Raw genomic sequence first — 88,575 nt, forward strand, 5'->3', positions numbered from 1 at the left:
CCTTTCCGTTTGCCCCGGCAATCCATGTTTTGATAGCGACTGCCGGGGCTATCATTGACACCCTATATCCGCCATTGTATAAAACTCCGCTTCAGTAATGAGTTACATTTGCATTAAAAATAGAACCTGGATTTTCAAAAATAATTTTAATGAAGGATAGCGTTTAATGAAAAAGGTCATCTGCGCGTTAGGTATGGTGTTTGCGTCGGTCAGTTCCGCTCTGGCAACCACATATCCTCTGACCATTGAAAACTGCGGGTATAAAGAAATATTTACCAAACCACCTGAACGCGTCGTAGCGCTGGGGCAAAACACCGTTGAAATTTTACTCCTGCTGGGCCTGCAGGATAAGGTGATCGCCAGTGCATTTTGGCCGACCAAAGTCTTGCCGCAACTGGCTGAACAGAATGCAAAAATCAAAACGCTGACGGTTGAAATTCCAACCCTCGAATCCGTTCTGGCGCAAAATCCAGATTTCGTTCCCGCTCAGTCGCCGCTGTTACTGGGGCCGGAAAGTAAGGTCGCGAAGCGTGAAGATCTGGTGACTCTTGGTGTGAATAGCTATGTGTCTCCAGGCATGTGCGCAACAAAAAAAGCCTCTGGCGATATGTATGGCAGCCGTCAGAAGCTATGGGATATGACGTATCTCTATAAAGAAATTGAAGATTTCGCCAAAATTTTTAACGTTGAAGATCGTGGCCAGGCGGTTATTGCCGACCTCAAAAAACGTGAAGCGGAACTACGCCAGGAGTTCGGTAAAAACAAAAAAGATCTCTCTTTTGTTTTTTGGTTCTCAAGCTCTTCTCCTTCTGCTGATGCCTATGTTGGCGGTAAAAACAGCGCATCCGGATTTATCGCCAGCGTACTGGGGGGACATAACGCCATTACTTCTGAGACCGAATGGCCGACCGTGGGCTGGGAAAGCATTATTGCCACGAATCCCGATGTGATTGTGGTTTCCAGCCTGGATCGTAACCGCTGGGCGCTTGATAACGCGGAGGAAAAAATCAAATTCCTCAAGAGCGATCCGGCCGTCAGCCAGCTGGATGCAGTGAAAAAAGGCCATATCGTGGTGATGGACGGTCAGGCAATGAACCCGACCATCAGAACAATCTACGGTGCTGAACAGGTCGCCGCGCAGCTCAGAAAACTGGGGCTGAACTGATGTCGATCGCCGTTCTTCAGTCGCGACGGGGAATGCTCCAGCCCCTCGTCGGATTGTTCGCCATTGTACTGTTATTCCTGGTCATAGCCCTTAGTGTCAGCGTGGGTGAGCTTTCGATCCCGCTGCAAAACGTCTTTTATGCCATCAGCAATAAAATGGGGTGGAGTAACGTTCCGCTCAGCCGCATCTATGAAAGCGTGATTTGGGACTTTCGTCTGAGCCGCGCGCTGGTGGCTGCATGCTGTGGCGCCGGGTTGGCTATTTGCGGCGCCGTTTTGCAAAGCCTGCTAAAGAATGCGCTGGCTGAGCCTTACGTGCTTGGCGTCTCCGCAGGTGCGTCAACGGGGGCGGTTTCTGTGGTCGTACTGGGAATCGGTACCGGGGCGATATCTCTTTCTGCTGGTGCATTTGCCGGGGCGTTTGCCGCCTTCGCCTTTGTCGCCTTCCTGACCAACGGCGCGCGCGGCGGTAATGAACGCACCATTCTGGCAGGGGTTGCCGCCTCCCAGCTCTTCAATGCGATTACCGCTTATACCATCAGCACCTCTGCCAGCGCGCAGCAGGCGCGTGATGTGATGTTCTGGCTGCTGGGCAGCTTTAGCGGCGTGCGGTGGCCTGAATTCCAGCTGGTGCTGGTGGTAGTGCTGGCTGGACTGGCCGTTTGCCTCTACTATTCCCGGGCGCTGGATGCCTTTACTTTCGGTGATGATGCCGCCGCGTCACTGGGCATTGCCGTGCCCTGGGTGCGGCTGGTTCTCTTCACTGTTACCGCCCTCATCACCGCGACCATCGTCAGTATGGCGGGCTCTATCGGCTTTGTTGGCCTGGTGGTTCCCCATATGATGCGTTTCTTCTTTGGTCCCCTGCACCGTACGCTGCTAATTGCCAGCGCCCTGGCAGGCGCGATCCTGATGGTACTGGCCGATATTGCTTCGCGCTTGCTGATCGCGCCGCAAAGCCTTCCTGTCGGCGTGGTGACTGCGCTGGTCGGTGTGCCTTTCTTTGCCGTGATTATCTACCGCTCAAGGAATAAGTAATGAGTATCTCCGCTGACAATATTACCTGGAAGGTAGGCAAAAAAGTCATCGTCAATGGTGTCTCGCTGGACGTTTCTCGCGGCGAGACCGTGGGGCTTCTCGGCCCTAATGGCTGCGGCAAATCCTCACTTCTGCGTATCCTTGCGGGACTGCGTCGCCCGGATAGTGGTTGCGTGAAGCTCGACGGGCAAGACATTTCCCGCGTGGGCAAAAAGCAGTTTGCCCGCCGGGTGGCCTTTGTTGAACAACACGGCATGACCGATGCCAATATGCGCGTTCGCGACGTGGTAAAACTTGGGCGTATTCCGCATCACTCTCCTTTTTCGAACTGGAGTACGCACGATGACGAGACCGTCACCGCCGCCCTGCAAAGAGTGGACATGCTGGAAAAAAGCGATCAGGGCTGGCTGAGTCTCTCCGGCGGGGAACGCCAGCGGGTACATATTGCTCGCGCACTGGCGCAGACTCCCAGCGAGATCCTGCTGGATGAGCCGACCAACCATCTGGACATCCACCATCAGATGCAGTTAATGCAATTGATTAGTGAGTTACCCGTCACCAGTATTGTGGCCATCCACGATCTCAACCATGCTGCGATGTTCTGTGATGCGTTGATCGTGATGCAGGCAGGACAGATCATCGCTAGCGGGACGCCGCAGGACATTCTGTCCGAAGAACTTCTCTGGGAAGTGTTCCGGGTGAAAACGAAAATTGAGACCTCGCGCTTTCATGGCAAGCAGCACATTCATTTTATTGTTTAGGTTCAGGTAGCATGTCTCTTTTCTCTCTGCGTCCTGTCACAACGCTTCGGCCGCCCGTTTTACTGGGCAGCCAGTTTATTTTCAACATTGGCTTTTATGCGGTCGTCCCTTTCCTGGCCATCTTTTTACGCGACGAGATGCTGCTCTCCGGCGGAGTTATCGGGCTGGTTCTCGGACTGCGCACCTTCTCACAGCAAGGGATGTTTATCATCGGCGGCGCACTCTCTGACCGCTATGGAGCGAAGGTCGTTATCCTGTGCGGCTGCATGATTCGTATTGCGGGTTATCTGTTGCTGGCATGCGGGCAATCCCTGTGGTCCATCATTCTGGGCGCATGTCTTACCGGCATCGGCGGAGCACTGTTTTCCCCGTCTATTGAAGCGCTACTGGCAAAAGCAGGGACACAAAGCGAAACAAACGGCAAGCGTAGCCGCGCGGAGTGGTTTGCGCTTTTTGCCGTGTGCGGTGAACTCGGCGCCGTGCTAGGCCCGGTTGCAGGTGCACTGTTGACGGGGCTCGGCTTTCGCCAGGTTGCGCTCGCAGGCGCTGGCGTCTTTGTCGTCGCCTTAGTTGTGCTGTACTTCTGCCTCCCTGCCCCTCATGACAGCAAACGGGCGTTAAAAATACTTCCCTGGTGGACGACATTCCGCCAGCCGCGTTTCGTCGCCTTTATCATTGCCTACAGCTCGTGGCTTTTGAGCTACAACCAGCTTTATCTGGCGCTACCGGTGGAGATTCAGCGCTCAGGAGGCAGCGAGAAAGATCTCGGCCCACTTTTTATGCTGGCCTCTCTCCTGATTATTACCTTCCAGCTTCCGCTTGCGCGCTTCGCTCGACGAGTGGGGGCGGTTAAAATTTTACCGGTTGGTTTTTTGCTGCTCTCCGCCGCTTTTGTGAGCGTGGCTATGTTCGCGGCGACGCAACCGGCGGAAGGTTGGTTGCGGTTAATCCCTTCAGTATGTCTTGTGACGCTGTTAACGCTGGGGCAGATGCTGCTGGTCCCCTCGGCAAAAGATCTGATCCCATTGTTTGCCGACGAGTCGACGCTTGGTGCGCACTATGGCGCGCTAGCCACCGCCGGAGGTTTCGCGGTGCTGATGGGTAATTTGTTGTTTGGCCCGTTGCTGGATGAGGCACTTGTACCCTCCGTCCGGGCCATCTATCCGTGGCTACTGCTGGCGCTGTTTCCCTTGTGTAGCGCCGTTGCTCTGGCTGTCATTTGTCGTCCGCTACAAAAGCCGCTCACAACCTGACTCTCTTACGGCTCTGAAAGCGTTGCAACCGGAGCCGGATAAGGGATCTGTCGGATTAAGCGCGTTTGTGAAGGCGGAGTGTGATTGATATAAAAAAAGCCCCGCCACGGCGAGGCAGATCTTTCTCTGATATTAAACGAATCACCGCGATAAAAAATCGTCAATTCCAGACGTCTTTCAGGCTTTGGTTTATGCGCGAGTGGCAATGATGATGGAAGAGGCTTTGATCAATGCAATCACACGAACACCAATAGCCAACTGCAACTCTTCACAGCTTTCATTGGTGATGACGGACACAATTTCAAACCCCGCATCCGTTTTTACATGCACTGTGGCATTCACCGCACCTGGCGTGACCTTACTAATCTCACCAGCAAACTGATTACGCGCTGAAAATTTCAGCCCACAGTCTTCGGTTGCCAGTGTGACCCAGGGCGCCTTAATCAGCGCAATGACGTCTTTCCCCGGCTCGAGGCTCAGTGCGGCTTTACTGCTTGATGTGACAATGGCAACCAGTTTAGCGCCATCTTTCAGGGTTAATTCAACTTCATCGTTAACGGCACCGCGTTCAGTCGCGCTGACCGTACCAACCAGCTGGTTTCTAGCCGAAATTGCCATATAGTAGCCTCCAGGTGAGATGAGAGAATGTGTTATATCAAGTTAAACCATCCTCATCCATACCCACTTTCTTATAATGGTTTTTCGCCACTTTCAAAACAGCCATCAGAACGTGATGGCGATGTACCTTCTCCAGTTTGCGCAATCACAGACAGACGAAGAATATCTGGCTTAGCTGGCAGAAGAAGCAGATCGTGACATGACCTATGAACCCGAACCAATTGGACGTTACAACGTTGCCAGGTACTCGCGTACTGCACCTGAGTGAACGATGAACAATTGCACCTCGATCCGGTTCATTGGGGTTACGCGCCGGAGGGGGGAAGTAGCCAGCACTCATTAACGCCCGCATTGAAACTACCGCGGCAAGCCGGATGTTGAAACCCCTTTGGCAATATGGCCGGGCAATTTGCTTTGCTGACGGCAGGGATGAATGAAACAGGGCGGGATCATTCACAGAAAAGACGAACAACCTATTTTTATGGCGGCAATCGGCAGCGTACCGTTCGAATGCCGGGATGAATCCGAGGGCTTTTTGCTGGTGACCACTGCAGCCGTTCAGGACCTGCCAGACATTGACGACCGCTAGTCAGACGTCCAGGTTGCGCAAGCACGTGTGAATGGATGAGGCAGGCTCTCGGGGGAGTAAAGGCGGGAGAAATCGCCACCTACGGTACGGTGTCAGAGGACCATTTCATCTGGCGCCCTGTATCCCGTGCTGTTGGCAACGTGAAAAATCACGGAGCAGATCTCATTATAAGGGCTGGCGTGGCGTTAATCCGCGAGCTTCGTTTCATGGCAACGTCCCCCTTGATGAAGGAGAGTCTTGCATCGACCCGTTCAACTCACCGCCAGAAGAGTACATACCTGATACTACGATGCCATCATCAACATGACGTATGTCTTATCTTGCTGTCTGTCACCTTCTTTTAGCTTCACTGGTCGCATTCATCGTGCCGGCAGTCATGCTCCAAAAGAGGATAGTCCGTTACCCGCATCTGTGATTCAGGGAAGCCGAAGATGGCTGACGAGATAATCAATCAGTACTCGCTGGGCCAGCGGCATTTTTTTGTGTGACAGGTAGACTGCGCTGACCTCCAGCCTGTCAAGCTCATACTCCGGCAGCAGCGTAACCAGCCTGCCCGTCATAAGCTCATGCTCCACGGCGAAAAGCGGCAGTATGGCTATTCCCGCCCCAATCTTCGTCGCCTTCAGCAGGATGGCCGCCTCGTTGGTGCTGACGCTGCCCGTGACCGGCAGGCTGACCACGTCATTATCTTTATGAAACCGCCACACGCTCTGCCCGAAATAGGTATAGGTCAGACAGTTATGGTTTTTCAGATCGCTCAGGCCGCCGGGCGCGCCGTGTTTATCCAGATAGACTTTGCTGGCGCACAGCACTGAGGAGCAGTGGCCGAGGTTACGGGCGTACAGGTTAGGTGCAATCGAGCTGGAAACCCGGATGGCAAGGTCAATGCCTTCTTCTGCGAGGTCAACGGTCCTGTCCGCAACCTGCAGATCAACCTGAATCTCCGGATAGGCGGCCAGAAAGTCGATAATCAGGTCCGTCAGGCAGAACTCCGCAAAGATGGAGTTGGAGGTTATCTTCAGCTTACCTCTGGGCGCGGACACGATGCCAGGGTCCAGCGCCGCCAGCCCGTCTGTCAACGCCAGGATATCGTGGCACAGCAGTAATGCCTGCTCTCCGGGTACCGTCAGGCTTAACCGTCGGGTCGTCCGGTGCAGGAGGCGCGACCCCGTCCACTCCTCCATGAGGGCGATATAGCGCGACGCCATGGCCCGTGACAGGCCCAGATGTTCGGCCGCCGCCGAAATACTGCCCCGTTTAACCGTCTCAGAAAAGACCTGCAGTGCCGTAAACCTGTCCATTCGCTCACCTCATGCAACAATGTGTCTACTGTATGCCTGTTTTTCGGATTGCGGAATCCAAATATGATGGACGCAACTGATTTACGGAGATGGCAACGTGCATATCGACAAGCTGCAGTACATTTTTGACCCGCTTTGCGGCTGGTGCTACGCCAGCGCGCCAGCGCTGGATTATCTGTCCCGACACTACGGCGACCGCCTGGAGCTGATGCCCTGCGGCCTGTTCAGCGGCGACGGCGCCCGCCAGATTACGTCGCTGTGGGCCGGGCACGCCTGGAGCAACGACCAACGCATCGCGTCGCTGACCGGTCAGCCGTTCAGTGAGGCTTATCACCGGCTCCTGCTCTCTGGCGGCAGCTTTGACTCAACGTACATGAACCGCGCGCTGACCGCCTTTCAGCACGTCGGTGCGGCCGCCGAAGCGGGCCTGCTTCACGCCTTGCAGCATGCCCGCTACGTGGATGGCCAGGACACCTCACGCAGCGACGTGGTGGCGGATATCAGCACGGCATGGGCGCAGGAGCACGGCACTGACGGCGGCGCTGAGCTGGCGGACAGGCTTGAGGCTGACGATGGACTGCGCAGTCTCTCCGACTTGCGCACTGCCCGGGTACAGCGTCTCATGAGCGAAAAAGGCGTCAGGGGCGTGCCCCTGCTGCTGGCAACCGCTGACGATGCTGAGCACGTCATCAGCGGCCATGCTCTGTACGGCGGGATGCAAAGCATCAGCGCAGCGCTGGCAGAGCTACCATCACTGACATAACCAATACGGATTATCACAACCGAGGAAACTGACATGGCAAAAGTAGCAATCGTATTCTTCAGTGGTTACGGACACACGGCAAAGCAGGCGGAAGCCGTTGAGCAAGGTGCGCGCAGCGTGGCCGGAACCGACGTCACCGTTCTGCGTATTGATGAAAACGGCGACCTGCCGGAGGACAGTTTTGAGCTGCTGGCTCAGCAGGACGCAGTGATTTACGGATCCCCGACCTACATGGGTGGCCCGGCGTGGCAGTTCAAAAAGTTTGCCGACGCCTCGTCAAAGCTATGGGTAAAACAGGCGCTTAAGGACACCGTGGCGGCTGGCTTCACTAACTCTGCCTCCGTGAACGGCGATAAGTTTTCCACCATCCAGTACCAGTGGACGCTATCCCAGCAGCACAGCCAGGTCTGGGTCGGACTGGGTCAGCTACCCGCCAACACCAAGGCTAGCGGTCCGCAGGACGTCAACTGGACTGCCGGCTTTGCCGGCGCACTGGCCATATCCCCGTCCGACGCATCGCCGGATGAGGCTCCTCGCAGCGGCGACCTGGAGACGGCAAGGCTGCTGGGGCAGCGCGTAGCGGAAACCGCCGCCCGTCTCAGAGGCTGATACCCGGCTTATCTGACCAGAATGGCGCTTTCCCGCTCCGGGAAAGCGCTGATTAAATGTGGCGTCAGCAGACACCCGACTGACGGACGAACCTGTCAGGACATCAGCCGAAACCATACTCACGGTTATCAGAGACACTGCGGAATGGGCAAACCTTTATCTTGAGAGCAACTGAAAATTCGGGCGCTGATGCGCAACGACATGCCGAGAACATTCGCCCTCGGCGGGGGTTAAGAGAATTCAGGTGCTCACCGTGCGGATAAAATATCTGGCCAGCCAGTCCATCAGAAAACCCATCGCACCGATGGTCACAATCACCGCCATCAGGGCGGAATAATCCAGTCGGTCACGGGCATCAAGGATGGCATAGCCCAGCCCTGAGCTGACCCCCAGCATTTCACAAGGCACCAACACAATCCACAGGATACCGATGGCCAACCGGACACCGGTGAGAATATGGGCGCGAACGCCGGGCAGAATAATATGCCAGAGCGTTTCCCGGCGCGTTGCGCTCAACGAACGGGCCAGCAGCAGCCAGCCGGGGGGCAACTGCCTGACGCCGCTGGCGGTATTGAGCAGCACCGGCCACACGGCGGCAAAGCTAAGCAAGAACCAGATCGGGCGATCGCCGATCCCCAGCAGCATCACGGCGACGGGCATCCACGAGAGCGGCGAGATCATGCGCAGAAACTGCAGCGCCGGCATCGCCAGACGTTCGCTTGCTGCCGAGCAGCCAATTAGCAGGCCGCACGGGATACCGACCATTAGCGCCAGCCCCAGTCCAACCGCCACACGCGACAGGCTGATGGCGATATTACGCATCAGTTCCCCCTGAACAAGCATCTCCAGCAGGCTGCGGAAGGCATTTTCCGGCGCAAACAGCCCGGCCATTCCCCCGGCAAAGTGCGTTATTGCTCCCCAGAGCAGCAGCAGAAGTGTAAGACCGGGAAGCGCCCAGCCAATACGGATGAAAAGCGACTTCATGGCGCGATCGTTTCCTCACGGTCAAACGCCTGGTCGGGCAGACCAAACGCGGTCATGCCGCCGACACGGGCGATACTCTGACGCACGAAATCCGACGCCACCAGCTCGGCGGCGACCTGATGTCCGTCGAGCCGGGTGAGAAAATCACGATCTCCCTCCATTACCGTCTGCTTCAGCTGCTCGGTCAGCGATGCGAAATAGCTGGCGTAAGGCCAGGGCTGGAAATCAATCCGCTGCTGGCGCCACGCTTCGTGGCGGATCGCGCCGTCCTTTTGCCAACTGGCCTGCATCGCCGGAGTGGGCAGCAGTACCTGACGAAGCACCTCAGCATCGTGCGGCGTATAGCGATGCTCATCGCTGCGCGCCAGCAGTTGCGCCGTTTCCGCCCGATGCTGGCGGATCCACAGCTGGGCGTTAACCAGCGCATCGGTCACGCTCTGGCTCCACGTTGGTCGCGTACTGAGATCGCTATCGTGCATCATTACCACGCAGCAGGCGTGGTTTTGCCAGACGTCGCCCGTAAAACGCAGGATCCGCCCGACATGGTGCGCTTCCGCCAGCGCGTTAAACGGTTCGGCGACGATAAAGCCCTGAATCTGCCCGGCCGCCAGCGCGGGCACCATATCAGCAGGCGAAAGCACCAGCAGGCGAACCTGCTTTTTCCCCGGCGCGCCGGTGACCGCCTGCAGCCCGGCGCTGCGTAATATTTGCTGCAGCACCACGTTATGTATTGAGTACCAGAAAGGCACGGCGACGGTTTTCCCCTCCAGCTCTTCGGGGCGACTAATCTGCGGTGCCACGGTCAGCGCCGAGCCGTTGGTATGGTTCCAGGCTACCACCCTGGCCGGCAGTTTCGCCTGGTAGCGCGCCCAGATCGTCACCGGCGAGAGCATATGAATCACGTTCACCCGGCCGGCGATAAACGCCTCGGTCAGTTGCGACCAACTGCGGAACATCACCGGACGCTCGGCCTTCACCCCGGCCTTGTCGAACAGACCGAGCCCGTGCGCCACCAGCAGCGGCGCCGCATCGGTGATCGGCAGATAACCAACTCTGACCGGCGCGTCCGGTTCAACGGCAGCGCGTGCCTGCTGTTGCATTATCAGCGGGAGAGCGGTTCCGGCGCTCAGCAGCGCGCTCAGTTTCAGAAAGTCGCGTCGCGACATCGCATCACACATCAGGCACATGGCGTTTCTCCGCATCAGTATCCGCGCGTACATCGCGCAGTTTCTTCAATATTTCCAGCCGCAGGGTGGCGAGCGCCTCCAGCGCATTATCGCGCGGATGGGAGATCTGCGGGGACCATTCGCCCATCAGACGACCCGGGGCGCCGCCCAGCAAAATAACCCGGTCCGCCACCAGCAGCGCCTCGTCAATGTCATGAGTAATCAGCAGCGCCGACATCCGGTGTTGATTAAGCACAGCGATCAACAGCCGCTGCATGTCGTGGCGGGTGACTTCATCCAGCGCGCTGAACGGCTCATCAAGCAGCATGACCTTCGGCCGCCGCGCCAGGCATCGGGCTAGCGCCACGCGCTGAGCCATCCCGCCGGAAAGCTGGGCCGGTAACTTACTGAGGTGGGCGCTCAGGCCGACCGACGCAATCGCCTGTTGCACGCGTTCCCGACGTTCCCGCGCACTAAGCCGCGGCTGATGGCGGAAATCGAGGCCAAAGGTGACATTGTGTTCCAGCGTGCGCCAGGGCAGCAGCGTGGGGTCCTGGAAAGCCACCGAAAGGTGAGGATGCGGGCCGTCCAGCGGCTGGCCGAGATAGTTCACCTCACCGGCCAGCGGTTTTTCCAGCCCGGCCAGGATCCGCAGCAGGCTGGATTTCCCGACGCCGCTGGCTCCCACCACCGCGACAATTTCATTTTCCGCCAGCGCAAAGTTGAAATCCTGCAGCAAGCGGGTCGTCACCTGACCGCGGCGATACCCCACCTCAAGGCGGCTGGCATGCAGCAAAACGGTCATGACGACAGCCTTGCCAGCTGCTGTTTCAGCTGCACAACGCTGGGGGTGACCAGCGGCAGGAAGGCGCATTCACGCCAGCGGCGCGCGGTCTGATCGCCCTGCGGCGACAGGTAGGCCCGGCCTCCCGCCAGCATCAGTTCCAGTTGTATGCTGCTCATCGCCAGTTCGACCAGCCCGATGCGCAGCCGGAACAGTTCTCCGGGCTGCTGTACAAATCGCTGGCTTTCTACCCCTGCGTAAAGGTCGCTGCGGATCTGGCGATAGCGCTGTAGCAGTATCTGCCATTCCCCGCGCAGCACGTGGCCGTCGCTTAATCGGTCGCGGCACTCGTCAAGAATCCGTTCGGTCAGCCCGAGCGCCATGCCGCACTGCAAACCGAGAAAGCGCGGGCGCACCGCAGGCAAAAACGTCCGGGCAGCAGGATGGATCACCGCGTCTTTTTCCAGCGCGACATCGTCAAAGCGCAATGCCGCCGTGGCGCTGCCCTGCATCGCCATCAGCGCAAGATCGGCAGAGCGCGACACGCCGGTAAGGCCGGATCCGATACTGGCGATGAACGGTTCGCCGCTGCCATCAGGCTGAACAACCGCCACCGCCTGGAAACCGCGGATTTGCAAATTGGTAACCCAGTAAAGTTGCCCGGAGAGCCGCCAGCCCCCCACCCCGTCAGGTACGCCGCCGACCTGCAGCTCTTCGAGCCCGGAGAGGAATTTCATCGCGTTGGATAAACCGGTCGCCCCCGCCAGCCGGCCTGACAGCAGATCGGGCAATATACGTTCGCGTAATGCGCTCTGCGGCGCCTGGGTCAGGATGTCGATATAGGTACGGTGTCCCCAGAACATAAACGCCGCCGTCAGCGAATGGCGGGCCACCGCGCTGATGGAGTCAATCGCGTCCAGCAGCGTACCGCCGCTGCCCCCGGACGCCGGCGCGATCCCGATACGAAACAGGTTCGCTTCCGCCAGCTTTTGCAATAGCGCATGGCTGTGTTCGCCGGAGCGGTCAAGTTCCACCGCCCGATCGTCAAGCCACTCGCGTAATGAGTGATGTAGCATGCGTACTCTCCTTCAGCAGAGGGCGGCCAGGTTCAGTCGGACCAGGCCCACGGGCTTAGCTCAATATTGAGCGGCGTTTGCGCCAGGCTGTTGGCGAAGTTGCACAGCGTAGCCAGGCTGACGCCGAGGATCACATCCAGCGCCTGGCGCTCGCCGTACCCCGCCGCGCGAAACGCCTGCCATTCCGCCTCGCTAACCGCACCGCGCGTGGCGATGACCTCGCGGGTGAAACTGGCGATAGCTTCAAGATGCGGGTCGGGCAGCGGCTGCCGCTGGCGTAGCGCCTGTAAATCGGCCGTCGGCATGATTTTTTTCTTTTCAACCGTTGCGCTGTGCCCCGCCACACAAAAACCGCAACCGTGAACAGTTGCGGCAATTAATTGCACCGTTTCTCGTTCCGCTGCGGATAGACTGTTATTATTATTTATAGCGCCGACTGTTATATATGTTTCCAACGCCTGTGGCGAATTAGACAGCGCCAGTAATAAATTAGGAATAAAGCCTGAAGCGCGCCGGGCATTTTCCAGATACGGTTTTGATTCCTCCGGAGCGCCAGCCAGAGTCTGTAAGGTAATTCTTGTCATGATGAGTCTCCAGTTAAATTACAACTAGTATGTTTTTATTGAACGCGGGGAGCAATACTGATAAAAAGCTGATTATTGTTCATTCGTCCTTTATTTATTCTTTTTTACTATGCTAAATAGCGAATGGTTATTAGATAATCTGAGTATTGAGAACTCCGTTTACCATGTGGGCAAATATTGCGGCTCATGGCAAGGCGGTACTTCTGGCAGCGGCAAAGCCAGCTATCACTTGGTGATGGAGGGGCGTTGCTGGCTGCACAGCGCCCTGTCTGCTGATCCACTGCGACTGGAAAAAGGCAGTATGGTTTTTATCTTACAGGATTGTCCATTCGTTCTTTCCTCCCATGAAAATGCGCAAAGCGCTTACCGGGCGCCGGTGCGGGAAATGCAACCGCTCGCTTATAAAGATGAGACCAGCACCGCATTAACCTGCGGTTTTATTACCTTTAAAACCACCATTAGCCAGATGCTGTTGAGCTTTTTACCGCAGGTTATCGTATTTAAAGCGCAGGAAGACCGGTCCGGCTCCATCGACAAACTGGTGGCGGTAATTAATCAGGAGGCGAAGCAGACGGCGCTGCGCAGTGAAAAACTTATCGCTTCACTGACGGAATTACTCTTTTTTATGGTGATCCGCCACTATTTATCCTGCCATACGGTGAAGACCCCGCTGGATAATATTCCGCTGACGAAGGAGTTCCTTAATCTGATGGCGGAGATTGTTTTGTTCCCCGCACGCTGCTGGACGGTGGAAACCATGGCGCGCGCATCGGGCCTTTCGCGCTCGTGGTTTATTCAGCGCTTTAACCAGGTTTCGCCGCTGCCACCGGCTGAGATCGTGCGCCATATTCGCATTGCGCTCGCCTGCCAGCACATCGCCAACGGCGTGAGCCTGACGCAAAGCGCGGAACGGGTCGGCTATCAATCCCAGGCCGCGTTTAATCGCGCGTTTCAACGCGTCACCGGCGTCACCCCCGGCCGCTACGGCCAGCAGTGCCGGGACAAGGCTGCCGCTCAGCAATTTCATGGCCGCTCGCCCGCCGCCTGAACCAAAACAGCCCTGGCAGATAATCTGCCAGGGCCGCGCTACCCGCCTCTGCACCCTGCGTCAAGCACGGATCAGCAGGTGGACATGTATACTCCAGACCGGCAGGCCGATAATCATCAGTTGGATCAGCATGGTGAAGACAAAACTCGCCATTTAGTTCGCCCCTGTCCGGCATGGCTCATTGCATCGGCCATGCTTGAGCCATTGCCTCGCGCTACGAGCGTTAATGATACATACAAAACGCCTGCGCTAAAATCCTGATCATCGCGGCACTCGTAATACTGTTATCCATAAAAACCACAATATTGTATATTTCGTTCTGTTTTAAATCGCCTATGATAAAAAGATAAAGTCAAACAAGAACCAGTATCTATGCAACACCAGACTCAACTCTCCGACAGCATAATATCTAATGACCGCGCATTGGTTAATTTTGCCATCCAGTATATTTATCAACACATTAAAAATAACATTTCAGTTTATGATATCGCTGAATATCTTCAGGTTTCCCGGCAATATGTGCATCGTATTTTTAAAAAACGAACCGGAACGACTGTAAGCGCCTACATCAGCCATAAAAAGATTGAATATGCAATGATGGATATCCTCCTCGGGATTGAAGATACCGCCTCAGCCTACCTTAAATATAATTTCAAAAATAAACAAGCGTTTATCGGCCAGATTCAACACTATATGTACACAGTGCCTGCCGTGGATAGCCTGCCGACCGGCGCAGCGCATAAAAAATAAATCACCTTTCGCACTGGCAGATTCAATATCACCGCAGCCATGATGCCGCCTGTCGGCAGCGCGAACAGCCATTAGCAAAATAATTGCTAAGGTATAACGGTAAAACTGTTCAGGACGAATAATGATTAATTAGAACTGGCGGTTATAACAACTGTTATATCAATTAACCAAATAACTGTTCATGTTGGTTAAGGGTCTGCTGTGATGTAATTTCCCGGTATTTTCGGGCAAATTAACCCGCACATTTTTGAGAACACTATAATGAGCAATGATAAACTTTCGGATAATGAGCGATTAAAACAGCAGAGCCAGCTTCTGCGCGGCACGATTAAAGAGGATCTGCATAACGAATTAACCGGCGGATTTCTCGGCGATAACTTCCAGTTGATCCGCTTTCACGGCATGTACCAGCAGGACGATCGCGATATTCGCCAGGAAAGAGCGGCGCAAATGCTGGAACCGCTGCATACGGTGATGCTGCGGGTGCGTTTACCCGGCGGGATCATCAGCCCGCAGCAGTGGCTGGGGATCGACGAGTTTGCGTCGCAGCATACGCTTTACGGCAGCATTCGCATCACCAACCGCCAGGCGTTGCAGCTTCACGGCGTGCTAAAGCGCAATATCAAGCCGGTTCATCGGCTCTTGCATCGGCTGGGTCTCGATTCGCGGGCGACGGCGGGCGACGTCAACCGTAACGTGCTGTGTACTTCTAATCCGGTGGAGTCCGGGCTTCATCATCAGGCTTACGAGTGGGCCAAAAAGATATCGGAGCATCTGTTGCCGAAAACAAACGCCTATGCCGAGGTCTGGCTGGACGGTGAAAAGATCGCGCAGCCGGAAGAAGAGACCATTCTGGGCAACAGCTATCTGCCGCGCAAATTTAAAACTGCAGTGGTCATCCCACCGCAAAACGACGTCGATTTGCACGCCAACGATCTTAACTTTATCGCTATCGACGAGAATGGGCAGCTGACGGGATTCAACGTGCTTGTCGGCGGCGGCCTGGCGATGACCCACGGCGACCATAGCACCTATCCGCGCCTTGCAACGGAGCTGGGATATATTCCGTTAAGCGCCACGCTGGCGGTTGCCACCGCCGTTGTCGCCACTCAAAGAGACCGGGGAAACCGCGCAAATCGACGCAACGCCAAAACGAAATATACCATCGATCGGCTCGGCATTGAGGTGTTTAAAGCGGAAGTCGAGCAGCGGGCAGGCATGACATTCCAACCACTGCGGCCGTACGCTTTCAGCGGTCGCGGCGATCGTATCGGCTGGGTCGAAGGGATCGACGGTAAGCACCATCTCACTCTGTTTATCCCAAGCGGCAGATTAATTGATAAGCCTGGCAAGCCGCTCAAGTCGGGCCTTGCCGCCATCGCCGCCGTCCACGAGGGTGATTTTCGCTTAACCCCCAATCAAAACATCATTATCGCCGGCGTCAGCGAGCACAACCGTGTGCAGATTGACGCCCTGGCGCAGCGCTATTCCCTGATTGATGACACCGTATCGCCGCAGCGAAAAAGCGCGATGGCCTGCGTCTCCTATCCCACCTGTCCGCTGGCGATGGCCGAGGCCGAACGCGTGTTGCCGGGCATCGTCGATCGCCTTGACGAGATCTTATTACGCAACGAGATTGCCGATCGGTCGGTGATATTTCGCGTCACCGGCTGCCCGAACGGCTGTGGCAGGGCGATGCTGGCCGAAATCGGCCTGGTGGGCCGCGCCGTGGGCCGCTATGACCTCTACCTCGGCGGCAACCGCGAGGGAACACGTATTCCTCGCCTCTATAAAGAGAACCAGCCGCTTGAGGAGATTATCCGCGATCTTGACGCGTTGTTGAGCGCCTGGGCGCAGGCGGCTAAGCCGGATGAGGCGTTCGGCGACTTTGTGGTACGGACGGGGATTATTCGCCCGGTGCTGAATTCCAGCCTCGACTTTTATCTGCAGGACTAAGATGGCCAGGCCGCTGGCGATTATTCAAATGGGCGAACCGCCGGCGGTCATCCGGCAGGCGGCAGGCGAGCAAAGCCAATGGTTCGTTCAGGCGCTCGCCTTAACCCGAGGGGAGTACCGGGTTATTCGCCCGGATCACCATGATCCCCTGCCCGCTTTCGACACCATCTGCGGCGCCATCATCAGCGGCTCCTGGGCGATGGTCACCGACAGGCTGGCGTGGAGCGAGAAGACCGCTCAGTGGATACGCCGCGCTCACGCCCTGAATCTGCCGCTACTGGGCGTCTGCTATGGCCACCAGCTGATTGCCCACGCGCTGGGAGGAGTGGTTGCTGATAATCCGTTGGGGAGCGAACGCGGGCTACAGCTGATCCAGATCGCCGAACAAAGCACGGCCCCGCTGCTAACGGCATTTCCCAGGCGCTTTTCGGCCTGGCTTTCGCACCGGCAAACCGTGCTACAACCACCGGAAGGTGCCAGCGTGCTGGCGTTTTCCGCCCGGGACGCCTGCCAGATTCTACGCTATAGCGACACAGCGTATTCGGTGCAGTTTCACCCGGAATTTACCTGGGAGATTATGGCCGCCTGCCTCAGACATCGCGGAGAAGGGTTGGAAATGGCCGAGATGCCTGGCGAACCCGGCTGGCCACCAGAGCTGCTCAGGCGCTTCTATTATCTCTGGTGCAAGGATGACGCCCCCCGCTTTTGCCAGTCATAATCATGCATTACGTGCCACTGTCGCGCTCCCCGTACTTCAGATTAGAGCATCGTTGTGTGCGGTGGCTTTACTGATTGCGACCTGCAGCCTGTCAGCACTCACGGTTTCCGGGAAGACGATGACGGTGTCAGGCGTCACCCGAGGAACGGGCATCCCGATTATGCCTGGCGTTGCGGTTATAGGTGCTGTATTGAGCTACCTCATACTGTCGCTCATATCGGGTAAAGAATTCAGGCAAGCGACTTACTGGTTATACAACGAAATGCCGATATACAGAACGTAAAGCAGACCGTTCAATCCTAACCAGGCCACAGGGATTTTCTTTTTCCTCGCCGCGAGCCACAGCCAGAATGCGGCGGTAAGCGTAATGAAAACGCCGGTAATGACTTCCGAGCGGGGCTCCCACGGTGTCAACATGATACCAATCGCCGGCAGTATCGTTCCCTGAAATACCATCGCCCCTGTAATATTGGCCACCGCCAGAGTGTCCTTGCCACGACGTATCCACAAAATACTGTTAACTTTTTCTGGTAACTCCGTGGCAACCGGAATAATGATCAGTGACAGCAGCAGAGCCGAGATACCAAAATATCCTGAGGCACTTTCCACACCAGTTATAAACCAAAAGGCCCCTGCCAGCAGGATGCCGAGACCCAGCATAACTTGCATGAGAATCACGAGAAAATTTCCGGGTAACCCCGCATGGGATAAGAACAGAGGCCGCTCTGCTTGAGTTCCACCACCTTCCTGAACCAGATGGTGAGATGCTTTTATCGTCCGATACACATACAGTAAATACAGCAGTACCAGAATCACGCTGATGATCTGTCTGTAGAGCGTCTTGTCATGCGGAATATACATCGCCAGAGTGGCAAGAATGAAAGCAACCAGAAAAAAGCCAGTATCTCGCTGGAATCCACTTGGTTCTGGATTGATTTTTCCTGCAGATCCTCGTTTTCCTATAACCGCAGCCCCCATCAGAAAAATCGACAGCGTTGACAGCATAAGAGGAGCCCCCAGAATCGCACCCACCCCAATTTCCTCACTGTGGCTTGACAGGGTGGGGCCGGAAATGATGGCCAGAAGCGGCACAATCGTCTCAGGCAGAGCTGTCCCTACTGCTGCGAAAAGTGAACCCGTGACCCCCTGCGAAAGACGTAGTTTCTGGCCGAGGTGTTCGAGCGCGTTGGTAAAAATTTCGGCCGCAATAAGGATGATGATAAGCGAAAAAAAAAGCTCAGCAATTGAAGACATCATATTGACATTACTCAGGCTTATAAATTTATGGGTAACCCGGAATGCTTCCGGCTTTTAATTTTTCCTGACAAGTCATTGCCTGTTTATTGAAAACCTGCACGTAGCGAAACGTATCACGAGCCAGGAAACTTCCTTTGCTATGACGCCTGGCAAAGGAAGCCGCATAATGCCACAAACCATTAGTTCATTCAAAATATTCTTTTATATCAACAAGATATTGCATTTGCTATGTTTTATTGCACGAGCTATAACATGGGATATGCTGGCCAAAAAATATTAAACCTGATGCGATTTATAGAAGGTTTTAACCGATCGTGACCAACCACACCTGATTTACTTTAGCGACAGCCATTCAGATTTATTTCTGTGATCTTCAATCTCCCTGGCAACGTGGCTCAAATGAAAATACGAACAGGTTGCCCCGACAATATTTTCCAAAAGGAACTGCCTTATCGGTTCACAGCCAGCAAAGGCTAAACAGGGTTGCCAGGTCGTTCAACGAGAGGCCGAGAAAAACGCCAGGTGATGAACCACCCGCAGAGCGGTTTAACCAGTCTGTTGCATCCATCGATTGACATCGCCGCGAGAAGCGGACGCAATTACCCCATTGGTCCTTCGATAATTAAAGTTCTGGCCAAAACAGACTCCATAATCTGGCATTGCAGAATTAATACCGTATTGAGAAAAGATATAGCCTCTTTTTCGACTTGTTTTTCCATATTTGTTATATGGTGAGAGGGAATTTCTATGTCATAAATGCACTAAACGTATATTAAAGGGAATGATCTTATGTCGCTTTTTGACCTTAGGACCGAAGCACATGCATTACAGGAGGCCTGGCGATCTCAAGTATTAGGCCGCATTGGGGAAACAAATCTCAAAATTTTACGTATGGATGAACGCTCAGTAATTGAAGAGGTACATGAGTATGATGAGGGGTTACTGGTCATTGACGGGCGTCTCGAACTGAGTGTTAAAGGTAAAAAAATCTCTGTAACGTCTGGCCAGCTTTATGTAGCCAAAGCTGGCGTTCCTCATACTGTGGAAATCGGCAGTTTTGGTACATTGGTTATCATTGATTTACCAGAAACATAAATTGTCTCTTGATCTTACCCACGTAATATGGACAGAGCCCTAAGCGAGGTTCTGGTTTTCAAATTGTTCCGGACGGAGTCCATCACAGGCACTGTGTAGACGGCAACGCTTGTAATTACACTCGATATAATTAAACACCGTCGCCCGCATGATTTCCCGGCTGTTAAAATGTTCACCGTGGATACATTCCACTTTTAGTGTGTGAAAGAAGCTTTCCGCACAGGCATTGTCGTAGCAGCAGACTTTTGCGCTCATGCTCCCTCGCAGATGATGGTGTTTCAGCAGATTTTCTGCCACTGACAGGTCGTGTGCACGGTAGCTGGCAGGGCTGAATTTCCGACCGGTCTGGCTATCCAGTCAGCGTCAAAAAAGTGGAGTATGCCGATACGGAATTGGTGTCTGGCGATGAGTCGTTTTATTATCGAGTTCGGTGGCCGTCTAAACGGTCACTATTCATACGGTGGCAATGACACAGAATGACGGGCAGTCTCTGGTAATGCGCCTTCATTGGTGAACATCTTTATACTGCTACATTTCTGGCGCTTCTGCTGCTTACCGTACGAAGCGGCAAGACCTCTCCGGCCCTTCTTAATGCGGTATTAAAGGCAATCATGGTAACCGGACCAACCTGATTTTTGACGCGATTTGAGTGACACTGGAAAACAAAAATGTCTTCCGGGTATCTCTCTCGCCTGCGACTCAGTAATGCGCGTGATGGGGATGAGAGCTGAATCTTCATTGCTTTTAACCGCCCTGTTTCCCGCAAATATAATGAATTCAGTCCGATATCTTCATAGCGCAGCGTGATTAATCGCCCAAGATTGCTGTTAATGGTTAAAAATTGCTCAAAACTTATTGTTTTCTTACCGTTCACAACCAAACCAAACTGTTTTCAAAGCTGAAAACATTGATTATTTCAAATGTCACACTGAAGAAAAACTACTGACATTTTGGATCACGTCACTGACGGTTGCAGGGAAATACTTATAAACGGTCTTCACTCCTCCCTGAGCACGTCTGCGACCTGCTTCCGGTTAGCGCCGTTCGCCATCATCCTGCGGCAGCGATCCACACCATCAGGAGTCATAACCCGGCGATCTCCGCCGATATACCCCTGCTCTCTCGCTGCAGCTCATCACTCGTCTCCCCATATCATCAAAGAAACTCAGCCCACACCTTCCGCCTGCCAGGCGCTGAATTGCTGCCTGCGCTCCCTATACGCTCGGATAATCGCCAGTCGTCAGCTGTACGGCCTTGCCGTTCCATCTGTAGCGATAAAGAATGTTATACTGCCGGTTACAGAGAGTCTGATATTCAGTCCGTGAGCAGTTGAAATGACATCGATTTTCTTGCCGAAGGCCTTTCTTAACTCAGTATCAGCGAGCCTGTGTGCATTGTGCAGACCATAGACGCATGAGCGTATGCATTTTCTGCAGATTGAGAACCTTCAGGGTTGTCCGGGCGAAACAGATTTAAAGCAAAAACGGGCGGCAAAGCCGCTCAGAAAGCAGAAATATTAAAAAGACACAAAGCATGACTAACAAACTTAAAACGGATTCATATGCCCTACGATAGCGTGTATCTGGAAAAGCGTCCGCCCGGTGCGCTGCGTACCGTCTGGCGAAAATTCTACGGCGATACGACCGCGATGATCGGCCTGTACGGCTGCGCGGCTCTGGTGCTGCTGTGCGTCTTTGGCGGCTGGTTTGCGCCTTACGGTATCGATCAGCAGTTTCTTGGCTACCAGCTGCTGCCGCCGTCATGGTCGCGCTATGGTGAAGTGTCGTTCTTCCTCGGGACCGACGATCTCGGGCGCGATGTGCTGAGCCGTCTGCTGAGCGGCGCGGCGCCGACCGTTGGCGGCGCTTTTGTCGTCACCTTCGCGGCCACGCTATTCGGGCTGGTGCTCGGCGTCGTTGCCGGTTCAACCCATGGCCTGCTGTCGGCGATGTTGAACCATATCCTCGATACTCTGCTGTCGATTCCGTCACTGCTGCTGGCCATTATTGTCGTGGCTTTCGCCGGGCCGCATCTGAGCCACGCGATGTTTGCCGTCTGGTTGGCGTTGCTGCCGCGTGTCGTGCGCTCAGTCTACAGCATGGTGCATGATGAGCTGGAAAAAGAGTACGTCATTGCCGCCCGTCTCGACGGCGCATCAACATTAAATATTCTCTGGTTTGCGGTGTTGCCGAATATCGCTTCCGGGCTGGTCACCGAGATCACCCGCGCGTTATCAATGGCGATTCTCGATATCGCTGCCCTGGGCTTTCTCGACCTCGGCGCCCAGCTTCCTTCACCGGAATGGGGTGCGATGCTGGGCGACGCGCTGGAACTGATTTACGTCGCGCCATGGACGGTGATGTTGCCCGGCGCGGCGATTATGATTAGCGTCCTGTTGGTCAACCTGCTGGGCGACGGGATCCGCCGGGCCATTATCGCCGGGGTGGAATAATGCCGTTACTTGATATTCGCAACTTAACCATTGAGTTCAAAACCAATGAAGGCTGGGTCAAAGCCGTCGACCGCGTCAGCTTGACCCTTGCGGAAGGTGAAATTCGCGGTCTGGTGGGCGAATCCGGCTCCGGTAAGAGCTTAATAGCCAAAGCTATCTGTGGCGTCACCAAAGACAACTGGCGGGTCACCGCCGACCGTATGCGTTTCGATGATATCGATCTCTTACGTCTCTCCGGCCGCGAGCGCCGCAAGCTGATTGGCCACAACGTGTCGATGATCTTTCAGGAGCCGCAGTCCTGTCTCGATCCGTCGGAGCGTATCGGCCTGCAGTTAATGCAGAATATCCCCGGCTGGACCTTTAAAGGCCGCTGGTGGCAGCGTATCGGCTGGCGGAAACGCCGGGCCATCGAACTGCTGCACCGCGTCGGCATTAAAGATCACAAAGACGCCATACGCAGCTTCCCCTACGAATTAACCGACGGGGAGTGCCAGAAGGTGATGATTGCCATCGCCCTCGCCAACCAGCCGCGTCTGCTGATCGCCGATGAACCGACCAACGCCATGGAACCGACGACCCAGGCGCAAATCATCCGCCTGCTTACCCGTCTGAACCAGAACAATAACACCACCATTTTGCTGATCAGCCACGATATGCAGATGCTCAGCAAATGGGCGGATAAAATCAATGTCATGTATTGCGGACAAACGGTAGAAACGGCGCCCAGCGAAGAGCTGGTGACCACGCCTCATCATCCGTATACCCAGGCGTTAATCCGCGCGATCCCGGATTTTGGCAGCGCGCTCCCGCATAAAAGTCGCCTGAATACGTTGCCGGGAGCCATTCCCCTGCTCGAACAGCTGCCGATTGGCTGTCGTCTTGGACCGCGCTGCCCCTACGCGCAACGCGAGTGTATTGAAACGCCGCGTCTGACCGGAGCCAGAACGCATCTGTACGCCTGTCATTTCCCGCTAAACATGGAGAAAGAGTGAAATGGTCGAAACATTGCTCGAAGTGCGTAATCTGAGTAAGACCTTTCGCTACCGTACCGGCTGGTTTCGTCGTCAGATGGTGGAAGCGGTGAAACCGCTCAGTTTTACGCTGCGCGAGCGCCAGACGCTGGCGATTATTGGTGAGAACGGCTCGGGAAAATCAACGCTGGCGAAAATGCTGGCGGGCATGATCGAGCCGACATCCGGCGAGCTGCTGATTGACGATCATCCGCTGACGTTTGGCGACTACTCTTTCCGCAGCCAGCGTATCCGCATGATTTTTCAGGACCCGTCGACCTCGCTCAACCCGCGGCAGCGTATTTCGCAGATCCTCGACTTCCCGCTGCGCCTGAATACCGATCTCGAACCGGAGGCGCGGGAGAAGCAGATTATTGAGACGCTGCGGATGGTCGGCCTGCTGCCGGACCACGTGAGCTACTATCCGCATATGCTGGCTCCAGGGCAGAAACAGCGTCTGGGCCTCGCACGCGCGTTGATTCTGCGTCCGAAAGTGATCATCTGCGATGAAGCCCTGGCGTCGCTGGATATGTCGATGCGTTCGCAGCTGATCAACCTGATGCTGGAGTTACAGGAGAAACAGGGGATTTCGTATATCTATGTGACCCAGCATCTGGGAATGATGAAGCATATCAGCGATCAGGTTCTGGTGATGCATCAGGGCGAGGTCGTCGAACGCGGCAGCACCGCCGATGTACTGGCGTCACCTCTGCATGACCTCACCCGACGCCTGATTGCCGGCCACTTTGGCGAGGCGCTGACCGCCGATGCCTGGCGCAAAGACGGTAAATAATCAGCACGCCTGTCCAACAGCCTTCACCGCTAAGAGCTCCCTGTATCCCTGGTTGCTGCGGCGCGGCCAACGTGGGAATATTCGCCGCCCCTGTCGAGATCTCAGACCTCGCCGAGCGAGCAGGTATCTGCTCCCGGCGGATACCTGGCTTCTGCTGGACGGCACAACCCGTCGTTAGCGCTCTTTTCCCCACCGAACTGCGCCAAACGGGCCTGATATCCGGTGATATACTGGAGGGTGTCCGCTCAGCATTACGCGTTAAGGCACGAAAATAGCGTGACATAAGGGGTCATCAGTGGGATATAATTCCCGGCTAAATTTGAGTTATTTTGAAATAACAACCTTAACCCCATGATTGTTAAAGTAAAAATAAGCAATAACGATAAGGATTAAAGCTATGGGTTTTCTTTCCGGTAAGCGCATTCTGGTCACTGGCGTTGCCAGCAAACTGTCCATCGCCTACGGTATTGCGCAAGCAATGCACCGTGAAGGGGCTGAACTGGCGTTCACCTATCAGAACGAAAAACTGAAAGGTCGTGTGGAAGAATTTGCCGCGGCACTGGGTTCCAACATCGTACTGCCGTGCGACGTGGCGGAAGATGAGAGCATCGACGCTCTGTTCGCTGAACTGACTAAAGTCTGGCCGAAATTTGATGGTTTCGTTCACTCAATCGGTTTTGCGCCGGCTGACCAGCTGGACGGCGATTATGTCAACGCGGTCACCCGCGAAGGTTTCAAAATCGCTCACGATATCAGCGCCTACAGCTTCGTGGCGATGGCGAAAGCCTGCCGCGGTATGCTGAACCCGGGTTCCGCCCTGCTGACGCTCTCCTACCTGGGCGCAGAGCGCGCGATTCCTAACTACAACGTTATGGGTCTGGCAAAAGCGTCTCTGGAAGCGAACGTGCGCTACATGGCGAACGCGATGGGTCCGGAAGGCGTGCGCGTCAATGCCATCTCTGCGGGTCCAATCCGTACGCTGGCAGCGTCCGGCATTAAGGACTTCCGTAAAATGCTGGCGCATTGCGAAGCGGTTACCCCGATTCGTCGTACCGTGACTATCGAAGACGTGGGTAACAGCGCAGCCTTCCTGTGCTCCAACCTGTCTGCCGGTATCTCCGGTGAAGTCGTTCACGTCGATGGCGGTTTCAGCATCGCGGCCATGAACGAACTGGAACTGAAATAAGTTCTTTTCCCTCCTCACGTCGGTGAGGAGGGATTGCCTTCGCCACATTCCTCACTTCTCTGCATTCTCTGCATTCTCTGCATTCTCTGCATTCTCTGCATTCTCTGCATTCTCTGCATTCTCTGCATTCTCTGCATTCTCTGCATTCCAGAGACGAACATTCCCCCTTGTTATTCCAAACAGCTATTTGTTAGCACGTATCAATATTTTCTCCCGCTTCGGGGTTACGCCAGGATAGTTACGCATACAGGGCCCACGGAAGTGCGGCCCGCCACCTACCGATCAAGGAACGCCCATGGAGCAACGCCGCGTTTATGGCAAAAACCACTGGTATCATGAAACCCAGTCAACAATCTGCCCGGTGGATGTGCTGCCGCTCGTCCCTGAAGCCGCCCATGTCGAAGATCGCTTTTTACTCGATCTGACGTTACCGGAAGAGTGGCTTCGCGCGCATGCGGGCTGGCTGATGCCAGCGCGATGTCTGGCCGACGCGCTCTTTCCCGCCTCGGTCGTCGTCAATCGTTTACAAACCGTTAGCGCCTATGACCGGCTGAGCACCGCGCTGACCGTCGCTCAGGTGTATGGCGTGCAGCGGCTGTGTAACCATTATGCCGCCCGACTGGCGCCGCTGCCGGGACCAGACTCTTCACGCGAGAGCAACCGCCGGCTGGCGCAAATGACCCAGTACGCCCGCCAGTTGGCCGGTTCGCCATCGGTCATTAACACCCTTTCCCGCAGCCAACTGGATGAGGTCGGATTAACCAGTCGCGATATGATTCTCATTAATCAGATTGTCGGTTTTGTCGGCTTCCAGGCGCGCGTAATTGCCGCGTTCCACGCTGGTCTCGGCTTCCCGGTGCGCTGGATGCCAGGAATGCCGCAGCAGGAAGATGCGCCGTCCGACGATTTTACGATCGGTCAACTGACCTGGGCGCCCGACATCAACGATACCGACCTCCGCTATGCCAGTGACGAACGCCAGGCGCTGCTGGCCGACTGGCTAGCGCATCCAGGTCTGTCCGGGCTGGCGCCGCTGCTTGCCGTCCACGAAACCCTTCTCAGCAGCCAACATCAATTACTCACCCGGTTGCGCGTGAATCAGCCTGTTTCTTCGCTGGTGGCGCTGATGACCGCGCGCATCAACGGTAGCGCCAGCTGCTTTAACGCCTGGGCCGAAAGCGGAACGGTTTCCCCGCAGCTTGTTGATGCGCTACGCAACGACGATCGCGCACTTGAGTCCTGGGTACAAAACCATCCCGCTGAGCGCAGCATCTTGCAGGCGGTACAGCTTTTAACCCGGGCGCCCGACCGTTTTAGCGCGGCGCAATTAACGCCCCTCGCTGAACATGGGCTTTCCCATGCGCAGATCATCGACATTCTGGCGTGGAGCGGAGCGTGTGGCTGGATAAATCGTCTGAAAATCGCCCTCGGAATCGTTCGTCAACAGACGTAAAATGCCAAACATCGCTTGCTGCCACAGGCATTATCGCGTAAAAATGTCAGCCGCTCTTTTAGCCACGAAAATACCTAACTATGTTTCAGGACAACCCGCTGCTAGCGCAGCTTAAACAGCAACTGCATTCCCAGACTCCTCGTGTTGAAGGGGTCGTTAAGGGGACGGAAAAAGGTTTTGGCTTCCTCGAAGTGGATGCGCAAAAAAGCTACTTTATTCCGCCGCCGCAAATGAAAAAAGTGATGCATGGCGACCGTATCAGCGCCGTGATCCACACCGAAAAAGAACGTGAAAGCGCCGAGCCGGAAGAGTTGATTGAACCTTTCCTGACCCGTTTCGTCGGTAAAGTGCATAAGAAAGATGACCGACTGTCGATCGTTCCCGATCATCCGCTGCTGAAAGACGCCATCCCCTGCCGCGCCGATCGTAGCGTGAACCATGATTTTAAAGAGGGTGACTGGGCCGTTGCTGAAATGCGCCGTCATCCGCTGAAAGGCGACCGCGGCTTTTATGCCGAATTAACCCAGTTTATTACCTTCAGCGACGATCACTTCGTTCCGTGGTGGGTCACGCTGGCTCGCCACAATCTGGAAAAAAAAGCCCCGGACGGCGTAGCGACCGAGATGCTGGATGAGGGTCTGGAACGTCGTGACTTAACGGCGCAGGACTTCGTCACCATCGACAGCGCCAGCACCGAAGATATGGACGATGCGCTGTATGTCGAAGCCGCCGCCGACGGCAAGCTGCATTTGACCGTTGCTATCGCCGATCCGACCGCCTGGATTGCCGAAGGCAGCAAACTGGACAAAGCGGCAAAAATTCGCGCCTTCACCAACTATCTGCCGGGCTTTAATATCCCGATGTTGCCGCGCGAGCTGTCTGACGACCTGTGCTCTCTGCGCGCTAACGAAGTGCGTCCGGTCCTCGCCTGCCGCATGATCCTGACGACTGACGGCACGATTGAAGACGATATCGAATTCTTCGCGGCGACCATTGAGTCAAAAGCCAAACTGGCCTACGACAACGTCTCTGACTGGCTGGAAAATACCGGCAGCTGGCAGCCTGAGAGCGAGTCTATCGCTCAGCAGATTAAACTGCTGCAGGATGTCTGCCTGCGCCGCGGCGAATGGCGTAAAACCCATGCGCTGGTGTTTAAGGACCGTCCGGACTACCGTTTCGTACTGGGCGAGAAAGGCGAGGTGCTGGATATCGTTGCCGAACCGCGCCGCATCGCGAACCGCATTGTCGAAGAGTCAATGATTGCGGCAAACATCTGCGCCGCCCGTGTTCTGCGCGACCAGCTGGGCTTTGGTGTTTATAACGTGCACACCGGCTTTGACCCGGCCAACACCGAACAGCTGGCAACGTTGCTGAAGACCCACGACGTCCACGTTGATCCGGTTGAAGTGCTGACGCTCGAGGGTTTCTGCAAACTGCGTCGCGAGCTTGATGCCCAGCCGTCGGGTTTCCTCGACAGCCGCATTCGTCGCTTCCAGTCCTACGCGGAAATCAGCACCGAACCGGGTCCGCATTTCGGCCTTGGCCTTGAAGCCTACGCCACCTGGACCTCACCAATTCGTAAATATGGCGACATGATTAACCATCGTCTGCTGAAAGCGATCATTAAAGGTGAAACGGCAACGCGTCCACAAGATGAAATTGCCGTACAGATGGCCGAGCGCCGCCGCCTGAACCGCATGGCCGAACGCGATGTGGGTGACTGGCTGTACGCCCGCTATCTGAGCCCGCAGGCAGGTACCGATACACGCTTCGCCGCGGAAATCATCGATATCAGCCGCGGCGGGATGCGCGTGCGTCTGGTGGATAACGGCGCCGTCGCCTTTATCCCGGCGCCGTTCCTGCACGCCGTGCGTGATGAGCTGGTTTGTAGCCAGGAAAACGGTACCGTGCAGATCAAAGGCGAAACCGTCTACAAAGTCACTGACGTTATCGACGTCAAGATTGCTGAAGTCCGTATGGAAACCCGCAGCGTCATCGCGCGTCCGTTCGCCTGATAGCCGTCTTCAGCGGCTCCCGTTATCGGGGGCCGCTTGTTTTTTCTCCGCACTGTCTGCTATTGCCCCGTTTTTCCTCGTTTTTCTGACGCTATAACGCAGATGATTTACGTTGTGCGTTTTTTTCTCTTCTCTTTTTCATCTGTTTTTTGCATCATTGATTTCATTCGTTTTTGTAACCAGGATAATGCTATGTCTGATCTGAATGCCCGCCTGCTCGCCCAACGTATCGATACCGTGCTGGATATTCTGGTTGCCGGAGATTATCACTCTGCAATTCATAATCTGGAGATCCTCAAAGCGGAACTCCAGGCGCTTGCTGACGACGAGCCGGAAGCGAAACCCGGCCAACCGAAAGCACCCTGGGAAATCTGATCGCCCACATCGCCACAATCGCTCAATGAAGTCGATTGCAGCCAAAATTGCCCCCTAACTGTGATGTTGCTATGAACGCCCGACAACAAAGTATTTTGCAAATGGTCATCGATAAAGGCCGCATGAGCGTGGCCGATCTCGCGAAAATGACCGGTGTCTCTGAAGTCACGATTCGACAGGATTTGAATTTACTGGAAAAACAGAGCTATCTGCGCCGGACCCATGGTTTCGCCGTCCCGCTGGATAGCGAAGATGTCGAAACCCGGATGATGACTCATTTCTCGATCAAACGTGAACTGGCTACGCGCGCCGCAGAGCTGGTCAATGCGGGTGAGACGGTATTTATCGAAAACGGCAGTTGCAACGCCCTGCTCGCCCGCACGCTTGCCGAACGCGGCGACATTACCATCATCACCGTCAGCAGCTATATTGCGCATCTGCTTAAAGAGACGCCCGCAGAGGTCATTCTGCTCGGCGGGATCTACCAGAAGCGCAGCGAAAGTATGGTCGGTCCGCTCACGCGGCAGTTTATTCAGCAGGTGCACTTCAGCAAAGCGTTTATTGGCATCGATGGCTGGCAGCCGGAAACCGGTTTTACCGGCAAGGATATGATGCGCGCGGATGTGGTCAATGCCGTCCTTGAAAAAGGCTGTGAGGCGATTGTCCTGAGCGACAGTTCGAAGTTCAGCGTCGTGCACCCTTATCCGCTCGGTCCGGTGGCGCGGTTTAGCCGCATTATTACCGACAGCGGTCTGCACGATGACGCACGTCAGCAGCTGACGGAAAGCGGACTCACCGTCGATATTGTTAGTTGTTCCTGAATTCGCCCCGACTTGCTTTTTCGCCCGGCATTTTTTCTTTCTCCGCCGCCCACCGTCGTGGGCGCAGGCCGCATGAATCCCTGTCTGAGAGTATTCCGAGCCCGCAATTAAGAGTTTTTACCTGCCGGCAAAATTAAAAAAAAGTAGAATTAATGTTAGCGATATAACAGGAAGTGACTATCACCTGCGTGATTAAAGTACCGCCTGCGCAACTTAAGTTTCATGGAATAGCCCTTAAAACCTGGCATCACGCTATGCTTTAAAGGAAGTTGTATCCATGAATTGATTATTCAGGAGAAAATTATGATGACTTCAATGAGCAAAAAAATGGCTGCCGCTGTTCTGGCCGTTACCGTAGCAATGTCTCTGAGCGCATGTTCCCACTGGTCCAAACGCGATCGTAATACCGCCATCGGCGCAGGCGCAGGCGCACTCGGCGGCGCAGTCTTAACCGATGGCAGCACGCTCGGTACCCTGGGCGGCGCGGCAGTTGGCGGGATTATCGGTCACCAGGTTGGTAAATAAGGTCTCAACTGGATCAACGATAAAAATAATCCGCATCAGTAGACTTACAGACTCACGCACCTGCTAAAAATCAAGGCCACGGTATTTACCGTGGCCTTGTTATTGATTACCCGCCTGCCAGCTTAACTTTCATGCCTTTGGCTTCCAGCAGTGATTTAAGCAAATCGCGCTTATCGCCCTGAATTTCAATCACGCCATCTTTCACCGACCCGCCGCAGCCGCACTTCTTTTTCAGCTCGGCGGCCAGTTTTGCCAGCGCATCATCATCCAGGTCAATACCGACGATCAGGCATACGCCCTTGCCCTTGCGGCCGCTGGTCTGACGCTGGATACGTACCACGCCATCGCCTTTAGGGCGCTCAACGACCGCCTTCGGTTCATCGATACGGCCGCTTTCCGTCGAATAGACCAGACGGCTATTGGAATCGGTCATTATACCCCCTGAGTCAGTGACGCATTGATGCTGCGTAAGGTCGCTGCCGGATCCGCCGACTGAGTCACCGGACGACCAATCACCATATAGTCTACGCCGGCTGCCTGCGCCTGTTCCGGCGTCATGATACGGCGCTGGTCTCCGGCATCGCTACCCTGCGGGCGAATACCCGGCGTCACCAGCTTAAAGTCCTGCCCCAGTTCGTGCTTGAAGCGGGCCGCTTCCTGCGCAGAACAGACCACGCCGTCGAGGCCGCAGCGCTGGGTTAACGCCGCCAGTTTTGCCGCATGATCGGCGGGAGAAAGCGTGATGCCAAGATCCTGGAGATCGCTGGCTTCCATGCTGGTCAGGACGGTCACGGCAATCAGCAGCGGCGCGTCCTTGCCAAACGGCAGCAACGCTTCACGTGCCGCGGTCATCATTCGCGCACCGCCAGAGGCATGAACATTGACCATCCAGACACCCAGCTCTGCCGCCGCGGCTACCGCGCGCGCAGTGGTATTCGGGATATCATGAAATTTCAGGTCGAGGAAGACCTCAAAACCGCGCTGATGCAAGTCGCGAACAAACTGTGGCCCCAGCAGCGTAAACATCTCCTTGCCTACCTTCAGGCGGCAGTCGCGTGGATCAATACGGTCAACAAAGGCCAGCGCTTTGTCGCGGTTGTCATAATCGAGCGCAACAACAACGGGAGAGGATGTGACAACGCGAGGCGAAGATGAAGCAGTAGACGTCATGACCAGACCTTAATTGTTGATGGGCGCCGTTTGGCGCAAAAAAGGTAAACGGGCAGCATTCTACCTGCGATGGAGGGAAATTGACAGGCTGCTTTTCGCCGCCTGGCGGACGATGGCAGCGATGGTGTCAAAGGCAGCGGATGATAAAAACCCATAAGTATGTTGTAACTAAATTGCGCTTTTTTTAAAAACTATTGCCCGTCGAGGCCGCGAATGGGTTTAATCGTTGACCACGATCGGCACGACGGACAGTGCCAGTACAGAGTGTGAGCGGTAAAACCGCACTTTTGACAGCGGTAGCGCGGTTTACTGCGAACCTGCTCCCCCACCATATTGCGCAGAACGCCGAGGCTCTCCTTCGCGCGCCCCTCTTCGGCTTCATTAAGGTGGTAGTCCATCAGCTTATGGAACACCCGCATCGTCGGATGACGCTCCAGCTGGCGGGTAACATAGCTTTGGGCCGCCTCCACGCCTTCGCGCTGTTCGAGAATTTGCGCCAGCATCAGCTCCGCGGTCGCTCCGGCGTTTTCATCGACGCAGCGGCGCAGGAAGAGTTCCCATTCATCAAGTTTGCCCAGCTGCTGATAGCAGGTCTGCAGCATGTCAAGCGTTTCGCCCACCAGCTCTTTATCCTGATTGATGACCCGCTCCAGGCTCTCTACCGCTTTCGCGTAGTCGCCCTTCTCCATCCATACCCGGCCGATCATAATCGACACGCGGGCGCTGTTGCGGTCAGCCGCAGCCCCTTTTTTCAGCAGCGACATTGCTTTATCCATATCGCTGTTCGCCATCTGCTGCAGCGCAAGCTCGCACCAGAAGTTGGCAATGTCGCCCCGGTGTTTTTCTTTACCCAGCTTCACTAAACGCTCGGCAACATCAATGGCCGACTGCCAGTCGCTGGTGGCCTGATAGATTTGCAGCAGCTGCTGCAGCGCGCTGAGGCGAAAATCGGTTTCATCCACCAGTTGCTTGAACATATCTTCCGCGCGATCGTAGAGACCGGCGGCCATATAGTCGCGCCCCAGTTGCTGAACGGCCAGCAGCCGCTGATCGTAGGTCAGCGAGGCGCTCTCCATCAGGCTCTGGTGAATACGGATAGCCCGGTCAACCTCACCGCGCGAGCGGAACAGGTTACCCAGCGTCAGGTGGGCCTCAACGGTACCGGTGTCCTCTTTCAGCATGTCGAGGAACAGATCCACCGCTTTATCCTGCTGGTTGCTCAGCAGAAAGTTCACCCCGGTCACGTAGTCACGCGACAGGCGGCTAGCGTCGTCCTGTCTGGACTGTTGTGCACTTCTGCGCCCCATATACCATCCGTAAGCAGCGGCAACGGGCAAAAGCAGAAATAACAACTCCAGCATAAATGATTATTCCTTCACCGCAGGAACACCTGCGTCGGCTGGCGCGGCGTTGGCTGGCGCAATCTGATGTTCAAGGCGCTTGATTTTACGTTCAGCGCGAACCAGAGAAACGCGAACCCGCAGCCAGAAAAGGCCGCAAATCAACCAGCCAATTGCAAACCCTGCGGCAAAGAGCACTGCCAGCAACGTCGAAATACGGAATTCACCCTGCGCGAGCAAATAGTTGAACGTGACCAGTTGATCATTCTGTGCGCCTAAGGTCACGGAGATGACGAAGATGGCTAATACCAGTAAGAAAATCAGTAAATATTTCACACTACTTCCCGTTTTGTGGGTTGAGCGAAAAAATCCCGCGTTCAGCCCTATAAAGTATCATTTTCGCCGCAGCGGTGAAATGGAAAAGCATGGCACCCTGTCTGGATATGCGTCCGTCCGGCGCGGAAATCAACGTTACCCCTGATTTATCGTCCGCGTCTTAATCTCCTGCGCCTCTTCTCCCGGCGGCGTAAGCGGGCCGCACAGCCGCAGGGTTATCCAGGTGGCCAGGGTTACCAGCAGCCACGAGATAAAGGTAGCGACCAGCAAATCTTGCGGCCAGTGCATGCCCAGCGCCAGGCGGCTGCCCATTACGGCCGTCGCCCACGTCAGCAGCGCGGCGATGGTCAACCAGCGTCGCCGCGGCCACAGCAGTCCGACGCCCAACAAGGCCCAACTGGCCGCAAACATCGTGTGCCCGGACGGAAAAGCAAAACCGGTCTCTTTCTGCCAGTGCTTGCGCAGGAATCGAGGAATATCCTGCTCTTGCGCCAGCTGCTCATGCACCAGTTTAGCGCGTTCTTTGCGTTTTAACGCGTAGAATTGCTCAACCGGCACCTGCTGCGTCTTTTCCAGCCAAACCACAAAAGGACGCGGCTCCTGAACCTGCTCTTTTATCCAGGATTTTATGCCCTGCCCCAGCAGGATAGCCGCCCCCAGAATCACAAACAGCATCACCGCGGCGCGCAGACGAAAACGCAGACACCACAGGAACCAGCCGCATAAAACCGTATGGGTGATGATGCCCCACGGCTGAGTCACGCTCTCTGTCACCCAGTAGAGCAGTTTTAACCACGCTTGCGGAAGGTCTGGCTGCCACTTCCAACCGGATACCCACACCACGCCGGGCATAATCATAAGCAATGCCGCACCGAGGGCGGTTCGTCTGGCAATCGACAGCATCTTCTCTCCTTATCTCTCCTTATCTCTTCTTCCGACTATCATAACGGAAAGTGGTACGTTTGTGCGCTTTACGCGCAGGCAGCCGTGCGTAATTAGGAGAACGTCGCGCCATTGTGGCAAAATAGCGCCAAACAGAAAGCACATTCAGGTGCTGACAGAATCTGGAGAATCACATGCAGCTTAAACGTGTGGCAGAAGCCAAACTGCCAACCCCCTGGGGCGATTTCCTGATGGTGGGATTTGAAGAACTGGCAACCGGGCAGGATCATGTCGCGCTGGTCTTCGGCGATATTTCGGGCCAGTCCCCGGTCCTTGCTCGCGTACATTCTGAGTGCTTAACGGGTGACGCCCTTTTTAGTCTGCGTTGTGATTGTGGTTTTCAGCTCGAAGCGGCGCTGTCGCATATTGCCGAAGAGGGGCGCGGTATCCTGCTGTACCACCGTCAGGAAGGCCGCAACATTGGTCTGCTGAATAAAATTCGCGCCTATGCGTTGCAGGATCAGGGCTATGACACCGTGGAAGCCAACCATCAGCTGGGTTTTGCGGCGGATGAGCGCGACTTTACGCTGTGCGCGGATATGTTCAAACTGCTCCACGTCGACCAGGTGCGTTTGCTGACCAACAACCCGAAAAAAGTGGAAATTCTCAGCGAAGCCGGGATTAATATCGTTGAACGCGTGCCGCTGATTGTCGGGCGCAACCCGAAAAATGCCCACTATCTGGACACCAAGGCCGCCAAAATGGGGCATCTGTTGAATAAATAAGTCGGCAGAAAAAGACAGGGCCAGCGCTTGCTGGCCCTTTTTTTTACAGCATGTTGCGGATCACATAATGCAGAATGCCGTCATTCTGATAGTAGGTCAGTTCGGTGGCGGTATCGATGCGGCAACGGCAGTCGATCGTCTCCTGCCTACCGTCCGCCCGCGTCAGGGTCACCGGCACCGTCGCGCCTGGCTGCAAGGCCTGCAGGTTGCTGATATCTATCCGCTCCTCCCCGTTCAGCCCCAGCGTTTTACGCGTGACGCCCTGCGGGAACTCCAGCGGCAGGATCCCCATCCCTATCAGGTTGGAACGGTGAATACGCTCAAATGATTCAGCGATAACCACCCGCACGCCCAACAACCGCGGGCCTTTCGCCGCCCAGTCGCGGCTGGAACCGGAACCGTACTCTTTCCCGGCCACCACCGCCAGCGGGATCCCCTCATTTTTATAACGCATCGCCGCGTCATAAATCGCAATCGGTTCGCTGTCCGGCAGATGTCGGGTCATCCCTCCTTCCACGCCCGGCACCATTTCGTTGCGAATACGGATGTTGGCGAAGGTCCCGCGCATCATCACCTCGTGGTTGCCGCGGCGGGAACCGTAGGAGTTAAAGTCAGCGCGCGCGACGCCATGTTGCTGTAAATAGCGCCCGGCCGGGCTGTCCTGCTTGATACTCCCGGCCGGAGAGATGTGGTCCGTGGTGACCGAGTCGCCGAGCATCGCCAGAATACGCGCGCCGTGAATGTCCTCTACCGGCTCAGGCTGAACCCCCATCTGGTCAAAGAATGGCGACAGACGGATATAGGTTGAATCCTCCTGCCAGTCGTAAGTATCGGAGCGATCGACGTGAATGGCTTTCCACTCCGGCGTTCCTTCAAATACCTCCGCGTACTCTTTGTGGAACATATCGGTCGTGACCTGCTCAACCGCCTGGGCGATCTCAAGGCCGCTCGGCCAGATATCCTTCAGATAGACCGGCTGACCATTTTTACCGGTGCCAAGCGGATCGCGGGTCAGATTGACATTCATGTTCCCGGCCAGGGCGTAGGCCACGACCAGCGGCGGCGATGCCAGCCAGTTGGTTTTCACCAGCGGATGAATACGCCCTTCGAAGTTACGGTTACCGGACAACACCGCGCCGACGGTTAAATCCCCTTTTTTGATAGCCTCTTCGATCGGTTCTGGCAGCGGCCCGGAGTTACCGATACAGGTAGTACACCCATAGCCGACCAGGTTGAAACCCAGCTCGTCGAGATACGGCGTCAGCCCGGCGTGGGCCAGATAATCCGACACCACTTTCGATCCTGGCGCCAGAGAGGCTTTCACCCACGGCTGCGGTTTCAGGCCCAGCGCAACCGCTTTTTTGGCCAACAGGCCAGCGGCCATTAGCACGCTGGGGTTAGAGGTGTTGGTACAGGAGGTGATAGCGGCAATCGCCACTGCACCGTCGGGCAGCGAATAGCGATGTCCGTTCAGCGTATAGTCGACCGGCTGGCGCTGTTTTTGTGTCTGATTAACCTCCAGCTCGCTGCTGGCGGCAAAGGCTTTCGGGACATCTCCCAGCGCCACGCGATCCTGCGGCCGTTTTGGCCCCGCCAGACTCGCTTCGACAGTACCCATATCCAGTGCCAGCGTACTGGTGAAGATCGGCTCATCGCCCGTCTGACGCCACATGCCCTGCGCTTTAGCATAGGCTTCCACCAGCGCCACCTGTTCATCGCTACGGCCGCTCAGCCGCATATAGCTGAGGGTTACCGCATCAATCGGGAAGAAGCCGCAGGTCGCACCGTATTCGGGGGACATATTGGCGATGGTCGCGCGGTCGGCCAGCGGCAGCGAATCCAGACCATCGCCGTAAAACTCAACAAACTTACCCACCACGCCGTGCTGACGCAGCATCTGAGTCACGGTGAGCACGAGGTCGGTGGCGGTAATGCCCTCGCGCAGTTTACCGCTCAGTTTAAAGCCCACCACATCCGGGATCAGCATTGAGACCGGCTGGCCCAGCATCGCGGCTTCCGCTTCAATACCGCCGACGCCCCAGCCCAGCACGCCCAGGCCGTTGATCATCGTGGTATGCGAATCGGTACCGACCAGCGTATCAGGCCAGGCCACCCATTCGCCGTTTTGCTCCTCACTCCAGACCGCTTTGCCAAGGTACTCCAGGTTAACCTGATGGCAAATACCGGTGCCCGGCGGCACGACGCTGAAGCGGCTGAACGCCTGCTGTCCCCAGCGCAGGAAAACGTAGCGCTCGTGGTTACGCTCCATCTCAAGACGCACGTTTTCCTCGAACGCATCGTCATTGCCGAAGCGATCGACGGTGACCGAGTGGTCGATAACCAGGTCCACCGGCGACAGCGGGTTGACCTTCGCCGTATCGCCTCCCAGGCGTTTGACCGCTTCACGCATTGCCGCGAGATCCACCACCGCGGGTACGCCGGTAAAATCCTGCATCAGCACGCGCGCCGGACGATAGGCGATTTCCCGGTCAGCATGGGCATGTTCAAGCCAGCCTGCCAGCGCGTGAATATCTTCGGCGGTGACCGAGTCACCGTCCTGCCAGCGCAGCAGATTCTCCAGCAGGACTTTAAGCGATTTGGGCAGACGGGTCAGATCGCCCAGTTCTTTAGCGGCCAGCGGTAAGCTGTAGTAGTGGTAGGTTTTATCTTTGACCTGTAGCGTATCCTTACTGGCTGCTCGTAGGGTTGACGACATAGCTCCTCCTTTATCACAGGGATGGCATGCCCTGATCCTCCTCAGGGTTAATATTAAAGATAACACATACCGGGCATAACACTTTGATAACAACCCGAATTGCTAAAATCGGCGGGAACGAATTGAAAAGCGATAAGGACAGAAAACCTGAATAACATCGCGGGAAAATGTTGAATACAATTGATGAAACGATGGTAAGAGAGGGAGTTGATTAATACGCAGGAACGAAAAAGAACTAATCGCCGGGTTATTGACGATTAGTTCAACAGTATGGATCAGGGATTAAAAACCATTGTGGCGAAATATATCCTCCTTGCTGCCATTAGTTTATTAACTTAAATAATACCTCGTATTTTGACTGTCATAAAAATGAAATATATTCAGACTCAGAAAAAAACGTTCAGCTAATGATCCAGACGTTACAAATGACCAACGCAACAATACTCCAGAACATCGCGAGCCCAAGGATAACAGCGCTCCAGGCCCGACTTCTCAACACAGGATCGATCTCCGTTTTGTCACTTTCCTGTGACATCGCAAACTTCATATAATCGATATCACTTATCATTTCATCACCACCAATCGCTAAAATTATCAGGTACGATTAAATATTAATTATGGGATTAAGATTAATCCAGCTAATTTTCTTAGAAATGGAGATCTTTAATCATTAATTTGATCGCGGCGGGTATATTTGAAAATGTGGTACGAGGAGTTAACGAAAATTGTGATTTATACGAGGTTTAGAGGCCCGATTATAGGCCATAATAGGCTCTGGCATCCCCGTAAGGATGCCATTATCATTTACAGGGCTATTTTTCCGGTAGTTTAATATCTTTAAACATTGCCTCAATATCTTCATTCGAGCGCAAGGCCACCGCAGTATCCACCACATCTCGCGTCAAATGCGGCGCAAAACGTTGAATAAAATCATACATATAGCTACGAAGGAAGGTGCTGCGGCGGAAACCTATTTTCGTGGTGCTGTGGCTGAAAATACCGTTAGCATCAAGCTTAACCAGGTCAGGATCGGAGACCGGATCCACCGCCATGCTGGCAATCACCCCGACCCCAAGGCCAAGACGGACATAGGTTTTGATAACGTCAGCATCGGTGGCGGTGAAAACGATACGTGGCGTCAGCCCGGCACGGTTAAAGGCGGTATCCAGCTCAGAACGGCCGGTAAAGCCGAAGGTGTAGGTGACCAGCGGGTACTGGGCCAGCTCTTCAATCGTCACCGACCCACGGGAGGCCAGCGGATGTTCAGGCGTCACCACAATCGAACGATTCCAGTGATAGCATGGCAGCATGACCAGATCATCATAGAGATGCAGTGCTTCGGTCGCGATGGCGAAATCCGCGTTCCCCTTTGACACCGCTTCCGCAATTTGTGTCGGCGAGCCCTGATGCATATGCAAGGAGACGCGCGGATAGCGCTCAATAAAGCCTTTTATCACCCCAGGTAACGCATAGCGGGCCTGAGTATGGGTGGTAGCCACATACAGCGAGCCTTTGTCAGGCCAGGTATGTTCGCCTGCGACCGATTTAATCGCATCAACCTTCGACAGGACTTCGCGGGCGATGCGGATGATCTCCTGACCGGCCGGCGTCACCTGAGTTAAATGTTTGCCGCTACGGGCGAAAATCTGAATACCGAGCTCATCTTCCAGCATGCGTACCTGCTTGCTGATACCGGGCTGTGAGGTATACAGACCTTCGGCAGTCGAGGAGACATTCAGATTATGGTTAACAACCTCAACGATGTAGCGGAGCTGCTGTAGTTTCATGGCTGATATCCGTTAACGCGTAAAATGAATTCGTTCATACATTTTACGTTCAGGCCGCCTGTCGGCAAGCTGCACGTTTGCCGTCCCTGCGACTCGCCGCTATGGCGCCACAAAGCATCCTGAACACGATGATGTATAAGACGATTTAATAATAAAAAAGAGATTAGCTATAACCACTATATCATTTATATCTACAGTGTATAGACACTAACGAAAAATAATAAGCTGGTTATAAGGCTATCGTCCGGCGTACAGGAATGGCGAATAAGGCAGGAAAATCAGTGACAAAAAGGGCCGCATCGCGGCCCTTCAGGAGAGTACTGCTTACTTGCTGGCTTCAGTCCATTTACCGTCAATATAGAAGGCTGACCAACCGGTCGCTTTACCCTCTTTTTCTGACGCCACGTACTGCTGCTTGCTTTTACGGCTAAAACGCACCAGCGTTTTATTACCGTCAGGATCCTGCTGCGGCGCGTCGGCCAGATAACGCAGTTTCTCCGGCAGACGATCGCGGAAGCGATACAGTTCTTCCACCAGCGGCGCACGAGTTTCACGCGATTTCGGGAAGGTGTTTGCCGCGAGGAAAACACCGGCCGCCCCATCCCGCAGAACAAACCAGGCGTCCGACTTCTCACACGGCAGCTCCGGTAACGGAACCGGATCTTCCTTCGGCGGAGCGACTTCGCCGTTACGCAGAATTTTACGCGTATTCTTACATTCGTCGTTGGTGCAAGCCATGTACTTACCAAAACGTCCCATTTTCAGGTGCATTTCAGAACCACATTTTTCACACTCAACGATCGGGCCGTCATAACCCTTGATGCGGAACTCGCCCTCTTCAATCTCATAGCCATCGCAGGTCGGGTTGTTACCACAGACGTGCAGCTTGCGCTTAGGATCGATCAGGTAGCTGTCCATCGCCGTGCCGCACTTCTGGCAGCGACGCTTGGCGCGCAGCGCGTTGGTTTCGGCATCGTCGCCTTCCAGCACGTTGAGCACTTCGTTTTCCGGCACCAGGTTAATGGTGGTCTTGCAGCGTTCTTTCGGCGGCAGCGCATAGCCGGAACAACCGAGGAACACCCCGGTGCTGGCCGTGCGAATCCCCATCTTACGCCCGCAGGTCGGACAGTCGATGCTGGTCAGCACCATCGGGTTCGGCTGCATGCCGCCCTCTTGCGGATCCTTCTCCGCCGTTTCCAGCTGGGTGGTGAAGTCACCGAAGAAGTGATTCAGCACCTGACGCCATTCGGCCTGATGATTCGCCACCTGATCGAGGCGATCTTCCATTTGCGCGGTAAAATCGTAGTTCATCAGGTCGCGGAAATTCTCTTCCAGACGATCGGTGACAATCTCACCCATTTTCTCGGCATAGAAGCGACGGTTTTCCACCCGCACGTAGCCGCGATCCTGAATGGTCGAAATGATCGACGCATAGGTAGACGGACGGCCAATCCCGCGTTTTTCCAGCTCTTTAACCAGCGAGGCTTCGCTAAAGCGCGCAGGCGGCTTGGTAAAGTGCTGTGCCGGAATCAGTTCGACCAGGCTCAGGCTCTCGCCTTGATTGACGACCGGTAGCGTCCGATCTTCATCGCCTTTACGCAGCGCCGGCATCACTTTGGTCCAGCCGTCAAAACGCAGGGTACGACCGCGCGCTTTGAGTTTAAAGTCGCCGGCTTTCACGGTCAGCGTGGTGGAGTCGTACTGCGCCGGCGTCATCTGACAGGCGACAAACTGGCGCCAGATCAGCTGATACAGTTTCAGCGCGTCGGCTTCCATCCCTTTCAGGTCTTCAGCCATCACGTTGACGTCAGAAGGACGAATCGCTTCGTGCGCTTCCTGTGAGTTTTCTTTGCTGGTGTACTGATTGGCGCTCTCTGGCAGATATTTTTTGCCAAAGTTATCGTCGATATAGCCGCGAACCATGCTCAGCGCATCCTGACTCAGGTTCGTTGAATCGGTACGCATGTAGGTGATGTAGCCAGCTTCATAGAGACGCTGCGCCATCATCATGGTTTTCTTCACGCCGAAGCCCAGGCGGGTGCTGGCTGCCTGCTGCAAGGTCGAGGTAATAAACGGCGCGCCGGGCTTGCTGCTGGTCGGTTTGTCTTCGCGCTCCAGCACGCTGTAGCTGGCTTTCTCCAGCAGCGCAACGGCAGCCATCGTTTCATCGCGGTTCACCGGACGGAACGGCTTGTCGTGCTTATGCGTCACCTGCAGCGGTAGAACATCACCGCCCGGAGTGGTGGTGCTGGCGTCGATTTCCCAGAACTCTTCCGGCACGAACGCTTTAATTTCGCGTTCACGCTCCACGACCAGACGTACGGCAACCGACTGGACGCGGCCTGCGGACAGACCGCGGGCAATTTTTTTCCACAGCAGCGGAGAAACCATATAGCCCACGACGCGGTCCATAAAACGGCGCGCCTGCTGGGCATTAACACGATCGATATTCAGCTCGCCCGGCTTCTCAAAAGCCTGACGGATCGCATTTTTGGTGATTTCGTTGAACACCACGCGGCTATAGCGTTTGTCATCTCCACCGATCACTTCCCGCAGGTGCCATGCAATGGCCTCCCCTTCGCGGTCAAGGTCAGTTGCGAGATAGATGTGGTCGGCTTTTTCCGCCAACTGTTTGAGTTCTGAAACTACCTTTTCTTTACCCGGAAGTACTTCATACTGAGCATCCCAGTCATGCCATGGGTCTACGCCCATACGATTGACCAGAGCGCTACGTTCATCCTTTTTAGGCTTTTTAGCCCCTTTGGTGGAGGTAGAGTCGGCGCTCTTTTTGGAAGCTGAGCCACTGGTCGGCAAATCACGGATATGACCCACGCTGGATTTCACCACGTAGTCATTACCCAGATACTTATTGATCGTTTTGGCTTTTGCCGGGGACTCAACGATAACGAGAGCTTTACCCATATTCACCTTTACCTAATTTGATTCATCCAGGAATACATCGCACATTTTGATTCACCATCCACTGACGACGTACGTCAAATGTTGCGACGCCGTCGATGGATATCAACCCTTTGCACGTCCAGTTCCACATCCATAAAACCAGATAGCTGAGTTTACTGACTTTTTCTCGTCAGGTGACATAGCACGAAGAATTTTTGGCCGAATGTCAAGCAAATCTGTTGCCAGATCGCCGAAAGCGTCACACTGTACCTGATAAAATTCGTTACGCAACTTTATTAGCATGCAAAAGCAAATCCTGCCAGTAAAGTCATGTTTCTTAGAGCTTTGCCATTAACCCTGTACTCTGAATGGAAAATTTGCCCCATCTCGCCGCGCGGCGTAAACTACCGGGCGAAGAATCACAGGAGTCACTTATGCAAGGTACAACCCAACCCATCGATCGCCAGTCGCTGCTTGAAATAGCCAACAAACTCATCCGCGAGCATGAAGATACGCTAGCCGGGATTGAAGCGACCGACGTCGTTCAGCGTAACGGCGTGCTGGTATTCAGCGGCGAGTTTTATCTTGATGAGCAAGGCTTGCCAACGGCGAAGAGCACGGCGGTATTCAATATGTTCAAATACCTCGCCCATGCGCTGTCAGAGAAATACCACCTGGCCGATTAAGCCCTCTTCTCTGTATTGAGCGGGCATAAAACGCCAACGCGAGGCAGTTGCCTCGCGTTGCTTTGTTCACATTCACTGATTACATCAGCGGCTTTTCCCCTCGCTGCCACCAGCGTAGCAGCAAACGGTCGGCGCTTTCGGCGGCGCTGCCGGTAAAACGGTCGAGCATTTTTTTGCGCTGCTGGTAACGAACGCCGATCACGTCGTGATTGTCGATCAGCCCCAGAAGCAGTTCATCGCTGGTTTCCACGACGTCTACCAGCCCTTTCTCCAGCGCCTGAACGCCGTACCAGTGTTCACCGGTGGCGACGGTCTCAATATCCAGCGATGGCCGCATCTCATGGACAAAATCTTTGAACAACTGATGGGTCTCATTCAGATCTTCGCGGAACTTGCGTCGACCTTCGTCAGTATTCTCACCCAGCATCGTCAAGGTACGTTTGTACTGACCGGCGGTATGCAGTTCGATATCGATATCTTTGTTCTTCAGGAAGCGATGCAGGTTAGGGATCTGCGCAACCACACCGATAGATCCCAGGATGGCGAACGGCGCAGCCACAATTTTGTTCGCCACGCAGGCCATCATGTAACCGCCGCTGGCCGCGACTTTATCAACCGCCACGGTTAAGGGTATTTGCTTATCGCGCAGACGCTGCAGCTGAGACGCCGCCAGGCCATAGCCGTGAACCACCCCGCCGGGGCTTTCCAGACGGAGGATCACCTGGTCGCGCGGTTTTACGGCCGCCAGAACCGCGGTGATCTCTTCGCGCAGGCTGGCGACTTCGTGGGCGTCCATACTGCCTTTGAAATCCAGCACCCAGGCGCGCGGTTTGCTGTTTGGTTCGCTAGCCCCAAGCTTAGCCCGCGCCCTGGCCGCCTTCGCCTCCTGCTTGTGCTTTTTCTTTTGCGCTTTGTGCCACACCTTTTGCTGCGGACCATCCAGCAGCGCGACCGCCAGCTCTTCCCGCATCTCTTTGTATTGCTCGCTGAGATTGGTTACCCGCAGTTCCCCACGTTGTTTCTTCCGCTGGGTCAGGTTAACAATGAGAGCGGTAATAACCGCAATGGCGACGACAACGGTCGCGATTTTGGCCAAAAACAGGCCATATTGAGCAAGTAATTCCACGTATTCACCTTGTGTAAACCACTGACGTTGAAGCACAGTGTACATCAGCCGGCGTCACCAAGTCTCTGCGCTTTGTGTGGTGCGCGAGCCCCCTTCCCGTTTTTTTCAGCGACGATGAAATCGTTGCAAGATGTTCATTCCGCGAAGAGTTTCCCCTTCGCTGATTGCAATGCCCGGCTGTTTCAGGCATAAAACGCAAAAGTATGAGACCGAATACAACGCGCGATCGTCAGCAGATTGCCCAAGGAGTCGCCGTGCACTATCAACCGCAGCATCATTTATTAAAAGATCGCATTATCCTGGTTACCGGCGCCAGCGACGGTATCGGCCGCGAGGCCGCATTGACCTATTCGCGCTACAGCGCAAGCGTTGTGCTGGTCGGACGTAACGAAGAGAAACTGCGCAGCGTGGCGCAGGAAATAGACCAGGCCGGCGGGCTTCCGGCGCGTTGGTTCACGTTGGATCTGTTAACCTGCACGCCGCAGGAGTGCCAGCAGCTGGCACAGCAGATTAGCGTCCACTACCCGCGTCTTGATGGCGTACTGCACAATGCCGGTCTGCTGGGCGATGTCTGCCCGATGGATCAACAGAAGCCGGAAGTCTGGCAGCAGGTGATGCAGGTCAACGTCAACGGCACCTTTATGCTGACCCAGGCGCTGCTTCCTTTATTACTCAAGTCTGAGTCGGGTTCGCTGGTCTTCACCTCCTCCAGCGTCGGCCGCCAGGGACGCGCCAACTGGGGCGCCTATGCGGCCTCCAAGTTTGCCACTGAAGGGATGATGCAGGTGCTGGCCGAAGAGTACCAGAGTCGTCACCTGCGGGTTAACTGTATCAATCCAGGCGGAACGCGCACCAAAATGCGCGCCAACGCGTTCCCGACGGAAGATCCGCAAAAGCTCAAAACCCCCGCCGATATTATGCCGGTTTATTTATGGCTGATGGGCGATGACAGCCGTCGCAAGACGGGAATGACTTTCGATGCCCAGCCAGGGCGTAAACCAGGAATTGCACAATGAGTGATGAACGCTACCGTGAACGCCAGCAGCGGGTAAAAGATAAAGTGGATGCCCGCGTGGCGGCAGCGCAGGAAGAACGCGGCATCGTCATCGTCTTCACCGGCAACGGAAAAGGCAAAACGACGGCCGGTTTTGGTACCGTCACCCGCGCTATCGGGCATGGGAAAAAAGCGGGCGTCATCCAGTTTATCAAAGGCACCTGGCCCAACGGCGAGCGCAACCTGCTGGAGCCGCACGGCGTAGAGTTTCAGGTGATGGCCACCGGGTTTACCTGGAATACCCAGGATCGTGAAAGCGATACGGCGGCCTGCCTTGCGGTCTGGGAACACGCGCAGCGGATGCTGGCCGACGAATCCCTGGACATGGTGCTGCTGGATGAGCTGACTTACATGGTGGCGTACGACTATTTGCCGCTCGAAACGGTCCTTAGCGCGCTGCGCAACCGCCCGCTACAGCAAACGGTAATCATCACCGGACGCGGCTGCCACCGGGAGATCATCGAGCTGGCCGATACCGTCAGCGAGTTGCGACCGGTTAAGCACGCATTCGATGCCGGTATCAAAGCGCAGATGGGGATTGATTACTGATAAGCGTGGCATTCAGCGGCAGGCGCAATGGATCTCCACCTGACGCCAGCACCGCTTAGAGAGGAATCCGGCGGGAACCCGCCGGATTTAAGCAGATTAGCCGTTGCTACGGCTGCCGCCCGAACGGCGGTTGTTGCTATTTCCCACCTGGGAATGGCGTTTCACCGCGCGGCGAATCTGATTCGCCTTCATACGGCGACGATCTTTCTCTACCGCGACTTTCGAGGTGGTTTCCGCAGGCAGTTCAACCAGCTCGCGCAGGTAGTTGGTTTGCGCCAGATCCAGCTCGGTATAGCCGCCGCGAGGCAGGCCTTTCGGCAACGGAATATCGCCGTAGCGCACGCGAATCAGACGGCTGACCTGCACGCCAACCGCTTCCCACAGACGGCGGACTTCACGGTTGCGCCCTTCGGTCAGCGTGACGTTGTACCACTGGTTAATCCCTTCGCCGCCAGCAAACTTGATCGTTTTAAACGCCGCCGGGCCATCTTCCAGCTGCACGCCGCGAGACAGCTGACGCAGTTTGTCGTCATCAACCTGACCAAACACACGTACGGCGTACTCACGTTCCACTTCGCGGCTCGGGTGCATCAGACGGTTTGCCAGTTCGCCATCGGTGGTGAACAGCAGCAGACCGCAGGTGTTGACATCCAGACGCCCCACCGCAATCCAGCGCGCGCCGCGCAGTTTCGGCAATCGGTCAAATACCGTCGGACGGCCTTCAGGATCGTTACGCGTGCAGAGTTCGCCTTCCGGCTTGTAATACGCCAGGACGCGGCAAATCTGTTCAGCGGACTCTTTCACCGAAATCAGATGACCATCGATACGAATTTTTAAACCCGGAACCACTTCTACACGATCGCCGAGGGTGGCGACTTTACCATCGACGCTGACGCGGCCAGCTTCGATTTTAGATTCAATTTCACGGCGGGAGCCGTGGCCGGCGCGGGCCAGCACTTTCTGTAATTTCTCGCTCATTGAGCTTCCTTAAGGTGTCGCCTTCCCAGGCGTCGGGATATCATGTATAAATCTATATAAATCAATGTGTTAGCACATTTCATTGAAAGCTATTATACGCACTTTTCACCAGTTTGTAACCCAGTTTGTTGTTCAGTACGTTGGTAATAAATAGTTTAGCTCTAACGCGAGTTTTAGACATGAAAAAGGGGAATGGAGACTTTCAAAACCAACTCAAAACATGCGGCGTCACCAGTGGAGCTATCAAATTATGTCGAAATGGTGAGCTACAAAATGCAGAAAATATGAAGATTGTCACTGACAATGCAGGATTTAGGAAAACGCTGAATAGAAATTCATAACAGAATGATAATCTGCTCGCTCCAGTTCAGGAGTTGACGATGAAAAAAATAATCCTTTTCGTTCTTGTATTAGCGAGTGTCTCCAGTTTATCCGGATGTATCATGCCCTGGTGGGGTCCCGGTGGTCATGGTGGTGGCGGAGGTCCAATGCAAGGACCTGGTGGCGGTGGCGGTGGATTTGGTGGTGGAGGTCATGGCCCAGGCTGAATCTAAACCACAGGCATAAAAAAACCGGGCGGTTTTACCCGTCCGGATTCGGCTTAGCCGCCAGCTGTGCTCTGACCGCTATTGATTTCCAGAAATAAAAAAGGGGCGTAATGCCCCTCTTTTAGTTACTTCCACTTGCAGATGTCGCTGCATTTAAATCAATAATGAGGTTATTTACTTTGCTATTAACTAATTGTTCAGCTTCATAGCTCAGGTATTGTCCTAATCTACTGCCATCAGGGCGAATACTCACTTCTGATTGCACTACAGGAGTAACATTAACATTGATTACAGGATTTACAGGAGATTGGGAAGAAGTTGTAATACTTCCCCCGTTAGGGATAATAGAATTGGCTGGAGTTTTATTTCCCTCTTTAAACCAGTCTCCTACAGCCTGCGGGTCAAATCCAAAAGTATCTTTCACCCAGGAGGCAGCAGCATTAGCAGAGCCAGCCACAGCATTATTAGCGCTATCAATTACGCTCGCATCACCAGATTTAAATATTGATGGAAACTCTTTCTGTAACCACCCCATAAATTTAGAATAGCCATCTGTAATCTGTGTAGCAAACATGGTGATATTTTTAATCAGATTACCAGTTTCACTTCCTAGCTCTTTAAAAGCAGGCCCCAATTTCTGAATAGAATTAACAAAATCATCACTATTACCAAATGCCTGAGTAAATCCGACCATCATTTGACGAAGATTTGAATCCATAGCTGCACCACCTAAACTCATAGTGCGTGCTAATTCCTTCGCTGCATCTTGTTGCTCTTTAGTTAATAAGCCTCCTGCTTTCTTTAACTCCTCAAAATTATTAGAAAGTTCAGCGCTGTTATTAGTCCAGAGTTTAGTATAATACATGGCATCATCATATAATGACTCAATTTTATTACTCATCTGCTCAGGAGTAAGACCTTTTTTCTGATAGCCGTTAACAATACGATTCATAAAATCAGCGGGAGATGTGGAATATTGTTTGATTTCTTCTTTACTCATTCCAAGGTCAGTCATAATAGTATCAATAGAACTATTACCACCTTTCCATTTTCCTGATTTAGTATCGAATACGCTATCCTGTCCAGACTGGTTTAGTTTCTCTGTTAAGTCTTTCATACCATCAACCAATTTTTGACGTCCTGTAACACCATCACTGCCACTGTCTATGCCATTAACCTGTGCATATCGCTGCATAGCTAATATTAGATTAGGGTCTACGTTAACACTTTTAGCGGAAGCGGAAAGTTCGTTAACATTACGGGCCTGTTCGGTCACAGCCGTTCTGATACGTTCCCCCAGGTATCCGGCAGCTAATACACCACCACCTGCCATCCCAGCACTAGCCAGAGCGCCTGTGCCAGCCCCTAAGAAGCCTCCAGACATAAACCCTTTCCCTACCCCTGCTAACTTCCCTCCAGTGCTTATAGAGGCTGTCTGAGTGGCTTGTGTGACACCTCTACGTGCTGCTGCTGCACGCCTAACTAGAGCTATCTCTTCCTTTATCAATTGATTCATACGAGCCTGACTAATTACACCCTGTTCGTATTGTTGTGTAATACCGTGGACCGCTTTTATAGCCCTATATTGCTCGTCTACTGTCCTTCCGGTGATACCATTTAACGCTAATGCTGCACTGCGTCTTTTAATATCTGCTGTATCAGCCATTTTAAGAGCCTGAGCCTGTGCTCTTGCAGCCGCATTATTACTAGCAGCCCCAGGAGCTTTAACGGGAGATGTTCCAGCAGCACCATTAACAATTTTCTGCTGAGCGTGTGCAGAAGCTACAGCTTGCTTAACCTGTTTTTTTAAATGTTTCTGGTCAAGACCCAGCTTTAATAATGGCTTCTGATTCTCAATAAATTGCTTAATATCTTTCACTGAGTCTTTAGCCTGCTTAAGACTATTCTTATCTACTGTGAAGTCAACTACGTTTCTAATTCTGCTAACCTTAATATCTAGCATATTGTTATTCCTCCACTTTCTCTGATTTCTCAGCGAGCATTACACAAAGCGTATGTTCAATACTCCAGCCATAGCGAAACCTCATTGTATTAAATGTATTAATATTTAAATTAAACTGCCTGCATAACTCTGACACATTAATAAGCTTCTCTGCATCATCACCTTTCAATGCTAAATTAGCCGCCTTCATTATAAATCTCATATATTCCCCTCATATTGGAATAGGTATAAAAAAGCCCCGCAGGCTACCCGGAGATTTGCGCTCTCGTTATCGGTGTCTCCTGCGGGGCTAATTATTTTATTTAGTAGCTATTAAGCTACTCCACCAAATACGATAGCATCTGGAATATTTACAATCGGCAGATAGGCCGTTTCAGTTGCAATGCTTGGATAGTTCCACTGTGGGTCTGTGGTGATGTATTGTTGATACAATCCGCTCTCTTTACCCAGCGTGGCATGGCGTGTGCCAATACCCTGATGCAGAACGTATGCATTTGACTGTTCATCCATTTTAGGAATAACAACAAATCCATTTTCTCCGATAATATCGGTGATTTGAGTGTAGCCAGTGACATCAATAACAATGTTCCCCTTTAACATCCAGCTTTCATATGCAGGGTTGGAGCCTTGAATCTGAGTAAACAGGTTGGCATCACTCCCCATAGGCATAGTGTAAAGCAGGAAGTCCTTAATACTGGTGTGATAATGCAGAGCATCAGCGGCAGTGCCAGCAGCAAGGATAATCGTTCCTGTGCGTTGCTGTGCAAGACTGGTCCCCAGCCTAACATTCACTACACGGTTGATTGCAGACAATTGCTGGAATACGTTAGCAGAGCTGGAAGTGTCCAGAGCAAATCCTGTTTTAGTGGTTTCAGCCATATCCAGGAAATCTAAATCACCCTGTCCTGCATATTGAGATTCAACTTTCAGGGCCAGCAGCGCACTAATCAAATCAGCTTCTACAGTGTTCGCTAGCTGGTCATACTGTGCATCAGAGAAATCAGAGAGAACAGCAGCAATTGAGTCTTCTACAATAGCCCCACGGCGGCGATATTCCTCAATTTCGCGAGATGTTACAGAGTTCAGACTGTTAGAGTATTTCATCTCATAGAGGAAACTACCAAACTCAGGAAGTGAAGCGCTGTTCCAGTCAGATTGAACATGCATTGCACGTTCCAGACCTTTTAGCATCTTTTCATCTACGATACGGTCTAGTGCAATACGGTTGATATCGTGGTTTTCAGCACGGAATAATCCGAGAGAGGTGATAATTTTATTTTGTTTATTTGCAAACTCAAAAGGAGACGCAAAACTGGCACCCTGTCCAGTAAATAGATTCATTAGTTCAGACATTTATTATTATTCTCCATATTAGGTGGTGCGGAGTGCTACTTCTGCATAATCAGTGAATGCAAAGCCCTGTGCTGTAAGAGCTACTACAACTTCATCCAGAGTCAGAGAACTATCGATAACGAGAGCTTCTTTAATCAGCATAGCGAACGGGGTTCGAGCTACACGGAGGAATTTCTGACCTGCTACAGAAGGAGAGACGACGACGCCAATATTGTCTGTAGAGGTTGCCATTGCTCCAGAACTCAGGGAGACAACAGAGCCAGCTACCAAATCAGCAGGGATGCCATCAGGGTAGCTAACTTTCATATCTTGTAAGACATGGTCAGCGGTGTAGGCAATAACACTATTATCTAGTTTAGTGCCACCATAGATTTTACCAAAATTTGCCATTATTATTTATTCCTATTCTTATGTTTCTTCATTTTTTCAATGAAAGCGTTGGTCTTTTCTTCTTGAGAGAGAGTTTCTAATTCAGAGTAGTTAAGCCCTTTAACAAGGGTTTGCTCTTCATCAAGTAGTCGTTTAGCGGCTTCCCGCATAACAGTATTTACGTCACATTTCATAATCTCTGCTACCTGTTCACAGGTGCTTGTAAAATCAGAGAGCGACATAGATTTGTTATTAATTATTTTCATGTTAATTCTCATTTATGTATGTAATAGGGCTTTAAAAGTAACTATGCAATTGTTTAAAAGTAACTTTGAAAGTGCTATTTTAAGTGAAATAAATCTATTTCAAGTGAGGTAAAAAAGAAGGCACCCACTGGTAATAGGTGCCTTTCTTTGAGTAGAAAATAAATGCGGCAACATTATTAACCCATTCAGCGCTTCCTAATTCACTAATGGGAGGAGTTTTCTATTCTCCTGTTTTCATCGGAGCTACCCAATGATTTTTTTTGATAATGACAAAGCAATCCTTTATTCCTGCTTCCCAACATGCCAGAGGGCTTAATTCTTAACTTGTTGTTAAACTATCTGTAATAGATAATAAAATAAAAGCCATTGACTAATGTCAATAACAAAAATGTGCAACCTATGTAGATATACACTAAAAAATACTACCATCCACGTAAATTAGAGGACTCCCCTTCATTTTGCCTTATATAAGAAAAATAAAAAAGATGTGCGGTTTGGTAGTATTTATTAGTATATTCTAATAAATTATAGGGAAAATAGTTCAGAGAAGAAGGCTAAAAGCGTTTATACTGTGATTGCAATATAAAGCAGCCTAATTCCCATCAGAAACAAAACCTTTGGAAAGTAAACGTTTCTGATTTGGAGTCAATGACCAATTAACAAAACGAAGAAAGTGCAATATCAGAAGAATGAAGAATCTATAAGGAGGTAGTGTCTTCTCTGAAATATCTTACCCTTAATATAAGGATAACATTAAAATAAAGAAATGTCAATAGAAAAGTGAAATAAAATACGCTCAAGTCACTTTAAAAGTGGAATTAAATGACAATTAAAAGAGGGGCTTACGCCCCTTATTCGAGATTGTCTACAAACTGTGTAATTTCACTCTGAATATTAACGAGAACATCCAGAATATAAATCATCTCCTCCTGGTATTCAGAGGTATTAGCAAATTTCGATTGATTAAACCAATTGAGTGTTGCATTAATTCCCCTGATTTTTTGATTTATATATTGTGTTTTATCTACAGCGTAGCGTAGTGTTTCTGTAGAGGGAGAGTTATAGAAGTCGTTGTATGCTTCTAACAGGAACAGGGACTGATTTACGTCTAGATCCTCTACAGTGGCGAGGAGTATTTCCCAGGGTGTCGCCTTGTCTCTCTGTGGAACATTCTCTGATAGTGATTCATGTTCAATCTGAAGCGGTGTTTTAGTGGCCTCCTGGGCCATCTGTTCGTTATACTGTTCCAGCGCTTCTCTGCCACGACCACGGCGGCTCATACTATTAATATTGCTCATTATACCTCTTTTATTTAAAGTGTGTTATAGCCCCTTACAGGCCTTTATATTTGATTTATTCTCAGCTTGTCTGAATCATGTAAGAAGGATATTTGTTATCACTGTTCCTTTCTTTCGTAAAACAGAATACGACTGTATCTTGCTGTCTCTGATTTATTTTTCCAGAGGTGAAATACATGTAATACTCCCCGTCCGGGTGGTCAGTGCGCCCATGTAACAAATCGTTGTCATTACACCAATCGGCGTATGCCTTCACCATTTCATATATTGTATTATATTCAGTCAATTTTCTGGCCTTGTGTAATTTTTAGAATGGTGTCTGCAAGGTCCGTATAAGTGGAGCTGGCCTCATCCCTGTTATTCAGTCTTTTCCATGCAATATGCTCATCTTCACTCTTAAAACCTAATGCCTGCCATCTTTCTAATTCATCGTTAAATTTGGTGGTTATTCGTTTACGAGGATTAAAATAAACATTATTGTTATCACAAATACTATCAATGATTTCTCGTTCCTCTTGTGTGAGTGCTGGGGATTCTGTATATTCCAGAATGGCATCCCATTTAGGGACGCTATTCTCTTTAGATTTTCTTTTATTTCTGCCTACTGCTCTAAGTTGAAGTTTGTTAATATTTAGAATGTTTCTATTTTTACTCAACGCTCCTCCAGTTTTTATATTTTATTTTGATATTGTGTGTTAGGTTAGAAATTAAAATGCCCCATAGCATGAATGACATTAGGGATTGCATGTATTCCATTGGTAGCTCCGACGTATTTAATTAGGATTGATATGAATTTGAAATATTTGTTACTGTGCTGTCTTTTTTAACAGAAGTTGTATTGGCTTTAGTTTTTACTGTCTTACCCTTGTTAGTAGTAGATTTTGTTTTGGTGGCTATTCCATCAACGGTTGCACTCGTAACAAGCCTCACCTTCTCAAATGATAGGGAGAATTTCATACAATCCTCATCCGTATAACTGTAATCAATCCCTGTTAACACAACGCTATCGTAGATGTGGTCACGAGTTATAAATGTGATCGTTTGACGGTTCTCAAATACCTGGTCCAGGTAGTCGATGGCGGCTTTTATACGGCCTCCGTTAACCCCTGCTGCACTAATTTCATCCCCTCGTAGTTCAAGGGGTGTCTCTGTTATGTAGGCCTCTACAGAGAATTTATCGTTTTTGATTTGAATATGGTCTGAAACATCCTGTCCCGATTCAACAGCGTAAGATGTAACTTCAGCATTACGTGTTCGTTTAATACTAGGGGATGCATCGAAGGATAGGGATTGATATGTTTGAATATAGGTATCGACTGAGCCGTTCTCCATTGATGAGATGATGCAATACCCGTTATCAGATTTTACTGTAGAACTACTTGAATTTGAATTAGCAGTCGAATTTACATTAGTTGCCATTATTCAGCCTCCAGGCGTTCGATGAGGTCCTGTAGATAGTTCTGAATAATTAGGGTTTCCATTTCCCAAACTTCAATCCCTGCATTCTCTGAGAGTTTAAAAAGTAAATCGATTTCCTTCTTTGTTAATGCTGTCATTATTTACTCCAATATTTGTTTACTGTTTGTAGGTCGATATCACTAATTTCTGAACATTGTTCAGGAGAATAGCCCTGCTCTTTGTAAATTTTAATAAGTTTTTTTGTCTGTTTTTGCCAGTATTTATCGATCTCATCCACTGCACGCTCACCAAACGATTCTGCAATATTTGAAATATAGAATGTGTCTGCACTCGTCATTTCGTATTGAACAACATCATCAAATGATAGGGAGGATAAATTAGACTTGACATCTTCAGGGGGGATATTTAATATTGTTGCTAGTTGTTTTAGAGAGTAGAGGTTGTTGCCTCGTTCTTTTAAATATTCATAAATTTGTTGTTGGCACTGTGGTTTTCTTGACATTTATTCTCCTGTTTAAATCTTTCTGTGAATGCTCTTTTTTCCTGTCTGAAATGTGCTATGACAAAATCAAGATGAACGCCTTCTATATTCATCTCACTAATCAGTAGACTTGATAAAGTGTTTTCTGAGTCACCTACTGCATGGTTAGCATAGAATTGGTTAGCCCTTGCAATCAGATAGTCTTTATCTTTTATTGAGATGGTATTAATCTCTTCTTCATCTTCCATGTAGTTATAATCAGATGACTCCTGAGAAGGTTCTGATTCATTATTAAAGGCTTCCTCTGAAGTGGTAAAGAATGGACATTCTTTTACATCGTCGCTGAGAGCTTCTGTATCGCACTGTGCTGGCTCTTCTATAACAACCTGTGGTATTGCATTAGAAATCGGCTTAACGTCTTCTACAGGGCTTGCATGGATTGATTCAGGTGGGTTTAAATGAGAGTCTGTAATAGGAAGTGCAATTAATTCTTTATTACGTCTACCTTCTATCTTAACTACTTTTATTAAACCTACTCTCTCCATTAGTAAGATAAGTTCTGTTGTTTTACTTCTGCTTAATCTGCATACGTTAGATAATTCTTCGTGTGCCTCATAACAAGTTAACCCGCTCTCTTGCCACCCTAACAGGTAACAGTAAAGTTTTTGCATTGTTGTAGAGAACTTAACTTTACCTTTCTCTAATGAATCTGAGTATATAAATTCTATATCTTCAAAGTATCTTGGAATTTTTATAAAGGTATCTGCTACATTTCCGTTTACATCTTTATGTTCATATTTAGTTTTAATTTCTTTAATAGAAAGCATTATTGCCCCTGTTTTTGCTATACGCAATTATTATTTGTTAGTAGGTTGTCCTACTTAAATTCCCTGTTCCTTATGCTTTAAGGCATATTTGAGTGCGATTGTCTGTGCTTCTTCTGTAAGCAAGGCGCTTACGCTAATTCCTCTGCGGCGTGCTTCTTTAAAAAGAATTGAGAATGTATCGTTAGGGAGAATTAAGGAGGTGTTAGGTCGGCGTTGACTCGCCTTGTCTTCTGTTTTCAAAGAATTTTCCTTCTATCTATATCACCGTTTCCGGCTACTGGTGGTTTAAAGGTATCCACGAACTTATTTAAGTTATTTGATTTTCTTAATGCTTTGAATCTGATCAAACAGTGCCACTGCTTTACGATAGCGCTCTGCTCTGTCCAAGTGTCCCATGCTCTTCGCTGTGTGTTGACTCCGTTTTGCATTAAGTCGTTTAAGTTCACCTGACAACAGCGCATCTAGAATTGCCTGGACATCGTAGTATTTGAAATTAGACATATTACTATCCTCTTTTTGGTTATTAAAAGTAATAACACCATGCAGCCCGAAGGCTCATAGTGCAGTGTTTAGTTGCGGTTTAATGATATGAGAGTTATTTAAATATCACCTTATATAACCAATAGTAACATGTTACCTACCTTTTTGTCAATACCTAAATGCAAAAAAGCGTACTATTTTTAGTACCTTGCGAAAAGTCAATAGGGTTTACAAATGTTACATAGTTGATTTATATGGATAAAGGGTATAATGGTGTAAAAATCCGGCTTTAGTATGCATAATATATTCTCAGGAACATTTATAAGGGGACATTTTTTATTTACATAAGCGCTATTGTAATTAAATTTTGTCCCCTTTTTAGTTTTGCATACTAATAGTAGAAGGAAAGCTATATTACCCCCTAATACTTCACAGGAACGCTCAGGAGACGTTTTAAGGGGGTAGGATGATGAATCATACTCCGTAGCTCTCAGAATCGCTTAGAGAGCGTTACAGAAGCTTCTATAGAATCTCTCTTAATACATTCTGTATAAACACCATTAAAACACCTTTAAACACCCTCTCTAATTAGATAGAGAGTGTTAGTGTGTGTGTCTCTTTAAAGAATGTCTCTCTATAATATATGACACCCGCAGGGACTCTTCGAGTTGTCATGACAATTTCTCTTAAAGATTCTCCTCAGTGTCATACTATCGCTAAGGCTCAAGTATTCTCCGTTCGAGGGCACGTTCACTAACGTGTCCAACCCTCACTCTCACTAAAAAAGAAAACAGTCTTTTAATAAACTAGAATTTGCATAAAAGAAACATTCACATTATCTACATGCAAAGACCTAAGTTACTTAAAAGCTTGCACGAAAGAATAAGAAGGGCTTTTCTTCTTATTATAGAGTGTGAGTGTTTAGGGTATTAGTCCGGCTTAGTGAATGAGCTAGGCGAATGAGCTTTAGCCATAGGCTAGTTTGCACGAATCGAAGAGGAGTGGAAGCTATGCCAGAATCTTTCATGACGCGGAGCTGTCATATACTATTAGGCGTTCCCGTAGGGTGGCAAGGCCAACGCCTAGATCATCATTTAAATATTATTAAAAGATTAAAAGATAGTTTTATTTATTTAGTATTATATATATTAGTCTTATAGTGTTACGTTTCGGAACTTTCGTTGGGATTGAAAGTTACGTTTTGGCACTTTCGATAGTTTGAAAGTTACGTTTTGGCACTTTCAACATTAACCCCTATCAATATTAACAGGGGTAGTTGTCCCATGAAAGTTCCGTTTCGTAACTTTCAATTATCATAGAATGTGTATCTGTCCCCGCTGGGGACACATAACAATATTCATGTGCAATAAATACAATTTAATTAACGTTTAATATGCATTAATTCACTCTTTAATACCCCTTTTAATCAATGAAAAGAGAGGCTGTTTTAAGCTGTTTTAGAGGAATTCTGTGCAATAGTGTATTCTGTGCAAAGAGAGACAAAGCCAGGCGTAGCAGGGCTTACAGGCTATGTAATGTGCAAGAGGACACCGGGAAGGTGTTGAACGAGTTTTCACGTAATCATTTCGAATGAAACTTTTCGTGCAAAAACAATCAATTTTCAACTACAAATGATATTAAGAATCATTATCATTAAAGACATGTTCAACCTGTCGCCTACGATGGCGTGACCTACCCCACCAAACAATAACTTATTGAATTTTATAGCTTTGCAATAACACTTTGTCTTTATTCAAACTTTTATGCAGCGAGTATGCATAGTCACCGCATAACATAACACTATGCAAACTAGAGTTTATAAATGTTATCACATTGAAATTTATAGGATATTTTGAAATTATGAATTAAATGAGAATGGGTCGCATTTGGGGTGTGTTCAGCAGTGATCATGTTCTTGCATTTCTGCTAATTGTACGGTGATGTACGGTGACTTGGTTCACTAAGGAGAGGATTCATGAAAAGAGACGGGAAAGGCATTCTGTTAAAACTGCTGATACCTGCATTCATTGTGCTAGCCCTGCTCTATTGTATCAGTGCAAGAGCCGGACAAATCACCCTAACCAACCCACAGGAGGAACAGACGGAGAACGGAAAAACGCTATGCATCTATGAGAACAGCAATTACACATTCACCTATTTAACTAAAGGAAAATGCCCCTATGCCAAAACGTTTGATACAGAGGCTAGTAATTGATTTATAAAGAATGTAAAACCCCGTAAACTCTATAATGATGGAGACCACGGAATTAAATGATACTCATGCTCATTACAAAAAACACTTAAACGCTCCCAATCAACCTTAGCATTTGCAGGAAAGAGTTTTTTATCATTCGTGGTATAATTATGTCCCTTTTCCATCGTAAAATACTCCCCCTGTAGTTCCTTGCCTATACGTGCACCATAACTATTGATATCGCTTAGATAAACCCAGCCATCATGCCCAAGTCTTGTATAAAGTAAGCCATATGGGAGACCGGTGTCGGGGTCTTCTATACGAAACTCATCATATATCATAGGTTTTCCGTCTGTTGTTAACTCAACAACACGTTTGATACTTGGTGCAATATGTCCCGGTAATTCAGCCAAAACAGCATTGATTACTTCCGGGTCACTTTTTAGTGGTGAGTTTGCGTCAGACCATACATCTAAAGTATGTTCAGTATTTTCGTAGTCATAATAAATTCTGATATTTCCAGCCATTGGCTACACCTGCGTTAACTTTCAAATGGGTGATATCACCAGTTCACACTATCTACAACTTGTAATAGATCATGCAATGGTGGTCTGTGTGTGTATCTTGCTGTTATGCCTAGCGATTGCGTTCTACTATGTCCGACAACGAATTGAACGAGTGCAGCGTTACCCGTTTTCGCTATAGCCTCCGATATGAAGGTATGGCGGCATGCATGGATAACGCGCTTCTGTCCAAATTCGTTGTATTTCGGAACATTGCAATCGTCCATTAAACTACGCCATTGAATAGCGGTATATTCGTAGGTTGGCAAGTCGTTAAACACAAGATCACCATCTTTAAGGGGCTTAATTCGAGCTAACAATAGCGCCTCAATACTTTTACTGATTGGGATTTGTCTCTGTGCGTGTTCCGTTTTACCATCCTCAATGAAGATGTAGTAACGCCCCGTTTCCTCATCCTTGCGTATGTGCTCCTTGCGTATAGCCGCCATTTCACCCCGGCGAGCACCGGTGTAAATTAAAGTAAGGAAGTAGTCTTTACGCCAATCGGTAAACGTAGATAACCGTTCTATGAGCCGTTGCATCTCAGGCCGCGAGTAATGTCCGCCCTTGTTCTCCGTCACCTCATATTTGATCCCCTCAGTGGGAGCCTTTTCTAAGATATCCTTTTCATCTTTAAGGAAAACTTTGAAAAACGAGGAATAAATCTTGAGGTGCTTTTTAACATTGGCACTACTGATCAAATCGTCTTCAGGAACATCAAAATCTATGCACTCCTCTAACGTCATCTCTGAGTAGGGTTTCACGTTTCGGCGTGGCAGGTTCTCAATCACTGCCAGTGTTTGGCGTATGTGCTGTTTGGTGATACTCCCCACAGGAATATCCCCTAAAACATGCATCAGCACCTCATAGAAACGATTATTCTCACGAGCTATGGTGATAGCCCAGGTTTTCCCCTTCTCAGCCACAAACAGCTTCCAGGCCTCAGAAAGTAACGGTGTAGTGTCATCGTTAGGAGCATCAACAGTTACAACAGCCTGTTTAATTGCTGGCTGCTTCAGCTTTTCAGTTTCAGCCAATTGTGATTGCATGGATTCAACAAGAGCACGATAACGGACAATATCACCAGCATAGAACGCCTCATAAGCCTGGTGTAGCATGGTCTGGTGCATATCAATCTGACCCGCCACCTCATAAGCTTGTTCTACGTCATTTTGACCGAAAGAAACTTTCTTCTGGTGCAGAGTGGCAAGTAACATCCGAGCGGTAGAGTCATCCCCGCTATAGACACGGTTTAGAAGGGTCTCAGATTGCCCCTTAGCCTCCTCAACACTCTTTGATGCTGAAATAGGACTATCAGGGAAAATTGACTTGTTCAATCGTCCGAGTTCCGGCATCCGCTTAACCTCATCAACGCCTAGCCTCAACCAATCCAACAAATAGGTATCAAAATCGCGCTGAGTGGCTTCTCTGAAACCGTCAATATGCATTTTGAATTGCTCGACGGATAGCGAACCATTTTGAACAAGGGGGATGTATGGGCTTAGACGACTCATCGTCACCTGCACAGCTTTCAAAGAATCAGTGCCTAAACTACGACGAAAGAAGGTTCCATCAGGGAGACGAAAATTGATGTAGAAAGTGTTGCCGCGTTTGGTAGTGAATTTCGGGGCTTTGTTGTCCACTCTGTTACCCATTGCGTTGACCCTTTTGTTTTACATTTCATAGAGTTAACGCTAACGACTTGATTTATGATGTAGATTTATGGCCTTCCCAGGCGTCTGATATACTTTGCGAAACAACGAGTTAGTCGAAAAATAAACTTAACTCACTGATCTGTAACTATTTCATGGTACACAGCATGGCAAACAATGTGTCACACAAGCTGTCACACACAATGATTCGTGGGCGCACATACTACACGAATTTTAGACTAAATGATTCAACTAGTTTTGTACGTATGAGTCTCGGTACTGACAGCCAAAAACAAGCCGAAGTGATCATGAATCAGATCCGTCCATACATTCCGCTGGATCATATTCGGGGTCAGGGTCAGTTTGATGGTGGCCTTCAACGCCAGCGCCGGGCGTATCACCCTCAATAATCCTGAGTCTCAACCTTTGCCCAAAGGTGAGCTTCTTTGCATTTACACAAGCAGCGTCGCTGGCACGTTTACCTTCATTACGAAATCAAAAAAATGCCCTGCGGTCAAAACCTTCGATATTTCGCAAGCTGAATGAATCACACCAATACATTCAGCATGCAAATAATTTGAAATACAGTTTCATTTTCTGGAAAAACCATTTCCTGTGAAAGGATATTATTTATACAATGAATAATGTTTTGAACTAATTCAATTTACGTAGAGGGACTTATGAAACAGTACACCAATGAATTTACCGCTCAAATCCAGGCATCTTTCAACGAACCGACTTTCACCCCTGAACAAATAGCGAGTATGACTGAAAGCGCGCGAGCCATTATTGCCGAACAGAGAGAAACGAATCGCCTCCATCCTGTTATAGGCATCTACCGCTTTGCCACTGTTGGGAGTCTTACGCGCCGGGGCGGTATCGTTCACGAGACTAACCATGAAGCTAAAATGCAGGCTGAAAATGGCGAAATGATGAGCATTGCACTGAAAGGTGATGAAGTTGTTTACCCCGACGGGACTACCGCACGTATTGCGACGAGTACCGGAAAGAGCAAGACTTGCAAAGGTCGTGGCATTGCTTTAGTGGGAAGTAAACTGGATAACGGGGATGAGATTATCAGTACCCCACAATCTGGGGTGATGTGTCCAGTGCGTCGAGGCATACCTTTCCCTGAGGATTTTCTGGCTGATGAGGCTACTGCATGAGTAACCGCTCAACATGGGATGGAATTCCTGAAGGACTTCACGGGGATGAAACTACTACGGGAGCGCAAGGGCTTAGTAGTTTGCCAAACTTTTCAAACGCACATCTGGGAGCACTGAGACACGGCGATAAAACTACGCCCTGTCCTAAATGCGGAAAAATTGGCGAGATAATCGGTAACATCCCAACGATGAACCTTGAAGGCAGAATCGCCGCTGGAAATGGTGCAACCGTTATTTGTGGCTGCCCGATAGGATCTAACATCCTTATCTCTTCCGCGGGTCAATGGATGGGTAATACTCCAAGACCGGACCCTGCATGGATTAAAGCTACTACGGAACCTGAACAACATGCACAGACTGCCAAGAAAAAGCGGACTGGCGTAGATGCGGGTTTCTGCGTAGTTCCTCAAAAATCGACAACCGAAACTTTCGAAAGCTTCCTGTTTGCTGGTGATCAGCCAAAAGGAACACGCGAGCTATACCGCTCATTAAATGAAGCAGGTAAGGAATACAAAGCGGGTTCTATTATGCTGGTGGTTGACCCTGATAAGCAGGACGACGAACAGATCGCGCATATGCAAAAAGCAAAAGCGCGAGTTGATGCCGCTTTAGCCCCGTTGACTCATGAGGAAGCAAACTTTCTGCATAAGAATAAAGATACCATTGATCTTTTCACTTCTCGTGCCAGCACGACAACCGGGATTGCCTCAGATGCTGCGGGAAAATACTTTGAAAAGATCGAAAGTGTTCTGGCCAAGATTCAGCAAGCGTATAAAAATCAGTACATTACCAGCGGCTCACTGATCAGCGAGCAGTTCTATGTTCAAAGACGTCAGCTATTCGGTGAACTTGATAGCATTCTCACTGATTTCACCCGTCACAAACTCGCATTGCAAGACTACCCGGACATCAAGCGAGCATTAGGACTTTCGACCAGTTCTATCACTCACCACTGGAATCAGACAGGGGTTGCTGACATTGAAGGCTACGCCACCTTCATGGAGAACGCAGCAAAATACGTGAAGATGATGAAAGCAGTTGGCTATGTCGGTATTGCTCTCGATGGAGCTAACAGGCTGGACAAAGTTTATGAAGCCTGCACCGTTGGAAGCGATTGTGAAAAAGCAGCATTTACTCAGGTTGGCGGATTCAGTGTTGGTACTGCTGCGGGTATTTACACATCTTCAGCAGTGTACAGCGGCGCTACTGCGGCATGTTCGGTTGTACTCGGCGCATTAACCGTAGAAGTTGGGGCAGTTGGCGCATTAGCTTGTGGTGTAATCGTATCTGGTGCAGTTGGTTATGGCGTCGGTGAGGTTGGTAGCAACGTTGGGGAGTTTGCAGGAGAGAAAATTTATGAGGTTGTTAAATAAATGTTCACTCTATCTGATCTGATTATCTGCGGATTCGCGGGGTTAAGCCTCTGCTGTGGTATCGCGGTCGCGTTGCTCTCATTTCTCAACAAAAAGCGTTTCTCCACGATCTGCACACTGTATAAAGAAAAGTTTGGTTCTCTCCCTGCCGGAGCGATTATCTTCGATAATGCCGATTCTATAGGGTTTAGCTCAGGTTATGCAGCAAAGATCAACTTTATCGTGAACCCTTTGATCTTTGGTAAAAGCTCAGTTGACAGTACAAATGATGATGTTGCATTTATCAGAAACTTGCCACCTCACCTCAAAAACTGGTTTATCGTCGAGTACGCTTTCTCTGCTTTAGGATTGGTATCAATCGTTATCGCCGGAGCAGTGTTATACTTTCGATAGCATCCCTAAAATAAGCCAGCAGTGATGCTGGCCTACCCTTGAAATATCTCAGAAAATTCCGTCAGTGTCCCCTTCCGCAACCCTTTTACAACAGAGAAATTATTGTCCATTTGGAGCAAAGCAACATGAAAATCATTCGGCGAATTCATCAGGCTTATGTTTGACAGTGAGGCCTGTCACAGGCCCGGAAATGGTGTGCATAAAAGCAGTGATACAAAGTGCTGCTAAAGCTGTCACACATCATGAAGACGACCATAAGCAGCAACAATTCAATAGATTGATTTTAAATGTGTTTTTATTTTTCTTCTTCAGCTTCGACGCCTGCGCCTTTTCTGAATCAGCCATACTCAGACTGACAGGCATAAATCGATTAGCGCTTGCAAAACGAAGAATAACATCATTCGTGAAATCTTTGATTATACCCCGAACAGCCCCCGTCACCTCCACCTGCATTCAGTGCCAACGCCGGGCGTATCACACTCAATAATCCAGAGTCGCAACCTCTGCCTACGGTACAGTTGAAATGTATGATCGTTCAGGTCGAAATCATCTCGGGGAGTTTGATCCTGTATCAGGAGAGCAGACCAAACCGGCAGATCCAACAAGAAGGGTTGAGAAATGACAATTATTTATACTGTTGATGCATTTGATCGCGTAGATGAACTACTTGTTTTTGAGGTTGAAGTGCCTAAAGAGAAACTTCCCGAGATTAGTAAAGTCATGGGGTGGACCGAAGAGGACTATAACGATTTTGTGGCTGGACTTGGGGGCAGGAACCTTACTGATCAAAAGTGAAGGTAGTTTTGAGATTTTCCCAGCTGCAGCCGGGAGGATTATTCTGTTCAAGCAGGGGACTCTGACTACAGAGGCGGGGCTAACGTTATGAGTTTGAACGAAACGCGCGAAGCATTCCGACAAGGCCGAAAGGTAAGTTAACATGTTTTAAGTGCACACGTCAGCAGCTGTCAAAGATGCTTAGCCGGAAAACCCGGTATTTCCGGCGCAGAATCCCCCTCGGCATAACGTCTGTTTACCCGCAGGTATGTGAATCAAATCCCGATCCCGATTTATCCTCCCTGCTCAGCCACGGAGAGTGTCGATGTCCGCCAGTCAGCAGGGAAATTCACTTTAGCCTTCGTTCACTTCCGTCAGTTGTACGGATGCCATGGCGCGTTTTTTCTTGAACATATAGCCCGCCCCCAGCACCAGCAGCCATGCCGGGATCAGACACACAGAGATACGAATCCCCGGCGTCATAAACATCACCACCAGGATCCCCGCCAGAAACAGCAGACAAATAGCGTTAGTCAGCGGATAACCAAGGCTTTTAAAAGCGGTGGTTTTCCCGGCTTTCTGCATGGCGAGACGGAATTTCAGATGGGTGATGCAAATCATCGCCCAGTTGATCACCAGGGCAGCAACCACCAGCGCCATCAGCAATTCGAAGGCTTTGCCCGGCATCACATAGTTGATTAGCACACACAGCGCCGTTGCGACAGCAGAAACGCCGAGCGCGGCCAGCGGGATCCCCCGGCGGTTCACCTTGAGCAACGAACGCGGCGCGTGGCCCTGCCGCGCCAGGCCAAACAGCATCCGGCTGTTGCAGTAAACGCAGCTGTTGTAGACCGACAGTGCGGCGGAGAGCACCACCAGGTTGAGGGCGTTAGCGACAATATTGCTGTCCAGCGCATGGAAAATCAGGACGAACGGGCTGCCACCTTCCACCACGTTTCTCCACGGATAGAGCGACAACAACACGGCCAGCGAACCCACATAAAACAACAGGATGCGGTAGATAACTTGATTGGTGGCTTCAGGAATGCTTTTTTGCGGGTTGTCGGCTTCCGCCGCCGTGATCCCCACCAGCTCCAGACCGCCAAAGGAGAACATGATCACCGCCATCGCCATCACTAATCCGCTGATACCGTTCGGGAAGAAACCGCCGTCCTGCCACAGGTTCGCCACGGAAGCTTCCGGACCGCCGCTGCCGCTGAACAGCAGATAGCAACCAAAGGCAATCATGCTGATGATGGCCGCCACCTTGATGATGGAGAACCAAAACTCCATCTCGCCGTACACTTTAACGCTCGTCAGATTGATGGCGTTAATGGCCACAAAGAAAATGGCCGCCGACACCCACGTAGGCACGCCCGGCCACCAGTACTGAATATAAATCCCGACCGCCGTCAGTTCCGCCATGCTTACCAGCACATACAGCACCCAGTAGTTCCAGCCGGACATAAACCCGGCGAAGGGCCCCCAGTAGCGATTGGCGAAATGGCTGAATGATCCTGCCACCGGCTCTTCAACCACCATTTCACCGAGCTGTCGCATAATAAAAAAAGCAATGAGCCCGGCTATCGCGTACCCCAGCAGTACGGATGGCCCGGCCATGCGAATGGTCTGCGCAATACCTAAAAAAAGCCCGGTGCCAACGGCCCCGCCAAGCGCAATTAACTGGATGTGGCGGTTTTTTAACCCGCGTTTTAATTCATTATCTTGCTGTGCTGCCATCTTTAAGCTTCCCCTGTTTGTAAACATCACTCTCGGCATGAGCAACTTCCAGGCCAGCCAGAGGGAAGAAATCGACAACGGCAGGTTAACCAACTGAAAAAATAGAAAATTAAATCTTCAGCCAGATTCACACTTTGTGAGCATTGGCGGATTTATCATCATAATCGCGCAATAAATAATCCTGATTTGCACATTCCATGAGAAAAACAGCCTTAACATGCATGAAAGCGAACCATTTTGGTGCAAAGGGAAAAAGCGCAACGCCGTCAGGCTTCCCGCCATCAAAAAAACTGTTAGTCTGATAGCCTCTTTTTTGTTCCGGTATTGGCTCACATGTATAACATTGACGACTTTGATCTGAAAATCCTCACCTTGCTGCAGGCCAATGGCCGTTTGACCAATCAGGAACTGGGCGGTCTCGTCGGCCTTTCCGCTTCCCAGTGCTCACGCCGTCGTATCGCGCTGGAACAGGCGCAACTGATTCTCGGCTACCACGCGCGGCTCGCTCCGGACGTGGCCGGGCGTGAAATGCTGGGGTTAATTGAGGTGCGCCTCTTAAACCACACGCAGGAGTATGTGGAGAGCTTCCACCAGATGCTGAGCGAAGTAGACGCCATTCTTGATGCCTGGAAAACCACCGGCGACGCTGATTATCTACTCCGGGTTGCCGTAGCGGATTTGCCGGCACTGAGTCATTTAATCAGCCATATTTTGGCTCAGAACAAAGGGGTTGCCCATTTGAAAACCTCGGTGGTGCTGAACAGGCTGAAAGAAAATGGTCAGTTGATGCCAGGAAGCGGTTTAGTGCCCTGAAACGAGGCAATGCATTTTATTTTGGTGCAATCATTTGCTTAATTGATGTATGCAAACGACAAAAAATACACACATTGCCCGCAATAAGGCCATAATACGCACGAAGTAAGCAAAAACTCTCTTTCACAATATCAATGCATTAGCGATAAGGCTGTCTGTATTTTCCGCGCTCAATCGCACCAGCAAGCGTTTCTGGTGCGATTTTTGCAGAATATGACTTATCTTTCGCCATCATTGGATCGTACTTTCTTATGGATAATGTCCTGACTCCCAATAAACTCGCGCACTCCTGGCTGGAAGATGCGCTGGCGCTGCTGTTCAGCACGCTGATGATCTCTTTCGGCATTATTTTATTTCGCCAGGCAGGCGCGCTGACGGGCGGTACAGCCGGCATGGCGTTTCTCATCCACTACGCCGCCCATGTGCCGTTTAGCGCCGCCTTCTTTGCGATTAACCTGCCGTTTTACTGGCTTTCTGTTCGCCGAATGGGGGCGCAGTTCACCCTCAAAACCTTCTGTGCGGTAGCGCTGGTGTCGTTATTTTCCGAGCTGCACGGCCGCTTTATCCATTTCGACCAGCTCAATCCTTATTACGCCACGCTGTTCGGCAACGTTGTGGTAGGGATTGGTTTTGTGGTGCTGTTCCGCCATAAAGCAAGCCTCGGCGGCGTCAACATTCTGGCGCTCTACCTGCAGGATAAAAGCGGCATCCGCGCCGGTAAATTCCAGATGGTGGTCGATGCCTGCATCGTGACCGCGTCGCTGTTCTTCGTGAGCCTGCCGATGCTGGCGACCTCTATTGTAGGTGCCGTGATCCTCAATTCGATTATTGCCATGAACCACCGCCCGGGACGCTATGCGGTGTAATGAATGCGCCAGGTCCTGGTGGAGACGCTCAAAGACGCCCTGCCGGAGCACGACTTTTCGTGGTTGCTAACCCAGCGCGGTATGTTCAGTGACACCGGGTTCAGCGCGCAACAGGTGGATAAGCTGCGTGAAGCATTTGGCGTCTACTTGATTGCCCGCGGGCGTGTCTGTATCGCGGGTCTTAACCGCGGCAATATCGCGCGCGTAGCCGCGGCCTTCGCCGCCGTAAAATAACTCAGCGACTGCCTGCCCTGTCTCCCGACAGGGCAACATATTGACAGGGGATAAAATAAACTCGCGCACATTTGCACATATGTGCAAAAAACTCGTAAAACTGTCACATTGCGCCGATATATTCCTGTCTGTCTTTCATAGCCAGGGGTAAACCCGTGTCTTACCAAGTTGAAATCCGCCACCGCCCAGGCGTGTGGCCCAGAATCCGTCATACGCTGTCGATTATCAGCCATGAACCCGCCAATCTGCTGGCCGCGCTGCTGCTGATGCTGTTCAGTTGGATAATCCTTGCCCCGGTAGTCTCGGTGCTGCTGAATGCGGTTCTGGTTCAGAGCGGCGATGAAGGCCGCATCGGCGCGCCCGAAGGCACCGTCACCGCCTATTACCTGCTGCGCACGCTGACCTCGCGGATGTCCGAACTGCTCCTGTGGACGCCGATGCTCAATACGCTGGCGGTGGCCCTGAGCACCGTGGCCGGGGCGATGGTGGTCGGCGTTGCGCTGGCGTGGCTTATCAACCGCACCGATATTGCCGGCAGAAAGTGGTTTGCCACCCTGCTGATCGTGCCGTTTATGCTGCCTTCCTGGACCTTCGCGCTGGCGTGGAGCACAATTTTCAAAAACCACGCCATCGGCGGACAGCCGGGCTGGCTGGAAGCCATGGGCATTCAGACGCCGAACTGGATGGCCTATGGCTACTTCCCTATCGTCACCATTATGGTGCTGCACTACGCCCCGCTGGTGATCCTGATTGTCGGTAACGCGCTGAAGCGCATGGACAGCCAGATGGAAGAGTGCGCCAGGGTGCTCGGCGCATCCCGCAACGCGATCGCCTTTAAAATCATTATTCCGCTGGTGCGCCCGGCGCTGCTTTCCGCCGCGCTGCTGATTTTTGCCGACTGCATCGGCGAGTTCGCCCTGCCCTATATCCTCGGTCTGCCGGTGCATTTCGATACGCTCTCCACCGGGCTGTATCGCGCTATCGGCACGCGCCAGTCCGGCGTGGCGGCGGTCATCGCCACGGTGATCATGCTGATGGGTATGCTGACCCTGATGCTGGATATGAAAATGCTGCGCGAGGCAAAACGCTTCGTCACCGTGGGCGGCAAGGGCGTGATGGAGCGCCGTAGCCATCTGGGCCGCTGGCGCATCGCCGCCGGGACAATACCGCTACTGTTCGTGGCACTCGGCGTGGCTATCCCGCTGCTGACCCTGTTCCTGTCGACCATTATGATCCTGCCGGGGCGCTTTACCGCCGATAACTTCACCCTCGCCTACTGGCTCGGCCATGACCTCGATACGGTGGCGCTGCGTAACGGCATTCTCTTGACCACCGAGTTCTGGTACACGGTGTGGAACACGCTGCTTATCGTCGGCTCGGCGTCCGTCGCCTGCGGCGTGCTGGGGCTGCTGGTCGGCTACGCGGTGATGCGCTGCCATTTCCGCTGGATGGCCGCCTGCCTGCGCCAGCTAACTTTCCTGCCTTATCTGGTGCCCGGCATCGCCTTCGCCGCCGCCTTCCTGTCGTTGTTTGCGGTGGCCAGAGGACCGATCCCGGCGCTGTACGGTACGCCGCTGATTCTGGTACTAGCGCTGATCGCGGAAAAAATGCCGTACGCCAGTCGTTCCGGTATCGCCGCGATGACCCAGTTGGGCAAAGAAGCCGAAGAGGCGGCGCGCATTGCCGGAGCGGGCTGGTTCGCCCGTATCCGCCGCATCGTGATCCCGATTCAGGCCGCGCCGCTGGCCACCGGGGTACTACTGCCGTTTATCTCAGGGATTAAAGGCGTAAGCCTGTTCGTGATCCTCGCCACCCCGGCGACCGATGTGCTGACCACCTATTCCCTGCGCCTGATTGACTACAACTACCAGCAGGCGGCCAACGCCGTGGTGCTGATGATTGCGCTAATTTCATGGGCTGGCACGGTGATTATCCAGAAGATCACCGGTACCGGTCTGGCTGACGGACTGGAGAAATAAGATGCCGACGATTCATTTGAACAATCTCACCAAAACCTACCCCGGCAGCGATACGCCGGCGGTCAACAATATCAACCTGACGGTGAAAGATGGCGAGTTTATGTGCCTGCTGGGGCCGTCTGGCTGCGGGAAAACCACCATCCTGCGGATGATCGCCGGGATTGAGCATGCCAGCGGCGGCGAGATCCGCATTGGCGATAAGCTCGTCGATTCCATCGCCCATGGCACTTACGTGCCACCTGAAAAGCGTGGCATCGGCCTGGTGTTCCAGAGCTACGCGCTCTGGCCACATATGACCGTCGAACAGAACGTGGATTTTGGCCTGCGTCTGCAAAAGGCGCCTACCCACGAGCGTATCGCCCGTTGCCAGGACGTGATGGAAAAGCTGCGCATTGCCGATTACGCCAAACGCTATCCGGCACAGCTTTCCGGCGGCCAGCAGCAGCGCGTGGCCCTGGCGCGCATGCTGGCGGTGAACCCCGGCGTATTGCTGCTGGACGAACCGCTTTCCAACCTTGATGCCACCCTGCGTCTGGAGATGCGCGCCGAGCTGCGTCGGCTGCATGAAACCTTTGGCACCACCATCGTCTTCGTCAGCCACGATCAGTGGGAAGCGATGACCCTCGCCACGACCATTGCGGTGATGAGCGCCGGGCATATGCAGCAGGTCGGGACCCCGGATGAGATTTACGCCACCCCGGCCAACCGCTTTGTCGCCGAGTTTATCGGTACGCCGCGGCTGAATATGATCCCTCTGAACCAGCCGGTCAGCCCGCTCGCATCGCACCTTCAGCAGCGCTTTAACCTGCTCGATCGCACCCTGCACTGCGGCATTCGCCCGGAGGAGATCGTGCTCAGCGAAGGGGCTGGCAACAACGGTATTACGATGACCATCGACAACATTATGCCCACCGGTGGCAGCTGGGTGATTGAGCTGGTGGCCGGTGAAGATCGCCTGTTCCACTCCACGCAGTTGCGGCCGCGCTGGCAACCGCGCCAGCAGGTGCACTGCCAGCTCCCGACCCACTCCCTGCACTTCTTTAACAGCAGCGGGCTGCGTCACGACATTTACGCACGTTAACTCGTCTTTATCACTTTGAAGGGAACCACCATGAAGCGCAATTTGACCGCCGCCGTTGTCACCAGCGCCCTGCTGGGCAGCACATTTGCTCAGGCTGAAACCGTCGATCTTCAGCAACTGATCGCCGCCGCGAAGCAGGAGCAGCCGATTACCGTCTATGCCTCCACCGGCAAAATCGTTCAGCAGGCGAAAGCCTTCAGCGAGCGGTACGGGCTACAGGCTAACGGCGTCAAGGCCGATGCCCCGCAGATTATTGAAATTATCAGCCGGGAAGCGCAGGCGAAAAACGTGCGGGCCGACGTCGCCATCGTTGAGGATGCCCCGGCGGGGATGACGCAGCTGCTGAACAAAGGGTATGTCCAGAGCTGGGTTCCGGACGATCTGAAAGGCAGCATTCCCGCGCGCTATCAGGATCCGCTGACCGTGGTACTGGCCCCGAACGTTTTTGCCTATAACACTGCCCATCACGCCACCTGCCCGGTGACGAATCTCTGGCAGCTGACCGAACCGGCCTGGCGGGGCCGTGTGGCAATGCAGGACCCGACCAGCAAACCGGCCTACACCGACTGGTTCAGCCAGATGGAAACCCACTACGACCAGCAGATGCGCGATGCCTATCAACAGCAGTTCGGCAAGCCGCTGCAAACTGATGAGAAATCCGCCACTGCGGCCTTTGTCAAAGCGCTGGCGGGCAACGGCGTGCTGCTGACCCATTCCGATAACGATGCGGCCTCGGCTATCGGTGCGCCGGACGGTAAAACCGACTTCGTTGGCCTGGTATCCACCGCCAAATTCCGTGACAACAAGCAGGGCATGAAGCTGGGCCTGTGCGGTGGACTGAAGCCGTTTATCGGCTGGAATTATCCGAGCCTCGGCGTGGTGGCCACCGGCAGCAAAAGCCCGAACACCGCGAAGCTGTTTATTCACTATCTGCTGACTGCCGAAGGCATTGGTCCGCAGGGCGTGGATGGAAAAATGTCCACCAACCCGGCGGTAAAACTGCCTGCCAATGAGGCTTCCGGTATCGAAAAATATCGCGGCGAGCTGATGGAATACCTGACAGCGACGGCGAAAGAGGACTGGAAAAGCCGCCAGGACTGGCAGGATATCTGGAACCTGAACTACAAAAAATAGCGCATCGTGTAGCAACGAAGTCGTTCCTATTCACTCTCAACAGGCAGCATACTTTGACCACTATCGATATTGCCCGGCGCGAAGCGGCGCTCAAACGCATTATTACCGAGGCCGGGGACACCGCCCTGCGCTTCTTCCACTCCCGTCAGGCGGGCGAATACCAACTGAAAGGCCACCAGGATATTCTCACCGAGGCCGATACCTTCGTTGAGGCGCTGATCCTGCAGGCGATTGGCGACGCCTTCCCCGATGATCTGATCCTCGGCGAAGAGTCCGCCAGCCAGCCTGCCAGCGCGGAGAGTCTGTGGGTGGTCGATCCGATTGACGGTACCGCCAACTTTGCCCGCGGCATCGCCCACTTCTGCGTCTGTATTGCCTGGGTGCACCACGGCGTTACCGAACTGGGAGCAATTTATAACCCCTCAAGCCAGGAGCTGTATCTGGCGCGGCGCGGCCACTACGCGCTGAAAAACGACCAGCCGCTGCGCTGCACGGCGGTTACCGACACGCAGCGTGCCGCCGTTGAGCTGGGATGGTCTGCCCGCCACAGCCAGCGCCGCTATCTGGAGGTGATGGCATCGCTCCTGAATCTCGGCACCAGTGTGCGGCGCGGCGGTTCCGGCGCGCTGGCGCTGGCGTGGGTGGCGGAAGGCCGCACCGACGGCTACGTGGAAATTCATATGAACGCCTGGGACTGCCTGGCCGGAATGCTGCTGGTGCGCGAAGCCGGTGGACGAACTGGCATCGCGCCCGACACGGCAGAAGGGATTTTCAACGGTCTGCCGGTGCTGGCGGTTGCCCCCGGCATCGCCGCCGAACTAGCCCGTGCGGCGGGTATTCCGCTGGCGGAAGACACGGCTGCGAAAACCGCGACGGCGGGAACAACGGCCAACACTGGCGAGACGATGACACACCGCGAACCGGACGCCGCTCCGGCTTGCGCCAGCACACTATCAGGAGCGGCGGAGATACCCCCGGCGCCGCAATATCCCCGCCCGCCGATCAGTCTGATTGTGGAAAATTTTCCCGGCTGGGAAATGGATATCTATATCGGCGGTTCCGCCGGGGTGAGCGATGCCGCGCTGCTGGCGGAGCACGATATCGGGGTGGTGATTAACTGTGCGGTGAATCTCGACATCGACTGGGTCAACGTGCCGGAAGCCGGAGCCGCCGCACATCTGCTCTCCCACGGCGGCGGGCCGGTTCGTTACTACAAGCTGGGGCTGATCGATGGCGACGGCAACGCGCCGGAGATGCTGCACGCGAGCTATCAACTGATGCGCTCGGCGCTGCTGCAACAAATCCCGGATAAAGCCTCCTACCGCAACCGGCGGCGCGGCAATGTCCTGGTCAACTGCCGCGGCGGCCGCAGCCGCTCGGTGGCGTTAGTCGCACTATTTATGCACCTGGAGTGCCCGCAGCGCTTCCCGACGCTTGATGCCGCAATGGCGTTAATCCGCGATCGCCGACAGCTCCATCCGGATGAATGGTTTGAAGCGCCAAAGCCGTCACTGATCCGCCTGGCGGAACATGCCATCCTTCGCGAACGGGCGATAGCCGCAGCGGAACCGTATGATGAACGATAAGAGTAAACAGTCCGGATTTGCCAGCGCCACCGAGGTGGCGCGCCTGGCGGGCGTATCACGCTCGGCAGTATCGCGTACCTTTACCCCCGGCAGCAGCGTTTCGGCGGAAACCCGGCGCAAGGTGCTCGCCGCCGCAGAGGTGCTGAACTACCACGTTAACCATCTGGCACGCGGCCTGTCGAAAGAGGCCAGCCGCCCGGTGTGTATCCTCGGCGGCAACCTGGCGTCGCCGTATCAGTCCAGCCTGCTGGAGCACCTGACCCGCCGCCTGAACAAAGCCGGACGCGCGGTGATGGTTATCAATACCGATGACGGCGAAGCAAGTGCGAAAGAGGCGCTGCAGCAGACCTTAAACTACCGCTCCACCGCCACCATCGTGCTGTCGGGCAAACCACCCGGCTCGCTGATTGAGATCTGTCTGCAAAGCGGCCAGCAGGTGATTCTGATTAACCGTATGGGACAGTATGCCGGTGCGGACACTATCGACATCGACTACAGCACGACGATGAAAGAGGCTTTTGACCAGCTGATTGCCGCCGGATGCCAGCATCTTGCCGTGGTCTCCTCCAGCGCACGCTCGCCCAGCATGGTCATTCGTGAAACCCGCTTTATGCAGGCCGCAGCCGATGCGAAGACCGACGTATCGCTGATCCGCCCCGGCAGCACCAGCTACCAGACCGGCGTTCTCGCCGCGCGTAAACTGTTAAGCCAGCCGCTGCGCCCGGACGGCGTATTCTGCGTCACCGATTTGATCGCCTGCGGTTTTATCGACGCCGCGCGCCACGAATTTGGCCTGCGCATTCCGCAGGATCTCTGCGTGATCGGCTTCGATGATATTGAGCAAGCCCGTTGGCTCGGCTATCAGCTCACCACCTTCTCGCAGCCGCTGGCGGAGATGGCGCAAGCGGCCTGTGAACTGCTGCTTTCCCCGGATGCGCAACGACCGGAAAGCCGGGTTTTTGATGCGCGGCTGGTGAAGCGAGGGACGCTGCGCTGAAGCCAGATTCAGCGCGGGTACGCCCGGCGATAGAGACCGGCCGTCCTGTTCGCCTTCATGTGCCGGGCTCCCGCGGCAAAGGCCCAACGTAAAAGTAGAGTACGGAGTGATTCAGGAAGTACGACCAGGAAGACGTTAGCGAAGAAGACAAACCTTGTTGCGGCCATGAAGTTTTGCGTCATAGAGTGCCGAGTCAGCCCCTGACAAAAGACATTGCATGAGCTCCGCATACATCGAGTTCGCGGCAACAAAACATAAGGATCGATCAATGACGCATGCAGCAATCGGAAGCGACAAATAAATTTTTTTAAATTCAATATCGTTCATTCAGCCCCCTTACACCACGAAGTCACCATATCAGTACAGGTAAACTCCCTGCCCCCAAAATCTGAACGGTCCAAGGACGGACTGACGCCTTAGGGTTTATTGTAATACTCATTTTCTTTCCAGAGGGGTTACTGGAAAAGTTTTTGGCGGAGATGTCTATTACAGACAATATAAGCCTGGTTGATAGCGGGAAGTGTTAATCAACGATAAGCTGGCCTGAGGACTTATTACCTGTAAGGGGTAATAAATCCTCAGTGAATGCGACAACAGCGCTTGTCTAGAGCGAGCCTTCACCTTCATAAGCTTGACGATAAAGCTCAATGATCTGCTCTTTCGTCGCTTTTCTTGGGTTAGTTAGCTGGCAAACATCTTTTTTGGCATTTTCCGCCATAATGGCAAAATCTTCAGTTTTGACCCCCAGACTTTTCAGATCGGCAGGAATGCCAACCTGTTTGCTCAGACGACGGATGGCGGCAATCGCTTTCACTGCCGCTTCATCGGTCGACAGTCCTGCGACTTTTTCCCCCATGGCTTCTGCAATATCGCGGAAGCGATTAAGATTCCCAATCAGGTTAAAAGATTCGACGTAAGGCAGGAGAATAGCGTTACATACGCCATGAGGAAGGTTATAGAATCCGCCCAACTGGTGCGCCATCGCGTGTACATAGCCCAGCGAGGCATTATTAAACGCGATCCCGGCGAGGTACTGGGCATAGGCCATATTGTCCCTTGCCTTCATATACTCACCATTCGCTACCGCTTTGGGCAGATATTGAGTAATCATCTTAATAGCTTGTAATGCGGCAGCATCTGTCAGCGGATTAGCCATTGTCGACACGTAGGCTTCGATAGCATGAGTCAGCGCATCCATGCCGGTGGCGGCGGTAAGAGAAGGCGGCATTCCAACCATTAATACCGGGTCGTTAATAGAAATTTGCGGGGTTACACGCCAGTCCACGATCGCCATTTTCACCTTGCGACTGGTATCCGTAATAATACAAAAACGGGTAATTTCGGAGGCTGTACCTGCGGTGGTATTGATAGCCATCAACGGAATCATATCGTTGTTGGATTTATCCACCCCTTCATAATCACTGATCTTTCCGCCATTTGCCGCGACCAGTCCGATGCCTTTCGCACAGTCATGAGAGGAACCGCCACCGAGTGAAACAATCCCGTTACAACCGTGTTCACGATAGCATTCGATGCCTGCCGCGACGTTTTTATCCGTGGGGTTTGGCTCTGCGCCACCAAATATATATACATCGATCCCGGCTTCTTGATAGATTTTCGCCACACTATCCGCCATGCCGTTCTTTTCGAGAAACGCGTCGGTGACAATAAGGATTTTTTTTACATTTAACGTTTTTGCCAAAGTACCCGCTTCCTGCACACTGCCTTCACCAAATATATTTCGTGCAGGCAGAAAATAATATGTCGACATGACTCATCCTCTATTAATCAATGTGATTGTTATACTGTTCATTACCGTGTTTAAACGCCAGATGACCCTATCAGCGGCTTAGCATCCCAGGACAACGGGTGATGAGAATAAAAGCGCTGACTGAACATGTGTAGTTAATGTTAAGGAAAAGCTGAAAGGGAACAGTGAACAACCTCACAAATGCAGTGGTTTTTAACAAGAGAATTTAAATTTGTTTACATAGTGGTGCCGAAATCCCCTTTCTCATCGTTAAGTTGCCTAGCAGCTGCTTCCCTGCAGGGCATCGCCAGCCGCGCCGAGGTGAAGAACACTTTTTCATCACCTTTCAGCGAAATCTATTCCCTGCCCGCTGAAGATATTGCGCCCAGCGGCACTAGCCGCAGCCAGATCCTGGTCTCTGTTAAGACAGAAATGCCATCTCAAAGTAAGCGAAACCTGTGGAGGGTTAACAAGGTCTGTCATATCCAGACTCCCCGGCGACAATAGCGGCTCTCCCTCTACAAATAAGCGGAAGGATATTTTGTCGGTTGACGCATGATATTAGGATGCTGTTAGCGCGCTGTTTTCAGCAGATATCGCCAGCAGGATGCGAGTCGTAATGGAAATAACCCACCACAACACCACTATTCTCTTGAAATAAACATTGGCCGGTGCGCTAAGGCCGGGCGGTCGCGGAAGTCCCGCCCGGAGGAAAGGGTTTACTGGAACGGTTTCACATCGCCGACGCCTTCGCGCAGCACCACGGGCGCGTCTTCGGTCAGATCGATGACGGTGGTCGGCTGCTGACCCAGATAGCCACCGTGAATAATCAGATCCACCAGCTTCTCCAGCCGGTCTTTGATCTCTTCGGGATCGGATTCGGTAAATTCGCTGCCCGGCAGCATCAACGAGGTCGACAGCATCGGTTCGCCGAGCGTCTCCAGCAGCGCCTGGGCTATCGGGTTCGACGGCACGCGCATGCCGATGGTCTTACGCTTCTCCTGCAGCAGGCGACGCGGTACCTCTTTGGTCCCTTTGAGGATAAACGTGTAGTTGCCCGGAGTGTTGTTTTTAATCAGGCGAAACGCCACGTTATCGACAAACGCGTAGGTGGACAGCTCCGACAGATCGCGGCACATCAGCGTGAAGTTGTGGCCATCAGGCAGCTGACGAATACGGCAAATACGCTCCATCGCGCCTTTATCTTCAATCTTACAGCCCAGCGCGTAACCGGAATCGGTGGGATAAACGATCACCCCGCCCTTACGCACAATCTCCACCGCCTGGTTAATCAACCGTACCTGCGGGTTGTCCGGATGGATATAAAAAAACTGGCTCATACTTCCCTCTCAATTTTATTCTGCGGCCGTTTCCCAGCTGTGCCAGATCCCTTCCACACCAGCGGGTAGCCAAAGTTTGCGGCCCAGTTCGATCCACGGACAAGGCTGATGAAAATCAGAGCCTTGCGAACCCAGAAGACCAAACTGCGCGGCATACGCGGCAAGCTGCGTACGTTCATGGGGCGCCTGCTGACATTGCGCCAGTTCCATCGCATCGCCACCCTGCTCGCTGAAGTGGGCCAACAGCCGTTTCAGCCACTTGGCGGAGAGGTCGTAACGCCCGGGATGGGCGATAACCGCTTTGCCGCCAGAATGATGAATGACATCAATCGCTTGTTTTATTGTACACCACTGCGGCGGAACGTATCCGGTTTTCCCGCGGGCGAGGTATTTTTTAAAAACGTCGGCGATATTGCTGGCATGCCCGGCATCCACCAGGAAGCGCGCGAAATGTCCGCGGGTGACCGCCCCGCCGTCGGCAAGCTTCATGGCGCCCTCCCAGGCGCCAGGAATCCGCGCTTTCTCCAGCCGCTCGGCGATCATCTGCGCGCGCAGCTGGCGACGCGCCTTCTGCTCTTCCAGAAGCGCGGTCAGCGCCGGGTGCGCAATATCAATATTCAGCCCGACAATATGAATCTCGTGGTTTTCCCACAATGTTGAAATTTCCACCCCGGTCACCAGCGTCAGCGGTAAACCGGCGCGGGCGATTTCGGCACGCGCTGCGGGGATCGCCGCCACGGTATCGTGGTCGGTAATCGCCAGCGTCCCGACGCGCATCTGGTGAGCGCGATGAACCAGTTCTTGCGGAGTCAGCCGCCCGTCAGAGGCGGTGGTATGGCTGTGCAGATCGTAAATCACTGCGTATTGGGTGTCGCTCAAAGAGACTCCTGCTGGACATGGGCTTAAATTAGCGCATTATCATAACGACTCACGGAGAAAATCTGCAAACAGGGGTTGACTTTATTCCTCTGGACTAGTTAACTAGTACGCAAGTTCACATGAAGGGGTATCACGATGAAAACGCAATATATCACTCTGCACGGCTGGTGGCGCACCTCCTGATATCGGGCGGCGTGATCGCGTTTTGCACTCAGCATACAGATACCCGGCCCGCCAATGAGCGGGCTTTTTATTGGACAAATTATTATACCGAAAGGCGACAACAATAATGCAAACATCAAAACCGGCACTTGAGCTTCTCACCAGCGACGCCATTTACCGCGAGAATCCCACGGCGTTATTCCACCAGCTTTGCGGCGCTCGCCCGGCCACGCTGCTGCTGGAGTCCGCGGATATCGACAGCAAAGATGATTTAAAGAGCCTGCTGCTGGTGGACAGCGCGCTGCGCATTACCGCACTAGGTGACACCGTCACTTTACAGGCGCTGTCCGCTAACGGCGCGGCGTTGCTGGATTTACTGGATAACACCCTGCCTTCGGGCATCGGCAATCAGCGTCAACCCAACAGCCGGATCCTGACCTTCCCGCCCGTCAGCGCGCTGCTGGATGAAGATGCTCGCCTGTGCTCTTTATCAGTCTTCGACGCCTTCCGTCTGCTGCAGGAGCTGGTGACCGTCCCGTCGGACGAGCGCGAAGCGATGTTCTTCGGCGGCCTGTTTGCCTATGACCTGGTGGCCGGTTTTGAAAATCTGCCGGCGCTGGAAAGCGACACCGCCTGCCCGGACTACTGCTTCTATCTGGCCGAAACCCTGCTGGTTATCGACCATCAAACCAAAAATACCCGCATTCAGTCGAGCCTGTTCACCCCGCTGGAAAATGAAAAACAGCGTCTGGTACAGCGAATTGCCCAGCTTCGCCAGCAGATTAACGAGCCGCCTGCGCCGCTGCCGGTGACCAAAGTTGAATCGATGACCTGCGACTGCGATCAAAGCGATGAAGAGTACGGTGCGGTGGTACGCAAAATGCAGCGCGCCATTCGCGCCGGTGAAATCTTCCAGGTGGTGCCGTCCCGTCGCTTCTCTCTGCCCTGCCCGTCGGCGCTGGCGGCCTACGACGTTCTGAAAAAGAGCAACCCCAGCCCGTACATGTTCTTTATGCAGGATAACGACTTCTCTCTGTTTGGCGCCTCGCCTGAAAGCTCGCTGAAATATGACGCCGTCAGCCGCCAGATTGAGATCTACCCGATTGCCGGCACCCGCCCGCGCGGCCGCCGTGCCGACGGATCGCTGGATCGCGATCTCGACAGCCGTATCGAGCTGGAAATGCGCACCGACCATAAAGAGCTTTCCGAGCATCTGATGCTGGTTGACCTGGCGCGTAACGACCTCGCGCGAATCTGTACGCCGGGCAGCCGCTACGTCGCCGACCTGACCAAAGTAGACCGCTACTCCTTTGTGATGCACCTGGTGTCCCGGGTGGTTGGCGAACTACGTAGCGACCTCGACGTGCTGCACGCCTATCGCGCCTGTATGAATATGGGCACCCTGAGCGGCGCGCCGAAAGTCCGCGCCATGCAGCTTATCGCCGCCGCCGAAGGCAAACGCCGCGGCAGTTACGGCGGCGCGGTGGGTTACTTTACCGCCCACGGCGACCTTGATACCTGCATCGTGATTCGTTCTGCCTACGTGCAGGACGGCATCGCCATCGTCCAGGCTGGCGCCGGTATTGTTCTGGATTCAGTGCCTCAGTCCGAAGCGGATGAAACCCGCAATAAAGCTCGCGCGGTGCTGCGCGCAATCGCTCAGGCCCACCACGCTAAGGAGACTTTCTGATGGCCGACATTCTGCTGCTCGATAATATCGACTCTTTTACCTACAACCTGGCAGACCAGCTGCGTGCGAACGGCCATAACGTGGTGATTTACCGTAACTCGGTTCCGGCACAGACCTTAATTGAGCGTATTGGTACGATGGATAATCCGGTACTGATGCTCTCCCCGGGGCCGGGTACCCCCAGCGAAGCGGGCTGCATGCCGGAGCTGCTGACCCGGCTGCGCGGCAAGCTGCCGATCATCGGTATCTGCCTCGGCCATCAGGCCATTGTGGAAGCCTACGGCGGCTACGTGGGCCAGGCTGGCGAAATCCTCCACGGCAAGGCCTCCAGCATCGAACATGACGGTCAGGCAATGTTTGCCGGGCTGAGCAACCCGCTGCCGGTGGCGCGCTATCACTCGCTGGTCGGCAGTAATATTCCGGCCGGGCTGACCATTAACGCCAACTTTAACGGGATGGTCATGGCGGTGCGTCATGATGCCGACCGCGTCTGCGGCTTCCAGTTCCATCCGGAGTCGATTCTCACCACCCAGGGCGCACGTCTGCTGGAGCAGACCCTGGCGTGGGCGCTACAGAAACTCGAACAGACCAACGTGATTCAGCCGATCCTCGAAAAACTGTATCAGGCGGAAACCCTGAGCCAGCAGGAAAGTCACCAGCTGTTCTCTGCGGTGGTGCGCGGCGAGGTCAAACCCGAGCAGTTGGCTGCTGCGCTGGTGAGCATGAAGGTGCGCGGTGAACAACCGCAAGAGATTGCTGGCGCCGCCACCGCCCTGCTGGAAAACGCCGCGCCGTTCCCGCGTCCGGATTACCTGTTCGCCGATATCGTCGGTACCGGCGGCGACGGCAGCAACAGCATCAACATCTCCACCGCCAGCGCCTTTGTGGCCGCGGCCTGCGGCCTGAAAGTTGCCAAACACGGCAACCGCAGCGTCTCAAGCAAGTCGGGCTCTTCCGATCTGCTGGCGGCGTTCGGTATCAACCTGGATATGCATGCCGATAAGTCCCGCGCCGCGCTGGATGAACTGGGCGTCTGCTTCCTGTTTGCGCCGAAGTATCACACCGGTTTCCGCCATGCGATGCCGGTTCGCCAGCAGCTGAAAACCCGCACGCTGTTCAACGTGCTCGGGCCGCTGATTAACCCGGCGCATCCGCCGCTGGCGCTGATTGGCGTCTACAGCCCGGAACTGGTGCTGCCGATTGCCGAGACCCTGCGCGTGCTGGGCTACCAGCGTGCCGCGGTGGTTCACAGCGGCGGGATGGATGAAGTGTCGCTGCATGCGCCGACGGTCGTCGCCGAGCTGAATAACGGGGAAATCAAAAGCTATCAGCTGACAGCCAATGACTTTGGTCTTACCCCTTACCATCAGGAGCAGCTGGCTGGCGGCACGCCGGAAGAAAACCGTGACATTCTGACGCGCTTGCTACAAGGTAAAGGTGAAGCCGCTCACGAAGCCGCCGTCGCCGCCAACGTCGCCATGCTGATGCGCCTGTACGGCCACGAAGACCTGAAGGCCAACGCTCAGCAGGTGATCAATGTGCTGCGCAGCGGAGCGGCCTATGACAGAGTGACCGCATTAGCGGCAAGAGGGTAAATAATGCAGACCGTTTTAGCAAAAATCGTTGCCGACAAAGCGATTTGGGTAGAAGCACGCAAACAACAGCAACCGTTAGCCAGTTTTCAGAACGACGTCGTCCCGACTCAGCGTAATTTTTACGATGCGCTCGCCGGTACCCGCACCGCGTTCATTCTGGAGTGCAAAAAGGCGTCTCCGTCGAAAGGACTGATTCGCCAGGATTTTGACCCGGCGACCATCGCCGGTGTCTATAAAAATTACGCCTCGGCCATCTCCGTTCTGTGCGACGAGAAATATTTCCAGGGCAGCTTCGACTTTCTGCCGATCGTCAGCGCCATCGCGCCGCAGCCGATTCTGTGCAAGGATTTCACCATCGATCCTTACCAGATCTACCTGGCGCGCTATTACCAGGCCGACGCCTGCCTGCTGATGCTGTCGGTGCTTGACGACGACCAGTATCGCCAGCTTGCCGCCGTGGCCCATAGCCTGAACATGGGCGTGCTGACCGAGGTCAGCAACGAAGAGGAGCTGGAGCGCGCCATCGCGCTGAAGGCCAAAGTGGTCGGGATTAACAACCGCAACCTGCGCGATATGTCGATTGATCTGAACCGCACCCGCCAGCTGGCGCCGCGCCTGGATCATGATGTGACGGTTATCAGCGAATCCGGTATCCATACTTACGCCGAAGTGCGCGAGCTCAGCCATTTTGCCAACGGTTTCCTGATAGGCTCCGCCCTGATGGAACAGGCCGATCTTGATGCCGCCGTGAAGCGCGTGCTGCTCGGCGAGAATAAAGTCTGCGGCCTGACCCGTCCTCAGGATGCGCAGATCGCCTGTGAATCCGGGGCGATTTATGGCGGGCTGATTTTTGTGCCCTCCTCGCCGCGCGCCGTGAACGATGCCCAGGCGCAAGAGATTATTCAGGCCGCCCCGCTGCGCTACGTTGGCGTATTCCGTGATGCCCCGGTAGAAGAGATCGTTGTCCGGGCTGACAATCTGCAGCTGGCTGCCGTTCAACTGCACGGCAGCGAAGATCAGACGTATATTGACGCTCTACGCGCCGCGCTGCCGGACAGCGTCCAGATCTGGAAAGCCCTCAGCGTCAGCGATACCCTGCCCGCGCGCAACTTCGCCCATGTCGATAAGTACGTATTCGATAATGGCCAGGGCGGTAGCGGCCAGCGTTTCGACTGGACGCTGCTGCAGGGTCAGGACCTGCGTAATGTCATTCTGGCAGGCGGCCTGGGCGCCGATAACTGTGTAGAAGCCGCGAAAAGCGGCTGTGCCGGACTCGATTTCAATTCAGGCGTAGAGTCACAGCCGGGTATTAAAGATCCCAGCAAACTGGCTTCGGTGTTTCAAACACTGCGCGCATATTAAGGAGCAATAATGAGCACTTTACTTAATCCCTACTTTGGCGAATTTGGCGGTATGTATGTCCCGCAGATTCTGATGCCTGCCCTGCGCCAGTTGGAAGAAGCGTTCGTCAGCGCGCAGAAAGATCCTGCGTTTCAGGCGGAATTTACCGATCTGCTGAAAAACTACGCCGGTCGCCCGACGGCGCTGACCAAATGCCGTAACCTGACCGAGGGAACCCGCACCACGCTGTATCTGAAGCGCGAAGATCTGCTGCACGGCGGCGCGCACAAAACCAACCAGGTGCTGGGCCAGGCGCTGCTGGCTAAACGAATGGGTAAAACCGAAATTATCGCCGAAACCGGCGCCGGTCAGCACGGCGTGGCATCCGCACTCGCCAGCGCCCTGCTCGGCCTGAAGTGTCGCATCTATATGGGCGCAAAAGACGTTGAACGCCAGTCGCCGAACGTGTTCCGCATGCGTTTAATGGGTGCCGAAGTGATTCCGGTGCACAGCGGTTCCGCCACGCTGAAAGATGCCTGTAACGAAGCGCTGCGCGACTGGTCCGGTAGCTACGAGACCGCGCACTATATGCTCGGTACCGCAGCGGGCCCGCATCCGTTCCCGACCATCGTGCGTGAATTCCAGCGCATGATTGGCGAAGAGACCAAAGCGCAAATTCTCGAAAAAGAAGGTCGTCTGCCGGATGCGGTGATTGCCTGCGTCGGCGGCGGCTCTAATGCTATCGGCATGTTTGCTGACTTTATCGATGAAACCAACGTCGGTCTGATCGGCGTAGAGCCTGCGGGTCATGGGATTGAAACCGGTGAGCACGGCGCGCCGCTGAAACACGGTCGCGTCGGCATCTACTTCGGGATGAAGTCGCCGATGATGCAAACCGCAGACGGTCAGATTGAGGAATCCTACTCCATTTCCGCCGGTCTGGACTTCCCGTCCGTTGGCCCGCAGCACGCCTTCCTCAACAGTACCGGCCGCGCCGATTACGTGTCGATTACCGATAACGAAGCGCTGGAAGCCTTCAAAGCGCTCTCCCGCCATGAAGGGATTATTCCGGCGCTGGAGTCCTCTCACGCTCTGGCGCATGCGTTGAAAATGATGCGCGAAAACCCGGAGAAAGAGCAGTTGCTGGTGGTTAACCTGTCCGGCCGCGGCGATAAAGACATCTTCACCGTACACGATATTCTGAAAGCGCGAGGGGAAATCTGATGGAACGTTATGAGACGCTGTTTGCACAACTGAAAACCCGCCAGGAAGGCGCGTTTGTTCCCTTCGTCACCCTCGGCGATCCGAACCCTGAGCTGTCGCTGAAGATCATCGATACGCTGATTGAAGCTGGCGCCGACGCACTGGAGCTGGGGATTCCGTTCTCCGATCCGCTGGCGGATGGCCCGACGATTCAGGGCGCGACCCTGCGCGCCTTTGCCGCGGGCGTTAACCCGGCGCAATGTTTTGAAATGCTGGCGGCGATTCGCCACAAACACCCGACTATCCCGATTGGCCTGCTGATGTACGCCAACCTGGTATTCAGCCCGGGTATCGACGAATTCTATGCCCAGTGCGAACGCGTGGGCGTCGATTCGGTGCTGGTCGCCGATGTCCCGATTGAAGAGTCCGCCCCGTTCCGTCAGGCGGCGCTGCGCCATAATATCGCGCCGATCTTCATCTGCCCGCCTAACGCCGATGATGACCTGCTGCGCCAGATTGCCTCCTGGGGCCGCGGCTATACCTACCTGCTGTCGCGCGCCGGCGTGACCGGAGCGGAAAACCGCGCCGCGCTGCCGTTGCAGCACCTGGTGGAAAAGCTGGCCGAATATAACGCCGCGCCGCCGCTGCAGGGCTTTGGCATCTCCGCGCCGGAGCAGGTGACCGCCGCGCTTGAAGCCGGCGCCGCCGGGGCGATTTCCGGTTCGGCGATCGTGAAGATCATCGAGCGCAACGTTAACGATCCGCAGACCATGCTGGCCGAGCTCAAAGCATTCGTGCAGAGCCTGAAGGCGGCGACGCGCTAATCGAACACGGCATACGGTAACGGCTTTAAGCGAAAAGCCGTTACTAGCGCTGTTTACCCACCCCATCCAGCGCTTCCATAACGGGACTCAGCAGATAACTCAGGATTGTTCTGCGTCCCGTTTTTATTTCACCGGTAACCTGCATCCCCGGTTCAAGAGGTTTTTCCTCTCCTTCCACCATCAACGTTCGCTGTTTCAGGGAAATCACCGCCCGATAAACCAACCCCAGCTCCCGATCTTCAACGGCATCAGCCGAGACCTGCCGGAGCTCTCCCGTCACCCACCCATAGCGGGTGAAGTCAAAGGTACTGATTTTCACCGCCGCTTTTTGTCCGGGCCGAAGAAAACCGACATCCTGGTTCCTGACCATGACTTCCGCCACCCGTTCACCGCTATCCGGGACTATCTTCAGCAGCTCCTGCGCGGGCTCCACGGCGCCGCCCGCATCCCTGAAGACCAAAGACTCCACCGTTCCGCTGACCGGCGCGCGCAACAGGTATTGCGCGCTCAGGGACTGGAGCTGGCTTAACTGGGTTTCCAGCACCCGGTTTTCATCGCTGCGCTCAGCGCTCTCTTTAGCAAGGGCGTTGGTTTTATCGGCCGTTCTCGCCAGGGCTTCCTGCTCTGTCTGATGGAGAGTGTCGCGTACCTCCTGTAAACGAGTTTCTGCGGCCACCACCCGATGCCGGGACTCGGTATATTTTTTCCCACTCTCCAGCAGGCTGTCCCGACTGGTGAGCTTCTTTTGATACAGCGATTCCAGCGCCTGATATTGTTCTCTGAAAACCGGCAGCAGCTTTTCAGCCAGCGCTTTTTCTCCCTGCCCCTCGGCCAGCTGCGCCAGCAGTACCGCTCTTCTGCTGTCAAACACCGCTTTTTCACGACGGTCCGCCTCGATTTCCGCCGTTAGCCGCAACGCCGCCTGTTCCGCCAGCGCGACATCCTCTTGTTGGTACGCGGGAGAAAGCTGAGCGGTAACGATCCCCTGATGATAATAACGGTTAAGCAAGGTCAGACGCGCAATGTGAAACCGGTTAATACGCTGGCGCAGCCGGTTCTCTTTTATTTGCGCCTGCAAATGACCATCGTTAAATTTGATCAGCGGCTGGCCCTGAGCCACGTGCATCCCCTCCCGCACCATCACCGCCGCGACTTCAGCGGTGACCGCGGCATTCACCGGGCGCGACAGTTCGCTCACTACAATTTTCCCCTGCGTCACGGCAACAATATCAACCTTACCCCAGGCCGCCCATAAGAACGCCGCGGACATCGTCAACATCACGCACCAGATGATGCCCCTGCCCGCAGGCGAAGGCGGCGTATCCTGAACCTCCAGCACCGCGGGGAGAAATTCCCGATAGCGCTTCATCCGGCCATCCCCTGCTGTAGCGCATATAAACGTGCGTACAGACCGTTCTGCGTAAGGAGTGCAGCATGCGTTCCCTGCTCGCCGATCCCGCCCCTTTCCATCACGATAATACGGTCGGCCAGCCGCACGGCGGACAAGCGGTGAGCAATAATGAATACCGTCCTTCCCCGACAGATTTCCGCCATATTGTGGTGAATAATCCGTTCAGACTCGTAATCCAGCGCGCTGGTGGCTTCGTCGAGAATCAATACCTTCGGGTCAGTTATCAGGGCGCGGGCAAGGCCGATACGTTGTTTCTGCCCGCCGGAAAGTTGCCCACCGTGTTCGCCAACCGGTGTGTCATAGCCCATCGGAAGTTCACTGATAAACTCATGGGCGCCGGCCAGCGCGGCAGCGGCCATGACCTGCTGCTGCGAGGCATCGGGTACGGCAAGGGCGATATTCTCCCGCAGGGTGCCGGAGAAAAGCAGAGTTTCTTGTAACACGACGCCAACCTGACGGCGCAACCATTGCGGATCGGTATGAGCGATATCCGTTCCATCAATAAATATCTGGCCTGCCGAGGGTAAATACAGCCTTTGCATCAGTCTCGCCAGCGTACTCTTACCCGATCCCGAGCGCCCTACGATGCCAATAACCTCGCCCGGCCGCACGGATAGCGTCACGCTGTTCAGCACCTGAGCGCCGCCGGGATGATAGGCAAAGCTGATCCCGGCGAACCTTACCGCCCCCTTCATCCGGGCGAGAACGATGCCGCTCGCAGGCTGTTGCTCGGTAGGCATATTCAAAATATCCCCCAGCCGTTTGATGGAAACCGAGACCTGCTGTATGTCCTGCCATAGCTGTACAAGGCGCAGCACCGGCGCGGTAACCTGGCCGGCAAACATGTTAAAGGCAATCAGCGCGCCGACCGTCATGTCGCCCTGAATAACCTGCTGCGCGCCGTACCACAGGATAGCCACGCTGGTTGCCCGGCTAATAAAGCGGGAAATCTGCCCGGCAATATTCCCCAAATTCTGCGTTCTGAAGCTGCTGCTGACAAAAGCGGCGATTCGGGTATCCCAGCGACGGACCATATGATGTTCAACCGCCATCGCTTTCAGCGGCTCGATCGCCGTGATGCTCTCCACCAGAAAAGCCTGATTCTGCGCTCCCTGGCGAAACTGATCGTTGAGACGACGGCGCAGAGATGGCGTGATAAGCGCCGATAAAATGGCGTAAAAAACCAGTGAAATAATGACGATAAGAGTCAATGGAATGCTGTAGAGCGCCATGACGACGAAGAAGAGCACCATAAAGAGCAGGTCGGTACAGAGCGTCAGAGCGCTGCCGGTGAGAAATTCCCGTACCGTTTTGAGTTCGTGAACCCGCGCTACGGTAACGCCTGCCTGTCGTTCTTTAAACCACGCCAGCGGCAGCGACAGGAGATGACGAAAGAGCAATGAACTCAAGGTGACATCAATTCTTTGCGCGGTATGCGCCAGCTGGTAAGTTCGTAGTCCATCCAGTACGACTTCAGCAACGGTAATACCGAGCATTCCCAGCGCCAGGACGTCCAGCGTCGTCAGACTCTGATGGGCCAAAACCTTATCGACCACGACCTGGAAAAAAAGGGGGGTGATTAATGCCAGCAATTGAATAAAAAATGAGGCCAGCAAGACTTCACCAACCAGCCTGCGATACTGCATAAATGCCTGCCAGAACCAGCGCAGATTGAACTCGCTGACCAGCTTTTCCACAGAGAAGCGTTGGCTAAATAAAAAACCGCCGACCCTGGCCCCTTCCACAGGCGAGTACACGGAGGGTTGCGGCCGATCGATCTCCTGAACCAGCCATTGCCCGTCCTTAACCGCCAACAGCACGCTATATCCCCGATCGGGTAAATGAACCAGCGCCGGCAGAGGTAAGCGCGAGGTAACGTGCAGGCGGGGATAGTAGCGACAACGAAAGCCACAATGGCGGGCCGCACGTACCAGTTGCAGGGTGATGTGATGTTCCGCATCGACAAAAAATTGCTCACGCAGGGCGCGGATATTCACCGCCGTACCGTGGTAGCGGGCGATCAGCCGCAGCCCCTGCCATAGATTATCATCCGATGACATAACGCAGCTCCACTAATAGCCAATGGCCGTTCGCCAGTTTTCCGCCGTCGTTTGCGCGGTAGCCAGCGGTATAGCCACCCCGGCATTGTCCGCATCATCAACGTCGCCCGAGGCCAGAAACTGGCAGATCTCCTGCTTCAACAGCGCGATGTCTGCCGTGCTTTCCGCGGTATCCATGACCGGTAAAGGAATATTGTGTTCGATATAATTCAGCACATCCTCCGGCAGCCATAGCGTGCCATCGGCGAAGGCGATCTGCTCCACCTGATAGTAGTCCAGACTGAAGAACCCCTGGATAATCACGCTGTCCGCCCGGT

General features: G+C 53.1%; 84 protein-coding genes, 6 pseudogenes and 1 other annotated feature. Of the genes and pseudogenes, 46 read left to right on the top strand and 44 right to left on the bottom strand.

The features are described 5' to 3' along the window. The first annotated feature begins 166 nt into the window (after positions 1–166). Genes CWM52_RS09590 through CWM52_RS09605 form a run of 4 tightly spaced genes read left to right on the top strand, consistent with a single transcriptional unit; the run spans position 167 to position 4,216 of the window. Positions 167–1,165, top strand: coding sequence for an ABC transporter substrate-binding protein (locus CWM52_RS09590; protein WP_100683893.1), 999 nt, complete (start codon positions 167–169; stop codon positions 1,163–1,165). Beyond that, complete coding sequence (locus CWM52_RS09595) at positions 1,165–2,202, top strand: FecCD family ABC transporter permease (RefSeq protein ID WP_100683894.1); 1,038 nt, start codon at positions 1,165–1,167, stop codon at positions 2,200–2,202. The genes CWM52_RS09590 and CWM52_RS09595 overlap by 1 nt, the downstream gene beginning before the upstream one ends. Further along, positions 2,202–2,963: an ABC transporter ATP-binding protein gene (locus tag CWM52_RS09600; RefSeq protein ID WP_100683895.1), complete on the top strand. Its 762-nt coding sequence runs from the start codon at positions 2,202–2,204 to the stop codon at positions 2,961–2,963. Before CWM52_RS09595 ends, CWM52_RS09600 begins: the two co-directional genes overlap by 1 nt. Positions 2,964–2,974: 11 nt before the next feature. Then, complete coding sequence (locus tag CWM52_RS09605; protein ID WP_100683896.1) at positions 2,975–4,216, top strand: MDR family MFS transporter; 1,242 nt, start codon at positions 2,975–2,977, stop codon at positions 4,214–4,216. Positions 4,217–4,405: 189 nt separating this feature from the next. On the opposite strand, the gene CWM52_RS09610 is transcribed toward CWM52_RS09605, so the two are convergent. Beyond that, positions 4,406–4,834 carry a TOBE domain-containing protein gene (locus tag CWM52_RS09610; RefSeq protein ID WP_100683897.1) on the bottom strand — a complete coding sequence of 143 codons (429 nt, stop codon included), beginning with the start codon at positions 4,832–4,834 and terminating at the stop codon, positions 4,406–4,408. A 175-nt stretch (positions 4,835–5,009) separates the two neighbouring features. On the opposite strand from CWM52_RS09610, the pseudogene CWM52_RS26480 reads away from it, so the two are divergent. Next, positions 5,010–5,590: pseudogene (locus CWM52_RS26480) on the top strand (SOS response-associated peptidase family protein); the annotation flags it as partial. Between the two features lie 249 nt (positions 5,591–5,839). Here CWM52_RS26480 and CWM52_RS09625 read toward each other — a convergent pair. Continuing rightward, a complete protein-coding gene (locus tag CWM52_RS09625; protein WP_100683898.1) occupies positions 5,840–6,724 on the bottom strand; it encodes a LysR family transcriptional regulator in 885 nt (294 codons plus the stop codon). A 97-nt stretch (positions 6,725–6,821) separates the two neighbouring features. On the opposite strand from CWM52_RS09625, the gene CWM52_RS09630 reads away from it, so the two are divergent. Together CWM52_RS09630 and CWM52_RS09635 are read left to right on the top strand one after the other, a co-directional pair. Next, the gene (locus tag CWM52_RS09630) at positions 6,822–7,487 is read left to right on the top strand and encodes a DsbA family protein (protein WP_100683899.1); all 666 of its coding nucleotides are present in this window, start codon (positions 6,822–6,824) and stop codon (positions 7,485–7,487) included. A gap of 33 nt (positions 7,488–7,520) precedes the next feature. Next, positions 7,521–8,096, top strand: coding sequence for a flavodoxin family protein (locus CWM52_RS09635; protein ID WP_100683900.1), 576 nt, complete (start codon positions 7,521–7,523; stop codon positions 8,094–8,096). Between the two features lie 240 nt (positions 8,097–8,336). Here the strand turns inward: CWM52_RS09635 and CWM52_RS09640 are convergent, their stop codons facing one another. Genes CWM52_RS09640 through CWM52_RS27105 form a run of 5 tightly spaced genes read right to left on the bottom strand, consistent with a single transcriptional unit; the run spans position 8,337 to position 12,690 of the window. Beyond that, complete coding sequence (locus tag CWM52_RS09640) at positions 8,337–9,080, bottom strand: ABC transporter permease (RefSeq protein WP_100683901.1); 744 nt, start codon at positions 9,078–9,080, stop codon at positions 8,337–8,339. Then, positions 9,077–10,267, bottom strand: coding sequence for an ABC transporter substrate-binding protein (locus tag CWM52_RS09645; protein WP_100683902.1), 1,191 nt, complete (start codon positions 10,265–10,267; stop codon positions 9,077–9,079). The genes CWM52_RS09640 and CWM52_RS09645 overlap by 4 nt, the downstream gene beginning before the upstream one ends. After that, the gene (locus CWM52_RS09650) at positions 10,251–11,051 is read right to left on the bottom strand and encodes an ABC transporter ATP-binding protein (protein ID WP_100683903.1); all 801 of its coding nucleotides are present in this window, start codon (positions 11,049–11,051) and stop codon (positions 10,251–10,253) included. Before CWM52_RS09650 ends, CWM52_RS09645 begins: the two co-directional genes overlap by 17 nt. Continuing rightward, positions 11,048–12,106 (bottom strand): acyl-CoA dehydrogenase family protein, encoded by a 1,059-nt coding sequence (locus tag CWM52_RS09655; RefSeq protein WP_100683904.1) that lies wholly within the window; start codon positions 12,104–12,106, stop codon positions 11,048–11,050. The genes CWM52_RS09650 and CWM52_RS09655 overlap by 4 nt, the downstream gene beginning before the upstream one ends. A gap of 32 nt (positions 12,107–12,138) precedes the next feature. Then, complete coding sequence (locus CWM52_RS27105) at positions 12,139–12,690, bottom strand: carboxymuconolactone decarboxylase family protein (RefSeq protein ID WP_100683905.1); 552 nt, start codon at positions 12,688–12,690, stop codon at positions 12,139–12,141. Between the two features lie 109 nt (positions 12,691–12,799). Here CWM52_RS27105 and CWM52_RS09665 point away from each other — a divergent pair, with 109 nt between their 5' ends. The 4 genes from CWM52_RS09665 (at position 12,800) to CWM52_RS09680 (ending at position 17,162) form a co-directional block, all read left to right on the top strand. Further along, entirely contained in the window at positions 12,800–13,738 is a 939-nt protein-coding gene (locus CWM52_RS09665; protein ID WP_100683906.1) for an AraC family transcriptional regulator, read from the top strand. A gap of 372 nt (positions 13,739–14,110) precedes the next feature. Next, a complete protein-coding gene (locus tag CWM52_RS09670; protein ID WP_100683907.1) occupies positions 14,111–14,488 on the top strand; it encodes an AraC family transcriptional regulator in 378 nt (125 codons plus the stop codon). Positions 14,489–14,749: 261 nt separating this feature from the next. Continuing rightward, a complete protein-coding gene (gene cysI / locus CWM52_RS09675; RefSeq protein WP_100683908.1) occupies positions 14,750–16,444 on the top strand; it encodes an assimilatory sulfite reductase (NADPH) hemoprotein subunit in 1,695 nt (564 codons plus the stop codon). A 1-nt stretch (position 16,445) separates the two neighbouring features. Further along, positions 16,446–17,162 (top strand): glutamine amidotransferase, encoded by a 717-nt coding sequence (locus CWM52_RS09680; RefSeq protein WP_100683909.1) that lies wholly within the window; start codon positions 16,446–16,448, stop codon positions 17,160–17,162. A 243-nt stretch (positions 17,163–17,405) separates the two neighbouring features. Here CWM52_RS09680 and CWM52_RS09685 read toward each other — a convergent pair whose 3' ends face one another. Beyond that, entirely contained in the window at positions 17,406–18,419 is a 1,014-nt protein-coding gene (locus CWM52_RS09685; protein WP_100683910.1) for a sodium:calcium antiporter, read from the bottom strand. 332 nt (positions 18,420–18,751) lie between these two features. On the opposite strand from CWM52_RS09685, the pseudogene CWM52_RS09690 reads away from it, so the two are divergent. Both CWM52_RS09690 and CWM52_RS09695 read left to right on the top strand, forming a co-directional pair. Next, positions 18,752–18,994: pseudogene (locus CWM52_RS09690) on the top strand (IS30 family transposase); the annotation flags it as partial. A 214-nt stretch (positions 18,995–19,208) separates the two neighbouring features. Continuing rightward, complete coding sequence (locus tag CWM52_RS09695) at positions 19,209–19,514, top strand: cupin domain-containing protein (protein ID WP_100683911.1); 306 nt, start codon at positions 19,209–19,211, stop codon at positions 19,512–19,514. A gap of 39 nt (positions 19,515–19,553) precedes the next feature. Here CWM52_RS09695 and CWM52_RS09700 read toward each other — a convergent pair. The 3 genes and pseudogenes from CWM52_RS09700 to CWM52_RS26755 all read right to left on the bottom strand — a co-directional run. Continuing rightward, positions 19,554–19,799, bottom strand: a pseudogene (locus tag CWM52_RS09700) (IS3 family transposase); the annotation flags it as partial. A gap of 235 nt (positions 19,800–20,034) precedes the next feature. After that, entirely contained in the window at positions 20,035–20,388 is a 354-nt protein-coding gene (locus CWM52_RS09705; RefSeq protein ID WP_227521278.1) for a hypothetical protein, read from the bottom strand. A 297-nt stretch (positions 20,389–20,685) separates the two neighbouring features. Further along, a pseudogene (locus CWM52_RS26755) lies at positions 20,686–20,916 on the bottom strand (Arm DNA-binding domain-containing protein); the annotation flags it as partial. Positions 20,917–21,075: 159 nt separating this feature from the next. Here CWM52_RS26755 and sapC point away from each other — a divergent pair. The 9 genes from sapC (at position 21,076) to osmB (ending at position 30,144) form a co-directional block, all read left to right on the top strand. Continuing rightward, positions 21,076–21,966 carry a putrescine export ABC transporter permease SapC gene (gene sapC / locus CWM52_RS09720; RefSeq protein WP_100683913.1) on the top strand — a complete coding sequence of 297 codons (891 nt, stop codon included), beginning with the start codon at positions 21,076–21,078 and terminating at the stop codon, positions 21,964–21,966. Beyond that, the gene (gene sapD / locus CWM52_RS09725; RefSeq protein WP_100683914.1) at positions 21,966–22,958 is read left to right on the top strand and encodes a putrescine export ABC transporter ATP-binding protein SapD; all 993 of its coding nucleotides are present in this window, start codon (positions 21,966–21,968) and stop codon (positions 22,956–22,958) included. The genes sapC and sapD overlap by 1 nt, the downstream gene beginning before the upstream one ends. Position 22,959: 1 nt before the next feature. Next, positions 22,960–23,769 (top strand): peptide ABC transporter ATP-binding protein SapF, encoded by an 810-nt coding sequence (gene sapF / locus CWM52_RS09730; RefSeq protein WP_004861112.1) that lies wholly within the window; start codon positions 22,960–22,962, stop codon positions 23,767–23,769. Positions 23,770–24,166: 397 nt separating this feature from the next. Next, the gene (gene fabI, locus CWM52_RS09735) at positions 24,167–24,955 is read left to right on the top strand and encodes an enoyl-ACP reductase FabI (RefSeq protein WP_100683915.1); all 789 of its coding nucleotides are present in this window, start codon (positions 24,167–24,169) and stop codon (positions 24,953–24,955) included. 295 nt (positions 24,956–25,250) lie between these two features. Continuing rightward, positions 25,251–26,408: a carboxymuconolactone decarboxylase family protein gene (locus CWM52_RS09740; protein ID WP_100683916.1), complete on the top strand. Its 1,158-nt coding sequence runs from the start codon at positions 25,251–25,253 to the stop codon at positions 26,406–26,408. An 80-nt stretch (positions 26,409–26,488) separates the two neighbouring features. Beyond that, complete coding sequence (locus tag CWM52_RS09745; protein WP_100683917.1) at positions 26,489–28,423, top strand: exoribonuclease II; 1,935 nt, start codon at positions 26,489–26,491, stop codon at positions 28,421–28,423. Between the two features lie 192 nt (positions 28,424–28,615). Further along, complete coding sequence (locus CWM52_RS09750; RefSeq protein ID WP_100683918.1) at positions 28,616–28,798, top strand: hypothetical protein; 183 nt, start codon at positions 28,616–28,618, stop codon at positions 28,796–28,798. A gap of 71 nt (positions 28,799–28,869) precedes the next feature. Beyond that, positions 28,870–29,619: a DNA-binding transcriptional regulator YciT gene (locus CWM52_RS09755; protein ID WP_100683919.1), complete on the top strand. Its 750-nt coding sequence runs from the start codon at positions 28,870–28,872 to the stop codon at positions 29,617–29,619. A 306-nt stretch (positions 29,620–29,925) separates the two neighbouring features. Then, positions 29,926–30,144, top strand: coding sequence for an osmotically-inducible lipoprotein OsmB (osmB, locus tag CWM52_RS09760; protein ID WP_100683974.1), 219 nt, complete (start codon positions 29,926–29,928; stop codon positions 30,142–30,144). Between the two features lie 106 nt (positions 30,145–30,250). On the opposite strand, the gene yciH is transcribed toward osmB, so the two are convergent. The 5 genes from yciH to pgpB all read right to left on the bottom strand — a co-directional run bounded on the left by yciH (position 30,251) and on the right by pgpB (position 33,893). Next, positions 30,251–30,577, bottom strand: a complete 327-nt coding sequence (yciH, locus tag CWM52_RS09765; RefSeq protein ID WP_100683920.1) for a stress response translation initiation inhibitor YciH — start codon at positions 30,575–30,577, stop codon at positions 30,251–30,253. Beyond that, a complete protein-coding gene (pyrF, locus tag CWM52_RS09770) occupies positions 30,577–31,314 on the bottom strand; it encodes an orotidine-5'-phosphate decarboxylase (RefSeq protein WP_100683921.1) in 738 nt (245 codons plus the stop codon). The genes yciH and pyrF overlap by 1 nt, the downstream gene beginning before the upstream one ends. Positions 31,315–31,505: 191 nt before the next feature. Then, positions 31,506–32,675 carry a lipopolysaccharide assembly protein LapB gene (lapB, locus tag CWM52_RS09775; RefSeq protein WP_100683922.1) on the bottom strand — a complete coding sequence of 390 codons (1,170 nt, stop codon included), beginning with the start codon at positions 32,673–32,675 and terminating at the stop codon, positions 31,506–31,508. A gap of 6 nt (positions 32,676–32,681) precedes the next feature. Further along, positions 32,682–32,990, bottom strand: a complete 309-nt coding sequence (locus CWM52_RS09780) for a LapA family protein (RefSeq protein WP_100683923.1) — start codon at positions 32,988–32,990, stop codon at positions 32,682–32,684. Positions 32,991–33,125: 135 nt separating this feature from the next. Beyond that, entirely contained in the window at positions 33,126–33,893 is a 768-nt protein-coding gene (gene pgpB / locus CWM52_RS09785; protein WP_100683924.1) for a phosphatidylglycerophosphatase B, read from the bottom strand. Positions 33,894–34,066: 173 nt separating this feature from the next. Here pgpB and ribA point away from each other — a divergent pair, with 173 nt between their 5' ends. After that, a complete protein-coding gene (ribA, locus tag CWM52_RS09790) occupies positions 34,067–34,657 on the top strand; it encodes a GTP cyclohydrolase II (RefSeq protein WP_004861045.1) in 591 nt (196 codons plus the stop codon). Between the two features lie 43 nt (positions 34,658–34,700). On the opposite strand, the gene acnA is transcribed toward ribA, so the two are convergent. The 4 genes from acnA to topA form a co-directional block, all read right to left on the bottom strand. Continuing rightward, complete coding sequence (gene acnA, locus CWM52_RS09795; protein WP_100683925.1) at positions 34,701–37,373, bottom strand: aconitate hydratase AcnA; 2,673 nt, start codon at positions 37,371–37,373, stop codon at positions 34,701–34,703. 400 nt (positions 37,374–37,773) lie between these two features. Next, on the bottom strand, positions 37,774–37,941 hold the full coding sequence (locus CWM52_RS09800; protein ID WP_100683926.1) for a YmiA family putative membrane protein: 168 nt from the start codon (positions 37,939–37,941) through the stop codon (positions 37,774–37,776). Between the two features lie 244 nt (positions 37,942–38,185). Next, positions 38,186–39,160, bottom strand: a complete 975-nt coding sequence (gene cysB, locus CWM52_RS09805) for an HTH-type transcriptional regulator CysB (RefSeq protein ID WP_004861036.1) — start codon at positions 39,158–39,160, stop codon at positions 38,186–38,188. Between the two features lie 324 nt (positions 39,161–39,484). Continuing rightward, entirely contained in the window at positions 39,485–42,082 is a 2,598-nt protein-coding gene (topA, locus tag CWM52_RS09810; RefSeq protein ID WP_100683927.1) for a type I DNA topoisomerase, read from the bottom strand. Positions 42,083–42,495: 413 nt separating this feature from the next. Here topA and CWM52_RS09820 point away from each other — a divergent pair, with 413 nt between their 5' ends. Then, positions 42,496–42,747 carry a YciN family protein gene (locus CWM52_RS09820; protein WP_100683929.1) on the top strand — a complete coding sequence of 84 codons (252 nt, stop codon included), beginning with the start codon at positions 42,496–42,498 and terminating at the stop codon, positions 42,745–42,747. 79 nt (positions 42,748–42,826) lie between these two features. Here CWM52_RS09820 and sohB read toward each other — a convergent pair whose 3' ends face one another. Beyond that, the gene (gene sohB / locus CWM52_RS09825) at positions 42,827–43,873 is read right to left on the bottom strand and encodes a protease SohB (RefSeq protein WP_100683930.1); all 1,047 of its coding nucleotides are present in this window, start codon (positions 43,871–43,873) and stop codon (positions 42,827–42,829) included. 254 nt (positions 43,874–44,127) lie between these two features. On the opposite strand from sohB, the gene CWM52_RS09835 reads away from it, so the two are divergent. Continuing rightward, complete coding sequence (locus CWM52_RS09835) at positions 44,128–44,889, top strand: YciK family oxidoreductase (RefSeq protein ID WP_100683931.1); 762 nt, start codon at positions 44,128–44,130, stop codon at positions 44,887–44,889. Further along, the gene (gene cobO, locus CWM52_RS09840; protein ID WP_100683932.1) at positions 44,886–45,476 is read left to right on the top strand and encodes a cob(I)yrinic acid a,c-diamide adenosyltransferase; all 591 of its coding nucleotides are present in this window, start codon (positions 44,886–44,888) and stop codon (positions 45,474–45,476) included. Before CWM52_RS09835 ends, cobO begins: the two co-directional genes overlap by 4 nt. A gap of 96 nt (positions 45,477–45,572) precedes the next feature. Here the strand turns inward: cobO and rluB are convergent, their stop codons facing one another. The 13 genes from rluB to CWM52_RS09905 all read right to left on the bottom strand — a co-directional run bounded on the left by rluB (position 45,573) and on the right by CWM52_RS09905 (position 55,479). Continuing rightward, complete coding sequence (gene rluB, locus CWM52_RS09845; protein ID WP_004861010.1) at positions 45,573–46,454, bottom strand: 23S rRNA pseudouridine(2605) synthase RluB; 882 nt, start codon at positions 46,452–46,454, stop codon at positions 45,573–45,575. Positions 46,455–47,123: 669 nt separating this feature from the next. Beyond that, a complete protein-coding gene (locus CWM52_RS09850) occupies positions 47,124–48,965 on the bottom strand; it encodes a hypothetical protein (protein WP_100683933.1) in 1,842 nt (613 codons plus the stop codon). Between the two features lie 312 nt (positions 48,966–49,277). Further along, a complete protein-coding gene (locus CWM52_RS09860) occupies positions 49,278–50,318 on the bottom strand; it encodes a major capsid protein E (RefSeq protein WP_100683935.1) in 1,041 nt (346 codons plus the stop codon). An 18-nt stretch (positions 50,319–50,336) separates the two neighbouring features. Continuing rightward, entirely contained in the window at positions 50,337–50,708 is a 372-nt protein-coding gene (locus tag CWM52_RS09865) for a hypothetical protein (protein ID WP_100683936.1), read from the bottom strand. Between the two features lie 2 nt (positions 50,709–50,710). Continuing rightward, positions 50,711–50,953, bottom strand: coding sequence for a hypothetical protein (locus tag CWM52_RS09870; RefSeq protein ID WP_100683937.1), 243 nt, complete (start codon positions 50,951–50,953; stop codon positions 50,711–50,713). Between the two features lie 851 nt (positions 50,954–51,804). Next, complete coding sequence (locus CWM52_RS09875) at positions 51,805–52,251, bottom strand: hypothetical protein (protein ID WP_100683938.1); 447 nt, start codon at positions 52,249–52,251, stop codon at positions 51,805–51,807. Between the two features lie 278 nt (positions 52,252–52,529). Further along, on the bottom strand, positions 52,530–52,907 hold the full coding sequence (locus CWM52_RS09880) for a hypothetical protein (RefSeq protein ID WP_100683939.1): 378 nt from the start codon (positions 52,905–52,907) through the stop codon (positions 52,530–52,532). 121 nt (positions 52,908–53,028) lie between these two features. After that, positions 53,029–53,670 carry a phage baseplate protein gene (locus CWM52_RS09885; protein WP_100683940.1) on the bottom strand — a complete coding sequence of 214 codons (642 nt, stop codon included), beginning with the start codon at positions 53,668–53,670 and terminating at the stop codon, positions 53,029–53,031. After that, the gene (locus CWM52_RS26300) at positions 53,670–53,807 is read right to left on the bottom strand and encodes a hypothetical protein (protein WP_165785370.1); all 138 of its coding nucleotides are present in this window, start codon (positions 53,805–53,807) and stop codon (positions 53,670–53,672) included. Before CWM52_RS26300 ends, CWM52_RS09885 begins: the two co-directional genes overlap by 1 nt. Continuing rightward, positions 53,807–54,172: a hypothetical protein gene (locus CWM52_RS26105; protein WP_133121737.1), complete on the bottom strand. Its 366-nt coding sequence runs from the start codon at positions 54,170–54,172 to the stop codon at positions 53,807–53,809. Before CWM52_RS26105 ends, CWM52_RS26300 begins: the two co-directional genes overlap by 1 nt. After that, complete coding sequence (locus CWM52_RS09895; protein ID WP_100683942.1) at positions 54,127–54,978, bottom strand: hypothetical protein; 852 nt, start codon at positions 54,976–54,978, stop codon at positions 54,127–54,129. The genes CWM52_RS26105 and CWM52_RS09895 overlap by 46 nt, the downstream gene beginning before the upstream one ends. 54 nt (positions 54,979–55,032) lie before the next feature. After that, on the bottom strand, positions 55,033–55,218 hold the full coding sequence (locus tag CWM52_RS09900; RefSeq protein WP_100683943.1) for a hypothetical protein: 186 nt from the start codon (positions 55,216–55,218) through the stop codon (positions 55,033–55,035). Positions 55,219–55,290: 72 nt separating this feature from the next. Further along, positions 55,291–55,479, bottom strand: coding sequence for a hypothetical protein (locus CWM52_RS09905; RefSeq protein ID WP_100683944.1), 189 nt, complete (start codon positions 55,477–55,479; stop codon positions 55,291–55,293). A gap of 1,954 nt (positions 55,480–57,433) precedes the next feature. Here CWM52_RS09905 and CWM52_RS09910 point away from each other — a divergent pair. Beyond that, a complete protein-coding gene (locus CWM52_RS09910; protein WP_095097006.1) occupies positions 57,434–57,673 on the top strand; it encodes a hypothetical protein in 240 nt (79 codons plus the stop codon). 29 nt (positions 57,674–57,702) lie between these two features. Here CWM52_RS09910 and CWM52_RS09915 read toward each other — a convergent pair whose 3' ends face one another. Both CWM52_RS09915 and CWM52_RS09920 read right to left on the bottom strand, forming a co-directional pair. After that, positions 57,703–58,179 carry a hypothetical protein gene (locus CWM52_RS09915; RefSeq protein WP_100683945.1) on the bottom strand — a complete coding sequence of 159 codons (477 nt, stop codon included), beginning with the start codon at positions 58,177–58,179 and terminating at the stop codon, positions 57,703–57,705. Positions 58,180–58,214: 35 nt separating this feature from the next. Next, the gene (locus CWM52_RS09920; protein WP_100683946.1) at positions 58,215–59,870 is read right to left on the bottom strand and encodes a tyrosine-type recombinase/integrase; all 1,656 of its coding nucleotides are present in this window, start codon (positions 59,868–59,870) and stop codon (positions 58,215–58,217) included. A gap of 363 nt (positions 59,871–60,233) precedes the next feature. Here CWM52_RS09920 and CWM52_RS09930 point away from each other — a divergent pair, with 363 nt between their 5' ends. The 6 genes and pseudogenes from CWM52_RS09930 (at position 60,234) to CWM52_RS26310 (ending at position 63,594) form a co-directional block, all read left to right on the top strand. After that, positions 60,234–60,413, top strand: coding sequence for a hypothetical protein (locus tag CWM52_RS09930; protein ID WP_100683948.1), 180 nt, complete (start codon positions 60,234–60,236; stop codon positions 60,411–60,413). Between the two features lie 134 nt (positions 60,414–60,547). Beyond that, positions 60,548–61,033 (top strand): PAAR domain-containing protein, encoded by a 486-nt coding sequence (locus tag CWM52_RS09935; protein ID WP_100683949.1) that lies wholly within the window; start codon positions 60,548–60,550, stop codon positions 61,031–61,033. Continuing rightward, on the top strand, positions 61,030–62,406 hold the full coding sequence (locus tag CWM52_RS09940; RefSeq protein ID WP_117433776.1) for a PAAR domain-containing protein: 1,377 nt from the start codon (positions 61,030–61,032) through the stop codon (positions 62,404–62,406). Before CWM52_RS09935 ends, CWM52_RS09940 begins: the two co-directional genes overlap by 4 nt. After that, positions 62,407–62,799, top strand: coding sequence for a hypothetical protein (locus CWM52_RS26305; RefSeq protein WP_160703682.1), 393 nt, complete (start codon positions 62,407–62,409; stop codon positions 62,797–62,799). 514 nt (positions 62,800–63,313) lie between these two features. After that, positions 63,314–63,421: pseudogene (locus CWM52_RS09950) on the top strand (colicin E3/pyocin S6 family cytotoxin); the annotation flags it as partial. Further along, positions 63,418–63,594, top strand: a complete 177-nt coding sequence (locus CWM52_RS26310) for a hypothetical protein (protein WP_165785371.1) — start codon at positions 63,418–63,420, stop codon at positions 63,592–63,594. The pseudogene CWM52_RS09950 and the gene CWM52_RS26310, both read left to right, overlap by 4 nt. Positions 63,595–63,927: 333 nt before the next feature. On the opposite strand, the gene CWM52_RS09960 is transcribed toward CWM52_RS26310, so the two are convergent. Beyond that, on the bottom strand, positions 63,928–65,313 hold the full coding sequence (locus CWM52_RS09960; RefSeq protein WP_100683952.1) for an amino acid permease: 1,386 nt from the start codon (positions 65,311–65,313) through the stop codon (positions 63,928–63,930). Positions 65,314–65,646: 333 nt separating this feature from the next. On the opposite strand from CWM52_RS09960, the gene CWM52_RS09965 reads away from it, so the two are divergent. The 8 genes and pseudogenes from CWM52_RS09965 (at position 65,647) to CWM52_RS10000 (ending at position 74,003) form a co-directional block, all read left to right on the top strand. Further along, entirely contained in the window at positions 65,647–66,126 is a 480-nt protein-coding gene (locus tag CWM52_RS09965) for an Lrp/AsnC family transcriptional regulator (protein ID WP_100683953.1), read from the top strand. A gap of 251 nt (positions 66,127–66,377) precedes the next feature. Beyond that, the gene (locus tag CWM52_RS09970) at positions 66,378–66,992 is read left to right on the top strand and encodes a YitT family protein (RefSeq protein WP_100683954.1); all 615 of its coding nucleotides are present in this window, start codon (positions 66,378–66,380) and stop codon (positions 66,990–66,992) included. 3 nt (positions 66,993–66,995) lie between these two features. Beyond that, positions 66,996–67,226 (top strand): annotated as a pseudogene (locus tag CWM52_RS09975) (aminotransferase class I/II-fold pyridoxal phosphate-dependent enzyme); the annotation flags it as partial. Positions 67,227–67,381: 155 nt separating this feature from the next. Then, a complete protein-coding gene (locus CWM52_RS09980; RefSeq protein WP_100683955.1) occupies positions 67,382–69,205 on the top strand; it encodes an ABC transporter permease in 1,824 nt (607 codons plus the stop codon). Between the two features lies 1 nt (position 69,206). Next, positions 69,207–70,286, top strand: a complete 1,080-nt coding sequence (locus CWM52_RS09985) for an ABC transporter ATP-binding protein (RefSeq protein WP_100683956.1) — start codon at positions 69,207–69,209, stop codon at positions 70,284–70,286. 30 nt (positions 70,287–70,316) lie between these two features. Continuing rightward, positions 70,317–71,420, top strand: coding sequence for an ABC transporter substrate-binding protein (locus CWM52_RS09990; protein WP_100683957.1), 1,104 nt, complete (start codon positions 70,317–70,319; stop codon positions 71,418–71,420). Between the two features lie 53 nt (positions 71,421–71,473). Further along, positions 71,474–73,006, top strand: coding sequence for an inositol monophosphatase family protein (locus CWM52_RS09995; protein WP_100683958.1), 1,533 nt, complete (start codon positions 71,474–71,476; stop codon positions 73,004–73,006). Then, positions 72,993–74,003 carry a substrate-binding domain-containing protein gene (locus CWM52_RS10000; protein ID WP_100683959.1) on the top strand — a complete coding sequence of 337 codons (1,011 nt, stop codon included), beginning with the start codon at positions 72,993–72,995 and terminating at the stop codon, positions 74,001–74,003. Before CWM52_RS09995 ends, CWM52_RS10000 begins: the two co-directional genes overlap by 14 nt. Positions 74,004–74,138: 135 nt before the next feature. Here CWM52_RS10000 and CWM52_RS10005 read toward each other — a convergent pair whose 3' ends face one another. From CWM52_RS10005 to rnm, 4 genes are all read right to left on the bottom strand, one after another. Next, a complete protein-coding gene (locus CWM52_RS10005) occupies positions 74,139–74,330 on the bottom strand; it encodes a hypothetical protein (protein WP_100683960.1) in 192 nt (63 codons plus the stop codon). Positions 74,331–74,607: 277 nt separating this feature from the next. After that, a complete protein-coding gene (locus tag CWM52_RS10010; protein WP_100683961.1) occupies positions 74,608–75,774 on the bottom strand; it encodes an iron-containing alcohol dehydrogenase in 1,167 nt (388 codons plus the stop codon). Between the two features lie 698 nt (positions 75,775–76,472). Continuing rightward, positions 76,473–77,093: an L-threonylcarbamoyladenylate synthase gene (locus CWM52_RS10015; protein ID WP_100683962.1), complete on the bottom strand. Its 621-nt coding sequence runs from the start codon at positions 77,091–77,093 to the stop codon at positions 76,473–76,475. Positions 77,094–77,108: 15 nt separating this feature from the next. Then, entirely contained in the window at positions 77,109–77,972 is an 864-nt protein-coding gene (rnm, locus tag CWM52_RS10020) for an RNase RNM (protein ID WP_100683963.1), read from the bottom strand. A gap of 159 nt (positions 77,973–78,131) precedes the next feature. Further along, positions 78,132–78,227, top strand: a sequence feature (Trp leader region). 34 nt (positions 78,228–78,261) lie between these two features. Between rnm and CWM52_RS10025 the strand changes: the two genes are divergently transcribed. From CWM52_RS10025 to trpA, 5 genes are read left to right on the top strand one after another with little or no spacing between them, the layout of a single operon-like run. Next, complete coding sequence (locus tag CWM52_RS10025) at positions 78,262–79,824, top strand: anthranilate synthase component 1 (RefSeq protein ID WP_100683964.1); 1,563 nt, start codon at positions 78,262–78,264, stop codon at positions 79,822–79,824. Continuing rightward, the gene (trpD, locus tag CWM52_RS10030; protein WP_100683965.1) at positions 79,824–81,419 is read left to right on the top strand and encodes a bifunctional anthranilate synthase glutamate amidotransferase component TrpG/anthranilate phosphoribosyltransferase TrpD; all 1,596 of its coding nucleotides are present in this window, start codon (positions 79,824–79,826) and stop codon (positions 81,417–81,419) included. Before CWM52_RS10025 ends, trpD begins: the two co-directional genes overlap by 1 nt. Positions 81,420–81,422: 3 nt before the next feature. After that, the gene (gene trpCF, locus CWM52_RS10035) at positions 81,423–82,781 is read left to right on the top strand and encodes a bifunctional indole-3-glycerol-phosphate synthase TrpC/phosphoribosylanthranilate isomerase TrpF (protein ID WP_100683966.1); all 1,359 of its coding nucleotides are present in this window, start codon (positions 81,423–81,425) and stop codon (positions 82,779–82,781) included. A gap of 9 nt (positions 82,782–82,790) precedes the next feature. Next, complete coding sequence (gene trpB / locus CWM52_RS10040; RefSeq protein ID WP_004860995.1) at positions 82,791–83,984, top strand: tryptophan synthase subunit beta; 1,194 nt, start codon at positions 82,791–82,793, stop codon at positions 83,982–83,984. Next, on the top strand, positions 83,984–84,787 hold the full coding sequence (gene trpA / locus CWM52_RS10045) for a tryptophan synthase subunit alpha (protein WP_100683967.1): 804 nt from the start codon (positions 83,984–83,986) through the stop codon (positions 84,785–84,787). The genes trpB and trpA overlap by 1 nt, the downstream gene beginning before the upstream one ends. 43 nt (positions 84,788–84,830) lie before the next feature. Here the strand turns inward: trpA and CWM52_RS10050 are convergent, their stop codons facing one another. The 3 genes from CWM52_RS10050 to CWM52_RS10060 all read right to left on the bottom strand — a co-directional run. Further along, positions 84,831–86,156: an HlyD family type I secretion periplasmic adaptor subunit gene (locus CWM52_RS10050; protein ID WP_100683968.1), complete on the bottom strand. Its 1,326-nt coding sequence runs from the start codon at positions 86,154–86,156 to the stop codon at positions 84,831–84,833. Beyond that, positions 86,153–88,258 carry a type I secretion system permease/ATPase gene (locus tag CWM52_RS10055; protein WP_100683969.1) on the bottom strand — a complete coding sequence of 702 codons (2,106 nt, stop codon included), beginning with the start codon at positions 88,256–88,258 and terminating at the stop codon, positions 86,153–86,155. Before CWM52_RS10055 ends, CWM52_RS10050 begins: the two co-directional genes overlap by 4 nt. Positions 88,259–88,270: 12 nt before the next feature. Next, a partial coding sequence (locus CWM52_RS10060; RefSeq protein ID WP_133121738.1) for a calcium-binding protein occupies positions 88,271–88,575 on the bottom strand: 305 nt, incomplete at its 5' end.

The sequence above is a fragment of the Raoultella sp. T31 genome, assembly GCF_002806725.1.
Classification (GTDB): Bacteria; Pseudomonadota; Gammaproteobacteria; order Enterobacterales; family Enterobacteriaceae; genus Klebsiella; species Klebsiella electrica.

Coding starts and splice junctions, on each gene's coding strand:
- CWM52_RS09865 (WP_100683936.1), bottom strand. CDS start 50,708: ATGGCAAATTTTGGTAAAATCTATGGTGGCACTAAACTAGATAATAGT.
- CWM52_RS10015 (WP_100683962.1), bottom strand. CDS start 77,093: ATGAGCCAGTTTTTTTATATCCATCCGGACAACCCGCAGGTACGGTTG.
- CWM52_RS09605 (WP_100683896.1), top strand. CDS start 2,975: ATGTCTCTTTTCTCTCTGCGTCCTGTCACAACGCTTCGGCCGCCCGTT.
- cysI (WP_100683908.1), top strand. CDS start 14,750: ATGAGCAATGATAAACTTTCGGATAATGAGCGATTAAAACAGCAGAGC.
- CWM52_RS09965 (WP_100683953.1), top strand. CDS start 65,647: ATGTATAACATTGACGACTTTGATCTGAAAATCCTCACCTTGCTGCAG.
- CWM52_RS09680 (WP_100683909.1), top strand. CDS start 16,446: ATGGCCAGGCCGCTGGCGATTATTCAAATGGGCGAACCGCCGGCGGTC.
- CWM52_RS09850 (WP_100683933.1), bottom strand. CDS start 48,965: ATGCTAGATATTAAGGTTAGCAGAATTAGAAACGTAGTTGACTTCACA.
- pgpB (WP_100683924.1), bottom strand. CDS start 33,893: ATGCTGTCGATTGCCAGACGAACCGCCCTCGGTGCGGCATTGCTTATG.
- CWM52_RS09895 (WP_100683942.1), bottom strand. CDS start 54,978: ATGCTTTCTATTAAAGAAATTAAAACTAAATATGAACATAAAGATGTA.
- CWM52_RS09860 (WP_100683935.1), bottom strand. CDS start 50,318: ATGTCTGAACTAATGAATCTATTTACTGGACAGGGTGCCAGTTTTGCG.
- CWM52_RS09640 (WP_100683901.1), bottom strand. CDS start 9,080: ATGAAGTCGCTTTTCATCCGTATTGGCTGGGCGCTTCCCGGTCTTACA.
- osmB (WP_100683974.1), top strand. CDS start 29,926: ATGACTTCAATGAGCAAAAAAATGGCTGCCGCTGTTCTGGCCGTTACC.
- CWM52_RS09960 (WP_100683952.1), bottom strand. CDS start 65,313: ATGGCAGCACAGCAAGATAATGAATTAAAACGCGGGTTAAAAAACCGC.
- CWM52_RS26310 (WP_165785371.1), top strand. CDS start 63,418: ATGACAATTATTTATACTGTTGATGCATTTGATCGCGTAGATGAACTA.
- CWM52_RS09610 (WP_100683897.1), bottom strand. CDS start 4,834: ATGGCAATTTCGGCTAGAAACCAGCTGGTTGGTACGGTCAGCGCGACT.
- CWM52_RS10000 (WP_100683959.1), top strand. CDS start 72,993: ATGATGAACGATAAGAGTAAACAGTCCGGATTTGCCAGCGCCACCGAG.
- trpD (WP_100683965.1), top strand. CDS start 79,824: ATGGCCGACATTCTGCTGCTCGATAATATCGACTCTTTTACCTACAAC.
- ribA (WP_004861045.1), top strand. CDS start 34,067: ATGCAGCTTAAACGTGTGGCAGAAGCCAAACTGCCAACCCCCTGGGGC.
- CWM52_RS09755 (WP_100683919.1), top strand. CDS start 28,870: ATGAACGCCCGACAACAAAGTATTTTGCAAATGGTCATCGATAAAGGC.
- CWM52_RS10050 (WP_100683968.1), bottom strand. CDS start 86,156: ATGAAGCGCTATCGGGAATTTCTCCCCGCGGTGCTGGAGGTTCAGGAT.
- CWM52_RS09740 (WP_100683916.1), top strand. CDS start 25,251: ATGGAGCAACGCCGCGTTTATGGCAAAAACCACTGGTATCATGAAACC.
- cobO (WP_100683932.1), top strand. CDS start 44,886: ATGAGTGATGAACGCTACCGTGAACGCCAGCAGCGGGTAAAAGATAAA.
- sapF (WP_004861112.1), top strand. CDS start 22,960: ATGGTCGAAACATTGCTCGAAGTGCGTAATCTGAGTAAGACCTTTCGC.
- CWM52_RS09915 (WP_100683945.1), bottom strand. CDS start 58,179: ATGGCTGGAAATATCAGAATTTATTATGACTACGAAAATACTGAACAT.
- CWM52_RS10055 (WP_100683969.1), bottom strand. CDS start 88,258: ATGTCATCGGATGATAATCTATGGCAGGGGCTGCGGCTGATCGCCCGC.
- lapB (WP_100683922.1), bottom strand. CDS start 32,675: ATGCTGGAGTTGTTATTTCTGCTTTTGCCCGTTGCCGCTGCTTACGGA.
- CWM52_RS09875 (WP_100683938.1), bottom strand. CDS start 52,251: ATGAGCAATATTAATAGTATGAGCCGCCGTGGTCGTGGCAGAGAAGCG.
- CWM52_RS27105 (WP_100683905.1), bottom strand. CDS start 12,690: ATGACAAGAATTACCTTACAGACTCTGGCTGGCGCTCCGGAGGAATCA.
- trpCF (WP_100683966.1), top strand. CDS start 81,423: ATGCAGACCGTTTTAGCAAAAATCGTTGCCGACAAAGCGATTTGGGTA.
- CWM52_RS09910 (WP_095097006.1), top strand. CDS start 57,434: ATGAAAAGAGACGGGAAAGGCATTCTGTTAAAACTGCTGATACCTGCA.
- CWM52_RS09600 (WP_100683895.1), top strand. CDS start 2,202: ATGAGTATCTCCGCTGACAATATTACCTGGAAGGTAGGCAAAAAAGTC.
- CWM52_RS10010 (WP_100683961.1), bottom strand. CDS start 75,774: ATGTCGACATATTATTTTCTGCCTGCACGAAATATATTTGGTGAAGGC.
- CWM52_RS09870 (WP_100683937.1), bottom strand. CDS start 50,953: ATGAAAATAATTAATAACAAATCTATGTCGCTCTCTGATTTTACAAGC.
- yciH (WP_100683920.1), bottom strand. CDS start 30,577: ATGACCGATTCCAATAGCCGTCTGGTCTATTCGACGGAAAGCGGCCGT.
- CWM52_RS09990 (WP_100683957.1), top strand. CDS start 70,317: ATGAAGCGCAATTTGACCGCCGCCGTTGTCACCAGCGCCCTGCTGGGC.
- CWM52_RS09590 (WP_100683893.1), top strand. CDS start 167: ATGAAAAAGGTCATCTGCGCGTTAGGTATGGTGTTTGCGTCGGTCAGT.
- CWM52_RS09645 (WP_100683902.1), bottom strand. CDS start 10,267: ATGTGCCTGATGTGTGATGCGATGTCGCGACGCGACTTTCTGAAACTG.
- CWM52_RS09650 (WP_100683903.1), bottom strand. CDS start 11,051: ATGACCGTTTTGCTGCATGCCAGCCGCCTTGAGGTGGGGTATCGCCGC.
- CWM52_RS09970 (WP_100683954.1), top strand. CDS start 66,378: ATGGATAATGTCCTGACTCCCAATAAACTCGCGCACTCCTGGCTGGAA.
- CWM52_RS10025 (WP_100683964.1), top strand. CDS start 78,262: ATGCAAACATCAAAACCGGCACTTGAGCTTCTCACCAGCGACGCCATT.
- CWM52_RS09930 (WP_100683948.1), top strand. CDS start 60,234: ATGGTGGCCTTCAACGCCAGCGCCGGGCGTATCACCCTCAATAATCCT.
- CWM52_RS10005 (WP_100683960.1), bottom strand. CDS start 74,330: ATGAACGATATTGAATTTAAAAAAATTTATTTGTCGCTTCCGATTGCT.
- sapC (WP_100683913.1), top strand. CDS start 21,076: ATGCCCTACGATAGCGTGTATCTGGAAAAGCGTCCGCCCGGTGCGCTG.
- fabI (WP_100683915.1), top strand. CDS start 24,167: ATGGGTTTTCTTTCCGGTAAGCGCATTCTGGTCACTGGCGTTGCCAGC.
- CWM52_RS09820 (WP_100683929.1), top strand. CDS start 42,496: ATGCAAGGTACAACCCAACCCATCGATCGCCAGTCGCTGCTTGAAATA.
- CWM52_RS09745 (WP_100683917.1), top strand. CDS start 26,489: ATGTTTCAGGACAACCCGCTGCTAGCGCAGCTTAAACAGCAACTGCAT.
- CWM52_RS09625 (WP_100683898.1), bottom strand. CDS start 6,724: ATGGACAGGTTTACGGCACTGCAGGTCTTTTCTGAGACGGTTAAACGG.
- CWM52_RS09800 (WP_100683926.1), bottom strand. CDS start 37,941: ATGATAAGTGATATCGATTATATGAAGTTTGCGATGTCACAGGAAAGT.
- CWM52_RS09685 (WP_100683910.1), bottom strand. CDS start 18,419: ATGATGTCTTCAATTGCTGAGCTTTTTTTTTCGCTTATCATCATCCTT.
- CWM52_RS09905 (WP_100683944.1), bottom strand. CDS start 55,479: ATGTCTAATTTCAAATACTACGATGTCCAGGCAATTCTAGATGCGCTG.
- rluB (WP_004861010.1), bottom strand. CDS start 46,454: ATGAGCGAGAAATTACAGAAAGTGCTGGCCCGCGCCGGCCACGGCTCC.
- CWM52_RS09670 (WP_100683907.1), top strand. CDS start 14,111: ATGCAACACCAGACTCAACTCTCCGACAGCATAATATCTAATGACCGC.
- CWM52_RS09920 (WP_100683946.1), bottom strand. CDS start 59,870: ATGGGTAACAGAGTGGACAACAAAGCCCCGAAATTCACTACCAAACGC.
- CWM52_RS26300 (WP_165785370.1), bottom strand. CDS start 53,807: ATGACAGCATTAACAAAGAAGGAAATCGATTTACTTTTTAAACTCTCA.
- trpA (WP_100683967.1), top strand. CDS start 83,984: ATGGAACGTTATGAGACGCTGTTTGCACAACTGAAAACCCGCCAGGAA.
- CWM52_RS09935 (WP_100683949.1), top strand. CDS start 60,548: ATGAAACAGTACACCAATGAATTTACCGCTCAAATCCAGGCATCTTTC.
- CWM52_RS09985 (WP_100683956.1), top strand. CDS start 69,207: ATGCCGACGATTCATTTGAACAATCTCACCAAAACCTACCCCGGCAGC.
- CWM52_RS09655 (WP_100683904.1), bottom strand. CDS start 12,106: ATGCTACATCACTCATTACGCGAGTGGCTTGACGATCGGGCGGTGGAA.
- CWM52_RS09695 (WP_100683911.1), top strand. CDS start 19,209: ATGTCGCTTTTTGACCTTAGGACCGAAGCACATGCATTACAGGAGGCC.
- CWM52_RS26305 (WP_160703682.1), top strand. CDS start 62,407: ATGTTCACTCTATCTGATCTGATTATCTGCGGATTCGCGGGGTTAAGC.
- CWM52_RS09665 (WP_100683906.1), top strand. CDS start 12,800: ATGCTAAATAGCGAATGGTTATTAGATAATCTGAGTATTGAGAACTCC.
- CWM52_RS09635 (WP_100683900.1), top strand. CDS start 7,521: ATGGCAAAAGTAGCAATCGTATTCTTCAGTGGTTACGGACACACGGCA.
- CWM52_RS09885 (WP_100683940.1), bottom strand. CDS start 53,670: ATGGCAACTAATGTAAATTCGACTGCTAATTCAAATTCAAGTAGTTCT.
- cysB (WP_004861036.1), bottom strand. CDS start 39,160: ATGAAACTACAGCAGCTCCGCTACATCGTTGAGGTTGTTAACCATAAT.
- CWM52_RS09750 (WP_100683918.1), top strand. CDS start 28,616: ATGTCTGATCTGAATGCCCGCCTGCTCGCCCAACGTATCGATACCGTG.
- topA (WP_100683927.1), bottom strand. CDS start 42,082: ATGGGTAAAGCTCTCGTTATCGTTGAGTCCCCGGCAAAAGCCAAAACG.
- CWM52_RS26105 (WP_133121737.1), bottom strand. CDS start 54,172: ATGTCAAGAAAACCACAGTGCCAACAACAAATTTATGAATATTTAAAA.
- CWM52_RS09940 (WP_117433776.1), top strand. CDS start 61,030: ATGAGTAACCGCTCAACATGGGATGGAATTCCTGAAGGACTTCACGGG.
- sapD (WP_100683914.1), top strand. CDS start 21,966: ATGCCGTTACTTGATATTCGCAACTTAACCATTGAGTTCAAAACCAAT.
- CWM52_RS09595 (WP_100683894.1), top strand. CDS start 1,165: ATGTCGATCGCCGTTCTTCAGTCGCGACGGGGAATGCTCCAGCCCCTC.
- pyrF (WP_100683921.1), bottom strand. CDS start 31,314: ATGACGTCTACTGCTTCATCTTCGCCTCGCGTTGTCACATCCTCTCCC.
- trpB (WP_004860995.1), top strand. CDS start 82,791: ATGAGCACTTTACTTAATCCCTACTTTGGCGAATTTGGCGGTATGTAT.
- acnA (WP_100683925.1), bottom strand. CDS start 37,373: ATGTCGTCAACCCTACGAGCAGCCAGTAAGGATACGCTACAGGTCAAA.